This window comes from Nonomuraea sp. NPDC049378, from assembly GCF_055586745.1.
In genome coordinates, this window is record NZ_JBVJHP010000001.1 from 896,552 (window position 1) to 1,007,428 (window position 110,877).

The following is a 110,877-nucleotide window of genomic DNA, read 5'->3' on the forward strand; positions in this document are numbered from 1 at the left end:
GCCGCAGGCGTCGCACACCTGCACCGCGAACTCCCGCCTGCCGACCCGCTCCCACCACTCCCGGGAATCCCGGTCGGGCTCCGGCCGGTACCCCGCCATCACGCCCTCCGCAGGATCAGGGCCGAGGTGGCCGGAAGGACGTAGCCGGGCTGGGCCGTGGACAGCGCCACCTCCGCGCCCGGCACCTGGCGCTCGCCGGCGTCGCCCCTCAGCTGGGAGACCGCCTCGGCGATGTGGTTCATGCCGTGCACGTAGCCCTCGGACAGGAAACCGCCGTGCGTGTTGACCGGAAGCGGGCCGCCGGCCGCGGTGGCGCCCGAGGCGACGTACGGCCCGCCCTCGCCCTTGCCGCAGAAGCCGTAGTCCTCCAGCTGGACGATCACCGAGTACGTGAAGCAGTCGTACAGCTCGGCCACGTCGATGTCGCCGGGCCCGAGACGGGCCTGCGCGTACAGGCGTGGGGCGAGGGCGGCGGCCGCGGTCACCGTGGGGTCGGCGCCGGTGCCCGACAGGTGGGTGGTGCCGCCGCCCCAGGCCGCGGCGGAGATCAGCACGGGAGGGCGGCGCAGGGCTCGGGCGCGTTCGGCGGTGGTGACGACGACGGCGCAGGCGCCGTCCGTCTCCAGGCAGCAGTCCAGGAGGCGGAACGGCTCGGCGATCCACCGGCTGGCCAGGTAGTCGTCCAGGGTGATGGGGGTGCGCATCAGGGCGCGGGGGTTCCGGGCGGCGTTCGCGCGCTGGGTGACGGCCAGCTGCCCGAAGTGCTCGGCTTTTGTCCCATATTTCAACATGTGGGCGCGGGCGTACATGGCGTACTGCTGCGGTGGCGCGACATAGCCGTACGGGGCCTGGTACTGCACCTCCGGGCTCACCGGCACGCCCCGGCCCGTGCCGCCCATACGGAACTCCGAGCGGGCGTTGACGGCCCGGTAGCAGACGACCGTCTCGGCCATGCCCGTCGCGACCGCCAGCGCCGCCTGGCCGACGACCGCGTGCGAGACGCTGCCCCCGCCGAACTGGTCCAGGTGCCAGGCCAGGTCCGCCAGTCCGAGGGCGGGGCCGACCAGGGTCGGCGGGGCCGAGTCTCCCACGCGGTGCGTGGCCAGGCCGTCCACCTGGTCCACGGGCAGCCCGGCGTCCTCCAGGGCGGCCAGCACGGCACGGCAGGCCAGCGTCAGGGTGCTGACGCCCGAGTTCTTGGTGAAGGGGGTGTAACCGACCCCGGCGATCGCGGTCAGATCAGAGAAAGCAAGCAAGCGCTTGGGCACATCCGTCACGTTAGACAGGACGTTTCACCCATGTCAACGCACCTCCCGAGGCCCGGCTTGACACTGTTCCCGGGTTCACCCTACCGTCCAAGCAAGCGCTTGGTAATATTAGGCGCACCCGGTGGACGAGGAGGCGGATCATGAGCACACACGCTGCCCGGCTCATCGCGCCGGACGGCTGTCGCGGCCTTCCGACGCCCCATCAGCGCAGAGTCCGCAACGGAGCCGCCATGCCGCCCGGCCCCTCACAAGGCCACCTCGACGCCCTCCGCTTCCGCCAGGTGCTCGGCAGGTTCGCGACCGGCGTGGTGGCCATCACGGCGGTCGAGCCGGTCAGCGAGGAGCCCTGTGGCCTGGCGGCCAACTCCTTCACCTCGGTCTCGCTCGATCCGCCCCTCGTGGCGTTCTGCGTCGCGCACACCAGCACGAGCTGGCCCAGGGTGCGCGGCGCCAAGGTCGTCACGGTGAACGTGCTGGCGGAGCACCAGCAGTCCGTGTGCGCCCAGCTGGCGGCCAAGGGCGGCGACAAGTTCGCCGGCCTGACGTGGACCGGCTCCCCCGGCGGCAACCCCGTGCTCGACGGCGCGCTGGCCTGGATCGACTGCGCCGTCGAGGCCGAGCACCTGGCGGGCGACCACATGATCGTGGTGGCCCGGGTGCTCCAGCTCGACACCCACGCGGACGGCGGCCCGCTGGTGTTCTTCCGCGGCGGCTACGGCGGCTTCGTTGCGCCTGCCTGACCCGCGGACGCCGGGCGGCCTTCGCGAGCAGGCGCGGGCCTGGCTGGAGGAGGCGCTGAGCGGCGAGTTCGCCCATGTGCGCGGGCTGGGCGGCCCCGGACGCGAGCACGAGAGGCACGAGGAGCGGCTGGCGTGGGAGCGCCACCTCGGCAGGGCCGGCTGGACCTGCCTCGGCTGGCCCCGTCGGTACGGCGGCCGCGCCGCCTCCCTGGAGGACCAGATGGCCTTCCACGAGGAGTACGCCAGAGCGCGGGCCCCCGCCAGGGTCGGCCACATCGGCGAAGGGCTGATCGGCCCGACCATCCTCGAGTTCGGCACCGGCGAGCAGAAGGAGCGCTTCCTCCCGCCGATCCAGCGCGGTGAGGAGTTGTGGTGCCAGGGCTACTCCGAGCCGGAGGCCGGATCCGACCTGGCCAACGTCCAGACCAGGGCCCGCCTGGAGGGCGGCACGTGGGTGGTCACCGGCCAGAAGGTGTGGACCTCGCTGGCCCACGTGGCCGACTGGTGCTTCGCCCTGTGCCGTACGGAGGAGGGCTCGCGGCGGCATCACGGGCTGTCGTACCTGCTCGTCCCCATGGACCAGCCCGGGGTCGTCGTCCGGCCGATCGTCCAGCTGACCGGGACGTCCGAGTTCAGCGAGGTGTTCTTCGACGGGGCACGGACGGCGGCGGGCAACGTCCTCGGCGCGCCCGGCGACGGCTGGCGGGTGGCGATGGCCACTCTCGGCTACGAGCGGGGCGCGTCCACGCTCGGGCAGCAGATCGGCTTCCGGCGCGAGCTGGCCGAGGTGATCGCGACGGCCGGGCGGACGGGCGCGGCGGACGATCCCGTGCTGCGCGACCGGCTCGTCAGATCGTGGCTGGAGCTGGAGATCATGCGCCTCAACGCGCTCAGGATGCTCCGCCCCGGCTCCGGTGCCGAGGTGTCGATCGCCAAGCTCTACTGGTCGGAGTGGCACCGCAGGCTGGGCGAGCTGGCGCAGGCCGTACAGGGCAGGGCCGGGCTGGTGGCCGACGGCGGGCTCAACGAGCTGCAGCGCCTCTACCTGTTCAGCCGCGCGGACACGATCTATGCCGGATCCAGCGAGATCCAGCGGAACATCATCGCCGAGCGCACGCTCGGACTCCCCCGCTGATCGGCCCGCTGATCGGCCCGCTGATTGGACTGCTCATGCCCCAGCCCTACCCCAAGGCGCACGGACTGCTCGACGGCAAGGTGACGCTGGTCACGGCGGCCGCGGGAGCCGGCATCGGATACGCGACGGCCAGGCGCTGCGCCGAGGAGGGCGCGACGGTCGTCGTCTCCGACCGGCACGAGCGCCGCCTGGCCGCCGCCGCCGACGCGCTGACCGACCTCGTCGGCGTCACGCCGCTGGCCGTTCCGTGCGACGTGACCTCCGAGGCGCAGGTGCTGGCGCTGTTCGACGCGGCCGTCGAGGCGCACGGCAGGCTGGACGTGGTCGTGAACAACGCCGGGCTCGGCGGCACGGCCCCGCTCGCGGAGATGACCGACGAGCAGTGGCACACGGTCGTCGACGTCACCCTGACCGGCACCATGCGCTGCACGAGGGCCGCGCTCAGGCAGATGACCGCGCAGGGCTCGGGCGTCATCGTCAACAACGCCTCGGTGCTCGGCTGGCGGGCCCAGCCGGGCCAGGCGCACTACGCGGCGGCCAAGGCCGGCGTGATGGCCCTGACCCGGTGCGTCGCCCTGGAGGCGGCCGAGCACGGGGTACGGGTGAACGCCGTGGCGCCGTCGCTGGCGGTCCACCCGCATCTGGCGAAGGTGACCGGGGAGGAGTTGCTGGCGGAGCTGGCGGCCAAGGAGGCGTTCGGCCGGTCGGCGGAGCCGTGGGAGGTGGCCAACGTGATCGTCTTCCTGGCCAGCGACTACTCGTCGTACATGACGGGCGAGGTGGTCTCGGTCTCCGCACAACACCCGTGACTGTCGTGCGAGGGACGCGACCCTGATGGTCAGGGAAAGATCAGGGTAGGCGGGAGGGGCGTCGCGACCTACTGTCCCCACTATGGGCACACGCTCTTCGTTCCTGCTCGATGTCCTCATGACGGAGTTCGGCGAGTCGATCACGGCAGATCCTGCGGCGTTCAGGCGGAAATTTCGGAAGATGGCGGCTTCGCCGTTCGCCTTCTACCGGGGCAGCGCCTGCCTGTTCTACGCCGACATGACCGGCGAGTACGCGGACGCCTCCTTCCTCGACGGGCCGACCAGCAGGGTGTGGATCCACGGCGACCTGCACGCGGAGAACTTCGGCACGTACATGAACGCCTCCGGGGTGCTCGTCTTCAACGTCAACGACTTCGACGAGGCGTACGTGGGCCCCTACGTCTGGGACCTCAAGCGGTTCGCCGCCAGCGTGGCCCTGCTCGGGTACGCCAAGGCGCTGTCCGACGACTCGATCAGCATGCTCGTGACCGACTTCGCCGGGGCGTACCTGGTCGAGCTGACCGCCATCGCGGCGGACGGCGACGACGCGATCGGCTCGCTCACTCTGGACACCACCACCGGCGTGCTGCACCGCGTGCTGCAGACGGCCCGGCTGCGCACGCGGGTGGCGCTGCTGGACGCCGAGACCGTGATCGACGGCTATGACCGGCGCTTCGTGCTCGTGGACGGGCGGGAGCCGGTGGACGCGGCGACCCGGCAGGCCGTGCTCGGCGCGTTCGTCGACTACCTGACCACGCTCCCGGTGCGGGTGGACCCGGTCGAACAGGTGATCAAGGACGTGGCGCTGCGCAAGGGCGTGGGCATCGGGTCGGCGGGGCTGCCGTCGTACAACCTGCTGCTCGAAGGGCGGTCGCAGGCGCTGGAGAACGACGTGATCCTCTACATGAAGCAGGCGGCGGCGCCCGCCGTGGCGCGGCACGTCGCCGACGAGAAGGTGTCGGCGTACTTCAAGCACCAGGGGCACCGTACGGCCGAGTCCCAGCGGGCGTTGCAGGACTACGCCGATCCCTGGCTCGGGTACACCACGCTCAACGGGGTGGGGCAGCTCGTGGCGGAGGTGTCCCCGTACTCGGCGGACCTGGACTGGGACGACGTGAACGAACCGGCCGAGCTGCGCTCGATCGTCCAGGATCTGGGACGGGCGGTGGCGCGCATGCACTCGGTGGCCGACGACGAGTCCAGCCACGACCTCGTCGACTTCTCGACGGAGGAGGCGATCGTGGACGTGATCGGCAGCGACAGGTCCGGATTTATCGGCATGCTGGTGGATTTCGCCCATCGGTACGGGGCCCAGGCCCGCGAGGACCACCAGAAGTTCGTCGACCTGTTCCGCAACGGCCGGCTCCCCGGCGTCTGAAACCGGCAGCTAGCAACCGACCGTTCGGTATGGCATGCTTCCGGAACATGACTCTGTTCTCGGTGGAAGGCAAGACAGTCGTCGTCACGGGCGGATCGCGCGGCATCGGGCGCATGATCGCCGCCGGGTTCGTGGAGGCGGGGGCGTCCGTCTACATATCCGCCCGGAAGACGGCCGAGGTCGAGAAGACGGCGGCCGAGCTGGGCTGCGTCGCGGTGCCGGCCGACCTGTCCACGCCCGAAGGGCTGGAGTCACTGGTGTCGGCGGTGGACGGGCCGCTGCACGTGCTGGTCAACAACGCGGGCGCCACCTGGGGGGCGCCGCTGGAGGAATATCCGGAGCACGCCTTCGACAAGCTCTGGAACATCAACGTCAAGGGGGTCTTCTACCTGACCCAGCGGTTCCTGCCGAGGCTCAGGGAGGCGGCGAGCGCGGACGACCCGGCGCGCGTGATCAACGTGGGCTCGATCGACGGGATCAGGGTGCCGGCGCTGCCGAGCTATGCCTATTCCTCGACGAAGTCGGCCGTGCACATGCTCACCCGGCACCTGGCCAGGCACCTGGCCGTGGAGCACATCACGGTCAACGCCATCGCACCCGGGCCGTTCGACTCCAAGATGATGGCCTTCGCCCTGAACGACCCCGAGACCCGCGAGAGCATCGCCTCCAGCGTGCCCCTGGGCCGCATCGGGCGCCCCGAGGACATGGCGGGCGCGGCCATCTATCTGTCGTCGCGGGCGGGCGCGTATCTGACGGGAACGGTCATCCCGGTGGACGGCGGGATCTCCTGCTGAAAGAGCCGGGCCAGGCCGGCCCCGTCACTGGGAAGGGTGCGGGGACGGCGGCGAGCACCTTCCCGGCGGGTCCGGCCTGGCCCGGGGCTCGTGGCGCGCGCGTTCTGGCGGATCGCGGCGCCGTGGCTCTGGACTAGTCGAGCACGTCGTCGATGGCCACGTCACCACCGTGGGTCGCGGTCACGGCGACGCCGTTGACGTTGTTGACCCCGGTCGCGCCGCGACCGCTCACGTTGCTGTTGACGACGTTGCCGAAGTTGTTGCCCGACTGGATGGCGTTGCGGTTGCGGCTTGCGTTGCCGGCGTTGGTGTCGGCGAACGCGGGGGCCGACATGAGGGCCATCCCGGTCGCGGCGGCGACGACGATGCCGGACACGCAGAGCTTCTTCATGTGAGGTCCTTTCACTGTTCGGGTCACTGTTCGGGTTGGTCGGACGTCAGCCGGTCAGTCGAAGATGTAGATCACCGTGATGCCGCCGTTGGTGGCGGTCGGGGCTATGCCGTTGACGTTGTTGACGTTCGTCGAGTGGTCCTGGCCGCGGTTGGTGGCGAAGACGTCGGCGAAGTTGTTGCCGGACTGGGTCGAGTCGCTGTTACGGCTCCAGTTGGCCGCCCAGGAGCGCCCATCCCAGGGCCCGGCCACGTCATCGGCGTGAGCGGGGACGGCGAACAGCAGCCCGCCGGCGACCGCCGACACCGCGGCCGCGGCGCACACCCTTTTGATCACTTCTGCTCCTTCACCGGTATGGAAGTCGCCGGAGGCTGCGGACGCCGTGGGCCCGAAGGCGCACCACCAGCCCCATTGACCTTTGTTGACCTCAGCGGATCAAGGCCAGTGCGAGCATATAACCGTACGTTGCCGATGAGTAGCTCTGAGTGATCAGAACTTTGTTCGGCCATGACGCGGCCACGAGGCGCCGGTGACCCGCGGGGGTCCGGCCCGCTTCGACACCGCCTCACGACCCGTACGCGCTGCGCTGACGCTTCCAGCCCGGCGCCCCTCACGGGAGCCGAACCGCCCGAGATCGGGCAGTCACACGACGAGGCGACCGTGCGCCGCCTGGCCCTGCGCCACGCGCTCGCCCAGCTCACGCCGAAGCAGCGGGCGGTCATCGTGCCGCGCTTCTTCGAGGAGCGCACCGGACGCGAGACCGCACAGCTCATGGGCGTCTCCATCGGCACCGTGAAGAGCCAGACCCACTACGCGCTGTCGAAGCTGCGCGCGCTGACCCCCGAGGAGGCGTACCGATGAGCCCTGGCTCCCGCCGGTGGGCTCAGCGGGAACTCGCGGTCAGGTGGCGCCAGGCCGGGGTCTCGCCGCCGCCGTCCACCCGCACCTCGGCGCCGGTCACGTAGCCGGGCGCCGCCAGCCACAGGCACACCCGGGCCACGTCGCCGGGCGCCGCCATCCGGCCCGCCGGGATGGTCGCCCCGATCCGTCCGGCGCCCGTCTCATCGGGCCCCGGCGCGCCGGCGATCAGCGGAACCGTGCCCGCCGGCCCGCCCTCCCGCACCGGGACATGGCCGTCGGTCGCCGGGCCGCACTGGCGGGGGGCGTAGTGAGGGGTGGCGCCGGTCGTGGCGGCCAGGCCGACGACGATCGTGTTGACCCGTACGCGTGGCGCCCACTCGGCGGCCAGGCAGCGGGCCAGGTGGTGCAGGCCCGCCTTGGCGGCGCCGTACGCGGCGGTGCCGGGCGAGGGGCGGCTGCCGCTGACGCTGCCGATCATCACGATCGCGCCGCACGAGGCGGCGAGCAGCGGGTACGCGCGCTGCGACACGAGCAGCGGGGCCGTCAGGTTGAGCTCGATGACGCGGGCGTGCAGGCGCGGCGAGGTGCCGTCCACCGGCGCGTTCGGCGACCCGCCCGCGTTGTTGACCACCACGTCGAGCCGGTCGAAGCCGGAGACGAGCCGGTCGACGTCCTCGGGGTCGCGCACGTCGGCCTGGACGAACCGGATCTCACGGGGGTGGGTGGGCGTTTCGGCGGGTGGGGTGCGGGCGCAGACGGTGACGGTGGCGCCCGCGTCGTGGAAGGCCCTGGCGATGGCGGCGCCGATGCCCCTGGTGCCGCCCGTCACCAGGACGGTCCTGCCCGTGTGGTCGTAAGTCACGGTCACGGGTGCTACCGTACCAAGCAAGCGTTAGGTGAAACAGGGAGTCGGGTTGGGGATCACGCTGCGGGCCGGGCCGGTCGCCGAGGTCGTCGTGGACGTGCCGCCGGTGAACGCGCTGGCCGTACGGGCCTGGGAGGAACTGGCCGAGGCCGTACGGACGGCCGGCCGCGATCCGGGCACCAGAGTGGTCGTGCTGCGTGCGGAGGGGCGCGGGTTCAACGCCGGAGTCGACATCAAGGAGCTGCGGGACGCCGACGGGCACGCGCGGCTGGTCGCGGTCAACCGGGCGTGTCATGCGGCGTTCGCGGCGGTCTACGCGTGCGCGGTGCCGGTGGTCGCAGCCGTCCACGGGCACTGCCTGGGCGGCGGCGTCGGGCTGGCGGGCAACGCCGACGTGGTGGTGGCGAGCGACGACGCCTACTTCGGGCTGCCCGAGGTCGACCGGGGCGCGCTGGGCGCGGCCACGCACCTCGCCAGGCTCGTGCCGCCGCACCTGATGCGGGCCATGGTCTACACGTGCAGGAACGCCACGGCGGCCGAGCTGCACGCGTTCGGCTCGGTGCTGGAGGTGGTGCCGCGCGACCGGCTGCGCGAGGCGGCGGCCCAGGTGGCGGAACAGATCGCCGCGAAGGACCCGTACGTCATCCGCTGCGCCAAGGAGTCGCTCAACGGCATCGACCCGGTGGACGTCAACCGCAGCTACCGCTTCGAGCAGGGCTTCACCTTCGAGCTGAACCTGATGGGCGCGGGCGAGCGGCACAGGGAGCGGTTCGCATGACGAAGGTGATGACGGCCGAGGAGGTCGCCGCTTCGGTGGAGAGCGGCATGACGGTCGGGATCGGCGGCTGGGGTTCGCGCCGCAAGCCGATGGCCCTCGTACGCGCGATCCTCCGCTCCCCCGTCCGCGACCTCACGCTCATCTCGTACGGCGGCCCCGACGTCGGCATGCTCTGCGCGGCGGGGAAGGCGCGCAGGGTCGTGGCCCCGTTCGTCACGCTCGACTCCATCCCGCTGGAGCCGCACTTCCGCCGGGCCAGGCAGACGGGGACGATCGCGTTCACCGAGTACGACGAGGGCATGTTCATGTTCGGGCTGCTGGCGGCGGCGCACCGGCTGCCGTTCCTGCCGACGCGGGCAGGGCTGGGGTCGGACGTGATGCGGGTCAACCCGGAGTTGCGGACGGTCCGGTCACCGTACGCGGACGGGGAGGAACTGGTCGCGGTCCCGGCGCTGACGATGGACGTGGCGCTGGTGCACGTGAACCGGGCGGACGCGCGGGGCAACGCGCAGTACCTGGGTCCGGATCCGTACCTCGACGACCTCTACGCCAAGGCTGCCGCGCGCTGTTACGTCTCGTGCGAGCGGGTGGTGGACGACCTCCTCAAGGAGGGCCCGCTGCAGTCGTTGCTGATCAGCCGGTCGATGGTGACGGGCGTCGTGGAGGCGCCCGGCGGGGCCGGGTTCACCTCGTGCGAGCCCGACTACGGGCGTGACGAGGCGCTCCAGCGGCGCTACGCGGAGACGCCCTGGGAGGAATGGGATGAGCGACCCCATGAGCGGCCCCATGAACGGTAGGGCTGACGTGTGCGTGGTCGCGTGCGCGGAGGCGTTCAGGGGCGACGGGGAGATCCTGGCGGCCGGGATCGGCGGGCCGGTCACGGTGCTGGCGGCGCGGCTGGCGCGGCTGACGTTCGAGCCGGGCCTGCTCACGCACGACGGCACCTGCCTGCTCACCGGCGACGTGCCCCCGCTGGGCGAGGCGCCGGAGGCGGTGGAGGGGTGGCTGCCGTTCCGCGAGCATCTGTGGCTGGTGCTGAACGGCCGCCGCCACGTCATGCTCGGGGCGAGCCAGATCGACCGGTACGGCAACACGAACATCTCCTGCATCGGCGACTGGGCCCGGCCCAAGGCGCAGTTGCTGGGCGTGCGGGGCGCGCCGGGCAACACGCGGTGCGACCCGACGAGCTACTGGATCCCCCGGCACTCTCCCCGCGTGTTCGTGCCCGAGGTGGACATGGTCAGCGGGCTCGGCACGGACCGAGGGGCGTTCGGGCTGCGGCGGGTGGTGACGAACCTGGCCGTCCTGGACTTCGGCGCCCCTGACGGCTCGATGCGGCTGGTGTCCGTGCATCCGGGGGTGAGCGTGGACGAGGTGGTGGCGGCGACCGGGTTCGCACTCGACCTTCCCCGGGACGTGCCGCGAACGCGGGAACCGTCCGAGGAGGAGCTGCTCGTCCTGGACCGGCTCGACCCCGCGCGCTCGCGCGACCGGGAGGTCGCCGCGTGAGGACCGCCCTGACCTCGCTGACCGGCTGCCGGCATCCGATCGTGCAGACCGGCATGGGGTACGTCGCCGGCGCCCGGCTGGCGGCGGCCACCTCCCAGGCGGGCGGCCTGGGCGTGATCGGGGCGGCGACCATGTCCGTGCCCGAGATGACCGCCGCGATCAGGCGGGTGAAGGAGCGCACGGACGCGCCGTTCGGGGTCAACATCCGCTCCGACGCGGGCGACGCCGCCGAGCGGGTCGGGGTGATGGTCCGCGAGGGCGTGCGGGTGGCGTCGTTCGCCATGGCGCCCAGGCGGGAGCTGATCGCCCGGCTCAAGGACGCGGGCGTGGTCACGATCCCGTCGGTCGGGGCGCTCCGGCACGCGGAGAAGGTGGCCGGGTGGGGCGCCGACGCGGTGATCGTGCAGGGAGGCGAGGGCGGCGGCCACACGGGGCCGCTCGCCACGACGCTGCTGCTGCCCCAGGTCGTGGACGCCGTGGACATCCCGGTGATCGCCGCCGGCGGCTTCTTCGACGGGCGCGGGCTGGTGGCGGCGCTGGCGTACGGCGCCTGCGGGATCGCCATGGGCACCCGGTTCCTGCTGACCAGCGACTCCCCCGTGCCGGACGAGGTCAAGAAGCTCTACCTGGCGGCGCGGGAGACCGTGGTGACCACCAGGGTGGACGGGGTTCCGCACCGGGTGTTGCGGACGCCGTTCGTGACCTCGCTGGAACGGTCGCGGCTGGTGCGGGCGGTGGTGAACGGAGCCAGGTTCCGGCGGTTGTCGGGACTGTCGTGGGCCGCGCTGATCCGCGAAGGGCGGCGGATGCGGCGGGGCAGGGAGCTGACCTGGGCCCAGGTGCTGCAGGCGGCCAACACGCCGGTGCTGCTGCGGGCGGCCATGGTGGACGGGCGGGCGGATCTCGGGGTGATGGCGTCCGGGCAGGTGGTGGGCGTCATCGGGGACCTGCCGTCATGCCGGGAGCTGATCGAGCGCGTCATGGCCGAGGCCGAGGCCGCTCTGGCCCGCCTGCCGGAGCGCTGAGCCCGCCGGCCGAGACCGCGCCATGGCCGGCCCGGCGGCGCGCTGAGCCCGCCCGGGAGGATATCCGGTGCGGGCCTCCGTCCCGGCGAGGTCAGAGGACCGTGATGCCGCGGGCGGCGAGGATGGCGTTGGCCTGCGCCTGGTTGATGACGGCGCCCGCGAACGCCCGGAGCTTGGCGTCGTCGGGCTGACCCAGGTCGGCGCCCCGCAGGTCGGCCTTCGTGAACGTGGTGTCCAGCAGGCGCGTGCCGATGAGGCGGCAGTCGCTGAGCGTGGCCTCGGTGAAGTCGCAGCCCGACAGGTCGGCGTCGTCGAAGCGGACCCCCTCGATGTGCTCGCCGCGCAGCGAGCAGCCCCCGAGGTTGGCCAGCGTCAGGTTGGAGCGGGTGACCGTGAAGCCGGTGCCGCGCGAGGCGGTCAGCGCGGCGCCGATCATGCGGCAGCCGGTGAACGACACGTCGGTGAGCAGCGCGCCGCCGAACTGGGCCGAGGACAGGTCGACGTCGGTGAACGCCACGTCGATGAGGTCGGCGTCGTTGAAGCGGGTGCGCATCCCGCCCCCGCCGGTGAAGACCGCCCCGTCGAGGTCGGCCTTGCGGAAGTCGGTCTGATCCAGCACGCACGACTCGAAGCGGGCCCCGGCCAGGGAGGCGCCCCACAGGTCGGTCTCCGTGAGGTCGCATCCGCGGAAGACGTGGCTCTCTTCGGGATCGAGCCGTTCGGACAGCACCTTGCGGGAGAGGTCCTCGCCGTCGAAGTTCACGGTCTCAGAGACTACCGGCCAGGATCTCCGCGGCGGCCTGGCCGCAGACCCGGGCGGAGCCGTACGTGGCGATGTGCACGGCTCCGAGGTCCGAGCGGGCGGGCAGGCCCATCTCGACCACCACGGCGTCCTTGCGGGCGCTCAGCAGGTGCCTCAGCGCATCCTCCTGCCACGGGTGGCGGTGCGCGTCCCTGACCACCACGACCAGCGGGCGGCCGGCCGCCGCGGCGAGCAGCCGCTCCAGTGCGGGACCGGTCGCCTCTCCCGCGGTCATGCGCGTGACCGCGGTGCCGGGCAGCAGCCCGGCCAGCGGCTCGCCCACGCCCCAGGGGGTGTGCCGGTCGATGGCCAGGTTCATCTCCGGCGCCAGCTCCACCACGTGCGGGGCCGCGGCCAGCGGCAGCTCCGGCTCGGTGGAGCGGCGCACGACCCTGACGGCCCGCCGGGCCGCCACCAGCCCGGCGCCGCCGTCGTTCGCGGCGTGGGCGTGCGCGCCGGATCCCGCGCCGCCCTCGCCCCCGGCCCTCGCCGGGCTGCCCGAGGACGCGGTCCATGCCGCCAGCTCGCGGACCCTGCGAGCGGCGTCGGCCAGCCGGTCCTCGGGCAGCAGTCCCTGGGTCACCGCGGCGGCGATCGCGTCTCGGATCCCCGTGGCGGTGGCCTCGTCGGCGTGCTCGCCGCCGACGCAGATCGCGTCGGCCCCGGCGGCGATGGCCCGGACCGACGCGCCGCCGATCCCGTACGCCGCCGTCACCGCGGCCATCTCGATGGCGTCCGTGATGATCATCCCTTGGAACCCCAGCTCCTCGCGCAGCAGCCCGGTGAGCACCTTGGGGCTGAGCGTGGCGGGCAGTTCGCCGTCGTACGAGGGCACGAGGAGGTGGCCCGTCATGACCGCCCTGACGCCCTCCCTGACGGCGTCGGCGAACGGCAGCAGCGCGTCCTCGACGCCGTCCGCGGCCATCTCGGGCACGCCGTGGTGGGAGTCGACCGTGGTGTCCCCGTGGCCGGGGAAGTGTTTGACGCAGGCGGCCACTCCGGCGGACTGCAGGCCGCGGACGAACGCCCTGGCATGCCGGGAGACCAGCGCGGGGTCGGCGCCGAAGGAGCGCAGGCCGATGACCGGGTTGTCCGGGTTGGAGTTCACGTCGGCGGAGGGGGCGAAGTCGATCGAGATGCCCGCGCGGGCCAGGTCGGCGCCGACGTCCGCGGCCAGGGTCTCGGTCATGGCCACGTCGTCGACCACGCCGAGCGCGTACGCTCCGGGGCGGCTGCTGCCGGTGGCCGCCTCCAGCCGGGTGACCTCGCCTGACTCCTCGTCGACGCCGACGAGCACCGCGGGGTTCTCCGCGCGCAGGGCGGCGGTCAGCCGGGCCACCTGGGCAGGATCGGCGATGTTGCGCGAGAACAGCGCAACCCCGGCCAGCCCCTCGCCGAGCCGGCGGCGGAGCCAGTCGGGTGGCTCGTGTCCGGTGAAACCGGGGAACAGGACGGCGTCGGCAAGGCGCAGCAGGTCACCGCTCATGGGCATGACCCGCAATCTAATAGGAAAGTTTCCTATTTGCTAGTGGCATTTTCTGACGTCAGGCCGCCCCCGCGCCGGCGAGCCGTTCGATGACGGTGACATTCGCCTGACCTCCACCCTCGCACATGACCTGCAGGCCGTACGTGCCGCCCGTGCGCTCCAGCTCGTGCAGCAGCCGCACTGCCAGGACCGCGCCGGTCGCCCCGAGCGGATGGCCGAGCGCGATCGCGCCGCCGTTGGGGTTGACCCTGGCGGGGTCGGCGCCGGTCTCCTTCATCCAGGCCAGCACGACGGAGGCGAACGCCTCGTTCACCTCGATCGCCGCGAAGTCGCCGATGGACATGCCGGTCACGCGGAGGGCGTGGGCGGTGGCGGGAATGGGAGCGGAGAGCATCATGATCGGGTCGGCGCCGCGGGCCGACAGGTGGCGCACGCGGGCGCGCGGGGTCAGGCCGTGCTCGCGTACGGCTCTGGGCGAGGCGACGAGCAGGGCGGCGGCGCCGTCGGAGATCTGGGAGGCCAGGGCCGCCGTGAGCCTGCCGCCCTCGGTCAGAGGCTTGAGCCCGGCCATCTTCTCGGGCGAGGTGTCCGCGCGCGGGCCCTCGTCCGCCGTGACGCCCTCGAAGGCGGCGATCTCGCGCCGGAAGCGACCGGCCTCGATGGCGTGCAGGGCCCGCCGGTGCGACGTGTACGCGTACCGCTCCATCTCCTCGCGGGTGATCTCCCAGCGGGCGGCGATCTGCTCGGCTCCGGCGAACTGCGAGACCTCCCGCGTGCCGTACCGCTCGGCCCAGCCCTTGGAGCCCGCGAAGGGGGTCTCGTGCCCGAGCGGCCGGCCCGCGAGCATCGCGGCCGAGATGGGGACCATGCTCATGTTCTGCACGCCGCCGGCCACCACCAGGTCGTTCGTGCCGGAGAGCACGGCCTGTGCGGCGAAGTGCAGCGCCTGCTGGGAGGAGCCGCACTGGCGGTCTATCGTGACGCCCGGCACCTCCTCGGGCAGGCCGGCGGCCAGCCAGCAGGTGCGGGCGACGTCGCCGGCCTGGGGGCCGATGGTGTCGACGCAGCCGAAGATCACGTCGTCGACCGCCGAGGGGTCGGCGCCGGTGCGGCGCATCAGCTCCTTGAGCACGTGGGCGCCGAGGTCGGCGGGGTGCGCTCCGGCCAGTCCGCCGTTCCTGCGCCCGACGGGGGTGCGGACGGCTCCGACGATGTAGGCCTCGCTCATCATCGCATCGTAGCAAGCGCTTGGTCGCACGCGGAATGCCGCATGAACTGGGCACGTTGGGTGAACAAGCGATTGTCTGAGGCTCCATAATGGGAACGTGACCACGCGAAAGAACTCCGGCACCGCGACCACCCCGGCCAAGCGCCAGCGCACGACCTCGTCAGGGTCGGCGTCAGAGCGGCGCGACCACCTCGTCAAGCTCGCCGCGGAGCTCTTCGCGCGCAAGGGCTTCCAGGCCACGACCGTCCGCGAGATCGCCGACGAGGCCGGCATCCTCTCCGGAAGTCTCTACCACCACTTCGACTCCAAGGAGACGATCGTCGACGAGGTGCTCTCCACCTTCCTCGACGACCTCATCGCCCGCTACCGCGCCGCCCTCGAGTCCGGAGGCGACGCGCGCACCGTGCTGTCGGAGATGGTCCGCATCGGCTTCGGCACGCTCGAGCCCCACCGCGCCGCGATCACCGTCATGCAGAACGACTGGAACTATCTGCGCCAGTTCCCCCGGTTCAACTACCTCGTCAAGGCCGAGGACGAGGTCGAGCAGATGTGGGTGGCGCAGATCAAGGCCGGCCAGGCGGCCGGCCTGTTCCGGCCCGACGTCGACCCCAAGCTGACCTACCGCATGATCCGCGACACCATCTGGGTCGCGGTCCGCTGGTTCCGCCCGGGCGGCAGGCTCAACACCAGCGGCCTGGCCGAGCACTACATCACCGTGCTGTTCGACGGGATCGCCACGGGCGAGCGCACCACCCACGGGAAATGAGCCTCGGCAAGGCGGTGCGGCTGGCACTGCAGGAGGTCGCCGAGCCGGCCAAGGCCGAGGCGATGCGCGCGTACATGAAGTCCGCGCTGCCGTTCCTCGGCGTCCAGGCCGTGGCCAGGCGGGCGGCGCTGCGGCGGGTGTTCGCCGGGCACCGGCTGGAGACCGCGCCCGAGTGGCGGCGGGCGGTGCTGGCGTTGTGGCGGGAGGCCGAATACCGCGAGGAGCGCTACGCCGCCGTCGAGCTGTCCGGCCACCACTACTACCGCGAGTTCCAGACCCTCTACACCGTGCCGATGTACGAAGAGATGATCGTCACCGGCGCCTGGTGGGATCTGGTCGACGAGCTGGCCACCCACCGCGTCGGCGGGCTGCTGGCCGCGTTCCCCGACACCATGCGGCCGCTCATGCTGGAGTGGGCGCACGACGCCGACCTGTGGAAGCGCCGCACCGCGATCCTCTGCCAGAACCGCTTCAGGGCGCGCACCGACACGGCCCTGCTCTACGCGTGCATCGAGCCCAGCCTGTCCGACAACGACTTCTTCGCGCGCAAGGCCATCGGATGGGCGTTACGCGAATACGCCAAGACCAGCCCCGCCGAGGTCGTACACTACGTCAACGCCAAGGGCATCTCGGGTCTGAGCCGCCGCGAGGCGCTGAAGAACCTGCCCGCTAGCCCATGAGCGTCTGGGTGCCGAGGACGGCCAGCAGCGCGAGGCGTTCGGCGTCGTCGGTGCCTGGCTCCGCGGTGTAGACCATGATGCGCAGGTCGCTGCCCGCCACGCTGAGCACGTCGCAGTCGAGCGTCAAGGCGCCCACCTGCGGATGATCGATCGTCTTGCGCGCCGCCTCGTGCCGGCCGACGATGCCGGAGTCCCACAGCTCGGCGAACCGGTCGCTGCTCGCGCGCAACCGCGCGACGAGGCGGCGCACCTGCTGGTCGGCGGGATAGCGCCCGGCGGTGGCGCGCAGGTCGGCGACCAGCGCGGCCTCGAACGCGCGCCGCGCCTCGGGCGTGTGGCGCACCCGGCCGCCGGGCCCGGCGAAGTTGCGCCACACGCCGTTGCGTTCGTCGCCCCGCCATCCGGACGGATCACCCATCAGCGCCGCGTAGATCGGGTTGGCCAGGAGCAGCGTCCAGGCCGCGTCGTAGACCCCGACGGGCGTGCCGGCCAGCCTGTCCAGCAGCCGCTGCACGCTCGGGGTGATGAACCCGGGCACCATCTCCGGCCCCGGCGGCTCGAGCCCGGCCATCCGGAACAGGTAGGCGCGCTCGTCGGCCGACAACCGCAGCGCCCGCGCCAGCGCCTCGACGACCTGCGCCGACGGGTTGGCGGCCCGGCCCTGTTCGAGGCGGGTGATGTAGTCGGCGGAGATCCCGGCCAGCAGGGCGAGCTCCTCCCGGCGCAGCCCGGCCGCGCGCCGCTGCCCGGAGGCCGGCAGCCCGACGGTCGCGGGCGAGACCCGGTCGCGCCAGCGCCGCACCGCCTGCCCGAACTCCGTCGCCGTCATGCCACCAGTCTGCCCCCAGCACCGGGGCGCCCGCCTGGTACTGGCGGTCCCAGGAAGACCGGACGGCTGGCCGCCCGCGCCGCCCCGCCAGAGGCTTGAGGGCATGACGACAACACTGATCACCGGAGCGAACAAGGGGCTGGGCTTCGAGACCGCCCGCCGCCTCATCGAAGCAGGTCACACCGTGTACGTGGGCAGCAGGGACGCCGAACGCGGGCGCCGCGCGGCCGAGCGGCTGGGCGCCCGGTACGTCCAGCTCGACGCCACCGATGACGACTCGGTCGCGGCCGCGGCCAAGACCGTCGAGGCCGGCGGCGGGATCGACGTGCTGGTGAACAACGCAGGCATCGAGGAGCGCACCCCTGACGGCGGCGTCATCGGCCCCGCGGACGTGACCGCCGACATCATGCGCACGACGTTCGAGACCAACGTCGTCGGCCTCGTGCGCGTCACCCGTGCCTTCCTGCCGCTGCTGCGGCGCTCGGCGGCCCCGGTCATCGTCAACGTCAGCAGCGGCCTGGCGTCGCTGACCAGGGTCACCACTCCGGACACGCCGACGCACGCCTACCCGGGGGTCGCCTACCCCGCCTCGAAGTCCGCGGTCAACATGATCACCGTGCAGTACGCGAAGGCGTTCCCCGGCATGCGGATCAACGCGGTGGAGCCCGGCTACACCGCGACGGACCTCAACAGGCACATGGGCACGCAGACCGTGGAGGAGGGGGCCGAGATCATCGTACGGATGGCGCAGGTGGGCCCCGGCGGCCCGACCGGGGGCTACTTCGACGTCTCGGGCACGCTCCCGTGGTAGCTCACCTGGTCCACAGGGCGTCCTGAACGGCCTGCACCAGGGCCATCAGCTCCGGCGTGACGTGCTCCTTCGACCAGGCCAGGGCGTAGGTGATGCGCAGGTCGCCCGCGTCGAGCGGCACGAAGCGCACGTCGTCCCGCTTGATGGTCCTGGCCAGGAGCTGCGGGATCGGCAGCAGCCCGGCGCCCGCCGCCACCAGGTCGAGCGCGGCGGCGAAGTCGTCGTCGGCCACCATGCGCGCGCGGCCGGGCAACCCTGACCACGGCCGGCTGAACGGCGTGAGCAGCACCTGGCCGCCCAGCTCCGCCGGGGCGACTTTGGCCGAGGGCGCCAGCCGGTGGCTCACGGGGACGGCCAGGTGGTCGACGGTGACGTGGAACCGGGCGGCCGTGACGAACCGCGCGGGAGCGGGGGTGGCGAGGATCGCCGCGGAGATCTCGCCGCTCGCCAGCGCCTGCGCCGCCGCGCCCCGCCCGGCGGGCCGGAGCTCCACGCCGAGTGACGGGGTGCGGCTCGCGAGCCGCCTGGCGATCCGCGCGGCGAGAGTGCCGACGAGCGGTGGATAAGCGAGGTGAATGGTCGGCCGGGCAAGCCGCGCGGCCTCATCGGTGAACGCCCGGGCCGACTCGATCACCTGCCGCGCGTGCGCGAGCAGCGCCTTGCCCTCCGCCGTGAGCCGCACCTCGCGGGCCGTGCGCTGGAAGAGCTGGATGCCGGTGGCGCGTTCGAGTCGGGTGATGGCCTGGCTCATGGCGGGCTGCGACATCCCCAGGTCGGCGGCGGCCCTGGAGAAGCTGAGCCGTTCCGCCACCCTGGTGAAGCAGTGGATCTCCCTGAGCATAAGCAGCACCAATACATAGTGCATGACTCACGGGGTACTCGGCAGGATCGCAGCGATCTGATCCACGTCCTAGGGAGCCTGCGAGATGTCCCCATTTCCCACGTCCACGGTGCTCGGCTACCCGCGGATCGGCCCGCGCAGAGAGCTGAAGCGGGCGCTGGAGTCCTACTGGGACGGGCGCGCCACCCGCGACGAGCTGGACCGGTCGGGCGCGCGGATCCGCGAGCGGACCTGGCGCAGGCTGGCCGAGCTGGGGCTGGAGGGGCTGCCGAGCAACACCTTCTCGATGTACGACCAGATGCTGGACACGGCCGTGCTGCTGGGCGCGGTGCCGGCGCGCTACCGCGACGCGGACGACCCCTATTTCGCGATGGCCAGAGGCACCGACGAGGTCGCGCCGCTGCGGATGACGAAGTGGTTCGACACGAACTACCACTACATCGTGCCGGAGATCGGCCCCGACACGGTGTTCAAGCTCGACGCGGCCAAGCCGCTGTCCGAGGTGCGGGAGGCGCGGGCGCTCGGGTACGAGACGCGGCCCGTGGTGGTGGGGCCGGTGACGTTCCTGCTGCTGGCCTCGGCCCTCGATCGGCTCGACGAGGTGCTCGGCTGCTACGAGGAGCTGCTGGCCGCGCTCGCCGCGGAGGGCGTCGCATGGGTGCAGCTCGACGAGCCGGCGCTGGTGGCCGACCGGACGCCGGAGGAGCTGGCCGCCGTACGGACCGCGTACGAGCGGCTGGGGGCCGCCGCCGCGCGGCCGGGGTTGTTCGTGGCCACGTACTTCGGCCCGGCGGGAGAGGCGCTGCCGGTGCTGGCCGGCACGCCGGTGGAGGCCATCGGCGTCGACCTGGTCAGGGGCGGCGTGCCGGAGATCGACCTGCCGGGCAAGACCGTGGTCGCGGGCGTCGTGTCCGGGCGCGACGTGTGGCGCACCTCGCCCGAGCGGGCGCTGGCGGCGCTGGCCGCCGTGCGCGCCGGGCGGGTGACGGTGAGCACCTCGTGCTCGCTGCTGCACGTGCCGTACGACGTGGCGGCCGAGCCCGGGCTGGATCCGGCGTTGAAGGAGCGGCTGGCGTTCGCCGAGCAGAAGGTCGCTGAGGTGGTGGCGCTCTCCTGCTCGCCCTTCCACGGCGCCGCCCCCGCCGGGCCTTCCGTGGCGCTGCCCGCGCCCGTGGCGGCGGAGGGGCGCGGCCCGTACGCGGAGCGCGCGGCGGCCCAGGCCGAGCACCTGCGGCTGCCCCCGCTGCCGACCACCACGATCGGGTCGTTCCCGCAGACCGGCGAGCTCCGCGCGGCCAGGGCGGAGGTCGCGGCGGGCACGCTGCCGCAGGAGGACTACGAGCGGCGGGTCGAGGCCGAGATCGAGCGGGTCATCCGGCTGCAGGAGCGGCTCGGCCTCGACGTCCTCGTGCACGGCGAGCCCGAGCGCAACGACATGGTGCAGTATTTCGCCGAGCACCTCGACGGCTTCGCCGTCACCGCCAACGGCTGGGTCCAGTCGTACGGGTCGCGCTGCACCAGGCCGCCCATCCTGCACGGCGACGTCAGCCGTCCTTCGCCGATCACCGTCCGGTGGGCCGCTTACGCGCAGTCGCTCACGGACAAGCCGGTGAAGGGCATGCTCACCGGGCCCGTCACCATCGTGGCCTGGTCGTTCGTCCGCGACGACCTGCCGCTGCGCGACGTGGTGTTCCAGGTTGCCGACGCGGTGCGCGAGGAGGTGAGCGACCTGGAGGCGACCGGGGTGAAGATCATCCAGGTGGACGAGCCGGCGCTGCGCGAGCTGCTGCCGCTGCGGCGGGCCGCGCAGGCCGACTACCTGGAGTGGGCGGTGGCGGCGTACCGGAGGGCCACGTCGGGGGCGAGCGACCGCACGCAGATCCACACGCACCTGTGCTATTCGGACGCCGATCAGATCCTGGCCGCCATCGACGGCCTGGACGCAGACGTGACCACCATCGAGTCGGCCCGGTCGGGAGGCAGGCTCCTGGGGGCGGTGGAGGCGTTCGGGCGCGGGCTCGGGCCGGGCGTCTACGACATCCACTCGCCGCGCGTGCCGGGCGCGGCGGAGGTCGAGGAGCTGCTGCGCAGGACGCTGGCGGTGCTGCCCGCCGAGCGGGTGTGGGTCAACCCGGACTGCGGGCTGAAGACGCGGACGTACGAGCAGGTGGAGGCGTCCCTGGCGAACGTGGTCACGGCCGCCCGCGAACTGCGCGCCGAGTTGTGAGGCTCAGGCGTCGACGTCAGGGCCGGGCAGCCCGCCAGAGCGCGCCAGCTCCTCGGATGAACGTTTCAGCGGGTTCGGGCAGGCAGGCGGGCCTGACGGTACCTGCTCGCTTGACTTAGGCTCCGTCACTCGCTGATCTGATCCCAGGAAAGCGCTTTCCTTCAGGATGGGAGCAGACAGTGAGATCCTTACCTCAGGCCACCGGACGAGGTTGGCGGCGCCTGCTCGCCGTCCTGGCGGCGGCGTTCCTCGCCCTGGCCGGCGCCGTCATCGCTCAGCCGCCGCCCGCCGTCGCGGCGAGCGTCGACACCAGCGCCTGGTACGTGCTGGTCAACCGGCACAGCGGCAAGGCCCTCGACCTGTACGACTTCGCGACCAACGACGGCGCGCCGATCGTGCAGTGGGCCCGCAACGACGGCAACCAGCAGCAGTGGCAGTTCGTCAGCTCCGGCGACGGCTACTACCGGCTCAAGTCGCGCCACAGCGGCAAGGTGCTGGACGTCTACGAGTGGTCGACCGAGGGCGGCGCGCAGATCGTCCAGTGGGCCGACCTGAACGCCGCCAACCAGCAGTTCCGCCTGGCCGACTCCGACGGCGGCCACGTCCGGCTGATCAACCGCAACAGCGGCAAGGCGCTGGAGGTGTGGGAGTGGGGCACCGGTGACGGCGCCAGGATCTCCCAGTGGGACGACCTCGGCGGCGCCAACCAGCAATGGCAGCTCGTCAAGATGGGCGGCGGCGGGTCCGGCGACTGCGGCAGCGGGTCGTTCGACGCCGAGGCCGTCCTCAGCAACGGCACCTGGACGGCCAGGAACGGCGGCACCACGCTCTACACCGGCGCCAGCATGATCGAGGCCATGCGCCGCGCCGTCGGCAGCCTCACCTCAGGGCGCACCTCCAAGCAGAAGGTGATCGTCCGCGGCTCCGGCTCCATGAACGCCAACCAGTCGCTCGACCTGCCCAGCTACACCATCCTGGAGGTGTGCGGCACGATCAACGTGTCCGGCACGATCAGCGCCAACAACGCGGCCGTACGCGCCCAGAACGTCACCGACGTCGAGGTCACCCACCTCAACGTGACCGGCAACCCCTACTTCGGGGTGTTCGTCCGCAACGGCACCAACATCACGCTCGGCCGGCTCGACCTGCGGCTCGGGTCGGCCGGGCTCGGCGTCCGCATCGACAACCACGCCAACAGGAACGTCCGCACCCGCAACGTGCGCATCGACAGCGTGTACGCCTCCGGCGGCAGCAGCCACGGCGTCGAGACGTACGGCGTGGACGGCATCACCATCGGCACCGTCACGGCCAGGAACACCGGCGAGTCCGGCCTGCTGTTCAACGACACGATCAACGCCACGGTCGGCACCGTCGACGCCCAGGGCGCCGGCACCGGCACCGGATACGCGGCCTTCCGCATGGCCAACCGCAACGGCCGCATCGGCAGCGGCTACCCGACCAACGTCCGGGTCGGCACCGTCATCGCCAGGGGCGGCGGACGCGGCGTCTTCTGCGTCTCGGAGAGCGGCGGCGCCGTCATCGACCGCGTGGACATCTCCGGCACCGGCAGCAACTCGATCCTGATCGAGAACTGCTACAACGTCACCATCGCCGCCCAGAGCGGCACCGTGAACGGCTCCGACATCCGCATCGCCGCCCGCAGCGAGTTCCCCGTGACGTCGGACATCACGCTGCAGAACCTGACGCTGACCAACTCCGCCATCAACGAGAACCCGTGCGGGAACAACATCGTCATCCGCGACATCGAGCTGGTGAACTCCCGGATCAACCGCTGCTGACGCGCTCGGGCGGGGCCGCGTCCGTACGCGGCCCCGCCTGCGTCACTGCCGGCGTCACTTGAGCGCCCCCGCGGTCAGGCCGGACTGGATCTGCCGCTGGAAGACCGTGTAGACGACCAGCATGGGCAGGATGGCCAGGGTGAGCGCGGCGAACAGGGCCGCCCAGTCCGCGTCGTATCCGGCGGCGGTGGAGATGTCCGCGATGCCCTGGGTGAGCACCCACTTCTCGCGGTCCTGGAGCAGGATCAGCGGGATCTGGTACTGGTTCCACTGGCCCAGGATGTTGAAGATCGTGATGCTGATGATGCCGGGTTTGGCCATCGGCAACATGATCTGGAAGAAGATCCTGGTGTGCGACGCGCCGTCCACCATCGCGGCCTCCGCGACCGCCGTCGGCAGCGTGCGGAAGAAGGCGGACAGGAAGAAGACGGTGAACGGCATGGAGTAGGCGATGTAGACCAGCACCGCGCCCGCGTACGTGTTCAGGCCGATGAACGGCCCGACCACCGGCACGTTGCCCATGTTCTGCACCACGAAGAACAGCGGGGTCAGCGCCAGGAAGAACGGGAAGGCCAGTCCCGAGACGAACAACATGTAGATCGCCCGGTTGCCGCGGAAGGGATAGCGCGCCAGCACGTACGCCGCCATCGAGCCGACCAGCATCGTGCCGAACGTGCTGAACGACACGACGACGAGGCTGTTGAGCATGTACTGGCCGATGCGCGCCTGCTCCCAGGCCCTGGCGAAGTTGTCCCACTGCAGCGTGGCCGGCAGCGACCAGGCGTCGCCGAAGATCTCGTCCTCGCTCTTGACCGAGGCCAGGAAGGTCCAGATGATCGGCACCGTCACGAGGAGGGTCCAGATGCCCAGCGCCGCGTGCGTCAACACGCCCATCGGCCCCAGCCGCCGTCTCCGCTCCACGCGGAGGGCGCTCCTCGAATGCGTCCCTGTGGTCGCCGGAGTCGTCGTTGCCATCTCTCAGTACTCGATTCGTTCGCGCCGCGACAGGCGCAGTGACAGGACCGCGAAACCGACGGTGAAGAAGAACATCACCACGCCGAGGGCGGAGGCGTAGCCGAAGCGGAAGTATTCGAAGGCGTTGCGGTAGATCTCGGCCGCCATGACCGTGGTCGACCAGTCGGGCCCGCCCTGCTGGTCGGTCATCACCCAGACGATCGCGAAGACGTCCATGGCGAGGATCCCCAGATAGACCCAGGCGACCTGGACGGTGTCCCACAACAGCGGGAGCGTGACGCGGAAGAACAGGGTGATCCGGTTGGCGCCGTCGATCTGGGCGGCCTCGAACATGTCCTTGGGGATGCTCGCCAGCCCGGCGGAGAACAGCACGACGTAGAAGCCGACCGCCTGCCACACCAGGACGCCGAGCACCGACCAGAACGCGACGTCAGGGTCGGACAGGAACCCGACCGGGCCGAACTCGAACGCCGTCAGCGGCCATCTGCCGTCGGGCCCGAACAGCTGCCCGAGCCCCATCAGCGGCCCGTTCAGCATGCCGCTGCCGTCGGGCCTGAACACCTGCTGGAAGAGCACCGCCACGATGGTGACGGCCAGGACCTGCGGGAAGAAGAAGACCACCCGGTAGAAGCCCGACCCGCGAATGCCCGACACGCCCTGCTTCCCGCCCACGTTGAGCAGGAAGGCGAAGAACAGCGCGATGACGATCGTGATCGCCGGCAGCAACACCAGCAGGGCGACGTTGTGGGTGACCGCCTTCCAGAAGACGTTGTCACCCAGCAGCCGCTCGAAGTTGTCGAGCCCGATGAAGTTCGGCGCGGCCGTCACGCCGCGCCAGTCGGTCATCGCGATGTAGAACGCCTGGACGTAGGGCGAGATCACGTAGACCAGGTAGAGAATCACCGGGGCTGCCAGGAACGAGGTGATGAACAGCCCGCGGCGATACCTGTTGAACAGCACCATCAGCGCTTGTACTTCTTGATGGAAGAGTCGTTCTTGATCTCGTCGGCCTTCTTCTGGACGCGCTCGAGGTAGGCCTTCGGGGTCAGGCCGCCGGTCATGAGCTCACCGGTCGCGGCCTTGGCCTCGTCGTTCAGCGGGCCGTACCACGTCGGCCAGCGGAAGTAGACGGTGTTCTCGCCCGCGTCGGCGACCGCCTTGGAGGCGCTGGTGACGCCCGGAGAGATGTCGCGGCCATCGCTCGCGCCCTTGACCGTCGTGACCGTGGTGACCAGCTCGCTGAAGTCGCCGGCCGCCTTCTTCGACAACATGGCCCGCAGGTATTCCATGCCGGCCTGCGGGTGGGCGCTCTTGGCCGAGACGATGAAGTTCTCGCCGGGCCGGGTGTCCAGGGTGCCGTACGGCATCGCGTCGGAGCTCGTGACGTCGGGGATGGGGAACATCGCGTACGCGAAGTCCTCAGGTGTGGTGGTCTTCTGCTCGTTCTCCAGCCACGACCCGCAGGGCAGCATGGCCACCTGCTTCTTGTTCTGGGCGGTCTGCGTCTGCACGTGGTCGAGGCCCGCCGTGCCCTGCATGAGATATTTGGCGCCTACCTCGGCCCACTTCTCGGCGGCGGTCAGCATGGGCTCGGCCGTCCAGGCGCCGTCCTCCAGGTTGTCGATGTTGACCAGCACGTCGTTGCCGCCGATCTTCGCGGCCATGGTGAGCAGCGGCTCGTACAGGTACTGCGGGTGCTTGCCGGCGTAGGTGAAGGGCGCCATCTTGCCCGACTTCTTGATGGTCTCGCACAGCTCGAGGAAGGCGTCCCAGGTCTTCGGGATCTCCCAGCCGTTGTCGTCGAAGACCTTCTGCGAGTACCAGATGCCGTGGATGTAGTTGACGTAGCCGAGGACGCAGAACTTGCCGTCGTAGGTGCCGATGTCGATCACCGACTGGTCCAGCAGGTCACGCACCTTGACGTTGGGGTCGTCCCACGATGGCGCGTCGAGCAGCGGCGTCAGGTCCTGGAGCTGGCCGTCCTGGGCCAGGGCGCCGAAGTCCATGGCGTTGGCGCCGGAGTTGTCGATCACCTCGGGAGGGTTGCCACCGGCGAAGCGCGGCTGGAGGACCTTGGTGATCTCCTTGGTGGAGTTGTGCTTGATCTCCACCTTCGCGTACTTGCTCTTGAACAGCGGCTGGTGGATGTCCGTGGCGTAGGCCTGGCCGAAGCCGCCGTCGAAGATCCACACCTCGAGCGGCTTGTCGCCCACGCCGAACGGGTTGGCCGCGCTGGTGGCGGCCGGCGCCGCCGACGAGGGCGCGGGCTGGGCGGCGGGGGTCGCGCACGCGGCGAGCGCGCCCGCCACGGGCACGAGAGCGGCACCGCGAAGAAGCTCACGCCTGGTGATATGGGGGGTGTTGGGCATGGTTACTGCTCCTGACTAGTCATGCTCCGCGCCGGATTCGCCCTGCGTAGCGGCTCTCCAGCGCCTTGTTGTGCTCGTCCCCGCCCGCCACGTTGGCCGACAGGTAGATGGGAGGCGTCTCGCCCATCGCCACGAGCTCGTCCACCGCCTCGGTGACCACCATCTGCGCGAGCAGCGCGGAGGTGATCGTGGACACCGCGCCGTAGCTGCCGCCTCCGGGCAGCTCGAGGAGGGCGTCGCCGTACGGGGCGCCGTTGTCCAGCACGACGTCGGCCAGGTCGAGCAGCTTGCTGCCCGACGGGTGGCGCGAGGTCATCTGGGTGCTGTGCTTGACCGAGGTCAACGCGATCAGGGGATGGCCCTGGTCCTTGACGATCCTCGCCAGCTCGACGACCGTGCCGTTCACGCCCGAGCTGGAGATCAGCACGAACACGTCCTGCGGCGCGACCGGCGCCAGGTCGTAGATCTGCCGCGCGACCGCCGGGTCACGCTCGAGCTCCGGGGTCAGGACGCCGGGCGGCTGCCCGCCGTACAGGACGAGGTCTCTCGGCGTGAGGCGGTTGCTCGGGACGAGACCGCCGGCCCGTCCGGCGATCTCCATGGCGATGGCCTCGGAATGCCCCGAGCCGAAGGCGTTGACCACGCCGTCCGCCCTGAGCGAGGTCACGAGCAGTTCCGCCGCCTTGCGCACCTGCTCGGCCTGGCTCTTCGCGACCTGGCGCGCCAGATCGAGGACCCTGTCTGCGTACGTCATCTAGCCTCTCTCCACCCGATGGCTCTCCACGGCGCTGATCGTTCGCTCGAACGCCTCGTTGGTCCGTTCGTACGTGCTCTGGGCGATCGCCACGTAGACGGCGTCCAGCACGAACAGCTGCGAGTGCACGGCGGCCAGCCCGCCGAGCCGGAACGTGGTCTCCCTGCTGGCGGTGGTCAGCACGAGCTCGGCCAGCTCGGCCAGCGGGGAACGGGCGAAAGAGGTGACGGCGACCGTGAGCGCGCCGTGGCTGCCGGCCTCGGCCAGCGCCTCCATGACCTCGCGGGTGCGGCCCCTGTGGCTGATGCCGACGGCCACGTCGCCGTCCTTGAGCAGCGCCGCCTCCGACAGCGCCACGTGGGCGTCTCCCGCGCTCCAGCAGGGGACGCCGATGCGGCGCAGCCGGCCTTCGAACATGGTGGCGACGTTACCGCTGGTGGAGACGCCGACCAGGAGGACGCGCGGGGCGGCAACGATGGCGGCGGCCACCTGGGCGACCACGTCGAGGTCGAGTTGGGCGGCGGTGTCCTGGATCAGCCGGACGTCGGCGGCGGCCATCACCTCGATGGCCGCGTCGAGCGGGTCGTCGGGGCCGATCTCGTGGCCGACGCCCGCTCCCCAGCCCGCCTGCGCCGCCCGCCCGGTCTCGGTGGCGAGGGCGACGCGCAGCTCGGCGTAGCCGGAGAAGCCGAACGCCCGGCAGAACCTGGTCACGGTGGCGGGCGAGCTGCCGGCGCGCTCGGCCAGCGCGATGATGGTCGAGCGCGCGGCCTCGGCCGGGTCGCCGAGAATCACCTCGCCCACCCTGCGCAGCGCCTCCGGCAAACCGGGTAGCTCTGTTTCGACGCGCCCTAGCGCTCCTGAAGTCACGAATATTCCTTCCGAATACTCGGTCTTCTGGCGAAAATTATTCTTGCTTCCTGCCCACGTCAAGCCCCAGACTCGGTCCGTGATGAAATCGCTAGTCGTCGGTGTCGATGCCGGAGCCACCTCCACGCGAGTCGCCGTTCACCGGCTCGACGGCACGCGGGTGGGCTATGCCCGGGCGGGCGCGGGCAATCCGACCGCCCACGGGCTGGCCAAGGCGGTTTCGGCGATCGAGACCGCGCTCGGGCAGGCGCTCGGGTCCCTCGACGGATCGCGGGTGGTCGCCTCGCTGGCCGGGGTCGCGGGGCACGTCCAGGAGATGGTGCCCGCACTGGCCGAGGTCTGGGCCGGGCACGGCATCGAGGCGGAGCCGCGTTACATGGGCGACGTGCCGATCGCCTACGCCGCGGGGTCACCCGAGCCGGACGGCTCGCTGCTGCTGTCGGGCACGGGCGCGGTCGCGGCCAGGATCGCCGGGTTCGAGCTCGGCGCGGTCGCCGACGGGCTGGGATGGTTGCTGGGCGACGCGGGCTCGGGCTTCTGGATCGGCCGCGAGGCCGCCAAGGCGGTGGTCGACGCCTTCGACCGCGGCCTGCCGGTCACGGCCCTGGATCGCACGCCGCCGGACGCGGACCGCGATCCCGCTCCTGGCGCGGGCGGCGCTGCGGCCGGGAGCGGTCTGCTCGTCGCTCTCGTCGGCGAGCACTTTCTCGGCGAGGAGCGGCCCGCCGCGCCGCGCGCCGTCGCCGACCGCATCGTACGCCTGGCCCAGGCCGACCACATGCGCCTGGCGACGTTGTCGGCGCTGGTCAGCCGGGCCGCGTCGGAAGGCGACCCGCTGGCCGCCGGGATCGTGCGCGAGGCGGCCGGCCACCTGGCCGCCACGCTCAGGAGGGTGCACACGTCGGGGCCCGTGGTGCTCGCCGGCAGCGTGCTGACCAGCCCGGGGCCGGTGCGTCAGGCCGTGACGGAGTTGCTCGCGGGCGAGCAGGTCACGACGGCGGGTGACGCGGCGAGCGCGGCGGCCTGGCTGGCGGCCCGCGACTTCCTCCCGGAGCCCGACGCCAAGGCCCTGCATCCCACCTTCACCACCGTCTGACGGGCCACCCAAGCGTGCCGCATTGGCCTATGTTGCCTACGTGGTCGACTACGAAGGGGACACCCACGTCCACGTCCAGATCGCCGACATCCTCCGCCGTCGGGTCTCGAAGCTCGACTCCGGACACCCGGTGCCGAGCGAGGCCGACATTCAGTACGAGTTCGGAGTCGCCAGAACCACGGCCAGGCGGGCGGTCCACGTACTGCGCGAGGAAGGGCTCATCTACACCGTGCAAGGCGAGGGCACCTTCGTCGGGCCTGCCGGCGTGCCTCGTGCGAAGCCGACGAGAGCCAAGTATGCGATCATCGCCGATGACCTGGCTGCCCGCATCAGACGCGGCGAACTCCGCCCCAACAGGGCGATCCCCAGCGAGCAGGTGCTGATGCGTCAGTACGGCGTCGCCAAGGTCACGGCGCGGCTGGCCGTCTCACGGCTGCGGGAGCAGCGGTGGGTCGTCACGGTGCCGCACCGGGGAACCTGCGTGTGCGATCCGGCGCGATGGCCCGTCAGCCCTTGACCGCGCCCGCCGTCATGCCGGTGCCGACGCGGCGCTGCAGGAAGAGGAAGAGCAGCAGCGCGGGCAGCGCGAACAGGCTGGCGGCGGCCATGGTGGCGCCCCAGTCGGTGCCGAACACGTCGCGGAACGACGAGAGCCACACCGGCAGCGTGCGCTTGTCCTGGTCCTTGATGATCAGCACGTTCACGAACGCGAACTCGTTCCAGGCCGTGATGAACCCGAACAGCGAGGTCGCCATCAGCCCCGGCGCCAGCAGCGGGAAGACCACCCGCCGGAAGGCCACCAGCCGGCCGCAGCCGTCCACCTGCGCGGCCTCCTCCAGCTCCGGCGGGATGGCGGCGAGAAACCCGCGCAGCGTCACGATCGTGAACGGCAGCGTGATCATGAAGTAGACGCCGGTCAGCATGGCCAGCGAGTCGAGCAGTTCGGTGTCCCTGGCGATGATGAAGACCGGCACCAGCAGCGCCTCCCACGGCGCCATCTGCGCCGCGAACACCGCCACCACGAACGCGCCCCGCCCCCGCCAGCGCATCCTCGTCATCGCGAACGCCGCCAGCAGCGCCACCACCAGCGCGATCAGCACCGCCGCGACCGTCACCAGCAGGCTGTTGCGCCAGTAGGTCCAGAACCCCGGCGCGCTGACGGCGGTGACGAAGTGGTCGAGCGTCGGATCGGCGGGCCAGAACGTCGGCGTGGCCGCCTGGATGTCCCGCGTCGGCTTGAACGCGGTCAGGAACATCCAGTAGACGGGGAAGACCGTCGTCACGAGCACGGCGACCGCCGTCGTGTTGAGCGCGAGCCGTTTCACGTGCGGACCATCCTTCGCAGGTTGCTGACCAGGGCGACGGCGAGGATCACGACCGTGAGCATGGCGACCGCCGAACCCAGGTCGTAGCGGTGCAGCACGCGGGCGACCTGGAACGCGTAGACCGGCAGGGTGGTGGTGGCGCCGTCGGGGCCGCCCTGGCTGAGCACCCAGATCTGCGGGAAACACTTGGCCACCCAGATCACCTCGAGCGAGGTGATCAGGGCGAACAGCTGCCTGAGCATCGGCACGGTGATCTTCCAGAACACCTGCCGGCCGTTGCCGCCGTCGATCCGCGCCGACTCGTACAGCTCGGCGGGGATCGTGGTGAGGCCCGCGTAGAGGGTGAGCGCGGCGAACGGGACCGACTGCCACACGACCAGGAGCACGAGCACGGCGAACGTGGCCGTGCCGTCGGCGAACCAGGTGTAGCCCTGGAAGGAGTCGAGGCCGAGGGTGACCAGCAGCCAGTTGACCACGCCCAGCTCCGACTGGAACAACCACTGGAAGATCGTGGTCGCCGCGATGATCGGGGTGGCCCAGGCCAGGGCGAGGGCGCTCATCAGGGCCAGGCGCAGGCCGCGGCGCAGGCGTACGAGCATGAGGGCGACGCCGGTGGACAGGACCACGATGAGCACCACGTTGATCGCGGTCCACACGACCGTGCGCCACACGACCTGCCAGAACTCCTCGCCGCCCAGCAGTTCGGCGTAGTTCTCCAGGCCGGCGAGGGTGGCGCCGCCCCTGATCAGCTCGCCCATGCGGAAGTGCTGGAACGAGATCACCGCCGCCTTGAGCATGGGATAGAGCAGGAGGAAGGCCCCGCCTGCCACCGTGGGGGCGATGAGCAGGAAGGGCCAGAAGGAGCGGTGTCCAGCCCGCATCAGGATCCGCTGTTCAGCGTCGTGGTGATCGACTCGGAGACCTTCTTCGCCTCCACCGCCGGGTCGGCGCCGGTGAGCACGGCGGTCATGTACTGCTTGATCACCGAGGTGGCCTCGACGGCGGCCCAGTTGGGGGTGTTCGGGGTGGCCCGCCCGTTGGCCGCGCCGACCGCCATCGCGGCGGTGCCCTCGTCGCCCGACAGCACGCCGGCCAGCGAGGTGCGGTTGGGGACGAAGCTCATCGTCGTGGCCAGCTCTTTCTGGAACTTCTCCCCGGCCAGGGCCTTGACCAGCTCGTACGCCTCGTCCTGGTGTTGCGAGGCCACCGGGATGATCAGGTCGGAGCCGCCCGTGAAGACCGTGCCGGGTTTGCCGGCGGTCTTGCCCGGGATGGGAAAGAAGCCCATCTTGCCCTTCAGCGTGCCGTCCACCTCCAGCACGCGGGCGGCGACGCCTGGGACGGCGATGATCTGCGCGGCCTTGCCCTGCGCGAACACCTCGTGCTGCGGCGGGTTGGCCTCGTCGGCGTCCTTGGGTCCCTTGCCGAGGGCCTGGAGCCGCTGGTAGAAGTCCATGCCGGCCCGGGCCTGCGGGGTGTCGAGGGCGCCCTTCCACCGGCCGCCCTCCTGGACGGCCAGGTCGCCGCCCTCGTCCCAGATGAATCCGGCAAGCGCGTACCAGGTCTGGCCGGTCAGATAGATGCCCTGGTTGCCGCCTTTATTAAGCTTTGTCGTGATATCCAGCCACTCGTCGCGGGTTTTCGGAGGCTCCTCGATGCCCGCCTCGGCGAACAGGTCCTTGTTGTAGACGACCACGCGGTTGGCGGCGTACCAGGGGATCCCGTACTGCTTGCCGTCGATGTTGCCCGGCTGGGCCAGCCCTGGCAGCCAGTCCTCGCCCTTGAGGTCGGCGATCTTCGCGGTGAGGTCCGTGACGCCGCCGCTGGCCGAGTACTGAGCGACCTGGGTGTTGCCCACCTCGATCACGTCGGGCGCGTCGGTGCTGGCCAGGGCCGCGGTGACGCGCTCGCCGATGCCGTCCCAGGCCTGGATCTGGATGTCGAGGTCGACACCCTTGCGCGCGGCCTCGTGCTCGGTCTCGAACTTCTTCAACAGCTCCTGCGTGACGCTGCCGTCCATGATCCAGACGGTCAGCTCGGCGGGGGCGCCGCTCGCCGCCGCCCCGGTCTCCGGCTCCGCGCCGGTGCCGCACGCGCCGAGCGCGAGCACGGCCGCCAGGGCAAGGATGCGGTACTTCATAGTGATCCTTCTGATGCTGGGGGGTGGGCCCGCGCCCGCCCGGGCGGGCGCGGGGCACGATCACACGTTGGGGACGGTGTCCTTGAACGCGGTGCCGGACGAGCGCAGCGAGCCGACCCGGCTCTGCACCTCGGCGGGCGAGAGAACCTCGTTCTTGCTGTGGAAGACGTAGTCGACCTGCTGACGGTACGTACGCGTGCCCGTCGCTCCCTGGAGGTCGATGAACCACTGGTTGAACATGATCCACATCGGGGTCTCGGGGTAGTAGATGTCACCGTGGTCGGCGAAGAGGCGGCCGTCCACGTAATACTTCATCCGGCCGCCGGAGACCTGGATGACGAGGTCGTGCCAGCCGGCGAAGCTCGCGCGCTCCTCCGTGTGGGTGTTCACCGCCTGCCACGGCTCGCCCTGGTAGGTCTCCCAGCTCGTGGCGTAGAGGATGTTGGCCGGCTCGCCCCAGCCGCCGTTCGGCAGGTACTCGAAGTCGAGCTCGCCGTAGTCGGGGTCGAGGTTGAAGCGCAGCGGGGTGATGGTGAAGAACGTCTGCACCACGTGCTCGCCGTCGGGGCCGCTGGTCGGCGCGTCGCTGAAGCGCACGCGGGCGGCGTACGTGCCCTCGTGGAACTTGCGGTTGGTGGTGGACAGCTCGGTCTGCACGGTGCCCGAGGGGGTGCCGTTCGTCGAGGAGTCGAGCGTCAGCAGGCCGCCGGGGAACGAGATCGCGCCGGGCGACCAGGTGGCGCCGGGCACGCCGGGGCCACCCGAGCTGGAGCGGACCGTCCAGCCGCGCTGGGCCAGCCGCGGGTCGTTCGAGCCCGTGTAGGTGAAGTCGTCGAACAGCTCGCCGCCCGGCCCGGGCGGCACGGTGGGCGTGACGGTGGGGTCGGGGTCGCTGCCGTTGGGCTTGCCCCAGGAGAGCGTGCCGTTGACGTAGACGGTGACCTTGTCCCAGTTCGAGTAGGCGGTCTGGGGGCCGTAGGAGTAGTCGTCGCTCTGCGTGAACGTCTGCCAGTCGGAGCGGTAGAAGCGCAGCTGCATGTCGCCGGTGGTCCGGCCTGGAGCCAGGCTGCCCGAGGTGAAGCCCACTTCCAGGTACTGGTCGCCGCCGGCCTGGCGGACGAACTGGCCGGTCACCGTCGAACATCCCACGACCGCCCACGAGCAGGCGAAGCGGTAGGTCTCGCCGCCGGTGAGGTAGTAGCGGATCTTGACCTGGTTGAGCGGGATGGTGGTGGTGCCGTCGTTGAAGAGCTGGAGCCAGGGCTCGGCCTGGGCCGTGGTGGCGCCGGGTGCGCTGGTCCGGTATTGGAGGCGGACGGCCTGGTCGGCGTTGGCGGGCGCGACCAGGGAGACGGCGACGAGGAGAGCGGGGATGGCTAAGGAGAGCAGGACTTTACCGAAATTTCGGGACATGAGTGGGGTTCTCCTTGAGTGGGCGGTCCCCCGACTGTCGTGCGGTACCGAAGATCAGCGGTGCTGCGGCGCGGTCAGGCGCCGGTACGAGGGCGGCGCCGGTCGGGCGCCGCCGTGGGTGCGGCCGGGTCAGGCGGTACGGCGGATGCGGCCCGCGTACAGCGCCTCCAGGCGGAGGTTGTGCGCGTCGCCCTCCGGGACGTTGGCCGAGAGGTAGACCGGTGGCACTTCACCGGCATCGAGCAGGTTGCTGACGGTCTTGGCCACGACGAGCTGGGCCAGCAGGGCCGAGGTGATGGTGGAAACCCCTCCGATGGACGCGGGCGCTGTGGAGCCTCCGCCGGGCAGGGGCAGGACGGCGTCGCCGTAGGGGGCGTGGTTGTCGAGGACGACGTCGGCCAGGTCGGCTAGCCGGCGGCCCGAGGGATGGCGGGACACGACGGCTTCGCTGTGGGCGCGCGAGGTGATCGCGATCAGGTCGTGACCGCGCTCCTTGACGAGCGTGGCCAGTTCGACGACCACGCCGTTGACGCCCGAGTTGGAGATGATGACGAACAGGTCGTGCTCCTGGACGGGTGCCAGGTCGAGGATCGTGTGGGCGATGGCGGGGTCGCGTTCGAGGTCGTAGCGGTCGAGCTCGGATCTGGGCGCGTCGCCGTACAGGACGATGTCGCGCAGGGCGAGCCGGTTGGTGGGCACGAGGCCGCCCGCGCGGCCGGCGATCTCCATGGCGACCGCCTCCGAGTGGCCCGCCCCGAACGCCTGGATGACGCCGCCCGCGGTCAGCGCCCTGGTGAAGAGGCCGGCCGCCCGCGAGATCTCCGGATCCTTCGGGATCACCTGGACGAGGTGCGCGATGTGCTCGGCGAAAGCCTGTGGGACGACTCGCTGGTTGACCGTCATATGTCCCCTTCTGGTGAGCCTGGCCCTGTCAGGCCCTGTTCTGGTAGCCGGTGTCCGGCCACGGCCCGTACGGTGACGTCGAACGCCTGCTTCGTCCGGTCGTACGTCCGCTGGGCGACCGACACGTACACGACATCAAGGACGAGCAGCTGCGAGTGGATCGCGGCGAAACCCTCGGACCTGTAGCTCGTCGCGCGGCTCGCCGTCGTCAGCACCAGCTCGGCCACCTCGGCCAGCGGCGACCTCGGCTGCGAGGTGACGGCCACGGTGATCGCGCCATGGCTGCCCGCCTCCGCGAGCACCTCGATGACCTCGCGCGTCCGGCCGCTGTGGGAGATGCCGATCGCCACGTCTCCCTGGCCGAGCAGCGCCGCGTCGGTCAGCGCGGTGTGGGCGTCGGACCTGCTCCAGGTGGGCACCCGCATGCGCTGCAACCGGTATTCCATCTCGCTGGCGACGGCCGCGCTGCTCGACACCCCGAACAACAGCACTCGCCCGGCCCTGGCCACGGCCTGCGCGACCTTCTCCACCACGGCCAGGTCGAGCTGGTCGCCCGTCTCCTGGATCAGGCGGATGTCGTTGCCCGACACGACGCTCAGCACCCGGTCGAGGCTGTCGTCGGGCAGGATCTCGCGGCCGATGTCGGTCTGCCACGTCTGCTGCGCCACCCGGCCGGTCTCGGTGGCCACGGCCACCCGAAGCTCGGCGTAGCCGGAGAAGCCGAGGGCGCGGCAGAATCGGGTGATCGTGGCCGTGGACGTGGCGCTCCGCTCGGCCAGGTCGACGATGGTCAGCCGGGCCGCCTCCGCCGGAGCGGCGAGAATCGCATCGGCGACCTTGCGCAGCGCCTCGGGCATGTCGTGCTGCTCGGCCCTGATGCGGCTCAGTAGTTCCACGCGGTGATAATTATGCTCATTGCCTGGCGCCGTCAAGGCGTTTCGGCAATAATTTTTGACATGCACCTGGTTCTGGGCGTCGACGCCGGCGGCACCTCGTCGCGGGCCGCGCTGTTCACGCTGGACGGCACGCTGGTGCGGCGGGGGCAGGCGGGCGGCGGAAATCCGGGGGCGCTCGGCATGGACACCGCCGCCGCCAACCTGACCGCCGCCGTGCGCGCAACCCTGGCGGACCCCGGACCGGCCCACCGCCCGGGCCCGCTCACGGGCGAGGGCACGGGCGAGGGCACGGGCGAGGGCACGGGCGAGGGCGTGGTCGTGGGCGTGGTCGTGGGCTTGGCCGGCAATCCCGCGCTGTGCGCGACGCTGACCGAGCGCGTCCTCGGCGCCCTTCTGCCCGGGGCGGACTTCACCGGCGACAGGGGCGTACCCGGAGCCACGCCGGTACGCGTGACGGGAGACATCGTGACCGCCTTCGCCGCCGGCACCCCCTCACCGTCGGGCACCGTGCTCATCTCGGGCACGGGGGCGATCGCGGCCAGGATCACCGACCACGCCCCCGCCGGCACCGCCGACGGGTACGGCTGGCTGCTCGGGGACGAGGGCTCCGCCTTCTGGATCGGCCTCGCCGCCGCCCGCGCCACCATCCGCGCCCTCACCGTCCCACGCCCCTCGCCCACGAGGGGTCGGGCCGGGCCGGGGTTGCTGGCGGACCTGGTTCTGGGGCGGCTGCTGCCCGACGGCCCAGGTGGCGATCCGGGGGCGCGGCTGGCGGCGACGGTCCATGCTCGGCCGCCCCTCGCGCTGGCCGAGTTGGCGCCGCTGGTGAGCGAGGCGGCCATGGGCGGTGATCCGGTGGCGCTGTCCATCGTGGCCGAGGCCGCGTCCAGGCTGGCGAGCACCGCCTCCGGGGTGCACGAACCCGGTCTGCCCCTCGTGCTGGCCGGTGGCGTGCTCACGGCGGAAGGCCCCGTACGCGACGCCGTACGAGGCCTTCTGGAGGGTGCGGTCACGGCGGGAGATCCGGCGGGGGCGGCGGCCTGGCTGGCCGCGCGGCCCTTGCTGGGACCGCGGGAGGCCGAGGCGCGCCATTCCCGTTTCACGCGTCCCGCCTAGATGGTTGATTCCCAGGGCTTCGGGATCAGTGATCGTAGGGGTGAGTGATCGGGCGGTGGGCTGGCCGGTCGTGTCGTTGTGCCAGATCACGGTGGTCAGCGCCAGGATGCGTACGATCACGCGGATGGTGACGCCCGCGCCGTTCCGGCCCCGGCCAGGCGGCGCGGCGCCCGGCTCGCGGGTCGGGTCAGGCGGGCTCGGCGGGGTTGCGAGGCAGGCGTTCCCGGGTGACGAGCAGGCGCAGCACGCCGGCCCGCTCCGACTCCGCCTTCCAGACGATCCAGCCGTCGCCGACCTCGGCCTGCCGGCTTTCGGGGTCGATCCGGTAACCGACGTTGCCGGGGCCAGGGGTGATGACCTGGAAGACCGTCTTCAGGCCGCGGTCGCGGGCTTCGGCGCGCACCTCCCCGACGGTCTTCTCCGCGGGGTCGTAGCCTTCGAGCATCTCGCCCTTGGCCGTCGCCAAGCCCCAGTTCTGGTACCTCTCCCCCGCCTCGGCCGGCCGGCCCAGCTTGACGACGGCGTCACCGGTGTAGTCGCTCCGCACGATGACGGTCATCGCGCAGCCCGGCCGCCCGAGCGTGCAGCCCGCCGGCGCGGTGCCGCTGCCGATGGGCGCCTGGTAGGGGCCGCTGACCTCGGGATGGACGCTGCCGCGCACGCCGGTGACCTTGCCCACCTGGGACGGCGACGAGGGCACGAGCTGCAGCCGCACGTTCAGGCCCACCGCCGCGAACCCCTTGGTGTACTCGGCGTACTCGGCGAGCGGGTCCTTTATGGTGGCGACGTACCGCTCGCCGCGCAGCTCGATGTCGATGGCGGAGCTGGCGTAGGAGGTGGCGGGACCGTGCTCGCCGAGGACGGCCGGGCCGATCACGGCGGCGGCGGCGAGGCCCGCGACGGCCACGGCGCCCGCGGCCAGGCGGCGGGTACGGGTTCGGAACAGGCCCCTGGTGGCGTGAGCGTCCGCCGCGTCGCTCGCGACGGTGGAGAGAGCTTCGCCGGTGATCGAGGCGAGGAGCGCCTGGGCCCCCGCGCCGGATGCCTGTCCTGCCAGGTCCTCGTCGCGGACCCTGGCGAGCTGCTGCAGATCGTTCATCGAGGTTTCCTTTCGCTGAAGTCCGTACGGGCGGAAGTCACAACGACTCCATGACGACGCCGCCCACGGAGACGCAGGCACCTGCCAGCGCCTTGGACAGGCGCTTGCGCGCCCGGTAGAGCCGGATGCGCGCGGCGTTGCGCGAGCAGCCGAATACCTTGGCGATCTCCCCGTGGTCCAGGCCCTCCCAGGCGACGAGCGAGATCAGCTCGCGGTCGTCGTCGGGCAGTTCGCGCAAGGCCCGCGCGATCGTGCCGAGCTCGACGCCGCTCTCGGGCGAGTGGCCGTAGAGGTCGGCGATCTCGGTGTCGAGCTCCGCGTTCCTGTGCCGGTGCCTGGCCTGGCCGCGGCGGTGGCTGGCCAGCACGTTCCTGGCCACTCCGTACAGCCAGAGCGGGGCCTGCCCGCCGGGCGGCAGGGCGTCGATCCGGCGCCATACGATGGCGAAGGTCTCGGCGACCACGTCCGCCGCGATTTCAGCTGATTTTTCACCTCACGAGCAGCGCGGCGCTCCCGTAGCTCCCGCCGAACCCCGTCACGAGCGCCACGGATCGCCCGGCCCGCAGTTCCCTGACGGCCTGGGCGGCGTTGTTCAGCCCGTGCACGTATCCCTCGGAGAGCAGGCCGCCGTGCGGGTTGACCCAGGCGTGCCGCCGCTCCATCAGGTACGTCCCGAGTTCCTCGCGCGCCGCGAAGCCGAAGTCCTCCAGCTGCCTGGGCACGAGCCACGAGTAGGCGTCGTACAGCAGCGCCACGTCCACGTCCGCGGGCCGCATCCCGGAGGCGTCCCACACCATCGGGGCCACGTACGCGGAGAAGATCGTGCCGGCGTCGGGCGCGCGGTCCATCGACGAGCAGCCCGGCCCTCCCCCTCGCACCGCGGCGTGCACGCGCGGCCCGTCGAGCACGGCGCTGACCAGCAGCGCGCACGCCCCGTCGGTCTCCTGGCAGCAGTCGACCGTGCGCAGCGGGGTGCAGACGTACGGTCTGGCCAGGTAGGCGTCGAGGGTGAGCGGGTCGCGGCGCAGGGCGCGGGGGTTGGCCGCGGCGTTCTGCCTGGACTGGGCGACGACGGCGTGCAGGTGCTCGGCGGCGAGGCCGGTGTCGTGCAGGTAGCGGGTGGCGGCCATGGCGAACAGCGGGATCGGGCCCGCCAGGCCGTACGTGGAGATGCCAGTGGAGATGCCGGTGGGGGCGGTGTTCATGCGCGTGCCGGAACGCCCGTTGAGCGCCCGGTAGATCAGGATGTTGCGGGCGAGGCGGGCCTGGATCAGCATCGCCGCGTCACCCAGGATGGACGCCGCCTGCGTGCCCCCGCCGGCGATGTCGTTGTGCCAGCCGAGCCGCTCGATCCCGAGCGCCCTGGCCACCCGCACGGCCGGCGCCGAGTCGTTCATGTGGTAGCTGAGCACCGCGTCCACCTCGCGCGGCGCGATCCCGGCGTCCGCGCAGGCCGCCCGGCACGCCTCGGCCGCGAGCTCCTCCTCGGTGCGCCCGGACTCCCTGGTCAGGGCCGTCATGCCGATCCCGGCCACGGCCGCACGCCCCGCGAACGGCTGCATGTTCCCTCCTCCGGCGTCCCCGGTAGGGCCCGCCATCCGCTCCGGCGAGGCCGGCGGAGCCATGCCGTCAGCGCCTCGCCGATCACGCTAACCGGCCGCACCCGCTGAGACAAGCGCTTGCTCAACAGGCCGCATCCCGGGTTTACGGACACCCGTAACGACCGCCTCCCCCGTCCGAAGCCCGTGCCCCCGGACCGGTACGAACCCCGGGATCAGCCGCCTGAACAGCGGATCACCGCGCATCACCGGAAGATCGGCGGCGGCGGATAACTGTGTATCTTCACGGAAGCTATCGCCGCTTGTAATACCGAGGTTCGATCAACCGATAGCCCATCATCATCACGCCCGAGGTGAGCGATGGATCTACGCTACGTCCGCTACGCCCTGGCGATCGCGCGCGCGGGCTCCCTGCGCCGGGCCGCCACCGCACTGCACATCTCCCAGCCCACACTGTCCGAGCAGCTCAGGGCGCTGGAGAAGGAGATCGGCGTCGAGCTGTTCAGCCGCTCGCCGAGCGGGGTGCGGCTCACCGAGGCGGGCGAGGCGTTCCTGGCCCAGGCCACCGTCGCGGTCGACGCCTTCGAGCGGGCCGTGACCGCCGCCAGGAGCGAGGGCCACGTCGCGCGCCTGGGCGTGGCCGACGGGCTGACCGACGTGGTGGCCCGCCTGCTGTCCCAGCTGCAGAACGGCAACCTGCGCGTCGCCCCCATGGGGACGGCCGAGCAGATCGTCTCCATCGCCGACGGCGCGCTGCAGGCGGGGCTCGGCTACGCGCCCGGCTCCATGCCGAGAGGCGTGGCCCGGATGCTCGTCCACCGTTTCCCGGTGCGCGCGCTGCTGCCGCGCGCCCATCCCCTGGCCGCCGCCGGGGCGCTGTCGCTGGCGGACCTGGCGTCGGAGCCCCTGCTCATGCCGGAGTCCGACGCGGTGGCGGGCGCCCGCCGTTTCCTCGAAGGGTTCGTACGCCACCGCCTGCACCCCCGCCTCGGCCCGTCGGCGGCCACGCACGACCTGGTCATCGACATGGTGGAGTCGGGCGCGGGCTACGCCCTCTGCGTCCACGAAGGCACGAAAATCCCTGACGCGCTGGCATTCATCCCTATCAAGGAGGACGTCCCACCCCTGGAAGTCGTCTTCCTCTGGAACCGGCAGGCCGACGTGCAGGAGCTGGTCAGCGCGGCCCGCCATCTGGCCCGATCTGGATAGCGGTATTATCTACCGATGCGCATCTCCGAACTGAGCGCCAGTTCCGGCGTGGCCATCCCCACGATCAAGTACTACCTGCGTGAGGGCATGCTCCACCAGGGCCTGCAGACAGCCGCGACGCGGGCCGAATATGACGAGTCGCACCTGCGCCGGCTCCGCCTGATCCGCGCCCTGCTCGACGTGGGCAGGCTCTCCGTGTCCTCCATCAAGAAGGTCGTCGCCGCCGTCGACGACGCGTCGCTGCCCTTTCACGAGATGCTGGGCACCGCCCACTACGCCCTGAGCCCCGGCGCCCAGCCGGAGCCCGGGGAGGACTGGCAGCAGGCCCGCGACGAGGTCGACCACCTCGTCGAGGAGCTCGGCTGGGACGTCACGTCCCACGCCCCCGCCCGCGACGAGCTGGCCCAGACCCTGGTCAGGATGCGCCAGCTCGGCGTGGCCGTGGACCTGGCGCCCTACGTCGAGGCCGCCAGGAAGCTCGTGTCGGAGGTGGAGATGGACAAGATCCCGTTCGACGGCCCGCGCGACGCCGCCGTGGAGGCCCTGGTGCTCGGCACGGTCCTCTACGGCCGGGCGTTCGACGCCCTGCGCAGGATGGCTCAGGAGTCGGAGTCGGCCGCCCGCCTCGGCTCGTAGGCCCGCGCCGGCGACGCGACGGTCCTGAGCGCCGCGAGATACGCGGCGATCGCCGGCCGGGCCTCCGCCCCCCGCCGGACCGCCGCGTAGATGTGCCGCCGGATGTCGTGCCCGGTCGGGGCCACGGTGACGACCCCCGCGGGGATGGGCAGCCGTGCGGCGCGGGGGATGAAGGCGACGCCCATCCCCGCTTCGACCAGGGCCAGGATCGCCGTCCAGTCGCCGGCGCGATGCCGCACCCGCGGGCGGAAGCCGGCGGAGGCGCAGGCGAGGTGCAGCAGGCGGTCGCAGGCGTCGCCTTCGAGGGTGCTGACCCACTGCTCACCTTGGAGCAGCGACAGGGCGGTGGCCGGCGCGCGCGCCGACGGGTGCGCGATCGGCAGGGCGAGGTCGAAGTCGTCGGTGCCCAGCTCGACCCTGGTGTATCTCGCGTCGTCGCCGGAGGGCGCCCCCTCGGCCTCCACCGCGACGACCACGTCGAGATCTCCGCCGGCGAGCTGGTCGAGGCAGCCGGGCACCGCGACCTCGCGGATGTCGACCCGCAGCCGGGGACGGCTGTCGCGGATCAGGAGCGCCGCCGGAATGAGCAGGGACGAGATCGTCGAGGGGAAGGAGCCCACCGTGATCCGCCCCAGCTCGCCGTCCACGGTGGACTGGATCTCTCCCATCGCCCGCTCGAGAAGCGCGAGCATGGCATAGGCGTGGTCGACGAGCACGCGGCCGGCGTCGGTGAGGCGCAGCTTGCGGCCGTCGGCCTCGGCGAGCGGCACCCCCGCCTCGCGGGTCAGCGTCGCCAGTTGTTGCGAGGCGGCCGACGGAGAGATGTGCAGCGTGGCGGCCGCGGCGTGGAGCGTGCCCTGCTCGTGCAGGGCCACGAGCACCTTCAGGCGAGCCGGATCAACCATGCACATCAACTTACCATTACCGACCGTAATCATTTGATTGTCTTCACGGTTCGCGGACGGCACGATGGGATCCGGGCACAGACACCGAGAAGAGGAAGAGGTGCACGGCTCATGAAGGCCCTCGCCCTGAGCGCGAGCCCCCGCAAGGACGGCAACTCCCGCCTGCTGGCGGAGACCGTTCTCGAGGGTGCGGCGAGCCGCGGGCACGAGGTCGAGCTCGCCGACCTGACCGATGCGGTCGCGGCGCCGCTGCGCGACTGCCGCACGTGCCGGCAGGCTGACGGAGCATGCTCAATCGGGGACGGCTACGAAACGCTGCTGCGGCGGCAGGTCCTTCCGGCCGACGCGCTCGTCCTCGCCACCCCGCTCTACTGGTACGGCGTCGCGGGACAGCTGAAGATCTTCATCGATCGCCTCTTCTGCTACATCAAGGCCGGCTACCCCGACAGCGCTGAAGTCACGCGGCGCCTGGTCGGCAAGCGGATGGCCGTCGTGGTGAGCTCCGAGGAGACCTACCCGGGCTCGATGGTCGGCGTCACCGCGCAGATGCAGGAGCTCGCCCGCTACCTCCACCACGACCTGGTCGGCGTCGTGCGCGGCGTCGCCAACTCGCGCGGGGAGGTGGCGCGCGACCCTGCCGATCCGCTGGCCCAGGCGTACGGTCTCGGGACGCGCCTGTTCGAAGGACACGTGAGCGACCACCGCATCGACACCGTGCGCAACGGTGTGGTGTGGCCCTGACCGCACGGGAGTCACGATGCTCATCCGGACGCTCGACGACGTGCTGGGATCCGCGCGGGACGTCGACTGGACCAACGGCACGAGCCGCCGCCTCCTCGTCGCGGCCGACGGACGCGGCTACACGCTCACCGACACCCGCGTGCGTCCGGGCACGACCACCCTCCTCCGCTACGACCGGCATCTCGAAGCCCGCTACTGCGTCGAGGGCGAGGGCCGGGTCGAGACGGCCGGCGGGCTGTTCACCATCGCCCCGGGCACGCTCTACGCACCGGACCCGGGCGAGGAACACCGCCTGACCTCGGCCGGCGGGATGCGGCTCATCTGCGTGTTCACCCCTCCGCTCGAGGGGGACGAGAACCACGATCTCGCGCCGGGACGCCCCTCCGGATTCTGACGAACCCCATGCCGGCTAGACCATGCCGTTGGCCCGCAGTGTGCGCACGGCGCCGACCGTGACGTCCCCGCGCCAGTCGAGCGCCCCGGCGGGCGAGATGCGGGCGAAGTCGACGACCCACCCGCCGTCGTCCTGCTGCTCCCCCGCCAGCCGCACGAGATCGGCGGCGATCACCTCGGGCTCGAACAGGCCGCGGGCCGGGCTCCCTGGGAGGGGCGCGAAGTCGAGCGGCCGCAGCGCCTCGGCCTCGGTGCCGCCCTCGACCGGCACCCGCCCGTCCGCGGGGATGTGGCCGCCCAGCCGCTTGAGCAGCCCGGCCGCCTCCGGCCGGCTGTCGTGGACGGCGTCGAGGAAGCGCACGGAGAACAGCAGCACGTACGCGTGCGGCATGCCCTCCAGCCGCTGGATCGCGTCGAGGCAGAAGCGGGTGGCCCGCTCCAGCCACGGATGCGCGGCGACGGCCGGGTCGTACGCGGCGACCTGGTGAGCCGCGGCCGCGGTCACGGAGGTGATCTGCAGGGACGAGACGGCCGGGTCGCCGCTCAGCCACCAGGGCGCGCTGGCCTCGGAGACCGTGAGCGGCAACGAGAACGGCAGCCCGCCGTCGGGCAGCGTCACCGAGTCCAGCCAGTCGCACAACGCCGCGGCGTGCGGCGAGGTGCGGGGCGTGACGTGCGGGGCGACGTCCCCGAACACCGCGAAGGCGTGCAGCGCCGCTCCCGGCTGGCTCTCGGGGGCGCGCAGGTCGGGCTCCAGGCCCCAGCCGTAGCCGCCGTCGGGATTGCGGTAGGCGTCGAGGGCGGCCAGCACGGAGGCGGCGTCGCCCTCGCCCGTCAGCAGGTCGTAGCGGCGGCGGTCAAGGACACGCGCGTGCCCGGCCAGGAAGCCGGGGATCGCGGAGAGATTCACGTTCATACCGTCATCGTGCCCGGATCGCCGCCCCTGGTCTTGTAGCTTCCGGACACGTCACTCGCGGATCGTGACGGGCCGTTTGAGCAGCCACAACGCCGCCCGCTGGAGCAGCGTGCGGTGGATCTCGTTGTCGTAGGACCTGGTGTCGTGACCCAGCGCGTCGTAGAGCACCCGGCCACGCCGGACCTGCCGCGCCCAGACGAGCGGCTGGCCGTTCGACGAGGCCAGCGGCCTGACGTCGGGCAGCACGTCGAGGTCGCTGTAGACCTCGTCGACCACGTCGAAGTCGCGCAGGCCCTCGACCACGGGATGCCCGCCGTGCACCCGCACCCCCGTCCACCCCAGCGGCGGATGGTGGGACTTGGGCCAGCTCCAGCAGCCGCCCAGGACCCGCGGCCAGCCCTGCCAGTCGTCGAAGCAGATCGACGCGGTGTGCATGCACAGCAGCCCGCCGCCCCGGTCGAGGTGGTCGAGCAGGGTGGTGCGGGCCTCGGCCGGTAACGAGAAGGCCCGGGCGGCCCGCTGGCCGGCGAAACGGTCGTGACCCATCTGCCAGCGCAGCGCGTTGACGGTGATGAGCTGGACCTCCGACGGCTCGCTCAGCGCTCCCGCGATGTCCTCGGTGATCTCCGACTCGACCCCGACCTCGGAGAGCACTCCGGCGAGTGCCTCCGACGTGGCGGCGAAGTCGTGGAACAGGCCCCCTGAGAGGATCAGATTTCTCGCCACCCGTCCAGCCCATCATGCTTGCCGCGGCATTACCACCCGTGAACCGTCACGTCCCCGCACCGGCCACCCCCGGCGCACCTCCCGCCGGGGTGACGGGGCATGATGCCAGCGTGGACTTCGAGGAGCACCGGCCCATGCTGCTCGGGCTGGCCTACCGCCTGCTCGGCAGCATGTGGGACGCCGAGGACGTCGTGCAGGAGGCGTGGCTGCGCTGGCAGGGCACCGGCCACGACGCGATCAGGGAGCCGCGGGCGTTCCTGGTGACCGTGGTCTCGCGGCTGGCCCTCGACCAGCTCCGCTCCGCGCGGGTCAAGCGGGAGGCCTACACCGGGCCGTGGCTGCCCGAGCCGGTGCTGACGTCGGAGGCCGGCCCGCTGGACACCGCCGAGCTGCGCGACACCGTCTCTTTCGCCACCCTGCACATGATGGAGCGGCTCTCGCCGCCGGAGCGGGCGGTGTTCGTGTTGCGGGAGGCGTTCGAGCTGCCGTACGCCGAGATCGCCGAGATCGTCGAATCCTCCGTGGCCAACGCCAGGCAGCTGCACCACCGGGCGTCCACGCGGCTCGCCGAGGGGCGTGACAGGTTCCAGCCGTCGACGGCGGACCACACCGAGTTGCTGGTGAAGTTCATGGAGGCGGCGAAGGGCGGCGACATGGACGCGCTCACCGAGCTGTTGCACGAGGACGTGGTCTCGTGGAACGACGGCGGCGGCAAGGTCAAGGCGGCGCTGCGGCCGGTCGCCGGCCGGCGCAAGGTGCTGGCCTTCCTGTCCGCGCTGGTGCACCGCTACGCGTTCACGGACGTGCGGCTGCTGGACGTCAACGGCAGCCCGGCGTTCTGGACGCGCTCGGAGGAAGGCGACCAGATCGTGCTGGTGAACGTCCACGACGGCCGCATCACGGACATCTACGCCATTCTCAACCCGGACAAGCTTGTACGCGTGCACAAGATGTGACGCCCGGCCTTGCCGGTCCGGGCGCTCCCACGACCTATAGTCACGCCTGTGACTCCTCCGCTTCCTGAAGGGAGCGGCTTCTCGCCCCGCTTGCGCCGGAGACGACGGCCAAGCCCTGACCGATGCCCGAAAGCACAAGCTCGATCCTATCCGGAGGTGGCGACAATGTCCGAGGATCTGCCACTGCACGCTCAAGCCCTGGCGGCCCTCCCGCTCCCGATTCCCCGATCGCCCGAAGGCGACGGTCCCCTTAGGAGGCTCTGATGGATCTCGGCATCTCGGGCAAGGTCGCCCTCGTCACCGGAGGCAGCGCGGGCATCGGGCTCGCCGCGGCCAAGAGCCTCGCGCGCGAGGGCTGCGACGTCTGCGTCAGCGCCCGCAGCCCGGAACGGCTCGCGGACGCGGTGGTGGAGCTGCAGGAATACGGCAAGGTCGTGCACGCCGTGCTGGCCGACGTGGAGGATCCGGCGACCGCCAGGCGGGTGGTCGAGGAGACCCGCGACGTGCTCGGCCCGATCGACATCCTCGTGGCCAACGCGGGCGGCCCGCCGGCCGGCCGGTTCGACGAGGTGGGGCTGGAGGAGTGGGACGTCGCGATCCAGCGCAACCTGCTCGGCACCGTACGCCTGATCCACGCCGTCCTGCCTGAGATGCGCGCCCGCGGCTGGGGCCGGATCGTCACGGTCACCAGCAGGTCGGCCCGGGAGGCGATCGACGGCCTGGCGCTGTCCAACGCCACCCGCTCGGCCGTGGCCGGCGTGGTGCGCACGCTCGCCCGCGAGGTCGGCCGTGACGGCGTGCTGGTCAACAACGTGATGCCGGGCCCGATCGAGACCGAGCGGCTGCGGGAGCTGGCGGGCGGCGAGGAGGCGCTGCGGCAGCGGGGCGAGTCCGTGCCCGTCGGCCGCATCGGGCGCGCCGAGGAGGTCGGCGACGTGGTGGCGTTCCTGGCCGGCGAGCGGGCGTCGTTCGTGAACGGGGTCTCGCTGCTGGTCGACGGCGGGGAGAGCCACGTCATCGCCTGACTGCCGTGGCTGTGGAAGGCCTGCTCGAAGGCCTTGCGCGGACCTGGTGGAGCGGGTGCTCAGGCAGCGCTCAGCACATGACATCCTTCCCTTAAGGGACGGAGTGCGATAAGGCAGGGGCGTAACGGCATGGAGAAGCCGGTCATCGTGACGGTGGACGACGACCCGGGCGTCTCGCGGGCAGTCGCCCGTGACCTGAGACGCCGCTATGGCCAGGACTACCGGGTCGTCCGCGCGGAAGCGGCCAGGGACGGCATCGAGGCGGTCAGGGAGATGCGGCTGCGCGGCGTCGAGGTGGCGGCCATCCTGGCCGACTACCGCATGCCGCAGATGAACGGCGTGCAGTTCCTCGAGGCCGCGATGGACCTGTACCCGTACGCGCGCCGGGTGTTGCTGACGGCCTACGCCGACACCGACGCCGCGATCCAGGCGATCAACGTGGTCGACCTCGACCACTACCTGCTCAAGCCGTGGGATCCGCCGGAGGAGAAGTTCTACCCGGTGATCGACGGGCAGCTCGACGCCTGGCTGCGCACCGACAGGATCGAGCGGTCGGAGCTGCGCGTGGTGGGCGACCGCTGGTCCGCGCCGTCCTACAAGGTGCGCGACTTCCTGGCCCGCAACCACGTGCCGTACCAGTGGATGCTGGCCGAGGACCCGGAGGGCGCGCAGCTGGTGAGCGCGGCCGGCGAGGGCTGCCACCTGCCGCTGGTGGTGACCGCCGACGGCACCACGCTGGAGTCGCCCGACCAGTCCGAGCTGGCCACGGCGGTGGGGCTGTCCACCACTCCGGCCACCGACTTCTACGACCTGATCGTGGTGGGCGGCGGGCCGGCCGGGCTCGGAGCGGCCGTCTACGGCGCGTCGGAGGGGCTCAACACGGTGATGGTCGAGGCGTACTCGTCGGGCGGCCAGGCCGGCCAGAGCTCCCGTATCGAGAACTACCTGGGGTTCCCCGACGGCGTCTCCGGCCAGCAGCTGGCCGACCGGGCGCGCAGGCAGGCGCTCAAGTTCGGGGCGGAGCTGCTGACCGCGCGGAAGGTGACCATGCTGGAGCCGCGCGGGCAGGCGCGGGTGATCGGGTTCAGGGACGGCGGGGAGATCGCGGCCCACGCGGTGATCCTGGCGACCGGCGTCACCTACCGCCGGCTGGAGGCCCCGGGACTCGACGAGTTCGTGAGCCGGGGCGTGTTCTACGGCGCGGCCCTGACCGAGGCCCCGTCGTGCAAGGACACCGAGGTCTACATCGTGGGCGCGGCCAACTCGGCCGGACAGGCGGCCGTCTACCTGTCGGGATTCGCGAGCAAGGTCCACTTGTTGGTGAGGAGTGATGGTTTGGAGAAGTCCATGTCTCACTACCTCATCGAGCAGATCGCCGCGCTGCCCAACGTCGAGGTGCACCTCCAGACGGAGGTCGTCGGCGGCGGCGGCAGCGACCACCTGGAGCGGCTGAGGTTGTCGTCCAAGGGCGAGGAGCGCGACGTCGACGCCCAGTGGTTGTTCGTGTTCATCGGTGCCGAGCCGTACACGTCCTGGCTCGGGGAGACGATCGAGCGGGACGCGCGGGGATTCGTGCTGACCGGGCCCGACCTGGTGCAGGGCGGACGGCGGCCGCGCAACTGGCCGCTGCGGCGCGAGCCGTACTACCTGGAGACGAACGTGCCAGGGGTGCTGGCCGCGGGCGACGTACGCGCCGAGTCGATCAAGAGAGTGGCCTCCGCCGTCGGGGAGGGCGCGATGGCCGTCGCGCTCGTGCACCGCTACCTGGAGAAGCAATGAGCCGGCAGACGAGCATCGACATCGACGAGATGCGCAAACTCTTCCTGTTCGAGCGGCTGACCGACGAGCAGCTCACCAAGCTCGCCGGCAGCGGCGCGGTACAGACGTACGCGCAGGACGAGGACATCGTGCGGCAGGGCGAGCCGGCGGAGTGCTTCGCGGTGCTGATCGAGGGCGAGGTGCAGATGATCAGCGAGACGGTCAGCGCCGGCACCGTCGCCATGCCCCGCACCTCGCAGCCCGGCGTCTACGGCGGCGCCACCTCGGCCTACCTCGGCGAGCGGGCGCCGCAGACCTACCAGCACACGCTGCGGGCCACGGCCCCGTCGCGGATCTTCATGCTGCCGGCCAAGAAGTTCGCCTACATCGTGGCCGAGTGGTTCCCCATGGCGATGCACCTGCTCGACGGCCTGCTGTCGGGCGGCAGGATGCAGCGGGAGATCATCGACCGGCGGCAGCGGCTCACCGCGCTCGGCACGATCACGGCCGGGCTCACCCATGAGCTGAACAACCCGGCCGCGGCCGCCGTACGCGCGGTCAGCGAGCTGCGCACGCTGCTGCGGACCTCGCGGTTGCAGCTCGCCCAGCTCGCCCAGGACGGCATCGCGCCCGACAAGCTCCGCACGCTGGTCGAGGTCCAGGAGCACTGCACCGAAGCCCTGGGCAGGCAGCAGCGCTCGCCGATGGAGATCTCCGACGCCGAGGACGCGCTCGGCGAGGAGCTGGACGAGGCGGGCGTCGAGGACGCGTGGGACCTGGCGCCGGCGCTGGTCAACGCCGGGTTCTCCGGCGACGACCTGAGGAAGATCCGCGGCAAGGTGGGCGAGGAGCACACCCCGGCCGCGCTGCGCTGGCTGGCCGACGCGATCGAGATCTCGCAGATGCTGAGCGAGGTGACCGAGGCGACCGAGCGCATCACCTCGCTGATCCGCTCGGCCAAGCAGTACTCCCAGATGGACCGGGCCCCGTTCCAGATGGTCGACGTGCACGACCTGCTCGACAGCACGGTCGCGATCTTCCGCGGCAAGATCGCGCCGGGCGTCACGGTGGTCACCGACTACGACCGCACGCTGCCGCTGATCCCCTGCTACGCGGGCGAGCTCAACCAGGTGTGGACCAACCTGATGCACAACGCGCTCGACGCCATGGGCGAGTCGGGCACGCTGACCATCCGCACCGCGCACGACGAGGACGAGGCGATCGTCGAGATCGGCGACACCGGTCCGGGCGTTCCCGAGGCGATCAGGGACCGCATCTTCGAGCCGTTCTTCACCACGAAGACCGTGGGCGAGGGCACCGGGCTGGGTCTCGACATCTCCTACCGGATCGTGGCCGGGCGGCACGGCGGGGAGATCAAGGTGCGCTCGAAGCCGGGTGACACCTGGTTCGAGGTACGGCTGCCGTTGCGCGAGCCCGCGGCGGTCCCCGAGCCATCCGCAAACGCCTGAGGATGCGGCGCACGCGGTAAACCACCGGCAATCTCGACTTGTCATGATGAGTCGTGACCCCGTGTAATGGTTGACCGTAATGCGGCAGCCCTCGGAAGGACCTTTGTTTTGATCATCGACTGGACCCGGCAGGCCCTCCCGGCCATGCTCGACGACCTGAAGGCCGTGGTCGAGCTGGAGACCCACAGCTACGACAAGGCCATGCTGGTCAAGGGTCTGCGCGAGATCAGGGCCAGAGCCGTCGGGCGGCTCGGGACGCCCGACGACGAGATCCTGCACGAGGGCGGGCAGCACGGCGACATCCTGGAGCTCACCTACCAGGGCACCGCCCCGGGCACGGTGCTCATGCTCTGCCACTACGACACCGTCTGGCCGACGGGGACGCTGCGGTCGTGGCCTTTCGCGGTGGTGGACGACAAGGCCACGGGGCCCGGCGTGTTCGACATGAAGACGGGGCTCGTGCAGTCGATCTGGACGCTGCGCGGCCTGCGGGAGCTGGGCCTGCCGCACCCGAGCGTGCGCTACCTGTTCAACGGGGACGAGGAGATCGGCAGCCCGGCCTCGCGCGAGCACATCGAGGCGGCCGGCATCGACGCGCTGGCCACGCTGGTCTTCGAGGCGTCCATGGACGGCGCGCTCAAGACCGCGCGCAAGGGCGTGGGGCTGTTCAACGTGAGCGCCACCGGGGTCGAGGCGCACGCGGGGCTCGACCCGTACGCGGGGGCGAGCGCGATCCACGCGCTGGCCGAGGTCGTCACCACGCTGGCCGCAGCGGGTTCGCCCGAGCGCGGCACCACGGTCAACGTCGGCCTGATCGGCGGCGGCACCGGCCGCAACGTCGCGGCGGGGCGGGCGACCTGCGGCGTGGACGTACGCGTGCGCGATCCCGCGGAGATGGACCGGATCGACGAGGTGTTCCTCCGGCTGAGGGCATCGGACCCGAGGGTGTCGATCTCGTCGACCGGCGAGTGGAACCGGCCGCCCATGACGCCCAACCCGGCCTCCCAGCAGCTGTTCAAGGAGGCGCGGGAGGTGGCGGCCGGCTTCGGATGGCTGCTGGACGAGGCGGCGGTCGGCGGCGCCAGCGACGGCAACTTCGTCTCGGCGCTCGGGCGCCCGGTGCTGGACGGCATGGGGGCGATCGGCGACGGGGCGCACGCGCGGCACGAGCACGTGCTGGTGGAGCACATCCCCGACCGGACGGCGCTGGCGATCGGCCTGGTCAGCGCCCTGGCGTGACCGTGCTGAAAACGTTGTCACGGGCGGGCCTGGCGCTGTCCGCGTCCGGCCCGCCGTGAGGAGAGCCGGCGCCCGCTGACCGGAGCCGAAGGGGACCGGCCTGGACTGGGGCGGGCTCTCGCGTATACGCTCCCAAGCGAGCGCTTGGTTTATCGCTGAGGGGCCGCCGCATGAAGTTCTCGACCTTCCACCTCTTCCACCGCTTCGACGGCCAGAGCTTCAAGGACGTCTACGACTACCACCTGGAGCTCATCGAGCTGGCCGAGGAGCTGGGGTTCGACGGGGTGCGGCTGGCCGAGCACCACTTCCGCGACTACGGCGTCGTCCCGAACCTGTTCGCCATGCTCGCCCACGCCGCCGCCCGCACCACCCGCCTCAGGCTGGGCACCGGCGTCGTGGTGCTGCCCCTGCACGACCCGATCCACGTGGCCGAGGAGGCCGCGCAGGTGGACGTGCTCTCCGGAGGACGGCTGGACCTGGGCATCGGGCGCGGATACCAGAGCGCCGAGTTCGAAGGGTTCGGGATCGACCTGGCCGAGGCCCGCGACCGCTTCAACGAGGCGCTCGAGGTGATCGTCGGCCTCTGGACGCGGAAGGCGTACCGGCACGAGGGGAAGTTCTACCGGACCGGCGCCGAGGTCTCGCTCGTGCCCAGGCCGCTGCAGACGCCCCACCCGCCGCTGCACGTCGCGGCCGTCTCCCCTGAGACCGTCACCATGTACGCGGAGCGCGGGCTGCCCATCCTGGCCGACCCCGCGGCGACGTTCCGCAAGGTCTGCGCGGCGGCAGGCACCTGGCGGGAGACGGCCGCGCGGGCCGGCCACCCGGACGGGGCCGAGCTGGTGGTGGCGCGCAGCGTGTACGTCGCCCCGACCCTGGAACAGGCCCGCGCGGACCAGGAGCGCTTCGAGGCGTCGTTCGACCGGTCGCGCATCTTCAACGAGCGCAGCGCCCCCGTCGACCCGAGGACCGGCCGCGCCGCGCAGGGCTTCGAGTACTACCAGGACCGCTACCTCAAGGGCGGCTCCGTGTCGGCCGGCTTCCGGTGGGAGCAGCTGGAGGTCATCGGGGATCCGGCACGGGTGATCGAGCAGATCGCGCTGCTCAGGGACGCCGGCTTCACGAACCTGCTGTGCGACTTCGGCAGCACCCGGCCGATGCCCCTGGAGGAGATGAAGCGGGTCATGCGCTTCTTCGCCGCCGAAGTGATGCCCGCCTTCCGGAGGTCCTCATGATCCACAGCCTGTCCCTGTCGGACGTCCTCGCCGACCACGCCCGCAGCCGCCCGGGGATCATCGCGGTGGTGGACGGCGCGACGCGGCTGACGTACCCGGAGCTCGACGCCCGCGTGACCCGCCTGGCCGGCGCCCTGGCCGGGCTGGGGGTGGGCGACGGCGACCGGGTGCTCTGGCTGGGCCGCAACTCCTGCGCGGTGCTGGAGCTGCTGCTGGCCTGCTCGCGCCTGGGCGCGGTGTGCTGCCCCGCCAACTGGCGGCAGTCGGAGGACGAGCTGCGGTTCGTCCTGGCCGACCTGACCCCGTCGGTCGTCGTCTGGGAGCCGTCGGACACGACGGCCGCGCTGCGCGGCTCAGGCCCGGGGACGTGGGTGCGGGCGGGCGACGAGTACGAGCGGCTGATCGCGGACGCCGGCCCCCGGGAGTTCCCCCAGGTGGCCGACACCGAGCCGGTGCTGGCCCTCTACACCGCCGCGTTCGGCGGCCGGCCGTGCGCCGCCCTGCTCGGCAGCGCCGCGCTCGTCGCCCACGCGACCTCGCTGCTCGTCGTCCGGCAGATGGAGCCGGGCTTCACCTTCCTCAGCAGCGGCCCGCTCTATCACGTGGGCACGATGATGTTCTGCCTGGCGACGTTCCAGATCGGCGGCACGAACGTCTTCACCCCCGCGTTCGACGCCGAGGAGGTGTGCCGGCTGGTCGACGCCGAGCGGGTGACGCAGGCGTTCCTGTTCGGGCCGATGATCGACGCCGTCACGAAGGCGAACGCGGACGGCGCGTACGACCTGTCGTCCCTGCGCTTCGTCGCCCACTCGGCCGAGTGGGACGACATGATCACCGTGGACGGCTCGCCCTGGTGCCGGTCGAAGATGGGCGGGTACGGGCAGACGGAGGTGGGCGGGATGCTCACGTTCCTGGGGCTGGCCGAGGGCGGCGCGGGATTCGCGGGGCGGCCGAACCCGCTGGTCCAGGTACGGTTGCTGGCGCCGGACGGGGTCGAGGTGCCGGTGGGCGAGGTGGGGGAGATCTGCGCGCGGGGCAAGACCCTCTTTTCCGGATATTTCGCCCGTCCCGACTTAAATGCAGTTAAGTCGGCGTACGGCTGGCACCACACCGGCGACCTGGGCCGCCGCGAACTCGACGGCACCATCACCTTCATCGGGCCCAAGCTGCGCATGATCAAGTCAGGGGCCGAGAACGTCTACCCCGCCGAGGTGGAACGGGCGCTCGCGGCACATCCAGCGGTGGCCGGCGCCGCCGTCATCGGGGTGCCCGACCCCGTCTGGCACCAGGCGGTCAAGGCCGTCGTCGCGCTCCACCCCGGCGGGACGGCGACGGCCGCGGAGCTGATCGAGCACGTCAAGGCGTCGCTGGCGTCGTACAAGAAGCCGCGGGAGGTCGTCTTCGTGGACGAGATCCCGACGCGCGGCCCCGGCCCCGACTACGACGCCCTGGACGCCGCGCACGGCGGCGGAGGTTACCCGGGCGACTGATCATGCAAGTGTACTAGCAATTGATAGTCTACTCTCATATTTATGCGACTTCCCATCGAACGTCACCCCGGACACCCCTTCGACCCGCCCGCCGGTCTGCGCGGCCTGCCGGCGATGAGCCGCCTGGAGTTCGCCGACGGCCACCTGGGCTGGCTGGCCACCACCGACGCCGCGGCCCGCACGGTGCTCGGCGACCCCAGGTTCAGCGCCCGCCAGGAGATCAAGCACGTCGCCACGCACTCCTCACGTCCCGGCGGACCCGGCCAGGCGGCACCGCCGGGCTTCTTCGGCGCCATGGACCCCCCTGAGCACACCCGCTACCGCCGGCTGCTCACCGGCCGGTTCACCGTGCGCGGGATGCGGCTGCTGGAGCCGCGCATCGAGCAGATCGCCGCCGATCGGCTCGACGCCATGGCCGCCGCCGGGCCGCCCGCCGACCTCGTGACGGCGTACGCGCTGCCGATCCCGTCCATGGTCATCTGCGAGCTGCTCGGGGTCCCGTACGCCGACCACGAGTTCTTCCAGGAACGCAGCTACCAGCTCGTCATCCCCGGCGGCGACCCCGCGGCGGTCGGCGACCTGACCGCCTACCTGCACGAGCAGGTGCGGTGCAGGCGCAAGGCGCCCGGCGACGACCTGATCAGCGGTCTCACCGCCGACCTGACGGACGAGGAGCTGACCAACGTCGCCCTGCTCCTGCTCGTCGCCGGCCACGAGACCACCGCCAACATGCTGGCCCTCGGCGTGTTCGCGCTCCTGGAGCGGGGCACGCCCCCGGAGTCCGTCTCGGACGACGCCGTCGAGGAACTGCTGCGCTGGTTGTCGATCCTGCACCAGGGCGGGCCGGCCCGTACCGCGCTGGAGGACGTCGAGGTCGCGGGCGAGCTGGTCAGGAAGGGCGAGACCGTCGTCCTCTCCCTGCCCGTCGTCAACCGCGACCCGTCCGTCCACGACGACCCCGAGACGCTCCGGCTCGACCGCGGCGGCGCGCGCCGGCACCTGGCGTTCGGCCACGGCGTGCACCAGTGCCTCGGGCAGCAGCTCGCCAGGATCGAGCTGCGCATCGGCTACCGCGCCCTGTTCGAGCGTTTCCCGGGGCTGCGGCTGGCCGTCCCCGCGGCCGCGGTGCCGTTGAAGCCCGACGCCACCGTGTACGGCGTCACGAGCCTGCCCGTCACCTGGCCACAGGGGTCTGACGAAGGCGTGATCGAGCCCGGAGGCGAGCATGCTCCGGCCAGTCCCGCATGACCGCCGAGTTCCGCGCCCTGATGGGGGTGACGCCCGCGGCGTTCCTCGCGGGCCGCCTCCCGGCCCTCCAGCCGTGTCAGAGAACGGCCAGCGGGGTCAGCGGGCTGCCCGTGCCGCCCTCGATCCTGAGCGGCGCCGCCACGAACACGAACTCCGCGCGCCCGGCCGCGTCCAGCTCCTCGCCCAGCTCCTCCAGCCAGAGCATCTCGATCAGGTGGATGCCGTGCCGGTGGAGGAGGATGAGGTGCAGGTCGTCGGCGAGGCTCTCGCCGGCGCGCCCGCGCGCGTCGAGCCCGCCGATCGCGGCGTTGTCCGCGGCGACCGCCGCGACGTCGTGCGCGGCCAGCCACCGGCCCGCCGCCGCCGACAGTCCCGGCTGGCCCGACCAGTAGTGCTCGCGCGAGCGCTCCCACACCCGGGGCCAGCCCGTACGGATGACCGCGACGTCCCCGGGCCGCGGGGTGGCGATGTCCGCCAGCAGGCCGGCCGAGATCCGGTGATCGGCCGGCAGGTGGTCCAGGCCGAGGCGGCGGGGCACGTCGAACAGCACGCCCCTGGCGACCACCCCGCCCACCCGCTCGATGCCGCACCGGGTCGTGCCGTAGGAGCGCACCCTGGCCGCGGGGTGTCCGTTGTAGAGCTCGTCGCCCGACCACATGTGGCACAGCGCGTCCATGTGGGTGGTGGTGCCGTGGTGGGTCACGAGCAGCGCGTCGTCGGCCACCCGCAGGCCCTCGCCGATCGGCCGCGCCCCCGCCGCGTAGTCGCCGCCGTCCACGGACATGAAGTGCTGCGGCAGCGGGCGGCCGGGCAGGTGCGGGACGGTCGTGGGCGCGGGCGAGGAGGTGGCGCCCCTGATCGGCATGGCCAGGCTCAGCACCTCGCCCGTGGTGGCGCTGCGCAGCGCGTCGAGCACCACGGCGGGGGTGAGGAGGTTGAGAGTGCCACGCTGATCATCTGGGCCGAATCGTCCCCAGTTGTTAGGCTCGTCTACCACTGAGCTCCCTTTCTCCGCGGAGGTCTGATGCACTGCGATCCCCGGTTCTCCGGCGTACGCGAGGTCTTCGAACGGCACTTCTCCGACGGCGAGGAGCTGGGCGGCGCCCTGGCCGTCTACCTGGACGGCGAGCTGGTCGTCGACCTGTGGGGCGGGGTCGCCGACCGGCACACCGGGCGGCCCTGGCAGCAGGACACGCCCGCGTTCGTCTACTCCTGCACGAAGGCGGTCACCGCCGCCGTGCTGCTGCAGCTGGCGGAGCGGGGCCAGGTGGACCTCACCGCGCCGGTCGCCGACGTGTGGCCCGAGTTCGCCGCCGAGGGCAAGGCGGCCATCACCGTCGAGCAGGTGCTGACCCACCAGAGCGGGCTGCCGGTGATCGAGGAGCCGGTGCCGGTGGAGGAGTTCGGGGACCACGCGGCGATCGCGGCCAGGCTCGCCGCCCAGGCGCCCCTCTGGGAGCCGGGGAAGGCGCACGGTTACCACGCGCTGACCTACGGGTTCCTGCTGGGTGAGGTGATCAGGCGGGTGACGGGCAAGAGCGTCGGGGAGCTGGCCGCCGCCGAGATCGCCCGCCCGCTGGGGCTGGAGCTCTGGGTGGGGGCGCCGGACACCGTGATCGCGCGTACGGCCAGGCTCCAGGCCGGCGAACGCGCCCGGCCTCCTGCCCCCACCGAGGCCGAGGCCGCGCCTGAGGTCGGGCGGGCGCGGGATGTGCTGGCCGAGGTGGCCAGGGCGGCCCAGGACCCGCAGAGCCTGATGAACCGGGCCCTCGGCAACCCCGGCATGCACCTGCTCAAGGGCGGCGCGAACCATCCGGTCATCCTGCGCGCCGGATGGCCGGCGGCTGGGGCCGTCGCCACCGCGCGAGGGCTGGCCGGGTTCTACCGGGCGCTGATCGCCGGCGAGCTCCTGTCTTCCGGCGCGCTGCGCGAGGCCGTACGCCCGCGCGTGAGCGGCCCCGACCGGGTGCTGCTGCTTGACACCTCGTTCGGGCTCGGCTTCATGCGGCCGTCGCTGACGTTCTTCGTGCCGTCGGAAACCGCCTTCGGCCACACCGGCATGGGCGGCTTCATCGGTCTGGGCGACCCCGAGCGCGGTCTGGCCGTCGGCTACGTCATGAACAGGATGGCCGCCGCGCTCTCCGGCAACCTGCGCGGCATCCGCCTGGTGGAGGCCGTCTACCGGGCCCTGTGACCGCATCGGGGCTCAGTGCATGGTCACGCCGCCGCTCACCGACAGGATCTGCCCGGTGATGTAGGCGGCGCGGTCGGTGCACAGGTAGGCGACCAGGCCCGCCACGTCGGCGGGCGTGCCGAGGCGGCGCAGCGGGATGCCGCGCGCGATCTTGCCGACGAGCCCTGGCTCGGCCTCCGACACCCTGCGCAGCATGGGTGTGTCGGTGGGTCCGGGGCAGACGACGTTGGAGGTGACCCGGGCTCCGGCGGCCTCGCGGGCGAGCGTCTTGGCCAGCCCGAACAGCCCGGCCTTCGTGGCCGCGTACGCGCCTTCGCCTCCCGAGCCGGCCCTGGCGCCGTCGGAGGAGACGAACACCAGCCGCCCCCGGCCTCGCTCCAGCATGCCGGGCAGCAGGAGCTTGGTGAGCAACATCGGCCCGCGCAGGTTGACCTGCCACATGAGGTCCCAGCTCGCCGGGTCGCTCTCGATGAACGGCCGCACGACCGACACCCCGGCGTTGTGCACCAGGATGTCCACCGGCCCCACGGCGCCGGCGAACGCCTCGACGGACGGGGGCGCGGCCAGGTCGACGGCCAGCGCCCGCGCGCCGGGCAGGCCCGCGGCGACCTTCCCCGCGTTCGGCAGGTCCACGTCGGCGATGACCACGCGGGCGCCGAGCGCGGTCAGGTCGGCGGCGATGGCCGCGCCGATCGCGCCCGCTCCCCCGGTCACGACCGCCACGCGCCCGTCCAGGCGCAGCCCGTCCATCACGCAGGTGTCCGTCTCGTCCATGAGCGGGCCAGGTCCGCGGCGGCGGTGCGGGTGGCGAGCAGGCCGATCGTGTGCTTCAGCACGGCCCGCGCGTAGTCGTCGGGGATGCCCGCCACCGCGTCCTTCACCACCGTCACCCGGTAGCCCAGGTTGACCGCCTCCAGGGCCAGCCCGGGGATGCCCAGGTTGAGCGAGACCCCGGCCGCGACGACGGCGGTGACGCCCATCGAGCGCAGCGTCATGTCGAGCGAGGTGCCGGTGAACGGGGAGAAGCCGTGGTAGCGCCGGCTCTCCAGGTCGCCGCCGTCCCGCAGCTCGGGGATGACCTCGGTGGCGGGCGTGCCGTCCAGCATGTGGCCGGGATCATTGAGCAGCGAGATGATGAACGGGCAGTTGCCCGTGTGGGAGCCGGCCCGGTCGGGGCGGAAGGCGGCCGTGCAGTGGATGACGGGGATCGCGGCGGCCCTGGCCGCGTGGAGGACGCGGGCGGCGTTGGCCACGACGTCGTGCCGGACGCACGCATCCACCAGTTCTGGAAATTTCGTGAGATCGCCGACGACGCCCCGCTGCATCTCCATCACCAGCACGGCTACCCGCTCCACCGGCGACCTCCGCATGCACTTTAGCCGAGCGCTTGCTTGGTAATGTCGATCAGCATAACACCTGCCATCAGGGGCCATCCCCCGATGGACGCTGGGCGAAATTTCTGGACTCGTGACAACCGGAACCCCGGGTGAGACCGTCCAATCGAAGACGGCTGCCTGATGGGGGTTAGGACTTGGTCCCTGGTTACCGTGAAGTACGCCAGCTCGGCGCCGGCCGCACCGGCCGCGTGTTCCTCGCCACCTACCAGCAGACCGGCGCCTACGTCGCGATCAAATACCTGAACGCCACGCTGCGCCGGGATGCCGAGTTCATGGACCGCTACCGGACGGACACCCACGAACTCGTCGAGATCGACGACCCGAACGTGGTCAAGCTCTACGAGTACGTCGAGACGCAGAGCAGGGCCGCCATCGTCATGGAGCTGGTGGACGGCGTCACGCTGCGCGCCCTGCTGGCCGAGCACCACAGGATCAGCGCCGAGGCGGCCCTGGCCGTGGTGAAGAGCACGCTGCTGGCCCTGGCCGCCGCCCACGAGCGGGGCGTGCCGCACCGCGACGTCAAGCCGGACAACATCCTCGTCCAGGCCGACGGCACCACCAAACTGGCGGACTTCGGCGTCGTGGTGCACGCCGAGGAGCCGGGCGTGCCCGCCGGCAGTCCCGAGTACATGGCGCCCGAACTGTGGACCCAGGGCAGGACGGGCCCGCCCGCGGACGTGTACGCGGCCGCGTGCGTCCTGTTCGAGGCGGCCAGGGGGCGGCCTCCCTACCGGGCGTACAAGGAGGGCGGGGACGGCGGGCTCGACGTGCCCGCGCTGCGCGACAAGCACCTGGTGGAGCCGGTGCCCGTGGAGGTCGCCCCCGACACGCTGCGCGACCTGCTCAGGCGAGGGCTCGCCAAGGACCCCGCGCTCCGGTACGCCTCCGCCCGGCAGTTCGCGGCGGAACTGGAGGAGGACGCCGTCGCCGCGTACGGCCCCGACTGGGAGAAGCGCGGGCGCCGCCACCTCGCCGAGCTGGCCACGCTGCTCGCCCTCCGCTTCCCGCTGGCCAGGACCGACCCCGCCGCGACGGCCGCCTCCCGCATCCGCGACCGCATGCCGAGGGTGCCCCGGCTGCCTCCGCACCTGTGGGTGGCCGGCGCGACGGTGGTCGCCGTGTCGATCTCGCTCATGATGTCGGGCGGACGGCTGCCCTCCGGACCGGGGGCGATCCTCATGCCGCCGCCCGAGACGCAGAGCGCGCCGGAACCGACCCAGGCCGACGCCGGCACACCCGGCCCGACCAGGACGGCCGCCACACCCCGGCGCACGGCCGCCGAGCCGGCGCGCACGCCTCCCGCGCGCAGCGCCTCACGGTCCCTCCCCGCCGTCCGGCGGCCCTCCGCCCCGGCCCTCACCGTCCAGGCGGTCGGCATCGTGCGGTGGAGCGGCACGGCCGGCGCTATCAGGGTGGCGGCGAACGGCACCGGGCCCGTGCGGCTGCGGATCTCGTACACGCGGAGGGACGGGGACTCCGGCGCGGCCAGGACGGTCCGCCAGGAGCTGCGCACCCTGCGCGGCCGGACCGCCTACGCCAGCGCCGTCACGCACGATCCCGGGGGCGTGGCGTGCGGGCGCCGGGCGTACGTCGGGATCCTCGTCATGACGGAACCGGCGGCGGACAACGGGCCGCAGGTGAGCGAGGTGCTCGTGGACGGCCCCTCCTGCGCCGCCCCGACGCCGACCTCGTCCGGGACCACCGTCCCGACGCCCACCGATGAGCCGACCGCCTCGGCCCGCACCACCCCCGCCCCCTACCCGGCCCGCACCACCTCGTCCCCGCCCGCCCGCATCGCGTCGCCGACCTCCACCACCGACGGATCCTCGCGCCTCGCGCCACCACATCCGGTCACGAGCCTCACTCCCGCCCCCGACCACGACGCCGCCACTTCCGCCATGGAACCCGGCGTGACGCCACCCCTCGCCGCCGACCCCGACGCGGCATCGTCCACCTCGCCGCCGCTCGCCCAGGAAGATTCCGCGCTGTCGCCGGAGGACCTCACCGCACGCCGCCGTGGCGATCCCGTACGCTTCAGCGACGACCGTCACGGGCCCGGCGGGCGAGGTCTTGTGGGGGTACCAAGCGTGCGCTAGCTTGGCTAGCGATGAGCGGTGACACCTGTGCCCACCGGGCCGCCCACGGCGAACTGGTCATCCAGCGCTGCACCGGCTGCGACCACCGCGGCCACCTCCCGGAACCGGCCTGCCCCAGATGCGGCGGCCGGGCCTTCCGCGCCGAGCCGGTCTCCGGCGAGGGCGTGGTGCACACGTTCACGATCGTGCACCGCTCCTTCGCCCCCGGCTACCAGGGGCGCGAGCCCTACGCCGCGGCCTGGGTGGACCTGCGGGAAGGCCCCAGGGCGTTCGGGCACGTGGTGGGGTGCGCACCGGAAGAGGTACGCGTCGGCATGCCGGTACGCGTGACGTTCATAGACGATCTCCCCCATTGGAGGCCCGCGTGAAGCTGGGCAACGTGCTGATTCCCGTCGCCGACCTGGACGAGGCGATCGCCTTCTACGGGCTGCCGGTGAAGTTCCGCGACGGCGACAGGTTCGCGGCGCTCGACGGGGGCGGGGTCACCGTGGCTCTGGCCGGGCCCGCCGAGCACGTCACCGCCTCGGCCGCGCCGTCGTACAAGGTGGACGACGTGGCGCGGGTCGTGCGGGAGATGGAGGGACGCGGCGCCGAGGTGGTGCGGGCGCCGGAGGACGGGCCGCACGAGAGGCGGGCCGTGCTGCGCGATCCCTCAGGCAACGTCTTCGTGCTCTATTCGCCCCTCTGATGTGGAGGCACCCCCGATGGCACGATCACCCTACGGCAACTACGGCCACGCGGTCCTGACCGCGGGAGCGCTGCGCACGCCCGACAGGGTGGCGCTGACGTACTGCGGCGAGCGGAGCTTCACCTACGACGAGCTCAACAGGAGCGTCAACCGCCGCGCGAACGCCCTGATCGCCGCCGGGATCACGCCGGGGCGGCGGGTGGCGGTGCTGCTCAACGAGACGTTGCGGGTGGCCGAGGTCTACCTCGCGCAGGCCAAGATCGGGGCGGTGACGGCGGCGCTGAACCCGTACTGGCCGGTGGAGACGGTGCGGGACGTGGTGGCCGCCTCGGGCTGCACGGCGCTGGTGCACGACGCGACGGTCGAGGGAGCGGTCGAGCAGATCAGGGGCGAGCTGCCGGCGGTGACCGCGTGGATCGACGTACGCGAGCCGGCGGAGGGTTCGGACGCCGAGCCGCCGCTCGGCGGGTTCCACGACGATCCGCTGGCGCTCTACTACACCTCGGGGACGACAGGGCTGCCCAAGGCCGTCGTGCACACGCACGCGTCGTCGCTGGCCACGGCGCGGATCTGGCTGGACGTGCCGCGCGGGCCCGACGCGGTGTTCGGCACGGGCGCGATCATCTGGGGCATCGGCTTCCCCGCCATCGCCGGGCCCGCCCTGTACGCCGGGATGCGGCTGGTGCTGGAGCAGGACTGGGGCCCGGCGAACTTCCTGCGCGCCGTCCCCCGCGAACGGGTCACGCACGTGTCGCAGATCCCCTCGTTCTACGCGGCCCTGCTGGGCTCGCCCGACCACGAGGGCGTGGACCTGTCATCCATCCGGGTGATCATGCTGGGCGGGGAGCCGCTGACCGCGACCATGCTCGACCGGATCAGGGCCAGGCTGCCGCAGGCGGCGGTGTTCTCGTACTACGGCCAGACCGAGGCGCCGTACACGTGCATGGGGCGGGTGGACGACGGCTCGATCCCGCTCGGATCGTCAGGGCGCGCCCGCACGGGCAACGCGGTGCGGATCACGAACCAGCGCGGCCACCGCGTGACCGGCGAGGTCGGCGAGATCAACCTGGCCGGGCCGCACCGGATGGCCGGTTACGACGGCCTGCCGGACCGCACGGCGGAGGTGCTGCGCGGCGAGTGGTACGTCGGGGGCGACCTCGGGACGCTCTCGGCCGACGGCGTGCTGCGCGTGCTCGGCCGGCGGGAGGACGCGATCATCAAGGGCGGCGTCTGGACGCAGCCGGCCGTGATCGAGGAGGCCGTTTCCGCCCTCGACGGCGTGGCCGAGGCGGGCGCGGTGGGCGTGCCGGAGGGCGCGGCGGACCAGCGGGTCCTGCTGGCCGTCGTGCCGCGCGCCGGGCACTCGCTGGACCCCTCCAAGATCGCGCTGTCGCTGGCCGACACGCTCCCCGCCCACCGGCGCCCCGACCACATCGTGGTGGCCACCGCGCTCCCGCACGCGCAGGACGCCTCCGGCGGCCCCGGCAAGCTGCTGCGCGGGAAGATCCGCGAGCTGTACGGGTGAGCGCGTACGAGCACGAGGTCAAGGCGCTGCTGCGCGAGGCGGGAGTGCCGGTCCCGCGCGGGGTGGTGGTGCGTGACGGCGACTTCGGCCCGGCCGGCGAGCTGGCCGAACCGCTGGTGCTGAAGGCGTTCGGGCCGGGGCTGGTGCACAAGTCCGAGGCCGGGGCCGTGGCGCTGGGCCTGCGGCACGGCGAGCTCGCGGCGTCGGCCGCCGCGATGGCCTCCCGGCTGGACGTCGCCGGGTTCCTCGTGGAGGAGCGGGCGCGGGCCGGGGTCGAGCTCATCGTGGGTCTGGTGCGCGACCCGGGGTTCGGGCCGGTGGTGCTGGCCGGTCTCGGCGGAGTGTGGGCGGAGGCGCTGGGTGACACGGCGCTGCGGCTCTGCCCGATCACGGAGGAGGACGCCCGGAGCATGCTGGCCTCGCTGCGCGGGGCCGCGCTCCTGCGCGGGTGGCGCGGCGGCCCGCCGGTGGACGTGGACGCGCTGGTCAAGCTGCTCGCGACGGTCGCCGGGCCCGGCGGGCTGTGGGAGCGGCTGGAGCTGGGCGAGTTCGAGCTGAACCCGGTCATCGCGGGACCGTCGGGCGTGGTGGCCGTCGACGCCCGCCACCTGCCCGCCGCGGCTCCCGCGCGGGCGGCGGCGGGACCGCCCGCGGACTTCCTGCCGCTCTTCGAGCCCCGGGCGGTGGCCGTCGCCGGCGCGTCCGCGACCCGGCCGAACTTCGGCAACATGTTCCTCGGCTTCTACCGCGAGGCGGGTGTCCCGCTGGTGGCGGTGCACCCCGAGGCGGACGAGGTGTCGGGCGTGCCGGCCGTACGCTCCCCCGCGCTGGCGGAGGTGGACTACGCGCTGGTCGCCGTGCCGGCCGGGCGGTGCGCCGACGTGGTGCGGCAGGCGGCGGGGATCCCGTTCGTGCAGGTGATGAGCGGCGGGTTCGGGGAGGCCGGGCAGCACGGGCTGGAGCGGGAGCTGGTCGCGGCGGCCCGTGCGGCGGGCACGCGGCTGCTGGGGCCCAACTGCATGGGCGTCTACTGCCCGCGGGGCCGGCAGACGTTCGTCGGCGGCGGGCTCGGGCCCGCGGGATCCGTGGCCCTGATCTCGCAGAGCGGCGGCCTGGCGGGCGAGGTGATCAAGGTCGGGGAACGGCGCGGGCTGGCGTTCAGCCGGGTCGCCACGGTCGGCAACGCGGCCGACGTGACCCCGGCCGAGCTGCTGCGCTGGCTCTCCGGCGACGAGGAGACGCGCGCGGTCGGGCTGTACCTGGAGGATCCGCGCGGCGGGCGGGAGCTGTACGAGGCGCTGCGCGCGACGCGCCTGCCCGTGGTACTGCTCGTCGGCGGGCGCAGCGGGCAGGGTCGGCGCGCGGCGGCCTCCCATACGGGCGGCATGGTGAGCGACCGGCGGATCTGGGAGGCGGTGGCCGAGCAGGCGGGCGTGGCGCTGGTGTCCGGCCAGGACGACCTGATCGGGGTCCTGGCGTATTTCCAGGCGCACGGCTCGCGGGTCACCTCCGGGGACGGCGTGCTGGTGGTGGGGCCGAGCGGGGGCGCGAGCGTGCTGGCCGCCGACGCGTTCGACGGCGCGGGCGTGCGGCTCGACCCGCTGCCTGACGACGCGCTCGACGCGCTGCGCGGGCTCGGGGTGGCCGCGGCGGGCAATCCGCTCGAGGTGCCCGTCGGGCCGCTCGGGCGTGCCGGGCTCGTGCCCGAGGTGATCACCACGATCATGTCGCGGCGGCCGTACCGGGACGTCGTGGCGCACGTCAACGTGCAGGCCTTCTTCACGTACGGCGACGCGGCGGAACCCCTCTACGCCTACGCCGGGGCGGTCGCGGGAGCCCAGGACGCGCTGCCGGGCACCCGGATCACCCTCGTCACCAGGAACGGCGACTGCGCCCCCGAGGGCGTCGAGGACGAAGTGCGACGGATCGCGGCGGCTGCGGGTGTCCCCGTCTACCGCTCCATGGAGGCGGCCGCGGCGGCCGTCGCCGGAGGAGGACGTCATGAGGTTGCTTGACGGCAGGGTCGCGCTGATCACGGGCGGGGCCCGCGGCATGGGGGCGGCGCACGTGCGGCTCTTCCTGGAGGAGGGCGCGCGGGTGGTGTTCGGCGACGTGCTGGACGACGAGGGCAAGGCGCTGGCGGAGGAGACGGGCGCGGTCTATGTCCGGCACGACGTGACGAGCGCGCGGGAGTGGGAGCGCGCGGTGTCGATGACCACCGATCTGTACGGCAAGCTCGACGTTCTGGTCAACAACGCAGGGATCCTGAAATATCGGCGCATCCACGAGATGTCACCCGAGGACTTCGACCAGGTGATCGGCGTCAACCTCAAGGGGTCCTGGCTCGGGATCAAGTCGGTGATCGACCCCATGAAGGCGGCCGGGCGCGGCGCCATCGTGAACATCTCCTCGATCGAGGGCTTCATCGGCGCCGAGGGGCTGTCGGCGTACTCGGCCTCGAAGTTCGGGCTGCGCGGGATCACCAAGTCGGCGGCGCGGGAGCTGGCCAGATTCAAGATCCGGGTCAACTCGGTGCATCCTGGCGCGATCAACACCGCGATGGCCATGGACCCCGACATGGCGAACGAGGTGGACGCGGACACCTTCGTGAAGTCCATGGTCATCAAGCGGTTCGCCAAGCCGGTCGAGGTGTCGCACGTGGTGGCGTTCCTGGCCTCCGACCGGTCGAGCTACTGCACCGGCAGCGAGTTCACGGTGGACGGAGGGCTGCTGACCGGGGCGGGATACTAAGATCTCACCCCAAGGTAGATCTTTTGGGTTTAAACCACCTGGATCGGACATTTCTGGCAGCATCCTGACCTGCGGTTCTTTCCCAAGAAGAGTCGACTCTCTCTTGGGGCGTGCTTGACCTGGGGTTACCAAACGGTAACCTCGCTCATCGCAGAAGATGACAAGCCGCCGGTTTCATCACACCAGTCACAGGGCGTCCCTTACCCAGATTTGTGTGGACAAACCGGTCTTGCCCGGAAGGTTTCCCCACGCCTCCATGACGCCAGAGATGCAGAAGTTCATCGAGCTGCTCGAGCGCCAGCTCGGCTACTCGGAGAAGGCCGGCGCGTACACCAAGTTCGGCTCCTGGTACGGCAAGAACGTCGAGTTCGACGCCGACTACACCTCCGCCCCATGGTGCGACATGATGCTGTCCTGGGCGGCGCACAAGCTCGGCTACGAGGAGTGGATCGGCCAGTTCGCCTGGACGGTCGCCCACGCCAAGTGGTTCAAGGAGCAGGGCGCGTGGGGGAAGAAGCCCAAGCCCGGCGCGATCGTCTTCTACGACTGGAGCGGATCCAACAAGATCAGCAGGATCGACCACGTCGGCGTCGTGACGCGGGTCGAGGGCGACACGATCCACACGATCGAGGGCAACATCGACGGCGGCGTCGCCAAGCGCAAGGAACGCGACACGAGCAAGGTCGTCGGCTACGGCTACCCGGAGGAGATCAAGGCCCGCCTGGACGAGGAGGCCGCCCAGCAGGCCAAGGAGGCCAGGAAGAAGGCCGAGGAGCGGGCGGAGGAGCCGTCGAGGCCCGGCAACGACGTCGGCGTGCTCGAGCTTCCCGCGGACGAGGCGCTGTCCGGCATGATCCCCCGCGCCAAACGCGACGAGCCCGCCCGCGCCCCTCACTCCGGCGGCCGCGACGCCGACGCACCCGCCCCCGCTCCGTCGAAGAAGGCCGAGCAGGAGGCCACGGTCCACGCCTCCGCGAGCGCCACCGGCAAGGAGCCCGCCAAGAAGGCCAAGCACGCCAAGCCGTCCACCGCCGACACCACGGCCGCGACCGCCGACCCGGTCCCCACCCACATCGACGCCGCGGCCACCGCCCCGATGCCCGCCGTATCGACGCCGACGCTGGTCGGCTCGGCGCTGGTGGCCGCGCTGGCGCTGCTCGCCGTCGCCAAGACCCGCCGGATGCGGGCCGCCGCGTCCGCCGCGTCCGCCGCGTCTTCCGGGGCCGGCACGGGCGCCCGCCCGGCCCGCTCGAACGCCGGCCGCCGCCGCCGCAACGCCGCCCCCGCGCCCCGGCGCCGGCTCGCCACCCGGCCCTTCGACCTCGCCACCGACGCCCCCGAACTCCGCACCACGGACACCGCCGTCCTCCGCTCCCCGCGCCACGCCGCGGCGCTCCGCTCCGCCCGGGACACCTCCGACGCCACCGTGCTCCGCTCCCCCCGGCAGTCCGGCGACACCACCGTGCTCCGATCGCCGGACGCCGCCGAACTCCACCCCTCTCACCGCCGCGCGAGTGCAGGGGACCGCCGCGCGGCGGGCACCGGTCCCTTCGCGCCCGCCTTCGACGACACGGCTCCCGCCGAGACAGGGCCGTTGGAGATCGTCCTCGACACCGGCCCGCTCGATCGCGTCGTGGACACAGGACCGTTCGAACGCATCGTCATCCCCGGCGCGTCGAGCAGCTTCGACGCCTTCGCCCCCACCCGCGCCACCGGCTCGGACGCCTTCGGCCCGCTAATCACCGTCGACCACCCCTCCGGAGCATCCGGCCCGCTCGCCAGCCCCACCGCCGACGGCTGGTTCCCCGGTAGCCGGCCGGACGCTCCTTCCCGAAGCGGCAGGCCGGGCCGCACCTCCGGCGACAGACCGGACCGTGCCTCCGGCGGCGTGCCTGGCCGTGCCTCCGGCGGGGTGCCTGGCCGTGCCTCCGGCGGGGTGCCTGGCCGTGCCTCCGGCGGGGTGCCTGGCCGTGCCTCCGGCGGCCCTTATCGCGGACGGCGGCGGCGGCACGAACGGCTGGCCGAAGAGCCCGCGTTCGCGTCCGACCTGCCGTCGCGCGGCCGCCGCCACCGCCGCGCCCAGCCGGGCTCGCCTGACGCCCGAGGGCCTCGCCCCGGCAACGCGCCGCAACCCGCCGGAGCACCGTACGCCGGCCGCCAGGAGCCAGCACAGCCCGCGGGACGCGCGCAGTCCAGGCGGTCCGGCGAGGGGCGCGGTGCCGAGGGGTTCGTCCAGGACCTCCCGCTGCAGGGCCGCAGGCACCGCAGGACGACCCGCCCCGACGGCGGCCGCCAGCTCGCCGGCGCGGCCACCACCCGGCCAGGAAAGGGACGCCACCGCGCCTGACCGGTATCCCGGCTCGTCCCGAGGGACGCCACCGCGCCTGACCGGCATCCCGGCCGTGCCGGCCGCGACGCCACCGCGCCCGACCGGCGACCCGCCGGCCTCGCCCCACCACGCCCGGCCGGCCCAGAACCCTTGGGCGCGATGCCGAGGGCGTTCGGAGGGGCGCTCTAGCCGAGCCCGTGCTCGGCGGCGAAGGCGGCCAGCCGGGAGACGGCGTCCCGTCCGCGCGTCCACGGCCGTACGATGAGCCGTTCCACGCCCAGCGCCTCCCACGCGGCCACCTCGTCGGGGGAGGCCGGCGCGTGGGCGTGCACCGTCACGGGAACCCCAGGCCCGAGCCGGTCGAGCTGCGGCCTGATCGACTCGATCGTGTGCGGCATGCTGATCCACCCGTCGCAGAGCCGGGCCGCCCTGCGCAGCGCGGCGGGCGACTCCCCGCCCGCCAGCAGGGGCAGCCGCCGCTGCACCGGCTTGGGCTCGAACGCGACCTCGGGGAACGAGTAGAACCTCCCGGAATGGGCCACCACCGGCTCGCTCCAGAGCCGCCTGACCACCTCGATCGCCTCGTCCAGCCGCGCCCCGCGCGTGCCGAACGGGATGCCCGCCGCCTCCCACTCCCCCCGGTACCAGCCCGCGCCGACCCCGCAGATGGCCCGTCCCGACGAGACGACGTCCAGCGTGGCGAACGCGCGGGCCGACACGAAGGGGTGGCGCAGAGCGAGGAGCTGCACCGCTGTGCCGAGCCTGACGCGGGTGGTGAAGGCGGCGAGCCAGCACAGGTACGCCGGCGCGTCGAACAGCGGCGTGCCGGGCTTGATCCCCGGGCCGGTGGCGCCCGGGTACGCGGCGAGCGACAGGTCGGTGGTGAACACCAGGTGCTCGGGCAGCCACACCGACTCGAACCCCAGCTCGTCCGCGGCCACCGCCACGTCCTTCCACGCGGCGGGATGCAGCAGCCCGAGCGGCACGCCGAACTTCACGGATACCGTCCAGGGCCGCCGTTGGCGATGGCGGCGCGCAGGCGTTCGCGGTGAGCGGCCGCGGTGCCGTACGCGGACGAGAGCGACCAGGCCCGCGCGAGCCAGAACCGCAGATCCAGCTCCTCGGTGTACCCGATCGCGCCGTGCACCTGCAGCGCCACCCGCGCCGCGAGGCCGGCGGCCTCCCCCGCGGCGGCCTTGGCGGCGCTGACGTCCCGTCCGGCGCTGGGCAGCGGCCGGCTCCGGGGCCCGCCCACCGACAGGGCCGCCCGGTGTACGAGGGGCGCGGCGAACTCGACGGCCACGGCGACGTCCGCGAGCTGGTGCTTGACCGCCTGGAACGACCCGACGGCCGCCCCGAACTGCGTCCTGGCCCGCGCGTACGCGACGGTGACCGCGAGCAGCTCCCTGGCGACCCCGATGAGCTGCGCCGCCGTGGCGGCGGTGGCCGCGAGCACCGCCGGCCCGGCGGCCGCGCCCAGGTCCTCGGACGCGTCGAAGCCCACCTCGAACAGCGGCCGGCACGGATCGACGCCGTGGCGGGGGGCGAGGCGTACGGACTCCTTGCGGACCAGGTGCCAGCCGCCCGCCCGCGCCACCACCAGAAGGTCGGCCAGGTCGGCGTCCGGCGCGTACGCCTGCCCCGGCGGCTGCACGCTCACGCACACCGCGCCGGAGGCCAGCCCGGGAAGGCTCGCCGGCAGGTACGCCGCCGCCACGGCGGTCTCGACGACCGGCCCCGGCAGGCATGCCCGCCCGGTCTCCTCCAGCGCCGGCAGGAGGTCGGCCGGTGACAACCCCGGGCCGCCGGACCCGGGGGGCAGCAGCGATCCGAACAAGCCCAGGCCGGCGAGCTGCTTCCAGGCGGGCCGCCGCTCGGTGCGCAGTGCGGCAGGTGGGCAGTGGGCCCGCAGCACGTCGCGCACGGTCGCGCCCAGGGCGAGCTGGTCGGGGGTGAAGCCGAAGTTCACGGCCGCCGCACCCCCGCCCTGGGCAGCCCGAGGACGCGTTCGGCGATGATGGTGCGCTGGATCTCGTTCGTGCCCGCGTAGATCGGGCCCGCCAGCGCGAAGAGGAAGCCGTCCAGCCAGGCCGTGTCTCCCGCCCGGTCTCCGAGCAGTTCCATGGCGAGGGCGTGCATGCGCAGGTCAAGCTCGGACCAGAACACCTTGCCCATGCTGGCCTCGGGCCCGAGCTCCTCGCCGGTCATGAGCCGGAGCGCGGTGGCGTACGTGTGCAGCCGGTACGCCTCCGCGTCGGCCCAGCAGCGGGCGGCCCGGTCGGCGAGGGCCGGGCCGGCGTCGCGGGCGAGCTCGACGAGCCGGTCGGCGGTGGCGAGGAAGCGTCCCGGGCTGCGCAGGGTCAGGCCGCGTTCTGACGAGGTGGTGGCCATCGCGATCCGCCATCCGTCGCCCGGCTCGCCGACCACCATCGGCTCCGGCACGAACACTCCGTCGAAGTGCAGCTCCGCGAACCCGGGCAGCCCGTCGAGCTGCGCGATCGGCCGGACGGCGACGGCGTCCATGGGGAACATGACGTACGTGAGGCCGTGGTGGCGCGTGCCGGAGGTGCGGAAGAGGCCGAACCCGTGGGTGGCGAAGGCGGCGCGCGAGCTCCACGTCTTGTGGCCGTACAGCCGCCAGCCGCCGGGCGCGGGCTCGGCCCTGGAGGTCAGCGCGGCCAGGTCGCTGCCCGCCTCCGGCTCCGACCAGGCCTGCGCCCACACGTCGTCGCCCCTGGCCATCCGCGGCAGCCAGCGGTCGCGTTGTTCCGGGGTGCCGAACCTCATGAGCGACGGCGCCAGCAGGAAGATGCCGTTCTGCGTCACCCGGGCGGGGGCGCCGGCGGCCCAGTACTCCTCCTCGAAGATCAGCCACTCGATGAGGGAGGCGCCGCGCCCGCCGTGGTGCTCGGGCCAGGAGACGACGGACAGCCGCGCGCCGGCCAGCAGCGCCTCCCAGGCGCGGTGCGCCGCGAAGCCCTCCGCGGTGTCCATGGGCGGGAGCGGTCGCGGCACGTGCGCGCGCAGCCAGTCACGAACCTCGGCTCGGAAGTCCCGCTCGGCCGGGGAGAAGTCGAGATCCACGCGACCAACCTAGCGCACGCTTTGTCTGCGCGCCAGGGATCCGGCACCGGAGCGGCCGCACCGGCACGCGCGAACGTCTCCGCCACGACCCCCCGTGCTCGGATCCGAGCACGGGGATATCCGCGAACGCCCCGGGCATGCTGTCCGGCATGTGCCATTCCACCGACAGCAGACCGCCCGCCCCGCCCGTCCAGGGGGAGGTGGCCGCACACGAGCTGATCGCGCTGACCGCCGCCGACGGCAACCGTTTCCTCGCCTACCGGGCCGAGCCCGCCGAGCCCAACGGCCGCAGCGTGGTGATCCTGCCCGACGTACGCGGCCTGCACCCCTTCTACCGCGACCTCGCCGTGCGCTTCGCCGAGGCGGGATTCTCCACGATCGCGATCGACTACTTCGGCCGTACGGCGGGCCGCGGCGATCGCGGCGACGACTTCGACTTCATGCCGCACGTCAACCAACTCACCCCCGGGGGGATCAGAGCCGACGCGAGGGCGGCGGCCGAGGCGCTGTCGGGCGGAGGGCCGGTGTTCACGGTGGGCTTCTGCATGGGCGGCTCCCAGTCGTGGCGGCTGGCCGCCGAGGGCAACGGCCTGTCCGGCGGCATCGGCTTCTACGGCGCGCTGCGCTTCATCGAGCCGCCGCGGTCAGGCCCGGGAGCGCCGCTCCTCCTGCTCAGAGGCGGGGCCGACGCGGTTTCGACGCCGGAGGAGTTCGAGGCGTACGAAGCCGCTCTCGACCAGGTGGGCACGGAGCACGAGACGCACGTCTACGACGGCGCGCCGCACTCGTTCTTCGACCGCGCCTACGGCGAGTGGGCCGAGGCGTGCCAGGACGCCTGGAGGCGCATCCTGTCCTTCACCGAACGCCACGCTCAGCCCAGATAGGCGGCCCTGACGACCGGGTCCTGCCTGATCTCGGCGGGCGTGCCGTTGTGGCGAGCGTGAACTCGCCTGGGAGGATGTCAACGGGTCCCCGAGCAACTGCTTGCTCACGGTCTCGGCGCCGGGTTACCGTTTGGCCCATGCTGATGCGCGCGGCGGTCCTGACCAGGTTCCACGCCCCCATGGAGATCCGCGAGGTCGAGATCGCCGACCCCGGCCCCGGCGAGGCACGCGTGCGCGTCATGGCGTCCGGCGTGTGCGGCTCCGACCTCAAGGCCATCGACGGCAAGAGCCCCGTGGCGAGCCGGCCACCGTTCATCCTCGGACACGAAAGCGCCGGAGTGGTGGAGAGCGTCGGCACGGGCGTGACCACCGTCAAGCCCGGCGACCACGTCATCATCGCCATGAACGGCCCCTGCGGCCGGTGCCGCCCGTGCGGCGCGGGCCGGTTCCACCTGTGCTCCGGCCCGGCCAGGCTCCCCACTGTCATGGGCGGCCCGCCGCGCGTCACTCTCGACGGGCAGGAGACCCGCCGCTTCATCGGCATCGGCTCGTTCGCCGAGTACACCGTCGTCTCCGAGGCGATGTGCGTACGGATCACCGCCGACGCGTCCTTCGCCGCCATGTGCCTGCTGGCCTGCGGCGTCGTCACCGGCGTCGGCGCCGTCACGAACGTCGCCAAGGTGCCCCCCGGCGCCACCGTCCTCGTCGTGGGCTGCGGCGGCGTCGGACTCAACGTCATCCAGGGGGCGGTGCTCGCGGGCGCCACCACGATCGTCGCCGCCGACACGGCCGAACCGAAACTCAAGCTGGCCGAACGCTTCGGCGCCACCCACACCCTCCTCGCCGCGGACCTGCCCCGGCAAGTGGGCGAACTCGTGAAGGGTGGCGTCGACTACGCCTTCGACGCCACCGGCGCGCCCGGGGTGCTCTCCCGTGCGTTCGCCGCCACCCGTGCCGGCGGGACGGCGGTCATGGTCGGCAGCCCGCCCCAGGGCCACCACGCCGAGGTGGACACCGGCCTGCTGTTCGCCTCCCGCCGCCTCATGGGCACCCAGGGCGGAGACTCCGCACCGCACCGCGACCTGCCCATGCTGGCGGCGCAGTACCTCCGGGGCCGCCTCGACCTCGACGGCCTCATCACGGAACGCCTGCCCCTCGACCAGATCAACGAAGCCGTGAACCACGTCCGCCAGGGCACCGTCGCCCGCACGGTCATCACCTTCTGACGGCCGCCCGGCCGCGGTGCCCCGCGGGTCGTCTCAGTCCTCGTCGGAGAAGGCGCGGTAGTCGCGCAGCTCACGGCGCGCCTGGTGCCGGCTGCGACGGCGCTCCTCGCGACGGAAGTAGTACCACTCCCGGTTCCCACCCTTGGTTTCGCGGACGAGCACGTGGTAGCCGGGGGCGCCCCAGTAACAGCCGCCCCGGCGCCAGTTCGCGCTGTCGGCGGTGATCTCGTCCGGCAGCGTGCACGGCCCGAAACGATGATCATGCACGGGCACGCCGGTCATCGGCGGCGCGTCGGCCATCCGCACCCACCAGGGCCGGGTCTTGTCGGTCTTGCTCATACGGTCACCTTTCGGCTCCGTGACGCCCCGGGTTGGGGCCGTCGCTAGACCGGGTGCACCGTGATCACCTCCGACTTCGCATACAACAAAAGGGACCGAAGCGACAACGCCGCCCAGAGACCCTGATCCACACTACCCACGGACCGCGGCGGGTGGCGGGTTTCGGTCAGGCCATTCGGGGTGAGTCCGGCGCGACAACGCTTGCCCCGCACGTTTACTCGGATGCCCACGAGAAGGCACCCAACCCTTCGTCCCAGCTGGGCACATTGCAATTGATCACGCTGATACGCGAGGCTGCAGCAGCGCGAGTATCCGCTTCCCGCGCTGCTCCGGCGCCTGCCTGGCCTGCGCTTGGCGGTGGCACCCGAGGAGGTGCCGATGCGTTCGGACATGAGCATCCATAGACTTCTCGTGAAGATCAGAGGAGGCGGAATGTCCTATCCCGAGCCCCGATACTTCGGCGAGGCCGGCGAGCACAGCGGCACTTTCCAGCTGGCCGGCCGGGAGCCCGACCTGTCCATGGGGGTGGGGGGCACGCAGGTGCACTACCTCGCGACGGGCGGCTCCACGAACGGAGCGTACGGCCTCTACCGGTGGGAGATGGGCCCGCGCCCGAGCGGCCCCGATCCGCACTTCCACCGGACCATGACCGAGTCGTTCTACGTGTTGTCGGGCACGATCCGCCTCTACAACGGCGAGGAGTGGGCCGACGGCAAGCCGGGTGACTTCCTGTTCCTGCCCGAGGGCGGGGTGCACGCTTTCAAGAACGAGTCGGGCGAACCGGCCTCGATGTTGATCCTGTTCACGCCGGGCGCCCCCCGCGAGGCGTACTTCGAGGAGCTCGCCGACATCGCCACCACCGGCCGGCAGCTGAGCCCGGAGGAGTGGACGGAGCTGTACCTGCGCCACGACCAGTACATGGTCTGACTTCGACGCCCCGGTCGAGGTGCGGCAAAACCGCTGGAACGATGGGTGACCGATCTCTTACCGTGTGTTACTGACACCACGGGGAGGAGAGACGGTGCACATGAAGAACGTCACCATGGCCGGGGCGCTCACCGGGCTGGTCATGACCGGGATGCAGGCCCAGTCCGCCGTGGCGGGAGACGTCCACGACTTCGGCGCCCTGGGCGTGGTCATCTGGAGCGAACCCAGGGCCGGTTCCGGCCGTGCCGGGATCGGCTACGCCGGCCAGGGGTTCGAGTCGGACCGGTCGGCCGAGTACGGCCTCTACCGCTGCGACTTCTTCGAGAGCACCCTGTGGCACCACGGCCGCAACATGGCGACCGGCGTCGTCGGCTGGGTTCCCGCCTGCAACCTGACCGACTCCGACTGACCAGGAGTCTTCACACGCCGGCCTTGACGGGCTCGCGGCGCGGCGCGGCCGGGGCCTCGTCCTCCTCGTGGCCCTCGACCGACAGATTGGGCAGGATGCGGTCGAGCCAGCGCGGGCACCACCAGTTGAGCCGCCCCAGCAGCACCATGGTGGCGGGCACGAGGAAGCCCCTGATGATCGTGGCGTCCACCGCGATGGCCACCGCCAGCCCGACTCCGAACGTCTTGACCATCGGATCCGGGTACGCGATGAACGCCACGAACACCGCCACCATGATGAGGGCGGCCGACGTGATGACGCGGCCCGTCGACCCGAGTCCCTGCGCCACCGACCGCGCGTTGCCCCGGTGCCGGTGGTACGCCTGCCGCACCGCCGTCAGCAGGAACACCTCGTAGTCCATCGACAGCCCGAACAGCACCGCGAACAGCATCAGCGGCACGTAGCTCTCGATCGGCACCGAGAAGAAGATGGTCTGCACGTACGACGAACTGGCCGGCGGGTCCATGCCCACCAGCCCGCTGCCAACCCCGATGGAGAACACCAGCGCCAGCGCCCCGAACGCGGCCCCGAGCGAGACGAGGTTCATCACCGCGGCCTTGATCGCGACGATGGGCGCGCGGAAGGCGAGCAGCAGGAGCAGCGCGCTCAGCAGCACGACCACGCCGATGACCAGCGGGGTGCGCTCGGCCATGCGGTCTCCCGCGTCGGTGAGCCCCGCGACCTTCCCGCCGACATGCACCTGCACGCCCGGCAGCGCGAGTTCCCTGATGTCCCTGACCACGTCGGCGGCCCGGGGGTCGCTCGGGGCGTAGTCGGTGACGACCTGGAGCAGGACCGACCGGCCCGAGGTGTTGACCTTGGGCTCGGCCACGTGTGCGGTGCCTTCGACGTCGTCGATCGCGCGGGTGAGGTGGTCGACGATCGGGTCGCCCGGGTCGGCGACCTTCGAGGGCAGCTTGGCGACCACGATCAGCGGCCCGTTGGCGCCGGGCCCGAAGCCGGTGGCCGTCAGCTCGTACGCCCGCCGCGACTCGGAGCCCTGGGTGCCGTATCCCTCGTCGAGGGGCCCAAGCTTCAGTGCCAGCGCGGGCGCGGCCAGCGCTCCCAGCACGAGGGCGCTGGCGAACAACACCCGCCACGGGCGGCGGGCGACCCACGAGCCGAGCCGTGCCCATCCGGCGCCGGACCCGCCGGCGCCCTTCAGGAACGGCACCTTGAGCGCGTTGACGCGGTGGCCGAGCAGCCCGAGCAGTGCGGGGACGAGCGTGACGGAGGTCAGCACGGCGGCGACGACGGAGATGCCGGTGACCCAGCCGAGCGTGGCCAGCAGCGGGAAGCCGGCCAGCATCAGCGCGCTCAACGCGATGATCACGGTGCCGCCGGCGAAGACGACGGCTCCTCCCGAGCTCGACACGGTGCGGCGTACGGACTCCACGACCGGCACCCCGTCGGCCAGCAGCCGGCGGTGGCGGGACAGCAGGAACAGCGCGTAGTCGATGCCCACGCCGAGCCCGATCATCGTGGCCATGATGCCGGCCTGCTTGGGCATGTCGACCACCCACCCGAGCAGGCCGATCACGCCGAGCCCCGAGGCCACGCTGACCAGCGCGGCGAAGATCGGGATGAGCGCGGCCACCAGCGTCCCGAACGCGAACACCAGCACGAGCAGCGCGCAGAGCACGCCGATGATCTCGCTGGGCCCGGTCTTGATCTCCTTGTCGGCGGGCGTGGAGCTGTCCGCGGGCACCACCTCGAGCCCGGCGGCCCGCGCCGGGTCCGCGGCCCTGGACAGGCTCTGGGTGAGTGCGGCGATCTTGTCGCTGTCGTGGCCCTCCATGCGGATGCCGATGAGCCCGATCTGCAGGTTGGAGGCGATGCCGCCCACGCGGTACGGCGAGTCCACCCGCACGACGTGCGGCATGGTCCGCAGCCGGTCGACGGCCCGCTCCACGGCGCGCTTGGGCGCGTCCTCGGTGAGGGGGCCGTCGGCGGAGTAGACGACGAGCTGCACCGTGCCGCCCGCGGCGTAGCCTGGCCCGAAGCCGGTCTTCATCAGGTCGTGCGCGCGTTGCGCGTCGGTCCCGGGGATGCTCGCGTCGTTGCTGGTGGGGGCGGCGAACACGAGGCTGCCGCCCATCAGCGCGGCCGCCGCGACCACCCAGAGAACCAGCACGATCCGCCCGTGGCGCGCGCACCAGCCGCCCAGCCGTCCCAGCAACCGCGTCATCGCAAAGCCCCCACTCGACGGCCGTCCTGTACGGTCGTACAGGACATACGATAAAACGGGAAATATTGGGAAGGCTGTCTCCTCGAGAGAATTGAGACGATGACCACAGCCGACGACACCCGCACCCGGATCCTGGCCGCCGCCCGCGAGCTGTTCGCCGAGCGCGGCTACGCGGCCACGTCGCTGGCCGACATCGCCGCCGCCGTCGGGCTGACCAAGACCGCCGTCGCCTACCACTTCCACCCCAAGGACCGCCTGGCGGCCGAACTGCTCTCGCCGGCGGCCGGCGACATGCTGGCGCTGCTCGACGCCGGCCACGGGAGCCGGGACGAGTTCGTCGAGGCCCTGGTCGGGTTCGCGGTGCGCTACCGCTCGGTGATCCGCCTGTTCATGGAGGACCTGGCCGGCGACGACTCCGTCTCCCCCGTCTCGCCCGGCTCGGAGCGCGCGGTGATCAGGACGTACAGGGACGAGATCTTCACCAAGCTCGTGGGCGAGGACCCCGGCCCGGAGACCCGGCTGAAAGGCTGGGCCCTGCTCGGCGCGTTGCAGTGGGGCACGGTCAAGACCATGGACCTGCCGGAGGAGCAGGTCAGAGCGGCCATGCTGGAGTCGGCCAGGGCGATCTGGCAAGACCCACCAGGCGGCTAGAGGCCGAGGATCTCGCGCTCGACGTGGGAGAGCGCGAGACGTACCGCGCCCAGCGCCACCCCTTCGTCCCCGAAGGTGGACGCCACCACCTCGGGCACGCTCACGCACAGCTCGGCCAGGTGCCGCCTGACCGGTTCGAGCAGCACGTCGCCGGCCCGCACGTAGCCGCCGCCCAGCACCAGCAGGTCGGGGTCGATGGCCAGCGCGAGCGCCGAGGCGCCGACGGCGAGGGTCTCGGCGTAACCGTCGACCCGCCGCCGGGCGTCGCGGTCGCCGCGCAGCGCCGCCTCGAACACCTCGGCCGCCGAGGCATCCTTGACCAGGTCGCGGGCGGCGTCCTCCCAGCCGACCTGGCGCAGCGTGCCGATCTCGCCCGCGGCCCCGCCGCGCCCAGGATGCAGCCGTCCGCCGATCAGGATGCCCGCGCCCACCCGTCGGCCCATCATGACGTACACGACGTCGGATGCGTGCTGGGCACTGCCGCGCCAGTGCTCGGCGAGCGCGGCGAGGTTGGCGTCGTTGGCCGCCAGCGCGGTGCAGCCGAACCAGTCTCCGGCCAGGCCCGCCAGGTCCACGCCCGTCCAGCCGGGCAGCGTGATCGACAACGACACGCGCCCGGTGCGGTCGACGATGCCCGAGGTGCCGGCCGCCACGGCCCACACGCGGGTGCGCGCCACGCCCGCGCCGTCCACGCAGGCCAGGCAGGTGCGGCGGGCGGCGGCCAGGCGTTCGTGGGCGGCGGCCTCGATGTCGACCTCGGCCCGCTCCCAGGCGATCACCTCGCCGCCGAGGTCGGCCAGCGCGGCCACGATGGTGTCGCCGCCGACCTCCACGCCCACCACGTAGCCGGCGTCCGCGCGGAACCCGAACCGCCGCGCGGGCCGCCCCATCGCGCCCTCGTCGGGCGGCACCTCCTTGACGTAGCCGCGCTCGCCCAGCTCGTCGAGGACCGCCTCGACCGTCTGCCTGGACAGCCCGGTGATGCGGCCGAGCTGTGTCAGCGTGGCCACGCCCTCGCGGCGCAGGGCCCTGAGCGTGGCCTGGGTGTTCACCTTGCGCAGCAGCGACGCGTCACCCGGCCGGAGCTCGGTCACTTATGAGACCTTTCTCCATAACTTCCCTATTGACGTCTACCAGCCCGGATCTTAGCATCAGCCGACATACGTGAATTGGTTACATAAGTGAGGAGCGCTATGATCACGCTCGCCATCGTCGGCGCGGGCTCGCGGGGCGCCTCCTACGCCGACCACGCCGTCGAGACCGGCCGGGCGCGCGTGGTCGCGGTGGCCGACCCGCTCGCCCGCCGCCGCGGCAAGTTCCCCGACGCGACCCCGTACGCCGGCTGGCGCGAGCTGGCCGCGCTGCCCCGCCAGGCGGACGCGGTCGTCATCGCCACCCAGGACCGCGAGCACGTCGAGCCGGCCGTGCGCTTCGCCGAGCTGGGCTACGACATCCTGCTGGAGAAGCCCATGGCGGCCTCGGAGGACGACTGCCACGCGATCGTGAACGCCGCCGAGCGCTCCGGCGCGATGTTCGCCGTCTGCCACGTGCTGCGCTACACGCCGTACACCAGGGTGCTGAAAGAGCTGCTCGACGCGGGACGCGTCGGCGAGATCGTCAACATCCAGCACCTGGAGCCGGTCGGCTGGTGGCACCAGGCGCACTCGTACGTGCGGGGCAACTGGCGGCGGGCCGACGAGTCCACGTTCATGCTGCTCGCCAAGTCGTGCCACGACCTCGACTGGCTGGTGCACCTGACGGGCCGGCAGGTCACCCGCGTGTCGTCGTTCGGCGGCCTCCAGCACTTCCGCCCCGAGAACCGGCCGGAGGGCGCCGCCGACCGCTGCCTCGACTGCCGGGTCGAGCCCGACTGCCCCTACTCCGCCCGGCGCATCTACCTGCCGCTGGCGGGCGGGGACGAGTGGCCGCTGTCCGTGCTCACCCACGACGTCTCCGAGCAGGGGGTGCTGGAGGCGCTCAGGACCGGCCCGTACGGCAGGTGCGTGTACGCCTGCGACAACGACGTGGTCGACCACCAGGTCGTGAACCTGGAGTTCGAGGGAGGCGCGACCGCGTCGTTCACGATGACGGCGTTCACCCCGGCGCTCCACCGGCAGACGCGCGTCTTCGGCACCCGCGGCTCCATCGAGGGCGACGGCGACCGCCTGACCGTGACCGACTTCGTCACCGGCCGCTCCGAGACCGTCGACACCCGCCCCACCGGCGACGCGACGGCGAGGGGCGGCCACGGCGGCGGCGACCAGGCGCTGGTCGAGGCGTTCCTGACCGCGGTGGCCACGAGAGAGCGCGCCCCGATCCTCTCCTCGCCCCGCGAGAGCCTGCACAGCCACCTCATCGCCTGGGCGGCCGAGCGGTCGCGGCTGCGCGGCGAGACCGTAACCCTGGAAGGAACCCCCCGATGAAGGCAATCCACATCGCCGCCGCGCTGGCGCTCGGCGCGGGACTGGCCGGCTGCGGCTCGACGACCCCCGCGAGCGCGCCGAACGCGCAGGAGAACGGCGGGCGCGGGCCGATCACGTTCCTCGGCGGCAAGTTCGAGGCCGAGTCGGTGCAGAAGATCGTCGACGCCTGGAACGCCGCGCACCCCGACGAGAAGGCGACCGTCGTGCTGCTCCCGGAGAGCGCCGACGAGCAGCGCCGCAAGCTCATCCAGAGCGCGCAGACCAAGTCGGACACCGGCGACGTCATCCTCATCGACGCGGTGTGGACCAGCGAGTTCGCCGCGAACCGGTGGGTGGACGAGCTGAAGCTGGACACGACCGGCCTCCTCCCCACCACCATCGAAACAGGGAAGTATCGAGACAAGCTCTATGCGATGCCGCTGTTCACCGGCACCGGCCTGCTCTACTACCGCACCGACCTGGTCAAGGAGCCGCCCAAGACCTGGGACGAGATGAAGAAGATCTGCGCGGACGTCCTGCCCGGGCAGAAGGGCATGAGCTGCTACGCCGGCCAGTTCGACAAGTACGAGGGCCTGACCGTGAACTTCGCCGAGGCCGTCGCCTCCGCCGGCGGCCGGCTGCTCGACGCCTCCGGCAAGCCCCAGGTCACCAGCGAGGCGGCGAAGCAGGCAGCACGGTTCCTCGCCGACGGATTCGACAGCGGCATGATCCCCAAAGAGGCGATCACGTACAAGGAGGAAGAGGGACGGGTCGCCTTCCAGGAGGGCAAGCTGCTCTTCTACCGCAACTGGGCCTACGGCTACGAGGCCGCGCAGAAGACCGACGGCTCCAGCGACGTCGTGGACAAGTTCGACGTGGCGCCCATCCCCGGGCTGACCGGCCCGGGCGCGGGCACGCTGGGCGGCAACAACCTGGCCGTCTCCGCCTTCTCCAAGCACAAGCAGAGCGCCAGGGACTTCGTCGCGTTCATGACCAGCGCCGCGCAGATCAAGGCGTTCGCGCGGACCAGCTCGATGCCGGTGGCGCGGACCGCGATCTACGAGGATCCCGAGCTGGTCAAGAAGTACCCGTACCTGCCGGCGCTCAAGGAGGGCATCCTCGCCGCCGTGCCGCGCCCCGCGGCCGTCAAGTACGGCGACGTGACCGCCGCCGTCCAGGAGTCCGCGTACGCCATCGTCACCGGCGCCAAGCCCGTCGACCAGGCACTGACCGAGCTGCAGTCGGCCCTCGGCCCGCTGCTCACGTGAGGGTGCGCCCGGCCGTCCCGCGCGGCCAGTCGTGGACGGCCGCGGCCATGCTGTCGCCCACCATGATCGTGCTGGCGCTCGTGGTCCTCTACCCGCTGCTCGCCGCCATGCGCGAGTCGTTCTACGAGAGCGGGCAGCGGCTCGACGCGGACGGGTTCGTGGTGGAGGGCGAGTGGTTCGCCGGGCTCGCCAACTACGCGGGCGTGGTGGAGCAGCGGTTCGTGAACGCCGCGTTCAACACCACCCTGTTCACCGTGGTGACGGTGGCGCTGGAGGTCGTGCTCGGGGTGGCCATGGCGCTGGTCATGCGGCGGGCCTTCAGGGGGCAGGCGTTCCTGCGGGCCAGCATCCTCATCCCATGGGCGGTCCCGACCGCGGTCGCGGGCCTGATGTGGAAGTGGATCTTCCAGGCGGACGGGGTGGCGAACGCCCTGCTCGGCACCGACATCCTCTGGACCGCGGACGGCCCCTGGGCCAAGCTCGCCGTGATCGTCGCCGACACCTGGAAGACCGCCCCCTTCGTCGGCCTGCTCGTGCTGGCCGGGCTGCAGATCATCCCGTCCAGCGTGTACGAGGCCGCCAAGGTCGACGGCGCCACCCCCTGGCAGACGTTCTGGCGGATCACGTTGCCCCTGGTCAGACCCGCCCTGCTGGTGGCCGTGCTGTTCCGGCTGATGGACGCGCTGCGCATCTTCGACCTGCCGTACGTGCTGGTCGGACCGCGCAAGCAGTCGGTGGAGACGTTGTCGGGGCTCATCTGGGACGAGGCGACACGGGTGCACTACGGGCCCGCGTCGGCGTACGGGACGGCGTTGTTCGCCTACATCGCGGTGATCGCGTTCGTGTTCGTCAGGCTGCTCGGAGCCGACCTGCTGAGCGACGTGCGCTCGCGCGGGAAGGAGGCCCGCCATGTGGCGTAGGGCCGCGATGACCGGCATCGCGCTGTACTGCCTGGTGCCGTTCTACTGGATGGTGGTGTCGAGTTTCCGCCGCACCGCCGACATCCACGACAAGTCGCCGCTGCCCGCCCCGTGGTCGCTGGAGAGCTACGACGCGGTCTTCGCCGAGGGCACGGGCTTCGGCCGGTCGCTGGTCAACAGCCTCGTCGTCGCGGGCACCACCACGGCGGTCACCCTCCTGGTCGGCACCATGGCCGCGTACGCGCTGGCCCGGCTGGCCTTCCGCGGCAAGAACGTCATCCTGGCCCTCGTGATCGCCGTGTCCATGTTCCCCGGCGCGCTGCTGATCGTGCCGCTGCTCAAGTTGTTCACGACGATCGGCTGGATCAACACCTACCAGGCGATGATCGTCCCGTCGATGTCCTTCGCCCTGCCGCTGACCATCTGGAACCTGACGACGTTCTTCCGGCAGCTGCCGTACGAGCTGGAGCAGGCCGCCATGATCGACGGCTGCACCGCCTTCGCCGCCTTCCGCCGCGTCATGCTCCCCCTGGCGGCGCCGGGGGTCTTCACCACGGCGATCCTGGCCTTCATCGCGACCTGGAACGAGTTCATCATCGCCGTCACCATGGTCAACGACCAGTCCCGCCAGACGGCCACGGTCCGGATCGCCCAGTTCACGGGCGCGGCCAAGTTCGACACCCCGTTCGGCACGCAGATGGCGGCAGGCGTGCTCGTGACGATCCCGCTGGTGCTGCTGGTGCTGTTCTTCCAGCGCCGCATCGTCGCGGGGCTGACGGCGGGGGCGCTCAAGTGAGCATGCCACCGCCCGGGAAGGGGACGGTGCCGATGATGTCGCGGCAGTCGACCAGCCCCAGCTGGCGGGAGTCCTGGGAGCGTGGGTTGTCCCCGGCCACCGCGACATGCCCGGCCGGCACGTGCGGCACATCCGGCATCGAGGGGGCAAGCCAGTCGGGCAGCGGGTCGCCGGCGATGGCGGCGACCCGCTTGATCCGGTGCGGCAGGCGCTCGTCCGCGACCCGGAAGACGATGATGTCGTTGCGCCGGGGGTCGCGGCGTAGCCGGCGTGCGAGCAGGTGCTGGCCGTCGTGCAGGGTCGGCGCCATGCTGGTGCCGCGCACGGTCACTCTGATCCAGCCGATCATGGCACCCTCGCGTCCTGGTAGCCGCCGGCCTGGAGGCGGAACAGCCGGGCGTACTCGCCGTCCGCGTCCATCAGCTGGTCGTGGCTGCCCTGCTCGGCGACCCGGCCGTCGACGAGGGTGACGATCAGGTCGGCGCCGCGTAGCGCTGACATGCGGTGGGAGATCAGCAGCCTGGTACGGCCCCGCGCGTGCCGGCGCACGGTGGTGTGCACACGGTGCTCGCCCTCGGCGTCCAGTCCCGAGGTGGGCTCGTCCAGCACGATCAGCTCGGCGTCGGTGCGCATCAGGCAGCGGGCCAGGGCCATCCGCTGCCACTGCCCGCCGGACAGCGTCACGCCGGCCCGCTCGCCGTCGTCGTCGGTGTGCGTCCGGGAAAGGACGGTGTCGTAGCCGCTGGGCAGGGCCGCCACGGTGTCGTCGGCGCCTGCCGCCCGCGCGGCCGCGGCGATCCGTGGCCGATCGCCGAGGTGCTGGACCTGCCCGATGCCGATGTTCTCTGCCGCGGTCAGGTCGTAGGTCATGAAATCCTGGAACACCACGCCGATCCGCGCGCGCAGTGCCGCGACGTCCAGCTCGCGGATGTCCACACCACCCCAGGTGATCGTGCCGCGCTGCGGGTCGTAGAACCGGCACAGCAGTTTCACCAGCGTGCTCTTGCCCGCCCCGTTGACGCCGACGAGTCCCACGGCGGCGCCGGCGGGAACGGTCAGGGTCACCCCGCGCAGCACCCACGGGCCTTCCTCGCCGTACCGGAACCAGACGTCGCGCACCTCGATGGTCGCCGACGGAGGTGGCGTGCCCGTGCCGTCCGGCAGGTCGTCACCGGTGTCGAGGACGTCGAGGTAGTGCACGAACAGCCGCGCCGCGCGGACGGCCTCGCCGAGTTGGAGCACCACGCCGGACAGCCCGGCCTGCACGCCGGCCACCGCACCGAGGAACAGCACCAGGTCGCCGACCGGCGAGCCACCGGTGGCGACGTTCGTGGCGACCACGACCGTGCCCATCCCTGTGACGGCGGCGCCGAGCAGCGCGAGCCCGCTCTGCGCCAGTGCGCCGCGGCGTGCCACGGACAGCCGTGCGTGCGTGACCGCCGCCAGCGAGTCGATCATCCTGGTGTGCAGCAGCGTGCCGATGCCGAACAACCTGATCTCCTTGGCGGCACGCACATCGGTGAGCAGCGCCCGGTAGAACAGGCGGCGCCGGTCCGTGGCCACCCACGCCTCCTCGACGGCCGCCTCGCGCCGCGCGGTCGCCAGCCTGGCGAGCACGGCGGTCAGCACGGACGCGAGCAGCAGCAGGGTCATCGGTGGCCACACAGCCAGCAGCACACCCGCGAAGCTGGTGAGCAGCACCACCGAGCGGACCAGCTCTTGCGCGAACTGCGAGACCGTGCCGGGCGCTTCCTGCGCGGCCTGCTCGGCGAGCCGCAACCGGTCGTGGAACGCGGGATCCTCGAGATGTCGCAGCCCTGGCAGGGCGGCGACCCGCTGGAACAGCCGGCTCTCCACGGTCAGCGTGACCCGGTGCTGGACCACCTCGCCGAGATACCCGGCGAGATACAGAAGAGCGATGGCCAGCCCTCCCGCGAGCGCCGAAGCGATGGCGAGGAACACCACCCGGCCCGCGTTCGCTGTGCCCGTGGTGAGCTCGTTGACCAGCAGCATCGTCAGCCATGCCCCGCTCGCGGGCGCGGCACCCGCGAGCACGGTCAGTCCCAGTGCGGTGGCGGCGGTCACCGGCGCGGACCGGAACGGCAACGCGAGCGCCACCACGCCGGCACGGGCGGCGGACCGGGTCATGCCACCTTCGCCGGAGCGCCAGTGGCCTGCGCGAAGTCGTCAAGCCGGGTGCCGGACGCGGTCACCACGCCGCTGTGCGTGTGCAGCAACGTCGGGAACGCGACGATCTCGAACGCGCTCAGCACGGGGTCGTCGACCCCGATGAGCGCGACCCGGCCCAGCGCACCGAGCTTGGCGGCCAACCGCTCCGTGGCCTCAGGAGCATCCGGATCACCCTGCACCATGGACACGAACCGCGCCTCCGGCGGAGCGGCGACCAGCGCGTCCGACAACATCCGGCACGGCCCGCAACCGACCTGGAAGAACCCGACCTGGACCGGGCCGTCCAGATCGGCCTCGGAGATCGGGACGCCGTCCACGCCGGTCACCGAGAACGGGCCGACGACCGTGCCGGGCCCCGGCACGCTCGTGTGGCGAGCCGGCCCGCCGCCGTGCTCCTGCAGTTCGCGGACCCTGGCCACCAGCCCGAAGGTGAACAGCAGGTGCACCGCGACCACGGCAGCGAGCAGCACGACAGCGGTGGCGAGCACGGTCAACGGTTTCTCCCTGCGGGAACGAGGAGGAACGCGACATCCTCCCAGCGGATCGTGAGCAGACCGGCGAACGCGCCGGCGACCACGGCGACCAGCGCGCCCGGAGCGGACGCGGGCACGCCGCCGGCGAACGCGCCTGCCACGGCGACGGCCACCAGCAGACCGTTACGGACCAGATGCCGCGGCCCGAGCAGGCCGCCACCCGCGCCGAAACACTGACAACGCACCGGCTGCCCGGCCAGGACCGCACGCGCGATCCCAGCGCAGAACATCACGAGAAGCACGGCCGCCATGGCGTAGCCGGCCGGCCGCATGCCGGGGACAGCCAGCAACACCACGGTGCCGGCCTCCCCCATCACCACCACGCCGGCGACCGGACCGGCGGGCAGCCACCGCGGCCCGACCGCCGCGACCAGGTCACGGAACCCGGCCAGCCCTCGCCTGGAACGCACCTTCCCCACGACCGCCGCAGAGAAGACAACGGCGAGTAACGCGCGGGCGAACAGGTCAAGCACCTCAGCCCCTCCGGGTGGACACGGCGGCGGGGCACGCGGCAGCGTCCCCCGCCGGGGTGATTACGCGTTCACTTGCAGGTGGACGACTTGCTGGTGCAGCTGCCCATGCAGTTGAAGCGGTAGCCCTTCTTGCAGCACTGGCCGTGTTCCGCCACACACGCGCCGGCTTCCACGCTCGGCAAGACCGCTCCGACGAGCCGCTCACCCGCCCGCCGCATGAGTCCCTTCATGACAACTCCTTCCGTGACCAACGACGCGGACGCCGACCAGAAGAAGTACGTGCCATGCCTCCCCTGGCGGTGCCGACAAGGCTGCCCCGGATCGCGTGCGATGTCCTTAGCAGGAAGTCCACATTTGTTCGCACCGGATCTACTGAAGTCGCGGAACCTGGCGATGAACCGCCTGCCCCCGCTCCGGCGGCCGGGCGCCCTCCTGCCGCTGCCTGCGGCGCCTGCTCAGGAACCAGCCCAGTCCCAGAACGGCGAGTGCGAGCGGCGTCCTGGTCAGCCACTTCGCGGCGAAGAACATGAACAACTTTTTCATGAGCTGCACCTGCCCCGGGAACGGCGCGGCACGCACAGGTCCGTGCGACGCGCCCGGGCGGTCACTCGCCGGGGACCTGGCCGCTCGGGGTCGGCGAAGGCTGCTCGTCGCCGGGGTCGGGAGGGCCTGACTGGCCGGCCACGCCGACGATGATCACGACCGTGGCTCCCGGCTTGGCGCAGGTGCCCGCCTGGACGCTCTGGCGCAGGATCGTGCCCGCCCGCGACTCGTCCTCCACCACCTGCCCGCGCTGGCGCACCCTGAAGCCGGCGGCCTCCAGGGCCGCCCGTCCGTCCGCCCTGGTCCGGCCGACGACGGGCGGCGCAGCCGTGCCGTGGCGGGACAGGGTGAGGTTCACCGAGGTGCCACCGGAGACGCGGCTGCCCGCTTCGGGGTCGCTGCCGAGCACCCGGCCGCCGGGCTGGGCGGAGCAGGTGTGGCTGATCGTGCCGACCTCGAGGCCCGCGCCGGTCAGGGCGTTCTCGGCGGCCCGGCGCGGCTCGCCCGTGACCGCGGGCACCGCCACCCCCTTCGACACCTGGAGCGCGACCTTGCTGCCCTTGGCCGCCTCCGCGCCGGAGGCGGGCTCGCTGCCGAGCACCTGGCCGATCTTCTCCGGCGAGTCGGCCTCGGTGACCGTGCCCAGTGCCAGCCCGGCCTTCTTGAGTGCCTTGGTCGCCGCGCCCTTGCTCATCCCGACCAGGGAAGGCACCGGCACGGTGACCGGGCGGGTCACCGGGGGTGGCTTCGCGGTGGGCTCGCGCTGCTCCTGCGTCTCCTTCCTGGTCCTGATCGGGGTGGACTCGCCGATCGGCGACTGCGTGATCACGGGCGGGTACGTGTCCGGCAGCCGCGGTCCCGCCTGCGCACCCCGCTGGTCGTCGAACGTGGGGATGAGCACCGTGAGCAGCACGGCTGCGGTCACCGTGAGCGCCGCGCAGACGGCGACGGCGGCCCTCGGCCAGCCCCGTCTCGGGGGCTGGGTCAGCTGCGTGCCAGGACCGGGCCCCGACGTCTCGGGCGGGCGCCCCACCCGCCCCCACCCGGTGGCCCCGGACCCGCCACCCGCCCCTGCGAGGAGATCCACCGAGGCGGGAGCTCCGGACGCGCCCTGCTCCCTGCCGGGCTCTCCACGAGCGGACCCGGATCCCGCGGGCTCCCGCGACTCGGGCAGCACGTAACCGCCGGACGCCCCCGTCTCCTCAGGCTCGGCCATCGGGGGTCGCGGCTCGGAGATCAGCGGCGGCACGGCCCGCAGGATGGGGCCGGGTGGCGAGCTCAGCACGCCGTCCGGCACGTCGCCCGCGTCACCCAGCAGCGCGAGCAGCAGGTCCCTGCTGCTCGGCCGGTTGCGGGCGTCCTTGTCCAGGCACGACTCCACCAGCGTGCGCAAGTGGCCGTCCAGCAGCCCGAGTTCGGGCGCCGCGGTCAGGATGCGGTGCAGCACCGGCGCGACGGAGTCCTGCCCGAACGGCGCGCTCGCGTTGGCCGCGAAGCACATCGTCGCGCCCCACGAGAACACGTCCGCCGCCCCGGTGACCGCCGACGCGGTGATCTGCTCGGGCGCCATGTACGCGGGTGTCCCCACGCCCCTGCCGCTCACCGTGGCCGCCGCGTCCAGCGCCTTGGCCAGGCCGAAGTCGATCACGCGCGGCCCGTCGGGGCCGAGCAGCACGTTCTGGGGCTTGAAGTCGCGGTGCACGATCCCGGCCCGGTGGATCGCCGCGAGCGCGGTCGCGGTGCCGACCGCGAGCCGCTCCAGTGCGCCGCCCCGCCGCGGCCCCGTGAGCGCGACCTCCCGCTGCAGCGAGGGCCCCTCGACATATTCGCTCACGATGTACGGCCGGCCCTCGTCGAACCCGGCGTCGACCACCTGCGCCGTGCAGAACCGCGCCACGTGCTTGGCCAGCTCGACTTCCCGCAGGAACGCCCCCCGCTCGTCGCCGACCGGCCCATGCAGCAGCTTGACCGCGTATCTTTCCCCGCCCCTCGTGCCGAGGAACACCGCACCCTGACCACCCTCGCCCAGGCGCCCGGAGAGCGTGTACTCCCCGAGCCGCTGCGGGTCCCCCGTCCTGAGCGGCTGTGCCGTTGGCACGGGCACCCTCCCCTCGCCGCCTGCTTCCTACTGAAGGCAACGGGCCGCCCGCAGTCAACCGTGCGCAGGCCAATCGCTGCCTGACCGTGATACAGCAGGTCAGGAGGTGCGGGCGACCTTGCCCGAATACGTAACCTCGTCCTCACCGTGGCGGGTGACCTTGATGGCCATCTGGTTAGTGTCGGCGGTCGGGAGCATCCGCAGTGTCCCCGAATAACACTCCTCGCCCTGAACCTGATCGAGGGTGAACACCAGCTGGGTGCCGGTCTGCCCGATCCGTCCGGAACAGTGCAGATCCGCTCCCCATCGCATGGCACCGCCGCCGGAGTGCATGTGCAGTTCGATGGGGAAGACGCGCTCGGCGGTGAAGTGCTCGGCCGAGCCGGTCCACGTGCCTTCGAGGCCGGGACCCTGGGCGCCGCGCAGCCAGAACACGAACCCGGCCACCCCCATGGCGAGCCCGGTCACCGCCACGACGGCCTGCCAGAGCCGCACCCGACTCCGCGCGGGCCGCGTCCCTGGGAGCGGCCCGTCACCGTCCGCGCCCTCGCCGGCCGTGCTTCCGCCGCTCTCCCGGCCCGCGCCTCCGGACGTGCTTCCGGTCCTTCCCGGCCCGGCCGCCCCGGAGGTGGGGGCCGTCTCGCGGACGCGTACGACGGGAAAGCTCGTCGTCGGGTCAGGGTCGGTGATCACGATCTCGTCCCGCTCGGCGACGGCGACGGCGGCCATGGCGCCGGACGTCAGCACGTCCTGCTCGCCGACCGCCTGCTGCCCCAGGAGCCGCAGCAGCACCTCCTCGGCGCTCGGCCGGTCCCCGGGCTCGGGGGCCAGGCACGCCTGCACGATCTCGCGCAGCGGCCCGCGCAGCGGTCCGAGGTCCGGCTTGCCGTACAGGATCCTGGCCAGCACCTCCCGGTGCGTCTCCGCCGTGAACGCGTGCCGGCCGCTGGCGGTGTACGCGACGGTCAGCCCCCACGCCCACAGGTCGGCGGGCGGCCCCGCGGGCTCTCCGTGGATGCGCTCGGGCGCCATGTAGGCCGGGGTGCCCACCGGGATGTGGCCGGTGGTCGCCTCGGTGTTCACGAGCCTGGACACGCCGAAGTCGATCACGCGCGGCCCGTCGAGCCCGAGCAGCACGTTGCCCGGCTTGAAGTCGCGGTGCACGACTCCGGCGCGGTGGATGGCGCCGAGGGCGGTGGCGGTGCCGATGGCCAGGCGGTCGAGCGAGCCGCCCTGGCGGGGCCCCTCCGCGACGATGTGCTCGCGCAGCGAGGGGCCTTCGACGTACTCGCTGACCAGGTAGGGCCGGTCGCCTTGGAGGTCGGCCTCGATCAGCTGGGCCGTGCAGAAGGCCGCCACCCGGCGCACGGCCTCGACCTCGCCGAGGAACCTGCGCCGCACGTCGGGGGCGCTCGACAGGCTGGCACGCAGGAGCTTGATCGCGACTTTGGCGCCTTGCGGGGATTCGCCGAGGTACACGACGCCCTGGCCGCCCTGGCCGAGCCTGCGTGCCAGCCGGTACGGCCCAAGTCGCCGCGGATCATCGGCACGAAGCTCGGACATATACCGCCATTATGCCCGTCATCAGTGAAGGGCCGCGTACTGATCAAGAAAGCGCAGCACCTCGTCCGCGGACCCGCTCGGCAGCGCGGCCACGGCTTCCTCGATGCCGAGACCGGCGAAGTAGTCGAGCTTCTCCTTCGTCGGCCGTGTCCCGAACGGTATCACTTCGGTCATCGGCCGCCCGGCCTTTTCGCACGCTTCGCGCAGCGCGGGCAGCGCCGCCTTGATCCCGTGGCCGCCGATCGGCATCCAGCCGTCGGCGTACTCGGCGACGTGCGCGAACACCTTCGGCCCGGCGGCGCCGCCCACGTACACGGGCGGGATCCGCACCGGCTTGGGCCAGGACCAGGACGGCTCGAACCCGTCGAACGCGGCCACCTCGTCGCGCCACAGGGCCCGCATCGCCAGCACGTTGCGCCTGGCGACCTCGCGGCGGCGGCCGTACGGGACTCCGTGGTTCTCGATCTCCTCGACGTTCCAGCCGAACCCGACGCCGACCACCACGCGCCCGCCGGAGAGGTGGTCGAGGGTGGCGACGGCCTTGGCGGTCACGATGGGGTCGCGCTGGGCGGCGAGCAGGATGCCGGTGCCCAGGCGCAGCCGCTCGGTCGCGGCGGCGGCGAAGGAGAGGGCGACGAGGGGGTCGAGGGTGCGCTTGTACTCCTCGGGCAGTTCCCGCTGCCCGCCCGCGGGAGGGGTGCGGCGCGAGACGGGGATGTGGGTGTGCTCGGGCAGGTGGAGCGAGGAGAAGCCGCGTTCCTCCGCCGCTCTGGCCAGGTCGGGGACCGGCATGGCCAGGTCCGTCGCGAACATCGTGACCCCGAGCCTCATGGGGACCTCCCGTCGTGACCAAGCGATTGCTCGGTTAAGATTTCCAGAGTACCTTGCAGAAGACCATCCGCGGAGAGAGGCCCAACGGTGAAGTTCTCTATCTTCCTGAATCCGCAGATTCCCGGCTCTGGTTACGCGGCCGAGGACAACGCCAAGGCCAGGCGGCCCATCGGGCGTGACACGGAGTCGTACCAGAGGTTGCTGCACGAGGTGCGGGAGATAGCCGTCCACGCCGACCAGGTCGGGTTCGACGCGCTGATGATGACCGAGCACCATTTCCACTCGGAGGGCATGGAGTTCTCGGTCAACCCGCTCATGTTCCTCACCGACCTGGCCGCCAGGACCGAGCGCATCCTGCTGGCGCCGCTCGGCCTGGTCCTGCCCGCCTGGGACCCGATCAGAGCCGCCGAGGACGTGGCGCTGCTCGACCAGTTCTGCAAGGGACGGCTGCGCCTCGGCGTCGCCCGCGGCTACCAGAACCGCTGGATGAACGTGCTGGGCCAGCGCTGGCACGCCGCCGCCGCCCGCTCGGACGGCTCGGCCTCCGACACCCGCAACTTCGATGTCTTCGGCGAGGTGCTGAAGATCATGAAGCTGGCGTGGACGCGGGAAACGCTGCGCTACAAGTCCGACGTGCTGGACTACCAGGTGCCGTTCCCGTACGAGGGCATCGAGGGCTGGCCGGCGCAGGAGTGGACCAGGACGTTCGGCGCGCCCGGAGAGCTCGCCGACGACGGCACGGTGCGGGCCGTCTCCGTCTGCCCCAGGCCGTACCAGAACCCGCACCCCGAGCTGTGGCAGCCGTTCACGATCTCCGACCGGTCGGTCATCAGGGCCGCCCAGGAGGACATCATGCCGTGGATGTTCACCCCCAACCCCGACGACCACGCCCAGAAGGCCAGGCTCTACCAGGAGGAGTCCGCCAAGCAGGGCCGCCACTACAAGCTGGGCGAGCACACCGGCATCCTCAAGATCGTCGGCATCGCCGACACCACCGAGGAGGCCATCAACACCTTCGGCCGCAGCATCCCCAAGGACTTCGCCGCCTTCTTCGGCCCGTTCGGCTACCTCGAGGTGCTGCGGAAGAAGGAGGACGAGAAACACCGGCCCATCTCCCCCGAGAAGGGCGACGCCAGGCGCATGAACGACGTGGAGATGGCGCTCTTCGGCACCCCCGACGACGTCAAGCGCGGCATCCAGCGCATGCTCGACCGGATGCCCGACCTGGAGTGGTTCGGCCTCTACATGCAGGGCCAGCAGGGCGTGCTGCCGCTCGACACGGTCAAGCGCAACCTGGAGATGTTCGCCACCAAGGTCGCCCCGGAGTTCCGATGAAGATGTGGCTGGGGGCCTCGTTCTCCGACACGGACCAGTTCGTGGAGCTCGCGCGGGCCGCCGAACGGTGCGGCTTCGACACGCTGACGCTCTCCGACCATCTCTTCTACGCCGACTTCGAGACGCCGTACCCGTACTCGAAGTCGGGGCGGCCGCGCTGGAACGCGCGGACGCACTGGCCGGACGTGTGGGTGACGATCGGTGCCATGGCGGCGGTGACCACGTCGCTGCGGTTCGCCCCCAACGTCTACATCGCCCCGGTCCGCGACCTGTTCACCGTGGCCAAGCAGGTGTCCACGGCGGCGGTGTTGTCGCGGGAGCGGGTGACGTTCGGGGTGGGGGTGGGCTGGTGCAAGGAGGAGTTCGTCGCGACCGGCCAGGACTTCCACACGCGGGGGCGGCGGCTGGACGAGATGCTGCCCGTGCTGCGCTCGTTGTGGGCGGGCGAGACCGTCACCCTGGACGGCCTGCCCGCCCTGTCGATCTGCCCGGTCCCCGCCGGGCGCATCCCCGTCCACGTGGGCGGTGACAGCGAGGCCGCCCTGCGCCGGGCGGCGCGGCTGGGCGACGGCTGGATCGGCAACCGCATCTACACCGAGGAGCAGCTCGACCCCGTGCTCGACACGCTCCGCCGGCAGCTCGACGCCAACGGCAGGAGCGGGCAGCCGTTCGACGTCATCGCGCCGCTCGCGGTGCTGCCGGACGCGGGCACGTACCGGCGCTTCGCCGCCAAGGGCGTGACGGGAACGCTGGCCGCGCCCTGGTGGCTGGCCACTCCGGAAGAGAAGGCCCGGTACGGCGAGGACACCCTGGAGCTCAAGATCGCCACCATGGAGCGCTTCGCCGAGGAGGTCATCGCCAAGCTCTGACCCGCCCGGCCCGAAGCGGCTGGAGAGGGCGATAGCCTCGTCTCGTGCTGGAAAGGATCGCGGCCACGCGCTACGTGACCCCGCTGCGCGAGGGCGGGTCGCTGCCGGGCGTCGTCGAGGCCGACGACCTGGGCACCTACGTCGTGAAGTTCCGCGAGGCGGGCCAGGGCCGGCGGGTGCTCGTCGCCGAGATCATCGCGGCCGAGCTGGGCCGCCGGCTGGGCCTGCGGACACCCGAGCTCAAGCTCATCGACCTCGACCCCCAGCTCGGCGTCAGAGAGCCGGACGAGGAGGTGCAGGACCTCCTCAAGGCCAGCACCGGCCTCAACCTGGCGGTCGACTTCCTGCCGGGCGCGCTCGGGTTCGACCCGCTGGCCTGGTCGGCCGATCCGGTGTTCGCGTCGAGGGTGGTGTGGTTCGACGGCCTCACCCACAACATCGACCGGAGCTGGCGCAACCCCAACCTGCTGGTCTGGCACGGCGACACCTGGCTGATCGACCACGGCGCGGCGCTCTGGTTCCACCACAACTGGAAGACTGCCGACCCGCGGCGGCCGTTCGACGCCGGCGACCACGTGCTCGCGCCGTTCGCCCGCGACGTCGCGGCGGCGGGCGCCGAGCTGGCCGCGAAGATCACTCCCGAGCTGCTGGAGGCCGTGACGGCGCTGGTGCCCGGCGAATTTCTCGACGGCGAGCCCGGGTTCGGCTCGGCCGGCGCCGTCCGCGAGGCCTATGCCGATCACCTGCTCCTGCGGGCGCGCGAGCCGCACGACTGGCTGGTGCGCTCCGAGCAGAGGGCGCCCAGGCAGGGGCCAGGGTCCGTCGCCGAGTTCTGGCGGGGAGGCGGCCGGTGACCAGGGACGTCTACGAATACGCGGTGATCCGCGTCGTGCCCAGGGTCGAGCGGGGCGAGCTGATCAACGCGGGCGTGCTGCTCTACTGCCAGCCGCGCGCCTACCTGTGCGCGCGGGTCGAGCTCGACGCCGTCCGGCTGAGGGCCGTCGATCCCGGCGCCGACCTCGACGGCGTACGCCGGGCGCTGAGCGCGTACGAGCTGGCCTGCGGCGAGGAGGCCGGTCCGCTGGAGGGCGAGTCGCTCGGCGGCAGGTTCCGCTGGCTGACGGCCCCGCGCAGCACGATCGTGCAGGCCGGGCCGGTGCACGCGGGGCTCACGAGCGACCCTGACACCGAGCTGGCCAGGCTCTTCGACAAGCTCGTACGCCTCTGACGGGGGCGGGCTCCCCCGTGCTAGAACAGCACCGACATGAAGGTGTCGACCTCGTGGAAGCCGACCTTGCGATAGACCGCGCGCGCCGACCGGTTGTAGTCGTTGACGTAGAGCGTGACCACGGGGGCGAAGCAGCTCAGGGCGGCCTCCACCGTCGCGGCCATGCCCGCCACGGCGTGGCCCCTCCCCCGCAGCTCGGGGGCGACCCAGACCCCCTGGATCTGGCAGGCGTGCGGCGTGACCGCGCCGATCTCCGCCTTGAACACCACCCGCCCGTCCTCGATGCGGGCGTAGGAGCGGCCGATCCTGATGAGCTCGGCGACCCTGGTGCGATAGAGAGCGCCGCCGTCGCCGATGTTCGGCGACACCCCGACCTCTTCGGTGAACATGGCCACGCACGCGGGCAGCAGGATGTCGAACTCTTCCGGCCGCACCCTGCGGACGAGCGGGTCGGCGGGCACCGGCGCCCTGTGCGAGGTGGCCATGACCGGCTGCGCCCAGCGGATCGCGCGGGCCCGGCCCCAGTGCGGCTCCAGCCGCTCCCACAACAAGGAGACAGCGTCGGCGGGACCCACGATGGACGAACACCGGCGCCCCTGCTTGCGGGCGCGGTCGGCGAACGCGTGCACGGCCTCAGGACCGGCGTTGACCGGCACCATGTTGGCCCCGGCGTAACAGAGTGACACGAGGCCACCGCGCGGCCCGAATCCCCACATCTGCCCGCCCAGCCTCGCCGGATTGAGTCCGACGGCCCGCACCCGGGAGGAGACGAAGACGTTGGCGACCGGGTCGGAGTCAAGCATGGCGAGGACTTCGTCCCGGTCGCTGTCATCGAGCACGCGCGACGCCGATGTTCGCAGCATCACACGGTCAGACTACGCGAAGGGTTACCGATTAGCTCATCTGGCGATGCCCGCGGTAACCGATTCTTGACGTCATCCTCCGCCGAGCAGCCCCAGCAGCCCGAGAGCGCTCAGCAGATCGTGCCGCTCCGGCGGGTTCGCGGCCATGCGGGCGGACGCGTTCGGCTCGGGCAGCGCGCGGCACCCGGCGTCCCGCGCCGGCAGCGAGCCGTCTCTCAGGTACGCGGCCAGGTGCCCGTCCACGCACTGGTTGCCCCCCAGGGACACGCCGTGGTTGCCCCCTTGCTCGACCACCAGGCGGGAGCGCGGGAAGAGGCGGTGCACCGTCAGCGCCCCCCGGTAGGGTGTCGCGGCGTCGTCACGGGACTGCAGGATGAGGATCGGCGGCAACTTCGGCGACCCGTGCACCTTGACCGGCTCACCCCCGCGCACGTGCCAGAACGCGCATGGGGCGTTGTACCACGCGTTCGGCCAGGTCAGGAACGGCGCGCTGCGGTGCGACCTGGTCATGTCGGCCCGCCACCTGTCCCAGTCGCGCGGCCAGCGGGCGTCGCGGCACTGGACGCCCAGGTAGACGGCGTAGCTGTTCTCGTCCGCCGCGTCGACCTTGCCGTGCTTGTCGTAGAGGTCGACCAGGCCCTTCACCTCGCCCTTCCGGACGTAGGCGGACCAGGCCGCGGCGAACGCGGGCCAGAGCTTGTCGCTGTAGCCGGTGATGGTGAACGTGTCGTCGAGCTCGCTCGGCCCCACGACACCGCCTGCCGGGCGATCCCGCAGCCTGTCACGCATCGCGTAGTAGGCGAACGACGTCTGCTTCGTGGTGGCGCCGAGCGTGTAGACCGAGTTGTGCTCGGCGACCCAGCCGAGGAAGAGGCGGTGGCGGCGTTCGAAGGCGCCGTTCTGCCTGAGGTTGGCCTCGTACCACACCGCGTTGGGGTCGACGACGCTGTCCAGGACCAGCCGCTTGACCCGCTGCGGGAAGAGCGTGGCGTAGACGGCGCCGAGGTAGGTGCCGTACGAGTAGCCGAAGTAGCTGATCTTCCGCTCGCCGAGGGCGGCGCGGATGGCGTCCATGTCCCTGGCGGAGTTCTCGGTGGTGAGGTGCGGCAGCAACCAGGCCCAGCGGTTGCCGCACGCGTTCGCGTACGAGGCCGCCCGGCTGAGCAGCACCCGCTCCTCGGCCCGCCCGCGCGGCACGGCGTCCGGCCGCGGCGCCTTGTAGTAGGCGTCGGGGTCGACGCAGTGCATCGCCGGCTCGCTCGCGCCGACGCCACGGGGGTCGAAGCCCACGATGTCGTAGCGGTCGCGCAGGTCGCCTGGCAGGTTCCTGGCGACGTACGAGGTGAGGTTGCGGCCGGACGCGCCAGGACCGCCCGGGTTCACCAGGAGCGTGCCCAGGTGGTCGGCGTCCCGCGACGTCTTGGCCTTGATCCGGTTGATCGCCACCTTGATCGAATGTCCGAGCGGCTCGCGGTAGTCGAGCGGCACGCGCACGGTGGCGCACTCCAGGCCGGCCGGCGCCGGCTTCCCCGACACCTGGGGACACGGCCCCCAGTCCGGCGCGGCCGGCGCGATCGGCGCGGCCGGCGCGCCTCTCGCTCCGCTGGCCACCGCCACCCCGTCCGCGCTGACGATTCCGGCGACGAGCACCGCCGTTCCGGCGACAATCCCGACTACCCGTTTCACCCGGTCCCCTCCCATGTCATAGGCCTTGCGATGCTCCCGTACGTGACCGGGCCATGACGCTGGGTATGGGCAAATGCTTGCCATCATGTAATGGATCGGTTGCAAAGAGTGAAGGGCGGCATGCGGCCCGCGGACGCCGGAGACCCCGGGCCGATGGCGGGCCCGGGGTCTCCGTGTGCGTCTAAGGGCAGGTCAGCCGACCGTGACCTGAGGGCCGGCGTCGTCGTCGAGATCGATCTCGACGCCCATCTCCTCGGCCAGCCGCATGGCCTCCTCGATCAGGGTCTCGACGATCTGCGACTCGGGCACGGTCTTGATGACCTCACCCTTGACGAAGATCTGGCCCTTGCCGTTGCCTGAGGCCACCCCGAGGTCGGCCTCGCGGGCCTCCCCCGGCCCGTTGACGACGCAGCCCATGACGGCCACCCGCAGCGGGACCTTCATGCCCTCCAGCCCGGCCTGCACCTGGTCGGCCAGCGTGTAGACGTCGACCTGGGCCCGCCCGCACGACGGGCAGGACACGATCTCGAGGCCGCGCTCGCGCAGCCCGAGCGACTCCAGGATCTGGGCGCCCACCTTGACCTCTTCGACCGGCGGCGCGGACAGGGACACCCGGATCGTGTCGCCGATGCCCTCGGCCAGCAGCGCGCCGAAGGCGACCGCGGACTTGATCGTGCCCTGGAAGGCCGGCCCCGCCTCCGTGACGCCCAGGTGCAGCGGGTAGTCGCACTGGGCGGCCAGCAGGCGGTACGCGTTGATCATCACGACCGGGTCGTTGTGCTTGACCGAGATCTTGATGTCTCTGAACCCGTGCTCCTCGAACAGCGAGCACTCCCACAGGGCCGACTCCACCAGCGCCTCGGGCGTGGCCTTGCCGTATTTCTGCAGCAGCCGCGGGTCGAGGGAACCGGCGTTGACGCCGATCCTGATCGGCACCCCGTGCTCGGAGGCGGCGCGGGCGATCTCACCGACCTTGTCGTCGAACTTCTTGATGTTGCCCGGGTTGACGCGCACGGCCGCGCAGCCCGCCTCGATGGCCGCGAACACGTATTTCGGCTGGAAGTGGATGTCGGCGATGACGGGGATCTGCGACTTCCTGGCGATGACGGGCAGCGCGTCGGCGTCGTCCTGGGACGGCACCGCGACACGCACGATCTGGCAGCCGGAGGCCGTCAGCTCGGCGATCTGCTGCAGCGTGGCGTTGACGTCGGCGGTCACCGTGGTCGTCATCGACTGCACCGAGACGGGGGCGTCGCCGCCCACCGGCACGCTGCCGACCATGAGCTGGCGGGAGTGGCGGCGTTCGGCGAGCGGCTTGGGACGCACCGCCGGAATGCCGAGAGCTACAGATGACATTTCAACCCTTACTGTGACGACGCTTTCAGTCTAGGTAGTCAGCGGGACTGCCCCGCTGTGAGTTCGGCCGCACGGGCCCGGGCCCAGGCGTCGGCCGCCAGCACCTCGTCGACGGAGCCGGCCGGGGTGACGTCGTGCTCCTCGACGACCCGGGCGACGGTGTCGACGATCGCCGGGAACGGCAGGTCGCCGCGCATGAACGCGTCGAGGCAGGCTTCGTTGGCGGCGTTGTAGACGGCCGGCGCGGTGCCGCCCGCGCCGCCGACGTGCCTGGCGAGCGCGACGGAGGGGAACGCCTCGTCGTCGAGAGGCTCGAACGTCCACGTGTGCGCTCTGGTCCAGTCGATGGGCCGGGCCGCGCCGGGGATGCGGTGCGGGTGGCCGAGCGCCAGCGCGATGGGCAGTCGCATGTCGGGCGGGCTGGCCTGGGCGATGGTGGAGCCGTCGACGTATTCGACCATGGAGTGGATGATCGACTGCGGGTGCACCACGACCTCGATGCGGTCGAAGCCGAGGTCGAACAGCAGGTGCGCCTCGATGACCTCCAGCCCCTTGTTGACCAGGGTGGCGGAGTTGATCGTGATGACCGGCCCCATCGACCAGGTCGGGTGGGCCAGCGCCATCTCGGGGGTGACGTCGGCCATCTCGGCGCGCTTCATCCCGCGGAACGGCCCGCCGCTGGCGGTGACCACGAGCTGCTTGACCTGCGCGGGGTCGTAGCCCTCCGGGCCCGAGGCCCACAGGCACTGCTGCAGCGCCGAGTGCTCGGAGTCGACCGGCAGGATCTGCCCCGGCTTGGCCAGCCGCTTGACCAGGGGCCCGCCGATGATGAGGGACTCCTTGTTGGCCAGCGCGAGCGTCCTGCCCGACTCGAGTGCGACCAGCGTGGAGGTCAGGCCGAGCGCGCCGGTGATGCCGTTGAGCACGGTGTCGCACGGCCACGCCGCCACCTCGGCGACGCCTTCGGGGCCTGCGAGCACCGTGGGCCGCGCGCCGTGCGCGGCCAGCGCCTCCTTCAGCGCCGGCACGGCCGAGGCGTCGGCCACCGCCACGACCTCGACGCCGAACTCGGCCGCCTGCCTGGCCAGCAGGTCGACTTTGCCACCCCCCGCCGCCAGCCCTGAAACCGTGAAGCCGCCGGGGTCGGCGGCGATGACGTCGAGTGCCTGGGTGCCGACCGAGCCGGTGGAGCCGAGCACGACGACGGAGCGGAGGGTCTGTTCATGCACCCGTCCATTGTCCCCGCTGCGCGGCGTACTCGGGCACGAGACCCCGATCAGCCGCAAAGTGCCTTACTTAAGTGACGCGAGATAACACAGTTGATTCGTGCCGGAATATCGCCATATCGGATCGCGCAAATCTTGAGAAAACGGGATATCGATGCCACTACCTTCCGAAGCTCACGTTCGGTTTCGGGAGGTACGTAATGCACCGCAAAGTTGCTCTGATTTCCGCCCTGGCCCTCGCTGCGGGAACCGCCGCCCTGCTCCCGGCGAGCGGGGCGCAGGCCCACGTACGGGTGCGGCCGGAGCCCGCGCCCGCGCAGAAGGCGGCGGCGGATTCGGCGTCCGAGCGGCGCCAGGTCCTGACGTACTGGACGGAGCGGCGCATGGAGGCCGCCAAGCCGCTGAACGCGCCCGGACCCAAGGCCGGGGCGAAGAAGACCATGGCGGAGCCCGGCGAAGGCACCCCGTGGACCGCCCCGCCCAGCGGCGCGCGGAAGAACGGCGCCGCGTTGCAGGCGGCCAGGTCGTCGGGCACGCCCTGGACGCGCGGCGGCGCCGTCGTGAAGACCACGGGCCGGGTCTTCTTCACCACGCAGGGGCGCAACGCCTCATGCTCGGGCTCGGCCGTGACCAGCGCGAACAAGAGCGTGGTGCTGACCGCCGGCCACTGCGTGAAGATGAACGGCGCCTTCCACACCAACTGGGTCTTCGTGCCCGGCTACGACAACGGCAAGCGCCCCTTCGGCACCTGGGCCGCCACCCGGCTGCTGACCACACCCCAGTGGAACGCCCGCGAGGACATCAACTTCGACATCGCCGCCGCGGTGGTCGCGCCGCTGGAGGGCAAGACGCTGGTGGACGTCGTGGGCGGCCAGGGCGTGGCCTTCAACCAGCCCAGACGGCAGCAGATGCACGCCTTCGGCTACCCGGCGGCGGCGCCGTACGACGGTTCGAAGCTCATCCACTGCAGCGGCCGGACCTTCGACGACTTCTCGATGTCGAAGGACCACGGCCTGACCTGCAACATGACCGGCGGTTCGAGCGGCGGTCCGTGGATGTTGACCTTCAACGAGTCGACCGGCCTCGGAACGCAGAATTCGGTCAACAGCTTCAAATACAACTTCGCCCCGAACTGGATGTTCGGCCCATATTTCGGAAATGAGGCTCAGGCCGTCTACCAGGCGGCACAAAACACCAACGCCCTCTGAGCAACTCACCGAAAGTAGTCACAAGAACACATCTCGTGGTGCAGACTCGGGGGGCATGACCCTGAGCACCCCCATGCTCGCGGGGGCCCCGCTCCTCGCAGGGCTGATCGGCTCCGCGCTCGTCGGCGCGGCCCCGGCACCGCAGCAGGCCGCACCCCCCGTCACCGCCCCCGTCACCGGGTCCATCACTGGGTCCCTCGCTGGGTCCATCGCTGGACCGGCCTCCGAGGCGCGGCCGAGCGGGATCGTCGAGCACGTGGCCGCGCGCACGCGCGCCGACCAGCAGCGCGTGCTCGACTACTGGACGCCGCAGCGCATGGCCAGGGCCCTGCCGATCGGGCTGCTCGGCCTCGTCACGCGCGACAAGGGCCTGCTGAGCGGCCCGACCGGCGGGCGGGCGCTGCCCGCCCTCACCGGCCAGGCCGCCGGTCAGGCGGTTCCCGGCCGCACGGCCGGCACCGTCGTGCGTCGCCACCACGCGGCCGCCGCACCGAGCGCCAGCACCGTCGGCACCCGCTGGGCTTCCGGCGGCCTCGTCGCCAGGACGACGGGCCGCGTGTTCCTGACCGTGGCCGGCGCGGACTTCGTCTGCTCGGCCAGCACGGTCAAAAGCGGCAACAAGGACCTCGTGGTCACCGCCGGCCACTGCGTCAAGGACGGCGCCGGCGAGTGGGCGGCGAACTGGACGTTCGTGCCGGGCTACGGGTCCGGCGGGCGGGCGCCGTTCGGGCAGTACGCCGCCCGCCGCATGTTCGTCGCCGGCCCGTGGGCGCGCAGCGGCGACGACAACTACGACGTCGGCATGGTCGCCCTGGCCACGTCACGCGGCAGGCACGTGGCCGACGTGGTCGGCACCCAGGAGATCGCCTTCAACGCGCCGCGCGGCGGCCAGGCGTTCGGCTTCGGCTATCCCGCCGACCCGCCGTACAACGGCGGCCACCTGGTCTACTGCGCGGGACGGCTGCGGGACGACCCGCACAAGCAGACCCGCGACCAGGGCCTCGGCTGCGCCATGACCGCCGGCTCCAGCGGCGGCCCCTGGATGACCTCGTTCAACGCCGCCACCGGCAGGGGCACGATCACCTCGCTGAGCAGCTTCAAGTACAGCGACGACCAGCGCACGATGTACGGCCCCTACCTCGGCGACGCCGCCAAGGCCCTCTACGCCATGGCGGGACGCGCCTGACCGGCGTGCCGGCTCATTTCAGCTCGGACTCCAGCAGCCCCATCATGAGGAAGTCGTGCCGCTTCCCCCTGGTGCGGAACGACTCGCGCCGCCGCCCCTCCTCGACGAACCCCACCCTGGTGTACGCCCGCACCGCCGCCGTGTTGTCGGCCACCACCCAGAGCATCACCCGGTGCAGACCCATCTCCTCGAAGGCGTACCTGCAGATCAGGCGCAGCGCGTCCGTCGCGTAGCCGCCCCCCTGGTGATCACGGTCACCGATGGCGATGCTCTGCAGGGTGGCCTCGCCCTGGACGAAGTCGGTGTCACCGAGCGCGACATAACCGATCAGCCGCCCGCCGTCGAGCGTCTCGATGCCGAGCACCATCTGCTCGAAGGTGTTGCGCGGCCGGTTGGCGCCCTTCTCCATGTTCTGGGCGAGGGAGATGGGCGGCGAGGCGTCCATCCACCGTCCCACCTCCGGATCGTGATACCACCGCCACAGGGCTTCGCTGTCAGCGGGTTCGAGGGCGCGCAGGCGCACGCGGTCTCCGGTCAGCATGAGATCTCCCGATTAGTTGACCGGCCACGTCTACCAGGGTGCGGACAGGCGGAGCAACGCCTTTTCCCGGGCCCTCAGAGTGGCAGCCCGGTCAGCACCATGACCTTCTCGTACGTGTAGTCCGTCATCGCCGAGCGCAACCCCTCACGCCCGATGCCCGAGTCCTTGACCCCGCCGTACGGCATCTGGTCGGCCCGGTACGACGGCACGTCGCCGATGATCACGCCGCCCACCTTCAGCTCCCGGTTGGCCAGGAAGGCGGCGTCCAGCGACCGCGTGAACACCCCGGCCTGCAGGCCGTACGCGGAGTCGTTGACCATCGCGTAGGCCTCGCCGGCGGAGGCGGCGGGCTGGAGGATCATGACGGGCCCGAAGACCTCCTCGCGGGCCACCTTGGCGTCGTGGGGCACGCCGGTCAATACCGTCGGGGCGTACGACGTCCCTTCGCGGACGCCGCCCGCGAGCACCTCGGCGCCGGCCGCTACGGCCTCGTCGACCCACTGCTCCACGCGCTCGGCGGCGGCCTCGGAGACGAGCGGGCCCACCTGGGTCTTCTCGTCCGCGGGGTCGCCGGTGACGAGCCCCTTGACCGCCGGGACCAGGCGCTCCACGAACGCGTCGTACACCGGCTGCTCCACGATCACCCGCTGCACGGCGATGCAGCTCTGACCGCCCTGGTAGTTGGAGTAGAGGGCGATGCGCCGCGCCGCCCAGTCGAGGTCGGCGTCGGCCAGCACGACGGCCGCCGCGTTGCCGCCCAGTTCCAGCGTGACGTGCTTGCGCGGCACCTGGTCGGCGATGGCGTACCCGACGGGCGCCGAGCCGGTGAACGACACCACGGGCAGCCGCGCGTCCTGCACCAGGCCGGCGGCGCGCTCGTTCGGGACCGGCAGCACCGAGAGCATGCCCGCTGGCAGGTCGGTCTCGGCCAGGATCTCGCCCAGCAACAGCGACGACAGCGGCGTGGCGGGCGCGGGCTTGACGATGACGGGGGCGCCGACGGCGATGGCCGGGGCGACCTTGTGCGCGACGAGGTTCAGCGGGAAGTTGAACGGGGTGATCGCCAGCACGGGCCCGTACGGGACCCGCGACACGTACGCCAGGCGCCCGGCCGCGGCCGGCTCGGTGTCGAGCCGCTGCGCCTCGCCGGACCAGCGGCGGGTCTCCTCGGCGGCGAAGCGGAACGTGGCGACGGCCCTCGTGACCTCGCCGCGCGCCCAGAAGATCGGCTTGCCGTTCTCGGCGGTGATCAGGCGGGCGATCTCGTCGGCCCGCTCCTCGATGCGCCGCGAGACGTGGGCCAGCGCCTCGGCGCGCACGTGCACGGGCAGCGCGGCGGCCTGGTCCGCGACCGCGTGCGCCGCGGCGATGGCCTCCTCGACCTGCGCGTCCGTGGGCACGGAATGCCTGCCGACCTCGCGGCCGTCGTGGGGGTTGGTGACAGTGAGCTCGGAGTCCCCGGTCGCTGGGCGGCCGGCCAGCCAGAAGGTACGCACGTCCATAGTTCAGACGTTATGCGAAGCGGACGTTCGGGGATTACACCACGGTGCACAAGACTCTCGCGGGACCCCACCGTTAAGTACAAGCTCTGTTGTATACCCATGATGTAACGGAACTAGACCCAATTCGGGATGTTTACCATGCGGAGTGGTTTGAGCAATCGTCGCTCTGGCTAAGTCATCGGATGCGGGTCTACAGCGTGGTGGGCCCCCGATCAGAAAGGCGTGGGCCCCGTGACCGAACACCGTGAGGTCACAAGGACACATAGCTCCTTGGCCGCTGAGGAGGTCTCATGACCTCGGCGCCGCTGGGGCTCCAGGGTGCTTACCTCAAGGGCGAGCGCGCCAGCCACGACGAACTCCGCTCCCACCTCCTCGACGTGGCCGTCAACCTGCTCGAGACCGATGGCCCCGACAGCCTCACCATGCGCAGGATCGCCGCGGAGGCAGGGTGCACGACGACCGTCATCTACACGATGTTCGGCAACCGGGAGGGCCTGGCGGAGGCGCTCTATCTGGAGGGGTTCGAGCGCTTCCGCCGCTACCTGGAGTCGGTGCCGCAGCGACGCAGCCCGTTCGAGCACCTGACCGCTCTCGGGCCCGCCTACCGTCAGGCGTGCCTGTCCGAGCCCGGCTACTACAGCCTGATGTTCGAGCGGGCGATCCCCGGCTTCGAACCCAGCGAGCGCGCGAGGACCCTCGCCCGCGCCGCACTCAACATCCTCGACCGCGTGATCGCCGACTGCATCTCCGCCGGCTACCTCGTCCCGACCCAGCCCCGTAAGATCGCGGACGCGCTGTGGGCGGCGGCCCAGGGGGCGATCAGCCTGGAGCGCGCCGGACATCTGCGCGACGGGCGCACGTTCGAGGCGGTCACCATGGCCACCATCTGCTGTTACCAGGTCGACAAGCAGGCCTGACCGGCTCCCCGGCCCCGCCGCCGGCACCCAACGGCGGGCTGGGCTCCGGCGCCGGCTCAACGGCGGGCCGCTTCGAGCGCGAACCACAGCTCGGCGCGGACGCCCGGATCGTCGAGGTCGCGGCCGAGCAGCTCGGCCACGCGTTTCATGCGGTAGCGCAGCGTGTGCCGGTGCACGCCGAGCCGCTGCGCCGCCGCGTCCCAGTGGCCGTTGTTCTCCAGGTACGCGCGCAGGGACTCGACGAGGCCGGCCCGGGAGCCGTAGCCGGCGAGCGGAGCCAGCAGCGCGGCGGAGAACGCCTGGGCGTCCGCCTGGTCGAGCAGCCCGAGCAGGCCCTGCCCGGCCAGCTCCGCGAACCGCACCACCCGCCCTCTCCCTCTCCCCGGTCCCCGGCCCTCTTCGCCGGCCTCCGAACCACCCCCGCCGCCGGTCCTACCGGCGCTGACGGGCCCTGAGCCTGCCTCGGCCGCCTCGAGAGCCCGTCTCGCCTGGTCGAGCGCGCTTCGCAGGGCCGCCGGGTCATCACCGCAAGGCAGGCTGACCCCCACGGGCACGTCGGCCTCCATGGCCACCCTCTCCGCCGTGCGCATCGCGACGTCCCCCGCCGAACCGCCCGGACCCTCCGCCGAACCTCCCGCCCGGCCGTCCACACCGCCGTCTGCACCGCCGGCCACACCGCTGTCCGCACCTCCGGCCACACCACCGGCCGCGACCAGCGCGATGGCCATCTGCCCCTTCGCCCGGGTGCGTGCCGACCGGGCCTGGGAGCGGCTCCCGCCTGGCCGTCGCACCCCCTCCCCCGTGTCCGTGCCGTCGTGCAGGACCGCGAAGGCGTGCGTCTCCAGCACGTCCAGAGCCTCGGGACCCGTCGCGAGCACCACCAGCGGCTCCTCGGGCAACCGACGGCCGAGCGGCTCCACCACCACACGCGCCTGTTCCTTGGCGCCCTCCAGCAGCAACCGCAGCACCGCGGCGTGCACCCGGCGCTCGGCCTCCAGCTGGGACCTGCCCTGCTCCATGGCCAGCGTGAGCAGGGAGCCCGCCGCGTTGATCACCGTGTGGGTGATGGGCGAGTACGCCCCCTCCGCCCCCACGGCGAGGAACCCGCGCGGCCGCACCCCGCCGCCCACCGGCTGGACCACGATGTGTTCGCCCGGCCCCGACAGAGCCAGGCTGGCGGGAAATCCGGCGGGCGGCTGGGGGGTGGCGGACGGCTCCTGGTGGCGGGTGCCGCGGAGGCGGCCGAGCTCGGCGCTCACCGCGCCCGTCCTGGCACCGCGCGTGGCGTGCCGTACCTCGCCCGACTCGTCCAGCAGCGCGGCCCAGCCGCCGACCTCCCTGGCGAGCCGGTCGATGACCGCGTGCATGCCCTCCGGTTGCAGCGCGGCCCGCGTGAGCCGTCCCTGGGCGTCGAAGGCGCGGGTGATCTCCTCGTACTGCTCGGCGGCCAGCAGCTCGCTGACGGCCTTGCCGACGGCGATGAACGGGGTCTCGCGCGGCACCTCCAGCAGGGGCAGCCCGTGCTCCTCCGCGGCGGCGATCAGGGCGGCGGGCACCTCCTCGTGCGAGACCCCGACGCCGAAACCGAGGCCGGCCACGCCGCGAGCGACCAGTCGGGCGACATATCCGGATAGGTCGCCCGCCATCCGCATCCCCGTCGTGAGCAGCAGTTCCCCACCCTCCAGGTACGGAGTCGGGTCCGCAAGCTCGCTGACCGCCACCCACCGCACCGGCACGTCCAGCGCACCCGCGCCGGACCGCCCGGAGGGTGCGCGGCCGGAGGGCGGGCGGGTGGCGCCGGCGAGGGGCCGGAGGTGCATGCGGCGCACCACGGTCCGCAGTGAAGGCGGCATGTGGCTTTTGTCCATTCTGGCGAATACGACCGCCTTCAGTTTGACATATCGACATATCGGCGCAGGTGAGAGGCCGCCGTAGCGTCGGGGCATGAGCATTCCCCAGGAGCGACGCGTCGTGACCGCGATCCCAGGCCCCAAGTCGCAGGAGTTGCTGGCCCGCAAGCAGGCCGCGGTCCCGCCCGGCATCGGCACGACGCTGCCGGTCTTCGTCACCCGCGCGGGCGGCGGCGTGCTCCAGGACGCCGACGGGAACTCGCTGATCGACTTCGGCTCCGGCATCGCCGTGACCAGCGTGGGCAACGCCGCGCCCAAGGTCGTCGAACGCGTCCAGCGGCAGGTCGCCGACTTCACCCACACCTGTTTCATGGTCACCCCGTACGAGTCGTACGTGCGGGTGTGCGAGAAGCTCAACGAGCTGACCCCCGGCGACCACGACAAGCGCACCGTGCTGGTGAGCTCCGGCGCCGAGGCCGTCGAGAACGCCGTCAAGATCGCCCGGCACGCCACCGGCAGACCGGCCGTCGTGGTGTTCGACCACGGCTACCACGGCCGCACGCTGCTCACGATGACGCTGACGGCCAAGAACATGCCGTACAAGGAGGGGTTCGGCCCGTTCGCGCCCGAGGTCTACCGGGTGCCGCTGGCGTACCCGTTCCGCTGGCCGTCCGGGCCGGACAACTGCGCCGAGGAGGCCGCCGAGCAGGCCATCGACATGATCACCAAGCAGGTCGGCCCGGGCAACGTGGCCGCCGTGGTGATCGAGCCGATCGCGGGCGAGGGCGGCTTCATCGTTCCCGCCAGGGGTTTCCTGCCGCGCATCGCGGAGTTCTGCAAGGCCAACGGCATCCTGTTCGTGGCCGACGAGGTGCAGACCGGGTTCGCGCGCACCGGCACGCTGTTCGCGTGCGAGGACGAGGGCATCGTGCCCGACATCATCACCACCGCCAAGGGCATCGCGGGCGGCCTGCCGCTGGCGGGCGTGACCGGGCGCGCGGAGATCATGGACAAGGTGCACGCCGGCGGTCTCGGCGGCACGTACGGCGGCAACCCGCTCGCCTGCGAGGCCGCCCTGGGCGTCCTGGAGACCATCGAGGAGGAGGATCTGGTCGCCAGGGCCCGCCGCATCGGCGACATCATGCTGCCCCGGCTCAGGGCGCTCCAGGAGCGCTTCGACGTGATCGGCGACGTGCGCGGACGAGGCGCGATGATCGCCATCGAGCTGGTCGAGCCCGGCACCAAGGAGCCGAACCCGGCCGCCGTCCAGGAGATCGTCCGGCGCTGCCACGCCGAGGGCCTGCTGGTGCTCACGGCGGGCACGTACGGCAACGTGCTGCGCTTCCTGCCGCCGCTGGTCATTCCCGAGCACCTGCTCGAGGAGGGGCTCGGCATCCTTGAGAAGGCGATCGCCGAACTTTAGAACAAATCCATCCGAATCGGGCATCCGGCTTGCTCCTGGATGCCCGATTTGTTGGTGTAACGGCCGTCAACCGGGTAGAGAAATCACTCTGACTTGACGCTCCGCTAGACGATCACAGCCGCGGTCAGGGTTATAACGGTTCCGGTATACGGATGGGCGATGGCTGCGGGAAGCGTAATGAACTGGGGTTCCACCAAAACGGCGGCACGAAGCATGGTGACGTTCGACCCTGAGGGACTGACCTGGGCTCAGCGTGACGGTGACGCCTGCGTCGTCTGCCACAAACGCTGGCCTCGGCCGCGCATGAGGGTCGGCCGGCTGCCCGACGACGCTCCCGTCCTGGCCTGCGGCGACTGCGCCGAAGCGCTCCTGCCCGCTCCCGCGGCCACCGTCGTGGCCTTCCCGTCCCGCTGAACAGTCGCCGGGCAGCGAGACGCCCCGGGACAGAGGGGGAAGGCCCAGGGCGTCTCTGCAGGTCACGCCCAGCGGGGGGAGGGGGCGCGCCCGCGGCACGGCAGGTCAGGTCCGGCGCCTGCACTCCTCATTCGGCCAGCTCGCGCCACCGTTCGGTCCAGGCGTCATAGTCCGTACATTCCCCGCAAGCCGGCGGCCGTACCGCGAAGGCGATGTGGTCGAGCTTCTTGTCCTCGCCGGCGCCGTAGGCCTCGCACATCTGCCTGGCCCGCCCCTTGCACGCCTTGTCGTTGGCTGGCGCCAGCCCCACCCACGCGGCGGCGTCGCGCTGCGCGTCGGGCGCGGTCACCCAGTTGAGCCACCGATAAGCGCAGGTGGTGTCGGGCACGTTCGCGCCGAGCATCCAGGAATCGACCCATCCGGTGGTCTCGCGGGTGTGCACGGCCTTGATCGGCTTTCCCGCCTTCTGCAGCAACATCCGGTAGTAGGGGGTGGCCTGGGCATAGTCGAGGGACCCGGTGGCGAACCCCTTGACCAGGTCGATCGGGTTACGCCAGTAGACCCGGTCCTTGTTGCGTTCCAGCATCGTCATCGTCGCGTCGAGCTGCTTCTCGGTCAGCTCGTACGGCTCATCCGCCGTGTCACCGGCCATGGCCGCGTCGGCGATCGTGAGCGGGGTGTCCCTGAGCGCGACCCGCTCGGAGGCGAACACCTGCCCGAGGTCGCCGCCCTCGACCCGGCCCGAGTCGTAGATGAACTCGTGGTATCCCCACAGGTAGGGCACGCCGTAGACCTTGCCCGACACGGTGGACATGTCGCGGAAGCGCTCGTCGATGTCGTCGTACCCGGCGACCTTGGCCGGATCGACGGCCTGCACCTGCTTCTTCGCGATCAGGTCGGCCGCCAGCACCGGCCCGGCGGAGATCACGTCGTAGGGCCGCTGGGTGACCTTCTCGGCCATCTCCTCGGAGGTCTGCACGGTGTCGAGCTTGGCGATCCGGCAGCCGGTCTCCTTCTCGAACGCGCCCGTCCAGTTGACCTTGGGGCTGGTGCCGCCGTACTCGGCGTAGCCCCGGTAGGTGAGGATCTGCAGCGTGCCGTCGCTCTGCGTCGCCGTCGGGCTGGCAGTGGGGCTGGCGGTCGGGCTCGGCGCCGGTGTGGGCCTCGCCGCTCCCATGCCGACGACCAGCGCCGATGCGGCGATCGCCAAGGCATAAGTGCGACGACGATCCACGATGTCCCCCCTTGTCCGTCTGCTGGGAGCTTACCGGGGAGCGGGACGGGAGGGACGCGCATCCCTCCCGTCCGGAATCGCGGGTTACCCGTTCGTGGGGAAGCCCAGGTTCACGCCGCCGTGCGACGGGTCGAGCCAGCGGGACGTGACGACCTTGCCGCGGGTGTAGAAGTGCACGCCCTCGGTGCCGTGCACGTGCGTGTCGCCGAACA

At 71.9% G+C, this 110,877-nt stretch carries 110 protein-coding genes and 1 pseudogene (2 of these 111 only partly in view); 56 read left to right on the forward strand and 55 right to left on the reverse strand.

The features are described 5' to 3' along the window. Together ACZ6SA_RS04050 and ACZ6SA_RS04055 are read right to left on the reverse strand one after the other, a co-directional pair. Positions 1-99, reverse strand: partial view of a Zn-ribbon domain-containing OB-fold protein gene (locus ACZ6SA_RS04050; protein ID WP_465826517.1) — the beginning only. Its footprint begins 297 nt before the window's first position; only the first 99 of its 396 coding nucleotides appear in the window; its start codon is at positions 97-99; the stop codon falls past the left edge of the window. Further along, positions 99-1,256, reverse strand: coding sequence for a thiolase C-terminal domain-containing protein (locus tag ACZ6SA_RS04055; protein ID WP_465826518.1), 1,158 nt, complete (start codon positions 1,254-1,256; stop codon positions 99-101). The genes ACZ6SA_RS04050 and ACZ6SA_RS04055 overlap by 1 nt, the downstream gene beginning before the upstream one ends. A 152-nt stretch (positions 1,257-1,408) precedes the next feature. Here ACZ6SA_RS04055 and ACZ6SA_RS04060 point away from each other — a divergent pair, with 152 nt between their 5' ends. From ACZ6SA_RS04060 to ACZ6SA_RS04080, 5 genes are all read left to right on the forward strand, one after another. Then, entirely contained in the window at positions 1,409-2,008 is a 600-nt protein-coding gene (locus ACZ6SA_RS04060; protein WP_465826520.1) for a flavin reductase family protein, read from the forward strand. After that, a complete protein-coding gene (locus ACZ6SA_RS04065; protein ID WP_465826522.1) occupies positions 1,995-3,143 on the forward strand; it encodes an acyl-CoA dehydrogenase family protein in 1,149 nt (382 codons plus the stop codon). Before ACZ6SA_RS04060 ends, ACZ6SA_RS04065 begins: the two co-directional genes overlap by 14 nt. A 35-nt stretch (positions 3,144-3,178) precedes the next feature. Continuing rightward, complete coding sequence (locus tag ACZ6SA_RS04070; protein ID WP_347641513.1) at positions 3,179-3,952, forward strand: SDR family oxidoreductase; 774 nt, start codon at positions 3,179-3,181, stop codon at positions 3,950-3,952. A gap of 82 nt (positions 3,953-4,034) precedes the next feature. Further along, complete coding sequence (locus ACZ6SA_RS04075; RefSeq protein ID WP_465826524.1) at positions 4,035-5,330, forward strand: DUF2252 domain-containing protein; 1,296 nt, start codon at positions 4,035-4,037, stop codon at positions 5,328-5,330. A 47-nt stretch (positions 5,331-5,377) separates the two neighbouring features. Further along, a complete protein-coding gene (locus ACZ6SA_RS04080) occupies positions 5,378-6,124 on the forward strand; it encodes an SDR family oxidoreductase (protein ID WP_465826525.1) in 747 nt (248 codons plus the stop codon). Positions 6,125-6,257: 133 nt separating this feature from the next. Here the strand turns inward: ACZ6SA_RS04080 and ACZ6SA_RS04085 are convergent, their stop codons facing one another. Next, the gene (locus tag ACZ6SA_RS04085) at positions 6,258-6,515 is read right to left on the reverse strand and encodes a hypothetical protein (protein ID WP_132507351.1); all 258 of its coding nucleotides are present in this window, start codon (positions 6,513-6,515) and stop codon (positions 6,258-6,260) included. A 54-nt stretch (positions 6,516-6,569) separates the two neighbouring features. After that, positions 6,570-6,851: a hypothetical protein gene (locus tag ACZ6SA_RS04090; protein ID WP_347641510.1), complete on the reverse strand. Its 282-nt coding sequence runs from the start codon at positions 6,849-6,851 to the stop codon at positions 6,570-6,572. Positions 6,852-7,022: 171 nt separating this feature from the next. Between ACZ6SA_RS04090 and ACZ6SA_RS04095 the strand changes: the two genes are divergently transcribed. Then, entirely contained in the window at positions 7,023-7,376 is a 354-nt protein-coding gene (locus ACZ6SA_RS04095) for an RNA polymerase sigma factor (protein WP_465826527.1), read from the forward strand. 22 nt (positions 7,377-7,398) lie between these two features. On the opposite strand, the gene ACZ6SA_RS04100 is transcribed toward ACZ6SA_RS04095, so the two are convergent. Beyond that, positions 7,399-8,244, reverse strand: a complete 846-nt coding sequence (locus ACZ6SA_RS04100) for an SDR family oxidoreductase (protein ID WP_465826529.1) — start codon at positions 8,242-8,244, stop codon at positions 7,399-7,401. A 46-nt stretch (positions 8,245-8,290) separates the two neighbouring features. Here ACZ6SA_RS04100 and ACZ6SA_RS04105 point away from each other — a divergent pair, with 46 nt between their 5' ends. From ACZ6SA_RS04105 to ACZ6SA_RS04120, 4 genes are read left to right on the forward strand one after another with little or no spacing between them, the layout of a single operon-like run. Next, positions 8,291-9,019: an enoyl-CoA hydratase family protein gene (locus ACZ6SA_RS04105; protein WP_465826530.1), complete on the forward strand. Its 729-nt coding sequence runs from the start codon at positions 8,291-8,293 to the stop codon at positions 9,017-9,019. Further along, a complete protein-coding gene (locus ACZ6SA_RS04110) occupies positions 9,016-9,816 on the forward strand; it encodes a CoA transferase subunit A (RefSeq protein ID WP_465826532.1) in 801 nt (266 codons plus the stop codon). Before ACZ6SA_RS04105 ends, ACZ6SA_RS04110 begins: the two co-directional genes overlap by 4 nt. Next, positions 9,806-10,528, forward strand: a complete 723-nt coding sequence (locus ACZ6SA_RS04115) for a CoA-transferase subunit beta (RefSeq protein ID WP_465826534.1) — start codon at positions 9,806-9,808, stop codon at positions 10,526-10,528. Before ACZ6SA_RS04110 ends, ACZ6SA_RS04115 begins: the two co-directional genes overlap by 11 nt. Next, on the forward strand, positions 10,525-11,553 hold the full coding sequence (locus tag ACZ6SA_RS04120) for an NAD(P)H-dependent flavin oxidoreductase (protein WP_465826536.1): 1,029 nt from the start codon (positions 10,525-10,527) through the stop codon (positions 11,551-11,553). Before ACZ6SA_RS04115 ends, ACZ6SA_RS04120 begins: the two co-directional genes overlap by 4 nt. Before the next feature lie 91 nt (positions 11,554-11,644). On the opposite strand, the gene ACZ6SA_RS04125 is transcribed toward ACZ6SA_RS04120, so the two are convergent. From ACZ6SA_RS04125 to ACZ6SA_RS04135, 3 genes are read right to left on the reverse strand one after another with little or no spacing between them, the layout of a single operon-like run. Continuing rightward, positions 11,645-12,316 (reverse strand): pentapeptide repeat-containing protein, encoded by a 672-nt coding sequence (locus ACZ6SA_RS04125; protein WP_465826537.1) that lies wholly within the window; start codon positions 12,314-12,316, stop codon positions 11,645-11,647. Between the two features lie 4 nt (positions 12,317-12,320). Continuing rightward, the gene (locus ACZ6SA_RS04130) at positions 12,321-13,847 is read right to left on the reverse strand and encodes a glycoside hydrolase family 3 protein (RefSeq protein WP_465826538.1); all 1,527 of its coding nucleotides are present in this window, start codon (positions 13,845-13,847) and stop codon (positions 12,321-12,323) included. 52 nt (positions 13,848-13,899) lie between these two features. After that, positions 13,900-15,069: an acetyl-CoA C-acetyltransferase gene (locus ACZ6SA_RS04135; protein WP_465826540.1), complete on the reverse strand. Its 1,170-nt coding sequence runs from the start codon at positions 15,067-15,069 to the stop codon at positions 13,900-13,902. 97 nt (positions 15,070-15,166) lie between these two features. On the opposite strand from ACZ6SA_RS04135, the gene ACZ6SA_RS04140 reads away from it, so the two are divergent. Both ACZ6SA_RS04140 and ACZ6SA_RS04145 read left to right on the forward strand, forming a co-directional pair. Then, the gene (locus tag ACZ6SA_RS04140) at positions 15,167-15,835 is read left to right on the forward strand and encodes a TetR/AcrR family transcriptional regulator (RefSeq protein WP_347641500.1); all 669 of its coding nucleotides are present in this window, start codon (positions 15,167-15,169) and stop codon (positions 15,833-15,835) included. Next, positions 15,832-16,515: a DNA alkylation repair protein gene (locus ACZ6SA_RS04145; RefSeq protein ID WP_465826541.1), complete on the forward strand. Its 684-nt coding sequence runs from the start codon at positions 15,832-15,834 to the stop codon at positions 16,513-16,515. The genes ACZ6SA_RS04140 and ACZ6SA_RS04145 overlap by 4 nt, the downstream gene beginning before the upstream one ends. Here the strand turns inward: ACZ6SA_RS04145 and ACZ6SA_RS04150 are convergent. Continuing rightward, on the reverse strand, positions 16,505-17,344 hold the full coding sequence (locus ACZ6SA_RS04150) for a helix-turn-helix domain-containing protein (protein ID WP_465826542.1): 840 nt from the start codon (positions 17,342-17,344) through the stop codon (positions 16,505-16,507). The two genes, ACZ6SA_RS04145 and ACZ6SA_RS04150, sit on opposite strands and share 11 nt — an antisense overlap. Before the next feature lie 103 nt (positions 17,345-17,447). Between ACZ6SA_RS04150 and ACZ6SA_RS04155 the strand changes: the two genes are divergently transcribed. Further along, complete coding sequence (locus ACZ6SA_RS04155) at positions 17,448-18,155, forward strand: SDR family NAD(P)-dependent oxidoreductase (protein WP_465826544.1); 708 nt, start codon at positions 17,448-17,450, stop codon at positions 18,153-18,155. Position 18,156: 1 nt separating this feature from the next. On the opposite strand, the gene ACZ6SA_RS04160 is transcribed toward ACZ6SA_RS04155, so the two are convergent. Next, the gene (locus tag ACZ6SA_RS04160; RefSeq protein ID WP_465826545.1) at positions 18,157-19,020 is read right to left on the reverse strand and encodes a LysR family transcriptional regulator; all 864 of its coding nucleotides are present in this window, start codon (positions 19,018-19,020) and stop codon (positions 18,157-18,159) included. A 61-nt stretch (positions 19,021-19,081) separates the two neighbouring features. Between ACZ6SA_RS04160 and metE the strand changes: the two genes are divergently transcribed. Both metE and ACZ6SA_RS04170 read left to right on the forward strand, forming a co-directional pair. After that, positions 19,082-21,223: a 5-methyltetrahydropteroyltriglutamate--homocysteine S-methyltransferase gene (gene metE / locus ACZ6SA_RS04165; protein ID WP_465826546.1), complete on the forward strand. Its 2,142-nt coding sequence runs from the start codon at positions 19,082-19,084 to the stop codon at positions 21,221-21,223. Positions 21,224-21,402: 179 nt separating this feature from the next. Next, on the forward strand, positions 21,403-23,022 hold the full coding sequence (locus ACZ6SA_RS04170) for an RICIN domain-containing protein (RefSeq protein WP_465826548.1): 1,620 nt from the start codon (positions 21,403-21,405) through the stop codon (positions 23,020-23,022). Positions 23,023-23,076: 54 nt separating this feature from the next. Here ACZ6SA_RS04170 and ACZ6SA_RS04175 read toward each other — a convergent pair whose 3' ends face one another. The 5 genes from ACZ6SA_RS04175 to ACZ6SA_RS04195 are packed head-to-tail and all read right to left on the reverse strand — an operon-like array spanning position 23,077 to position 27,990. After that, complete coding sequence (locus tag ACZ6SA_RS04175) at positions 23,077-23,943, reverse strand: carbohydrate ABC transporter permease (RefSeq protein WP_347641494.1); 867 nt, start codon at positions 23,941-23,943, stop codon at positions 23,077-23,079. A gap of 57 nt (positions 23,944-24,000) precedes the next feature. Continuing rightward, positions 24,001-24,960 carry a carbohydrate ABC transporter permease gene (locus ACZ6SA_RS04180; protein WP_465826549.1) on the reverse strand — a complete coding sequence of 320 codons (960 nt, stop codon included), beginning with the start codon at positions 24,958-24,960 and terminating at the stop codon, positions 24,001-24,003. Further along, entirely contained in the window at positions 24,960-26,366 is a 1,407-nt protein-coding gene (gene ngcE, locus ACZ6SA_RS04185) for an N-acetylglucosamine/diacetylchitobiose ABC transporter substrate-binding protein (protein WP_465826551.1), read from the reverse strand. The genes ACZ6SA_RS04180 and ngcE overlap by 1 nt, the downstream gene beginning before the upstream one ends. Positions 26,367-26,385: 19 nt before the next feature. Further along, the gene (locus ACZ6SA_RS04190; protein WP_465826553.1) at positions 26,386-27,120 is read right to left on the reverse strand and encodes a sugar isomerase domain-containing protein; all 735 of its coding nucleotides are present in this window, start codon (positions 27,118-27,120) and stop codon (positions 26,386-26,388) included. Continuing rightward, positions 27,121-27,990 carry a MurR/RpiR family transcriptional regulator gene (locus ACZ6SA_RS04195; protein WP_347641490.1) on the reverse strand — a complete coding sequence of 290 codons (870 nt, stop codon included), beginning with the start codon at positions 27,988-27,990 and terminating at the stop codon, positions 27,121-27,123. It lies immediately after the preceding gene. Between the two features lie 82 nt (positions 27,991-28,072). Between ACZ6SA_RS04195 and ACZ6SA_RS04200 the strand changes: the two genes are divergently transcribed. Then, positions 28,073-29,086, forward strand: coding sequence for an N-acetylglucosamine kinase (locus tag ACZ6SA_RS04200; protein ID WP_465826641.1), 1,014 nt, complete (start codon positions 28,073-28,075; stop codon positions 29,084-29,086). Between the two features lie 40 nt (positions 29,087-29,126). Further along, positions 29,127-29,603 (forward strand): GntR family transcriptional regulator, encoded by a 477-nt coding sequence (locus ACZ6SA_RS04205; RefSeq protein ID WP_465826554.1) that lies wholly within the window; start codon positions 29,127-29,129, stop codon positions 29,601-29,603. Here ACZ6SA_RS04205 and ACZ6SA_RS04210 read toward each other — a convergent pair. From ACZ6SA_RS04210 to ACZ6SA_RS04235, 6 genes are all read right to left on the reverse strand, one after another. Beyond that, the gene (locus tag ACZ6SA_RS04210; RefSeq protein ID WP_465826556.1) at positions 29,593-30,411 is read right to left on the reverse strand and encodes a carbohydrate ABC transporter permease; all 819 of its coding nucleotides are present in this window, start codon (positions 30,409-30,411) and stop codon (positions 29,593-29,595) included. The genes ACZ6SA_RS04205 and ACZ6SA_RS04210 overlap by 11 nt on opposite strands. Then, positions 30,408-31,292 carry a carbohydrate ABC transporter permease gene (locus tag ACZ6SA_RS04215; RefSeq protein WP_465826558.1) on the reverse strand — a complete coding sequence of 295 codons (885 nt, stop codon included), beginning with the start codon at positions 31,290-31,292 and terminating at the stop codon, positions 30,408-30,410. Before ACZ6SA_RS04215 ends, ACZ6SA_RS04210 begins: the two co-directional genes overlap by 4 nt. After that, entirely contained in the window at positions 31,292-32,551 is a 1,260-nt protein-coding gene (locus tag ACZ6SA_RS04220) for an extracellular solute-binding protein (protein WP_465826560.1), read from the reverse strand. Before ACZ6SA_RS04220 ends, ACZ6SA_RS04215 begins: the two co-directional genes overlap by 1 nt. 60 nt (positions 32,552-32,611) lie before the next feature. Then, positions 32,612-33,964 carry a cellulose binding domain-containing protein gene (locus ACZ6SA_RS04225; protein WP_465826561.1) on the reverse strand — a complete coding sequence of 451 codons (1,353 nt, stop codon included), beginning with the start codon at positions 33,962-33,964 and terminating at the stop codon, positions 32,612-32,614. A 129-nt stretch (positions 33,965-34,093) separates the two neighbouring features. Next, positions 34,094-34,867, reverse strand: coding sequence for a sugar isomerase domain-containing protein (locus tag ACZ6SA_RS04230; protein ID WP_465826563.1), 774 nt, complete (start codon positions 34,865-34,867; stop codon positions 34,094-34,096). Beyond that, positions 34,864-35,763: a MurR/RpiR family transcriptional regulator gene (locus ACZ6SA_RS04235; protein ID WP_443150147.1), complete on the reverse strand. Its 900-nt coding sequence runs from the start codon at positions 35,761-35,763 to the stop codon at positions 34,864-34,866. The genes ACZ6SA_RS04230 and ACZ6SA_RS04235 overlap by 4 nt, the downstream gene beginning before the upstream one ends. A 60-nt stretch (positions 35,764-35,823) precedes the next feature. Here ACZ6SA_RS04235 and ACZ6SA_RS04240 point away from each other — a divergent pair, with 60 nt between their 5' ends. Then, positions 35,824-36,879 carry an N-acetylglucosamine kinase gene (locus ACZ6SA_RS04240; protein ID WP_465826564.1) on the forward strand — a complete coding sequence of 352 codons (1,056 nt, stop codon included), beginning with the start codon at positions 35,824-35,826 and terminating at the stop codon, positions 36,877-36,879. Positions 36,880-36,904: 25 nt separating this feature from the next. Here ACZ6SA_RS04240 and ACZ6SA_RS04245 read toward each other — a convergent pair. From ACZ6SA_RS04245 to ACZ6SA_RS04260, 4 genes and pseudogenes are all read right to left on the reverse strand, one after another. Beyond that, a pseudogene (locus ACZ6SA_RS04245) lies at positions 36,905-37,029 on the reverse strand (IS982 family transposase); the annotation flags it as partial. A 37-nt stretch (positions 37,030-37,066) separates the two neighbouring features. Beyond that, complete coding sequence (locus ACZ6SA_RS04250) at positions 37,067-37,978, reverse strand: hypothetical protein (RefSeq protein WP_465826566.1); 912 nt, start codon at positions 37,976-37,978, stop codon at positions 37,067-37,069. Between the two features lie 37 nt (positions 37,979-38,015). Beyond that, positions 38,016-38,441 carry an RNA polymerase sigma factor gene (locus ACZ6SA_RS04255; RefSeq protein WP_465826567.1) on the reverse strand — a complete coding sequence of 142 codons (426 nt, stop codon included), beginning with the start codon at positions 38,439-38,441 and terminating at the stop codon, positions 38,016-38,018. A gap of 25 nt (positions 38,442-38,466) precedes the next feature. Next, positions 38,467-39,540, reverse strand: a complete 1,074-nt coding sequence (locus ACZ6SA_RS04260) for a thiolase C-terminal domain-containing protein (protein ID WP_465826568.1) — start codon at positions 39,538-39,540, stop codon at positions 38,467-38,469. A 357-nt stretch (positions 39,541-39,897) separates the two neighbouring features. On the opposite strand from ACZ6SA_RS04260, the gene ACZ6SA_RS04265 reads away from it, so the two are divergent. After that, positions 39,898-40,746, forward strand: coding sequence for a LysR family transcriptional regulator (locus ACZ6SA_RS04265; RefSeq protein ID WP_443150142.1), 849 nt, complete (start codon positions 39,898-39,900; stop codon positions 40,744-40,746). A gap of 15 nt (positions 40,747-40,761) precedes the next feature. Further along, positions 40,762-41,382: a MerR family transcriptional regulator gene (locus ACZ6SA_RS04270; RefSeq protein WP_347641477.1), complete on the forward strand. Its 621-nt coding sequence runs from the start codon at positions 40,762-40,764 to the stop codon at positions 41,380-41,382. Here the strand turns inward: ACZ6SA_RS04270 and ACZ6SA_RS04275 are convergent. Further along, a complete protein-coding gene (locus tag ACZ6SA_RS04275) occupies positions 41,346-42,287 on the reverse strand; it encodes a LysR family transcriptional regulator (protein ID WP_465826570.1) in 942 nt (313 codons plus the stop codon). The two genes, ACZ6SA_RS04270 and ACZ6SA_RS04275, sit on opposite strands and share 37 nt — an antisense overlap. A 111-nt stretch (positions 42,288-42,398) precedes the next feature. On the opposite strand from ACZ6SA_RS04275, the gene ACZ6SA_RS04280 reads away from it, so the two are divergent. Both ACZ6SA_RS04280 and ACZ6SA_RS04285 read left to right on the forward strand, forming a co-directional pair. Continuing rightward, positions 42,399-43,028 carry a flavodoxin family protein gene (locus ACZ6SA_RS04280; RefSeq protein ID WP_347641475.1) on the forward strand — a complete coding sequence of 210 codons (630 nt, stop codon included), beginning with the start codon at positions 42,399-42,401 and terminating at the stop codon, positions 43,026-43,028. Between the two features lie 16 nt (positions 43,029-43,044). Then, the gene (locus ACZ6SA_RS04285; RefSeq protein ID WP_465826572.1) at positions 43,045-43,422 is read left to right on the forward strand and encodes an ectoine synthase; all 378 of its coding nucleotides are present in this window, start codon (positions 43,045-43,047) and stop codon (positions 43,420-43,422) included. A gap of 15 nt (positions 43,423-43,437) precedes the next feature. Here ACZ6SA_RS04285 and ACZ6SA_RS04290 read toward each other — a convergent pair whose 3' ends face one another. Both ACZ6SA_RS04290 and ACZ6SA_RS04295 read right to left on the reverse strand, forming a co-directional pair. Further along, positions 43,438-44,337 carry a hypothetical protein gene (locus ACZ6SA_RS04290; protein WP_465826573.1) on the reverse strand — a complete coding sequence of 300 codons (900 nt, stop codon included), beginning with the start codon at positions 44,335-44,337 and terminating at the stop codon, positions 43,438-43,440. Between the two features lie 51 nt (positions 44,338-44,388). Next, entirely contained in the window at positions 44,389-45,063 is a 675-nt protein-coding gene (locus ACZ6SA_RS04295; RefSeq protein ID WP_465826574.1) for a ThuA domain-containing protein, read from the reverse strand. A gap of 110 nt (positions 45,064-45,173) precedes the next feature. Between ACZ6SA_RS04295 and ACZ6SA_RS04300 the strand changes: the two genes are divergently transcribed. From ACZ6SA_RS04300 to ACZ6SA_RS04335, 8 genes are all read left to right on the forward strand, one after another. Beyond that, the gene (locus ACZ6SA_RS04300) at positions 45,174-46,019 is read left to right on the forward strand and encodes an RNA polymerase sigma-70 factor (protein WP_347641471.1); all 846 of its coding nucleotides are present in this window, start codon (positions 45,174-45,176) and stop codon (positions 46,017-46,019) included. Between the two features lie 263 nt (positions 46,020-46,282). Beyond that, a complete protein-coding gene (locus ACZ6SA_RS04305; protein WP_347641470.1) occupies positions 46,283-47,044 on the forward strand; it encodes an SDR family NAD(P)-dependent oxidoreductase in 762 nt (253 codons plus the stop codon). A 129-nt stretch (positions 47,045-47,173) separates the two neighbouring features. Next, the gene (locus ACZ6SA_RS04310; RefSeq protein WP_443150135.1) at positions 47,174-48,823 is read left to right on the forward strand and encodes an NAD(P)/FAD-dependent oxidoreductase; all 1,650 of its coding nucleotides are present in this window, start codon (positions 47,174-47,176) and stop codon (positions 48,821-48,823) included. Beyond that, entirely contained in the window at positions 48,820-50,271 is a 1,452-nt protein-coding gene (locus tag ACZ6SA_RS04315) for an ATP-binding protein (protein ID WP_347641468.1), read from the forward strand. Before ACZ6SA_RS04310 ends, ACZ6SA_RS04315 begins: the two co-directional genes overlap by 4 nt. Positions 50,272-50,379: 108 nt before the next feature. Further along, positions 50,380-51,510: a M20 family metallopeptidase gene (locus ACZ6SA_RS04320; RefSeq protein ID WP_465826576.1), complete on the forward strand. Its 1,131-nt coding sequence runs from the start codon at positions 50,380-50,382 to the stop codon at positions 51,508-51,510. Between the two features lie 170 nt (positions 51,511-51,680). Continuing rightward, positions 51,681-52,745 carry an LLM class flavin-dependent oxidoreductase gene (locus ACZ6SA_RS04325; RefSeq protein WP_465826577.1) on the forward strand — a complete coding sequence of 355 codons (1,065 nt, stop codon included), beginning with the start codon at positions 51,681-51,683 and terminating at the stop codon, positions 52,743-52,745. After that, complete coding sequence (locus tag ACZ6SA_RS04330) at positions 52,742-54,235, forward strand: AMP-binding protein (RefSeq protein WP_465826579.1); 1,494 nt, start codon at positions 52,742-52,744, stop codon at positions 54,233-54,235. Before ACZ6SA_RS04325 ends, ACZ6SA_RS04330 begins: the two co-directional genes overlap by 4 nt. Before the next feature lie 42 nt (positions 54,236-54,277). Further along, positions 54,278-55,483, forward strand: coding sequence for a cytochrome P450 (locus ACZ6SA_RS04335; protein WP_465826580.1), 1,206 nt, complete (start codon positions 54,278-54,280; stop codon positions 55,481-55,483). Positions 55,484-55,559: 76 nt separating this feature from the next. Here ACZ6SA_RS04335 and ACZ6SA_RS04340 read toward each other — a convergent pair whose 3' ends face one another. Continuing rightward, positions 55,560-56,480: a cyclase family protein gene (locus ACZ6SA_RS04340; RefSeq protein ID WP_465826582.1), complete on the reverse strand. Its 921-nt coding sequence runs from the start codon at positions 56,478-56,480 to the stop codon at positions 55,560-55,562. Between the two features lie 27 nt (positions 56,481-56,507). Here ACZ6SA_RS04340 and ACZ6SA_RS04345 point away from each other — a divergent pair, with 27 nt between their 5' ends. Further along, positions 56,508-57,677 (forward strand): serine hydrolase domain-containing protein, encoded by a 1,170-nt coding sequence (locus ACZ6SA_RS04345; protein WP_347641462.1) that lies wholly within the window; start codon positions 56,508-56,510, stop codon positions 57,675-57,677. Positions 57,678-57,689: 12 nt separating this feature from the next. Here ACZ6SA_RS04345 and ACZ6SA_RS04350 read toward each other — a convergent pair whose 3' ends face one another. Both ACZ6SA_RS04350 and ACZ6SA_RS04355 read right to left on the reverse strand, forming a co-directional pair. After that, a complete protein-coding gene (locus ACZ6SA_RS04350) occupies positions 57,690-58,427 on the reverse strand; it encodes an SDR family NAD(P)-dependent oxidoreductase (RefSeq protein ID WP_347643097.1) in 738 nt (245 codons plus the stop codon). Further along, positions 58,427-59,047: a cysteine hydrolase family protein gene (locus ACZ6SA_RS04355; RefSeq protein ID WP_347641461.1), complete on the reverse strand. Its 621-nt coding sequence runs from the start codon at positions 59,045-59,047 to the stop codon at positions 58,427-58,429. Before ACZ6SA_RS04355 ends, ACZ6SA_RS04350 begins: the two co-directional genes overlap by 1 nt. 161 nt (positions 59,048-59,208) lie before the next feature. Here ACZ6SA_RS04355 and ACZ6SA_RS04360 point away from each other — a divergent pair, with 161 nt between their 5' ends. From ACZ6SA_RS04360 to ACZ6SA_RS04390, 7 genes are all read left to right on the forward strand, one after another. Then, complete coding sequence (locus ACZ6SA_RS04360) at positions 59,209-61,170, forward strand: serine/threonine-protein kinase (RefSeq protein WP_465826584.1); 1,962 nt, start codon at positions 59,209-59,211, stop codon at positions 61,168-61,170. Positions 61,171-61,181: 11 nt separating this feature from the next. After that, a complete protein-coding gene (locus ACZ6SA_RS04365) occupies positions 61,182-61,538 on the forward strand; it encodes a Zn-ribbon domain-containing OB-fold protein (RefSeq protein ID WP_347641459.1) in 357 nt (118 codons plus the stop codon). After that, a complete protein-coding gene (locus tag ACZ6SA_RS04370) occupies positions 61,535-61,858 on the forward strand; it encodes a VOC family protein (RefSeq protein WP_347641458.1) in 324 nt (107 codons plus the stop codon). Before ACZ6SA_RS04365 ends, ACZ6SA_RS04370 begins: the two co-directional genes overlap by 4 nt. A gap of 16 nt (positions 61,859-61,874) precedes the next feature. Next, positions 61,875-63,383: a class I adenylate-forming enzyme family protein gene (locus tag ACZ6SA_RS04375; protein WP_465826586.1), complete on the forward strand. Its 1,509-nt coding sequence runs from the start codon at positions 61,875-61,877 to the stop codon at positions 63,381-63,383. Continuing rightward, complete coding sequence (locus ACZ6SA_RS04380) at positions 63,380-65,398, forward strand: acetate--CoA ligase family protein (protein WP_465826587.1); 2,019 nt, start codon at positions 63,380-63,382, stop codon at positions 65,396-65,398. Before ACZ6SA_RS04375 ends, ACZ6SA_RS04380 begins: the two co-directional genes overlap by 4 nt. Continuing rightward, the gene (locus ACZ6SA_RS04385; RefSeq protein WP_347641455.1) at positions 65,385-66,134 is read left to right on the forward strand and encodes a glucose 1-dehydrogenase; all 750 of its coding nucleotides are present in this window, start codon (positions 65,385-65,387) and stop codon (positions 66,132-66,134) included. The genes ACZ6SA_RS04380 and ACZ6SA_RS04385 overlap by 14 nt, the downstream gene beginning before the upstream one ends. Positions 66,135-66,390: 256 nt before the next feature. Beyond that, positions 66,391-68,481 carry a CHAP domain-containing protein gene (locus ACZ6SA_RS04390; RefSeq protein ID WP_465826589.1) on the forward strand — a complete coding sequence of 697 codons (2,091 nt, stop codon included), beginning with the start codon at positions 66,391-66,393 and terminating at the stop codon, positions 68,479-68,481. Positions 68,482-68,648: 167 nt separating this feature from the next. On the opposite strand, the gene ACZ6SA_RS04395 is transcribed toward ACZ6SA_RS04390, so the two are convergent. The 3 genes from ACZ6SA_RS04395 to ACZ6SA_RS04405 are packed head-to-tail and all read right to left on the reverse strand — an operon-like array spanning position 68,649 to position 71,547. Then, complete coding sequence (locus tag ACZ6SA_RS04395; RefSeq protein WP_347641453.1) at positions 68,649-69,461, reverse strand: TIGR03619 family F420-dependent LLM class oxidoreductase; 813 nt, start codon at positions 69,459-69,461, stop codon at positions 68,649-68,651. After that, positions 69,458-70,432: an acyl-CoA dehydrogenase family protein gene (locus ACZ6SA_RS04400; RefSeq protein WP_465826591.1), complete on the reverse strand. Its 975-nt coding sequence runs from the start codon at positions 70,430-70,432 to the stop codon at positions 69,458-69,460. Before ACZ6SA_RS04400 ends, ACZ6SA_RS04395 begins: the two co-directional genes overlap by 4 nt. Then, positions 70,429-71,547, reverse strand: coding sequence for an acyl-CoA dehydrogenase family protein (locus ACZ6SA_RS04405; RefSeq protein ID WP_465826592.1), 1,119 nt, complete (start codon positions 71,545-71,547; stop codon positions 70,429-70,431). Before ACZ6SA_RS04405 ends, ACZ6SA_RS04400 begins: the two co-directional genes overlap by 4 nt. Positions 71,548-71,696: 149 nt before the next feature. On the opposite strand from ACZ6SA_RS04405, the gene ACZ6SA_RS04410 reads away from it, so the two are divergent. Together ACZ6SA_RS04410 and ACZ6SA_RS04415 are read left to right on the forward strand one after the other, a co-directional pair. Then, entirely contained in the window at positions 71,697-72,431 is a 735-nt protein-coding gene (locus tag ACZ6SA_RS04410) for a dienelactone hydrolase family protein (RefSeq protein ID WP_465826594.1), read from the forward strand. Between the two features lie 137 nt (positions 72,432-72,568). After that, on the forward strand, positions 72,569-73,657 hold the full coding sequence (locus ACZ6SA_RS04415; RefSeq protein WP_347641449.1) for an alcohol dehydrogenase catalytic domain-containing protein: 1,089 nt from the start codon (positions 72,569-72,571) through the stop codon (positions 73,655-73,657). A gap of 33 nt (positions 73,658-73,690) precedes the next feature. Here ACZ6SA_RS04415 and ACZ6SA_RS04420 read toward each other — a convergent pair whose 3' ends face one another. Continuing rightward, a complete protein-coding gene (locus ACZ6SA_RS04420) occupies positions 73,691-73,996 on the reverse strand; it encodes a hypothetical protein (RefSeq protein WP_347641448.1) in 306 nt (101 codons plus the stop codon). 432 nt (positions 73,997-74,428) lie between these two features. On the opposite strand from ACZ6SA_RS04420, the gene ACZ6SA_RS04425 reads away from it, so the two are divergent. Continuing rightward, positions 74,429-74,923: a cupin domain-containing protein gene (locus ACZ6SA_RS04425; protein ID WP_347641447.1), complete on the forward strand. Its 495-nt coding sequence runs from the start codon at positions 74,429-74,431 to the stop codon at positions 74,921-74,923. Positions 74,924-75,023: 100 nt separating this feature from the next. Further along, a complete protein-coding gene (locus ACZ6SA_RS04430) occupies positions 75,024-75,332 on the forward strand; it encodes a hypothetical protein (protein WP_347641446.1) in 309 nt (102 codons plus the stop codon). Positions 75,333-75,342: 10 nt separating this feature from the next. Here the strand turns inward: ACZ6SA_RS04430 and ACZ6SA_RS04435 are convergent, their stop codons facing one another. Beyond that, complete coding sequence (locus ACZ6SA_RS04435) at positions 75,343-77,559, reverse strand: MMPL family transporter (protein ID WP_465826596.1); 2,217 nt, start codon at positions 77,557-77,559, stop codon at positions 75,343-75,345. Between the two features lie 99 nt (positions 77,560-77,658). On the opposite strand from ACZ6SA_RS04435, the gene ACZ6SA_RS04440 reads away from it, so the two are divergent. Beyond that, positions 77,659-78,210, forward strand: a complete 552-nt coding sequence (locus ACZ6SA_RS04440; protein ID WP_347641444.1) for a TetR/AcrR family transcriptional regulator — start codon at positions 77,659-77,661, stop codon at positions 78,208-78,210. Here ACZ6SA_RS04440 and ACZ6SA_RS04445 read toward each other — a convergent pair. Further along, positions 78,207-79,304, reverse strand: coding sequence for an ROK family transcriptional regulator (locus tag ACZ6SA_RS04445; RefSeq protein ID WP_347641443.1), 1,098 nt, complete (start codon positions 79,302-79,304; stop codon positions 78,207-78,209). The two genes, ACZ6SA_RS04440 and ACZ6SA_RS04445, sit on opposite strands and share 4 nt — an antisense overlap. Positions 79,305-79,403: 99 nt before the next feature. On the opposite strand from ACZ6SA_RS04445, the gene ACZ6SA_RS04450 reads away from it, so the two are divergent. From ACZ6SA_RS04450 to ACZ6SA_RS04465, 4 genes are read left to right on the forward strand one after another with little or no spacing between them, the layout of a single operon-like run. Then, positions 79,404-80,633, forward strand: a complete 1,230-nt coding sequence (locus tag ACZ6SA_RS04450) for a Gfo/Idh/MocA family protein (RefSeq protein ID WP_465826598.1) — start codon at positions 79,404-79,406, stop codon at positions 80,631-80,633. Beyond that, positions 80,630-81,880 carry an ABC transporter substrate-binding protein gene (locus ACZ6SA_RS04455; protein WP_465826599.1) on the forward strand — a complete coding sequence of 417 codons (1,251 nt, stop codon included), beginning with the start codon at positions 80,630-80,632 and terminating at the stop codon, positions 81,878-81,880. Before ACZ6SA_RS04450 ends, ACZ6SA_RS04455 begins: the two co-directional genes overlap by 4 nt. Continuing rightward, positions 81,877-82,800 (forward strand): carbohydrate ABC transporter permease, encoded by a 924-nt coding sequence (locus ACZ6SA_RS04460; RefSeq protein WP_465826601.1) that lies wholly within the window; start codon positions 81,877-81,879, stop codon positions 82,798-82,800. The genes ACZ6SA_RS04455 and ACZ6SA_RS04460 overlap by 4 nt, the downstream gene beginning before the upstream one ends. Beyond that, positions 82,790-83,596 (forward strand): carbohydrate ABC transporter permease, encoded by an 807-nt coding sequence (locus tag ACZ6SA_RS04465; RefSeq protein WP_465826602.1) that lies wholly within the window; start codon positions 82,790-82,792, stop codon positions 83,594-83,596. The genes ACZ6SA_RS04460 and ACZ6SA_RS04465 overlap by 11 nt, the downstream gene beginning before the upstream one ends. On the opposite strand, the gene lepB is transcribed toward ACZ6SA_RS04465, so the two are convergent. The 9 genes from lepB to ACZ6SA_RS04510 form a co-directional block, all read right to left on the reverse strand. Further along, entirely contained in the window at positions 83,589-83,945 is a 357-nt protein-coding gene (gene lepB, locus ACZ6SA_RS04470; protein ID WP_347641438.1) for a signal peptidase I, read from the reverse strand. The genes ACZ6SA_RS04465 and lepB overlap by 8 nt on opposite strands. Beyond that, positions 83,942-85,744: an ABC transporter ATP-binding protein gene (locus ACZ6SA_RS04475; RefSeq protein ID WP_347641437.1), complete on the reverse strand. Its 1,803-nt coding sequence runs from the start codon at positions 85,742-85,744 to the stop codon at positions 83,942-83,944. Before ACZ6SA_RS04475 ends, lepB begins: the two co-directional genes overlap by 4 nt. After that, the gene (locus ACZ6SA_RS04480) at positions 85,741-86,280 is read right to left on the reverse strand and encodes a TlpA family protein disulfide reductase (protein ID WP_465826604.1); all 540 of its coding nucleotides are present in this window, start codon (positions 86,278-86,280) and stop codon (positions 85,741-85,743) included. Before ACZ6SA_RS04480 ends, ACZ6SA_RS04475 begins: the two co-directional genes overlap by 4 nt. Then, positions 86,277-86,792, reverse strand: coding sequence for a MauE/DoxX family redox-associated membrane protein (locus ACZ6SA_RS04485; RefSeq protein ID WP_347641435.1), 516 nt, complete (start codon positions 86,790-86,792; stop codon positions 86,277-86,279). The genes ACZ6SA_RS04480 and ACZ6SA_RS04485 overlap by 4 nt, the downstream gene beginning before the upstream one ends. Positions 86,793-86,860: 68 nt before the next feature. Then, the gene (locus ACZ6SA_RS04490) at positions 86,861-87,022 is read right to left on the reverse strand and encodes a hypothetical protein (RefSeq protein ID WP_347641434.1); all 162 of its coding nucleotides are present in this window, start codon (positions 87,020-87,022) and stop codon (positions 86,861-86,863) included. A 139-nt stretch (positions 87,023-87,161) separates the two neighbouring features. Further along, entirely contained in the window at positions 87,162-87,335 is a 174-nt protein-coding gene (locus ACZ6SA_RS04495) for a DUF6203 family protein (RefSeq protein WP_347641433.1), read from the reverse strand. Between the two features lie 61 nt (positions 87,336-87,396). Continuing rightward, positions 87,397-89,433 (reverse strand): PASTA domain-containing protein, encoded by a 2,037-nt coding sequence (locus ACZ6SA_RS04500; RefSeq protein WP_465826606.1) that lies wholly within the window; start codon positions 89,431-89,433, stop codon positions 87,397-87,399. A 99-nt stretch (positions 89,434-89,532) separates the two neighbouring features. Then, positions 89,533-90,996 carry a serine/threonine-protein kinase gene (locus ACZ6SA_RS04505; RefSeq protein ID WP_347641431.1) on the reverse strand — a complete coding sequence of 488 codons (1,464 nt, stop codon included), beginning with the start codon at positions 90,994-90,996 and terminating at the stop codon, positions 89,533-89,535. Between the two features lie 21 nt (positions 90,997-91,017). Then, the gene (locus ACZ6SA_RS04510; protein ID WP_465826607.1) at positions 91,018-91,827 is read right to left on the reverse strand and encodes a TIGR03619 family F420-dependent LLM class oxidoreductase; all 810 of its coding nucleotides are present in this window, start codon (positions 91,825-91,827) and stop codon (positions 91,018-91,020) included. Between the two features lie 87 nt (positions 91,828-91,914). Between ACZ6SA_RS04510 and ACZ6SA_RS04515 the strand changes: the two genes are divergently transcribed. The 4 genes from ACZ6SA_RS04515 to ACZ6SA_RS04530 are packed head-to-tail and all read left to right on the forward strand — an operon-like array spanning position 91,915 to position 95,259. Beyond that, complete coding sequence (locus tag ACZ6SA_RS04515) at positions 91,915-93,162, forward strand: LLM class flavin-dependent oxidoreductase (protein ID WP_347641429.1); 1,248 nt, start codon at positions 91,915-91,917, stop codon at positions 93,160-93,162. Further along, positions 93,159-94,031 (forward strand): TIGR03619 family F420-dependent LLM class oxidoreductase, encoded by an 873-nt coding sequence (locus tag ACZ6SA_RS04520; protein WP_347641428.1) that lies wholly within the window; start codon positions 93,159-93,161, stop codon positions 94,029-94,031. Before ACZ6SA_RS04515 ends, ACZ6SA_RS04520 begins: the two co-directional genes overlap by 4 nt. 44 nt (positions 94,032-94,075) lie before the next feature. Continuing rightward, positions 94,076-94,885 (forward strand): HipA family kinase, encoded by an 810-nt coding sequence (locus ACZ6SA_RS04525; protein ID WP_465826609.1) that lies wholly within the window; start codon positions 94,076-94,078, stop codon positions 94,883-94,885. Then, entirely contained in the window at positions 94,882-95,259 is a 378-nt protein-coding gene (locus ACZ6SA_RS04530) for a DUF3037 domain-containing protein (RefSeq protein WP_347641426.1), read from the forward strand. The genes ACZ6SA_RS04525 and ACZ6SA_RS04530 overlap by 4 nt, the downstream gene beginning before the upstream one ends. Before the next feature lie 20 nt (positions 95,260-95,279). On the opposite strand, the gene ACZ6SA_RS04535 is transcribed toward ACZ6SA_RS04530, so the two are convergent. The 4 genes from ACZ6SA_RS04535 to dxr form a co-directional block, all read right to left on the reverse strand. After that, complete coding sequence (locus tag ACZ6SA_RS04535; RefSeq protein WP_347643096.1) at positions 95,280-96,122, reverse strand: GNAT family N-acetyltransferase; 843 nt, start codon at positions 96,120-96,122, stop codon at positions 95,280-95,282. Between the two features lie 72 nt (positions 96,123-96,194). Next, complete coding sequence (locus ACZ6SA_RS04540) at positions 96,195-97,808, reverse strand: alpha/beta hydrolase (RefSeq protein WP_465826610.1); 1,614 nt, start codon at positions 97,806-97,808, stop codon at positions 96,195-96,197. Positions 97,809-98,000: 192 nt separating this feature from the next. Then, a complete protein-coding gene (gene ispG, locus ACZ6SA_RS04545; protein ID WP_465826611.1) occupies positions 98,001-99,164 on the reverse strand; it encodes a flavodoxin-dependent (E)-4-hydroxy-3-methylbut-2-enyl-diphosphate synthase in 1,164 nt (387 codons plus the stop codon). Positions 99,165-99,202: 38 nt separating this feature from the next. Further along, positions 99,203-100,393 (reverse strand): 1-deoxy-D-xylulose-5-phosphate reductoisomerase, encoded by a 1,191-nt coding sequence (gene dxr, locus ACZ6SA_RS04550; RefSeq protein ID WP_347641423.1) that lies wholly within the window; start codon positions 100,391-100,393, stop codon positions 99,203-99,205. 197 nt (positions 100,394-100,590) lie between these two features. Here dxr and ACZ6SA_RS04555 point away from each other — a divergent pair, with 197 nt between their 5' ends. Beyond that, positions 100,591-101,598 carry a trypsin-like serine peptidase gene (locus tag ACZ6SA_RS04555; protein WP_465826613.1) on the forward strand — a complete coding sequence of 336 codons (1,008 nt, stop codon included), beginning with the start codon at positions 100,591-100,593 and terminating at the stop codon, positions 101,596-101,598. 55 nt (positions 101,599-101,653) lie between these two features. Then, entirely contained in the window at positions 101,654-102,784 is a 1,131-nt protein-coding gene (locus ACZ6SA_RS04560) for a trypsin-like serine peptidase (RefSeq protein ID WP_465826614.1), read from the forward strand. Positions 102,785-102,797: 13 nt separating this feature from the next. Here ACZ6SA_RS04560 and ACZ6SA_RS04565 read toward each other — a convergent pair whose 3' ends face one another. Further along, positions 102,798-103,325 carry a GNAT family N-acetyltransferase gene (locus ACZ6SA_RS04565; RefSeq protein ID WP_347641420.1) on the reverse strand — a complete coding sequence of 176 codons (528 nt, stop codon included), beginning with the start codon at positions 103,323-103,325 and terminating at the stop codon, positions 102,798-102,800. A 74-nt stretch (positions 103,326-103,399) separates the two neighbouring features. Next, a complete protein-coding gene (locus tag ACZ6SA_RS04570) occupies positions 103,400-104,827 on the reverse strand; it encodes an aldehyde dehydrogenase family protein (protein ID WP_465826616.1) in 1,428 nt (475 codons plus the stop codon). Between the two features lie 290 nt (positions 104,828-105,117). Between ACZ6SA_RS04570 and ACZ6SA_RS04575 the strand changes: the two genes are divergently transcribed. Continuing rightward, a complete protein-coding gene (locus ACZ6SA_RS04575) occupies positions 105,118-105,744 on the forward strand; it encodes a TetR/AcrR family transcriptional regulator (protein WP_443150094.1) in 627 nt (208 codons plus the stop codon). A 56-nt stretch (positions 105,745-105,800) separates the two neighbouring features. Here ACZ6SA_RS04575 and ACZ6SA_RS04580 read toward each other — a convergent pair whose 3' ends face one another. After that, positions 105,801-107,564, reverse strand: a complete 1,764-nt coding sequence (locus ACZ6SA_RS04580; RefSeq protein WP_465826618.1) for a PucR family transcriptional regulator — start codon at positions 107,562-107,564, stop codon at positions 105,801-105,803. Between the two features lie 124 nt (positions 107,565-107,688). Between ACZ6SA_RS04580 and gabT the strand changes: the two genes are divergently transcribed. Next, positions 107,689-109,017, forward strand: a complete 1,329-nt coding sequence (gabT, locus tag ACZ6SA_RS04585; RefSeq protein WP_347768936.1) for a 4-aminobutyrate--2-oxoglutarate transaminase — start codon at positions 107,689-107,691, stop codon at positions 109,015-109,017. Between the two features lie 177 nt (positions 109,018-109,194). Beyond that, positions 109,195-109,431: a hypothetical protein gene (locus tag ACZ6SA_RS04590; RefSeq protein ID WP_347641415.1), complete on the forward strand. Its 237-nt coding sequence runs from the start codon at positions 109,195-109,197 to the stop codon at positions 109,429-109,431. 127 nt (positions 109,432-109,558) lie between these two features. Here ACZ6SA_RS04590 and ACZ6SA_RS04595 read toward each other — a convergent pair whose 3' ends face one another. Further along, entirely contained in the window at positions 109,559-110,641 is a 1,083-nt protein-coding gene (locus tag ACZ6SA_RS04595; RefSeq protein ID WP_465826619.1) for an extracellular solute-binding protein, read from the reverse strand. 108 nt (positions 110,642-110,749) lie between these two features. Further along, on the reverse strand, positions 110,750-110,877 hold the final stretch of the coding sequence (locus tag ACZ6SA_RS04600; RefSeq protein WP_347641413.1) for a CoA-acylating methylmalonate-semialdehyde dehydrogenase. 1,378 nt of this gene lie beyond the right edge of the window; 128 of the gene's 1,506 nt are visible here — the last part of the coding sequence; its start codon lies off the right edge, out of view — the gene reads right to left on this strand; it ends in the stop codon at positions 110,750-110,752.

What these genes read in the sequence shown, in the direction of transcription:
- ACZ6SA_RS04305 (WP_347641470.1), top strand. Translation starts at nt 46,283, where the DNA reads ATGGATCTCGGCATCTCGGGCAAGGTCGCCCTCGTCACCGGAGGCAGC.
- ACZ6SA_RS04060 (WP_465826520.1), top strand. Translation starts at nt 1,409, where the DNA reads ATGAGCACACACGCTGCCCGGCTCATCGCGCCGGACGGCTGTCGCGGC.
- ACZ6SA_RS04325 (WP_465826577.1), top strand. Translation starts at nt 51,681, where the DNA reads ATGAAGTTCTCGACCTTCCACCTCTTCCACCGCTTCGACGGCCAGAGC.
- ngcE (WP_465826551.1), bottom strand. Translation starts at nt 26,366, where the DNA reads ATGCCCAACACCCCCCATATCACCAGGCGTGAGCTTCTTCGCGGTGCC.
- ACZ6SA_RS04415 (WP_347641449.1), top strand. Translation starts at nt 72,569, where the DNA reads ATGCTGATGCGCGCGGCGGTCCTGACCAGGTTCCACGCCCCCATGGAG.
- ACZ6SA_RS04345 (WP_347641462.1), top strand. Translation starts at nt 56,508, where the DNA reads ATGCACTGCGATCCCCGGTTCTCCGGCGTACGCGAGGTCTTCGAACGG.
- ACZ6SA_RS04285 (WP_465826572.1), top strand. Translation starts at nt 43,045, where the DNA reads ATGCTCATCCGGACGCTCGACGACGTGCTGGGATCCGCGCGGGACGTC.
- ACZ6SA_RS04275 (WP_465826570.1), bottom strand. Translation starts at nt 42,287, where the DNA reads ATGGTTGATCCGGCTCGCCTGAAGGTGCTCGTGGCCCTGCACGAGCAG.
- ACZ6SA_RS04200 (WP_465826641.1), top strand. Translation starts at nt 28,073, where the DNA reads ATGAAATCGCTAGTCGTCGGTGTCGATGCCGGAGCCACCTCCACGCGA.
- ACZ6SA_RS04135 (WP_465826540.1), bottom strand. Translation starts at nt 15,069, where the DNA reads ATGAGCGAGGCCTACATCGTCGGAGCCGTCCGCACCCCCGTCGGGCGC.
- ACZ6SA_RS04070 (WP_347641513.1), top strand. Translation starts at nt 3,179, where the DNA reads ATGCCCCAGCCCTACCCCAAGGCGCACGGACTGCTCGACGGCAAGGTG.
- ACZ6SA_RS04390 (WP_465826589.1), top strand. Translation starts at nt 66,391, where the DNA reads ATGACGCCAGAGATGCAGAAGTTCATCGAGCTGCTCGAGCGCCAGCTC.
- ACZ6SA_RS04425 (WP_347641447.1), top strand. Translation starts at nt 74,429, where the DNA reads ATGTCCTATCCCGAGCCCCGATACTTCGGCGAGGCCGGCGAGCACAGC.
- ACZ6SA_RS04130 (WP_465826538.1), bottom strand. Translation starts at nt 13,847, where the DNA reads ATGCCCATGAGCGGTGACCTGCTGCGCCTTGCCGACGCCGTCCTGTTC.
- ACZ6SA_RS04215 (WP_465826558.1), bottom strand. Translation starts at nt 31,292, where the DNA reads ATGCGGGCTGGACACCGCTCCTTCTGGCCCTTCCTGCTCATCGCCCCC.
- ACZ6SA_RS04555 (WP_465826613.1), top strand. Translation starts at nt 100,591, where the DNA reads ATGCACCGCAAAGTTGCTCTGATTTCCGCCCTGGCCCTCGCTGCGGGA.
- ispG (WP_465826611.1), bottom strand. Translation starts at nt 99,164, where the DNA reads ATGTCATCTGTAGCTCTCGGCATTCCGGCGGTGCGTCCCAAGCCGCTC.
- ACZ6SA_RS04290 (WP_465826573.1), bottom strand. Translation starts at nt 44,337, where the DNA reads ATGAACGTGAATCTCTCCGCGATCCCCGGCTTCCTGGCCGGGCACGCG.
- ACZ6SA_RS04465 (WP_465826602.1), top strand. Translation starts at nt 82,790, where the DNA reads ATGTGGCGTAGGGCCGCGATGACCGGCATCGCGCTGTACTGCCTGGTG.
- ACZ6SA_RS04280 (WP_347641475.1), top strand. Translation starts at nt 42,399, where the DNA reads ATGAAGGCCCTCGCCCTGAGCGCGAGCCCCCGCAAGGACGGCAACTCC.
- ACZ6SA_RS04375 (WP_465826586.1), top strand. Translation starts at nt 61,875, where the DNA reads ATGGCACGATCACCCTACGGCAACTACGGCCACGCGGTCCTGACCGCG.
- lepB (WP_347641438.1), bottom strand. Translation starts at nt 83,945, where the DNA reads ATGATCGGCTGGATCAGAGTGACCGTGCGCGGCACCAGCATGGCGCCG.
- ACZ6SA_RS04440 (WP_347641444.1), top strand. Translation starts at nt 77,659, where the DNA reads ATGACCACAGCCGACGACACCCGCACCCGGATCCTGGCCGCCGCCCGC.
- ACZ6SA_RS04160 (WP_465826545.1), bottom strand. Translation starts at nt 19,020, where the DNA reads ATGCACTATGTATTGGTGCTGCTTATGCTCAGGGAGATCCACTGCTTC.
- ACZ6SA_RS04510 (WP_465826607.1), bottom strand. Translation starts at nt 91,827, where the DNA reads ATGAGGCTCGGGGTCACGATGTTCGCGACGGACCTGGCCATGCCGGTC.
- ACZ6SA_RS04575 (WP_443150094.1), top strand. Translation starts at nt 105,118, where the DNA reads ATGACCTCGGCGCCGCTGGGGCTCCAGGGTGCTTACCTCAAGGGCGAG.
- ACZ6SA_RS04420 (WP_347641448.1), bottom strand. Translation starts at nt 73,996, where the DNA reads ATGAGCAAGACCGACAAGACCCGGCCCTGGTGGGTGCGGATGGCCGAC.
- ACZ6SA_RS04225 (WP_465826561.1), bottom strand. Translation starts at nt 33,964, where the DNA reads ATGTCCCGAAATTTCGGTAAAGTCCTGCTCTCCTTAGCCATCCCCGCT.
- ACZ6SA_RS04580 (WP_465826618.1), bottom strand. Translation starts at nt 107,564, where the DNA reads ATGCACCTCCGGCCCCTCGCCGGCGCCACCCGCCCGCCCTCCGGCCGC.
- ACZ6SA_RS04450 (WP_465826598.1), top strand. Translation starts at nt 79,404, where the DNA reads ATGATCACGCTCGCCATCGTCGGCGCGGGCTCGCGGGGCGCCTCCTAC.
- ACZ6SA_RS04435 (WP_465826596.1), bottom strand. Translation starts at nt 77,559, where the DNA reads ATGACGCGGTTGCTGGGACGGCTGGGCGGCTGGTGCGCGCGCCACGGG.
- ACZ6SA_RS04230 (WP_465826563.1), bottom strand. Translation starts at nt 34,867, where the DNA reads ATGACGGTCAACCAGCGAGTCGTCCCACAGGCTTTCGCCGAGCACATC.
- ACZ6SA_RS04310 (WP_443150135.1), top strand. Translation starts at nt 47,174, where the DNA reads ATGGAGAAGCCGGTCATCGTGACGGTGGACGACGACCCGGGCGTCTCG.
- ACZ6SA_RS04355 (WP_347641461.1), bottom strand. Translation starts at nt 59,047, where the DNA reads ATGCGGAGGTCGCCGGTGGAGCGGGTAGCCGTGCTGGTGATGGAGATG.
- ACZ6SA_RS04495 (WP_347641433.1), bottom strand. Translation starts at nt 87,335, where the DNA reads ATGAAAAAGTTGTTCATGTTCTTCGCCGCGAAGTGGCTGACCAGGACG.
- ACZ6SA_RS04265 (WP_443150142.1), top strand. Translation starts at nt 39,898, where the DNA reads ATGGATCTACGCTACGTCCGCTACGCCCTGGCGATCGCGCGCGCGGGC.
- metE (WP_465826546.1), top strand. Translation starts at nt 19,082, where the DNA reads ATGTCCCCATTTCCCACGTCCACGGTGCTCGGCTACCCGCGGATCGGC.
- gabT (WP_347768936.1), top strand. Translation starts at nt 107,689, where the DNA reads ATGAGCATTCCCCAGGAGCGACGCGTCGTGACCGCGATCCCAGGCCCC.
- ACZ6SA_RS04570 (WP_465826616.1), bottom strand. Translation starts at nt 104,827, where the DNA reads ATGGACGTGCGTACCTTCTGGCTGGCCGGCCGCCCAGCGACCGGGGAC.
- ACZ6SA_RS04365 (WP_347641459.1), top strand. Translation starts at nt 61,182, where the DNA reads ATGAGCGGTGACACCTGTGCCCACCGGGCCGCCCACGGCGAACTGGTC.
- ACZ6SA_RS04155 (WP_465826544.1), top strand. Translation starts at nt 17,448, where the DNA reads ATGACGACAACACTGATCACCGGAGCGAACAAGGGGCTGGGCTTCGAG.
- ACZ6SA_RS04410 (WP_465826594.1), top strand. Translation starts at nt 71,697, where the DNA reads ATGTGCCATTCCACCGACAGCAGACCGCCCGCCCCGCCCGTCCAGGGG.
- ACZ6SA_RS04180 (WP_465826549.1), bottom strand. Translation starts at nt 24,960, where the DNA reads ATGGTGCTGTTCAACAGGTATCGCCGCGGGCTGTTCATCACCTCGTTC.
- ACZ6SA_RS04145 (WP_465826541.1), top strand. Translation starts at nt 15,832, where the DNA reads ATGAGCCTCGGCAAGGCGGTGCGGCTGGCACTGCAGGAGGTCGCCGAG.
- ACZ6SA_RS04430 (WP_347641446.1), top strand. Translation starts at nt 75,024, where the DNA reads ATGAAGAACGTCACCATGGCCGGGGCGCTCACCGGGCTGGTCATGACC.
- ACZ6SA_RS04085 (WP_132507351.1), bottom strand. Translation starts at nt 6,515, where the DNA reads ATGAAGAAGCTCTGCGTGTCCGGCATCGTCGTCGCCGCCGCGACCGGG.
- ACZ6SA_RS04490 (WP_347641434.1), bottom strand. Translation starts at nt 87,022, where the DNA reads ATGAAGGGACTCATGCGGCGGGCGGGTGAGCGGCTCGTCGGAGCGGTC.
- ACZ6SA_RS04095 (WP_465826527.1), top strand. Translation starts at nt 7,023, where the DNA reads ATGACGCGGCCACGAGGCGCCGGTGACCCGCGGGGGTCCGGCCCGCTT.
- ACZ6SA_RS04270 (WP_347641477.1), top strand. Translation starts at nt 40,762, where the DNA reads ATGCGCATCTCCGAACTGAGCGCCAGTTCCGGCGTGGCCATCCCCACG.
- ACZ6SA_RS04535 (WP_347643096.1), bottom strand. Translation starts at nt 96,122, where the DNA reads ATGCTGCGAACATCGGCGTCGCGCGTGCTCGATGACAGCGACCGGGAC.
- ACZ6SA_RS04520 (WP_347641428.1), top strand. Translation starts at nt 93,159, where the DNA reads ATGAAGATGTGGCTGGGGGCCTCGTTCTCCGACACGGACCAGTTCGTG.
- ACZ6SA_RS04455 (WP_465826599.1), top strand. Translation starts at nt 80,630, where the DNA reads ATGAAGGCAATCCACATCGCCGCCGCGCTGGCGCTCGGCGCGGGACTG.
- ACZ6SA_RS04190 (WP_465826553.1), bottom strand. Translation starts at nt 27,120, where the DNA reads ATGACGTACGCAGACAGGGTCCTCGATCTGGCGCGCCAGGTCGCGAAG.
- ACZ6SA_RS04150 (WP_465826542.1), bottom strand. Translation starts at nt 17,344, where the DNA reads ATGACGGCGACGGAGTTCGGGCAGGCGGTGCGGCGCTGGCGCGACCGG.
- ACZ6SA_RS04560 (WP_465826614.1), top strand. Translation starts at nt 101,654, where the DNA reads ATGACCCTGAGCACCCCCATGCTCGCGGGGGCCCCGCTCCTCGCAGGG.
- ACZ6SA_RS04590 (WP_347641415.1), top strand. Translation starts at nt 109,195, where the DNA reads ATGAACTGGGGTTCCACCAAAACGGCGGCACGAAGCATGGTGACGTTC.
- ACZ6SA_RS04110 (WP_465826532.1), top strand. Translation starts at nt 9,016, where the DNA reads ATGACGAAGGTGATGACGGCCGAGGAGGTCGCCGCTTCGGTGGAGAGC.
- ACZ6SA_RS04565 (WP_347641420.1), bottom strand. Translation starts at nt 103,325, where the DNA reads ATGCTGACCGGAGACCGCGTGCGCCTGCGCGCCCTCGAACCCGCTGAC.
- ACZ6SA_RS04505 (WP_347641431.1), bottom strand. Translation starts at nt 90,996, where the DNA reads ATGTCCGAGCTTCGTGCCGATGATCCGCGGCGACTTGGGCCGTACCGG.
- ACZ6SA_RS04330 (WP_465826579.1), top strand. Translation starts at nt 52,742, where the DNA reads ATGATCCACAGCCTGTCCCTGTCGGACGTCCTCGCCGACCACGCCCGC.
- ACZ6SA_RS04260 (WP_465826568.1), bottom strand. Translation starts at nt 39,540, where the DNA reads ATGCAGCCGTTCGCGGGGCGTGCGGCCGTGGCCGGGATCGGCATGACG.
- ACZ6SA_RS04080 (WP_465826525.1), top strand. Translation starts at nt 5,378, where the DNA reads ATGACTCTGTTCTCGGTGGAAGGCAAGACAGTCGTCGTCACGGGCGGA.
- ACZ6SA_RS04315 (WP_347641468.1), top strand. Translation starts at nt 48,820, where the DNA reads ATGAGCCGGCAGACGAGCATCGACATCGACGAGATGCGCAAACTCTTC.
- ACZ6SA_RS04350 (WP_347643097.1), bottom strand. Translation starts at nt 58,427, where the DNA reads ATGGACGGGCTGCGCCTGGACGGGCGCGTGGCGGTCGTGACCGGGGGA.
- ACZ6SA_RS04250 (WP_465826566.1), bottom strand. Translation starts at nt 37,978, where the DNA reads ATGAACGATCTGCAGCAGCTCGCCAGGGTCCGCGACGAGGACCTGGCA.
- ACZ6SA_RS04335 (WP_465826580.1), top strand. Translation starts at nt 54,278, where the DNA reads ATGCGACTTCCCATCGAACGTCACCCCGGACACCCCTTCGACCCGCCC.
- ACZ6SA_RS04220 (WP_465826560.1), bottom strand. Translation starts at nt 32,551, where the DNA reads ATGAAGTACCGCATCCTTGCCCTGGCGGCCGTGCTCGCGCTCGGCGCG.
- ACZ6SA_RS04385 (WP_347641455.1), top strand. Translation starts at nt 65,385, where the DNA reads ATGAGGTTGCTTGACGGCAGGGTCGCGCTGATCACGGGCGGGGCCCGC.
- ACZ6SA_RS04475 (WP_347641437.1), bottom strand. Translation starts at nt 85,744, where the DNA reads ATGACCCGGTCCGCCGCCCGTGCCGGCGTGGTGGCGCTCGCGTTGCCG.
- ACZ6SA_RS04240 (WP_465826564.1), top strand. Translation starts at nt 35,824, where the DNA reads ATGCACCTGGTTCTGGGCGTCGACGCCGGCGGCACCTCGTCGCGGGCC.
- ACZ6SA_RS04115 (WP_465826534.1), top strand. Translation starts at nt 9,806, where the DNA reads ATGAACGGTAGGGCTGACGTGTGCGTGGTCGCGTGCGCGGAGGCGTTC.
- ACZ6SA_RS04075 (WP_465826524.1), top strand. Translation starts at nt 4,035, where the DNA reads ATGGGCACACGCTCTTCGTTCCTGCTCGATGTCCTCATGACGGAGTTC.